The organism is Niabella pedocola (assembly GCF_021044425.1).
GTDB classification, from domain to species: Bacteria; Bacteroidota; Bacteroidia; order Chitinophagales; family Chitinophagaceae; genus Niabella; species Niabella pedocola.
The window spans coordinates 692059-807401 of sequence record NZ_JAJNEC010000004.1; the positions used below are offsets into that span (position 1 = coordinate 692059).

Here is a 115343-nt window from a genome sequence, read left to right on the forward strand (position 1 = left end):
GGTTCAAAACCCACGTGCGAAAACAGTACCGAGTCCGCAGTACTGCCGCCATTTAACTGATAATGGCCTTCGGCATTTGTAGCGGTTAGCGTGGCAGGCTTACCTGCTATTTGAACACTAACGCCTTCCAGGGCCCGGTTGTCCGTTTTTGCACGAACCACGCCTTTGATCGCCTGTCCATGCGCGGAGCAGATCCCCCACATCCATACGCCGACGCAGAAAAGCAATTTTACAAAGAGAATACGCATAAATAGAGATTATTTAGAGTTAAAAGCATCGAAATCGCCGGGAAGCCACACCACGGCCAGGGCAGATGATCTACCAGCAGCCAATCCCTCAAACCAGCTGTTCATTCCATCATTTTTATAAACTATCGGGCTCCGGCCGTTCATCACAGGAAGTGATTTGCGCTTCCTTATCCGGTATTTTTAGCTGCCGTTATGCGCAGCAAGGCGTCGTCTATTTTGAATGCATGTTATCCGATGTCCGAAAAAGCCCAGGTTCAGTATGTCCTTCAAGGTAGCAACCATTATTTTGCGCTATTTTAGCGGTTTCACGATTGATATTATACGCAATATAACAGCAAAAATTAAAAAAACAACATTTTATTGCGTTTTATTTGCGGTATTTTTATTTTTTTTACGCAAAAAAACCGATATCTTGTAGGCCCATAACGATCCGGTACTGTGCCAGTTAATTTTTTTAAATAATTTTCAATTCTTTTATCATTTAAACGCTTTGTATGAACAGGAATCCCTCCAGAAGGAACTTCATTAAAACAACGGGTTTAGCAGGCATGTATGCCGCATTCGGATCCGGCTTTACAACGGTTTTTAATACCCCGGCAGCGATGCGGAGAGTGGGTATCATCGGGCTGGATACCTCACATGCTACGGAATTTATTAAAGCGTTAAACAGTACAAAGCAAACCGCCACTTATAACGGGTACTATGTTTCTATTGCCTATCCGTATGGCAGCCGGACAATAGAAAGCAGTTACAGCCGCATCGGCCAGTACACCAAGGAAGCAAAAGAGAACGGAGTTACCATTGCCGGCTCTATCGACGAATTGCTGAGGAACTGCGATGTGGTACTGCTCGAAACCAACGACGGCGCCCTTCACCTGGAACAGGCCACCAAAGTTTTTAAAAGCGGGAAAAAGGTATTTATCGACAAACCTGCCGCGGCCCGGCTCGCAGATGTTATCAGCATCTACAAACTTGCCCGGCAATACAATACGCCAATGTTCTCGGCCTCTTCATTACGGTTTATAGAAAAAGCACAGCAGGCACGCAACCATAGTTTCGGAAAGGTTTTGGGCGCCAGCACCTTTAGCCCTGCCAAAATAGAAGCGTCCCATACCGATTTGTTCTGGTACGGTATACACGGTGTGGAACTGCTGTATACCGTTATGGGTACCGGGTGTGTAAGTGTAAGTCAAACGGCTACTGCCGACACGGATGTGGTGGTGGGTACCTGGGCCGATGGCAGGGTTGGCGTTTTTCGCGGTACGCGCAATGGCAAACACGATTACGGAGGAATTGTGCATGCAGAAAACGCTACTGTGTACCTCGACCGGTACGACGGCTATGTTCCTTTACTAAAAGAAATCATAAAATTCTTTGAAACCGGTACTCCTCCCGTGAGTGCCGAGGAAACGTTGGAAATTTACGCTTTTATGGATGCGGCAGCTAAAAGCAAGGCCAGCCAGGGCCGGAATATACCGTTGGCCAAGACCACCCTATAGCGCACGCGCCCCATATTTCCAATATATACTATATATTTACTATTAAATTAACCTGAACAGTTTTAGAAATAGATTGTTAACATGAAAACCGCTTGAAACTAAATCATTACTATGCGTAAAGACGAACGGCAAAAGTTCATTTTAAAGGAAATCAACCTGCACAATAAAGTGTTGTGTGCAGACCTGAGTTTGCAGCTGAAAGTATCCGACGACACCATCCGCCGGGACATTATCGAATTGGCAGAAATAGGGAAAGTGGTAAAAGTGCATGGCGGGGCCGTTGGGCCTTCCTTTGTATCGCCGTTTAGCGGGCAAAACGAAGTATACGCCCTGGAATCAAAAAAGATTATTGCGGAAAAGGCACTGAGGCTGATAAAGAATAATTCAACCGTGCTTACCGAAGGGGGAACAACCATACTGGAATTGGCCAAAATGATCCCCAAAAATATGAAAGCCACTTTTTTTACTATTAGCCCCCAGATTGCCATTACCCTTTCCGAATTTGACAATATTGAGGTAATCACTATTGGGGGGCGATTGTTGAAAAACGCCAACCTGCATGTGGGGTCGGGGATGATTAACCAGCTTTCAGAAATCAAAGCGGACCTGTGCCTGCTTGGTGCCAATGCCTTTTCGGTGGTTGAAGGCTTAACCGATCTCGACTGGGAAGTGGTTCAGGCTAAAAAGGCCCTGATCCGTTCTGCTAAAAAAGTGGCTGTTGTAACCATTTCTGAAAAGTTAAATACCATTCAAACCATTAAGATCTGCGATGTGAACCAGGTCAATTACCTGATCACAGAACTGGATCCCAATGACCCCAGCCTGATCAGGTACCAGGACACCAATCTCACATTGCTATAATACTTGGAGATCCTACACATTCCCGCATCCGGATCGTGTTAAAATTTGGGGGTACGGGTGAATGATATGGAAACAGGAACAGATTCCGGAGCGGTTCGGGATCTGTTCCTGTTTCAGCATCTGCCCACAGGCAAAACCAGCAGCACATTTTGATACAGTCTCTTCTTAATAGAAAGCGCAGATGACCATCACCGGGAGGTACCTAGAACAATCAACACCGATCAAAAAGATTACGCGCCCTTTTTATTGATGGCTGCAGCATTTTTCTGAATTTTCTGGATGGCCGAAATAATCATATCCATACCTCCCCTATTGGCAAGCAATACATTTTGCGGTAACCAAACAGCTTCCTGGCAAAGCTTTTCATTTTTAGGACACTGGTTATTTTCCTTAAAGCGCTCGTAGCTCAGCTCAGGAGCGGTATACATTCTTTTATAGTTCTTTGTTTCAAACGTATTGCCCAGGTTCTCCACTGCATTTAAAGGGGTGTACCCGCCCGAACAAGGAATTCCTTCGGCCTGTAACGCTTTTATAAATTGTGCTTTTGAAAGATCCGCAAAATGCCGTTTATCATACCGGAACGGAAACAGATGATACGCCGCCTTTGTTACACCGGCGTTCAGGGTATGCGGTACTATTCCTTTTATTTGCTTCATCTGCTGCCTTAGATAACCGGCATTTTCATTCCGGGTCTCTGTTTGCGGCAACAGCCGTTCCATCTGCACCATTCCTATTGCGGCCTGGTACTCCGTTAACCGCAGTTTGCTGCCCGGACGCGCAGAGGCGGTTCCATAGGGTAGCCCGAGATTATGATAAGATACGCACCGGTCCATAAATACCTCGTCATCACTTACAATGGCACCGCCTTCTCCTATCGGCAGGTTTTTAGAATTCTGAAAGCTGAAACATCCGGCATGGCCAAAAGTACCTACCTTCTTATTATTGATCTCCGCCAGCCATGCCTGGCAGGCATCTTCAATAACCACCAGATTATGTTGTTTTGCAATCTGCATAATACTCCCCATATCTGCAGGAAGCCCGCAAATATGTACCGGCAGTATCGCCCGGGTACGGGGCGTGATTTTTTTCCTGATAGCCTCCGGATCGATCAGGAAGGTATCCGGGTTCACATCGGCAAATACCGGCATGGCGCCGGCATTCAGGATCGCAGTAAGGGTGGCTATAAACGTATAGGGTGGTAAAATCACCTCATCCCCGCCGCCAATATCCGATTGTGCTACCGCGGTGATCAACGCGTTGGTTCCATTAACGGTGGTCAGTGCTCTTTTGGCACCCATCAGCGCGGCCCATTTTTTTTCAAACAAGGTCACTTTCTCCGCCCGCGACCAAACGCCGCTGCGCAATGCTTCCAAAACAAGCGGTTCATCCGTTTCCTTATTCCAAATGGGCCACTTGGGCCAGGGCGCGTTAACCAGGGGCGTTCCGCCCAGCACGGCCGGCGTTGCCCCGGTGTTGAAAACAGTAGGCAATACTTTGTCAAAGCTAAGTGTTGCTCCCAGTCCGATAACGGCTGACTTTTTTATAAAACTTCTGCGGCCTTTATTGTTCATACTTACAAAATTTAATTATGTTATGGTTTTGAAACGTTCTTAAAACGATGGCGTATACGGCCAATATGCATTCCGTTTATTTAATGGCCCTGTACCCTGCTCAGTTTCGTTTAAACATCTTCTCATAATGATCTGTTCCCATAAAGATGCCTCCGCTGCGTTTATAAAAATCATCATTCAACTCAAACACCCCCTGCTTTACCTGTTGCCAGGATGCCTGTTGTACCGGGTGAAAGGTTTTCATCAACTCCCAGTTTTTGTAATTCATATCACCGTTGGTTTCGATCATCGGCATTCCAATGCCCGGGAACGGCTGTAACCGCCCGGCCAGGTTTTTATGCCAATCCAACAGCAGCGGGTTTACCGTAAGGTCGGCGCAGATACAGGCCACATTATTCTCGTGGGCCACCTTTGCTATTCTGAAACTCACACTTAGGGTTTTGGCAATACCTTTTAGCACCAGTGCCTTATACCCCTGGTGAATTCTTTTCAGGGCATCGGCTTCGGTGTGTACGCTTTCATCGGCTCCTATAATCACCCCCACATCTTCAACGGTTTCATCATTGGATTCCCAAAACGGCTCTTCGATCAATCGTATTTGTTCAAACGCGCCAATCTTACGGGCATGATCGAGATACTTTAATAAACTTTCCTTTTTCTGATACCTCCCGTTTGCATCCAGCGTATAAATAAGCCGGCCGTCCCTGGTTTGAGGTGTTCTTAAATTTTTAAGTGTTTGATGCACGAGGGTAAGCCGCTCCATATCCGATTGCAGCATTTGCTCCTGGTTGCCCGGCATCCCTGTTTTTATTTTAAACACGAAATATCCTTCCGAAGCTGCCTTTAGCAGATCCGTCATTGGCATACCATAAGGGATCTGGTACATTACGGCGATCTTTGGATTATGTATACCAAGCGATTTCCGGTAAACAGCCGGGATCATCGTGTCGAAATCCGCGCACTTGTTTTCGGAGGCATAAACAAGCCAGGCGGCATTGTCTACACTTACCAGGGCATTATATATAAAATTAAGATTCACGCTGCTTTGCCCGGTAAGCGATACGGCGTATTTGCGTACTTCCGGCAAAATAGCCGACAACAGATCAACCGGAGTATCGAACGGCGTTTGTTTCGTTAACTGTAATGCTTTTTCTGATAATGCATACATCAGCGCATTGCCCGCACTTTCCGAATGTGCCGAAAAAACATCCGGGTCTCCATACAAAACGCTTTGCGTAGCAAGACCTATTTTAGGACCACTGGTAGCGGTTTGCATCGAGGAAACCGCCTGCCATAACTCCGTTAAATACCCACCCTTAAATCCAAAGGGCCGCACCAGGGGCTGCCGTTCAAAATCGGAAGCAATATGATCAATTTTAATTTTCATGTTTGAAGACGAACCGGCCAGGCCTGTCAACGGTTTTATCGCCGGCAGTAACGACCATGCAACTGCATCTTTGATAAAAGACCTTCTTTTCATAACTATCCTTTACCTGGCCTCTAAAGCATATCCTGTTGTAAAAAGGTTTTTACAAAATCATCGTCAATCAGTTCCGGATAAGCCCGGGTCACCCTGGTTATTTCATCGGCCTGTCCGGGCGACAACACTTCATTGGGGTTGAGGCACCAGATCCCGTTTAACAACCCCTGCCTTTTCAGCACTTCGTGTATCCCGGGGATGCACCCGTGAAAACGATTCGCAGGATCGAAGATCGCGGCATTCATATCGGTTACCCACACATTTTTAGTAAGCCACTCATCCGCATTGGATCTGTTGCCGGCCTTATAGGCTTTTACATCATTCAGCAATGCTGCAGCTTTATGCGTCCATACGGCCCAATGCCCCAATAGTCCGCCGCGGAAATCTTTTTGCACCAGCTTTCCGTTTATATTAAACTGATAAGTGGTCATCAGGTCTGCAAGTATATTATCATCATTTCCGGTGTACAACGCAATCTCATCTGCCCGTTCAGAACTACAAACGGCGCGAACCACGTCCAGTGTCTGATAGCGGTTAAAAGCGGCAATTTTGATGGCCTGCACATTCGGTATCGCTGCAAATTTTTGCCAAAAATCGAAACTCAAAATCCTGCCGCCCACTGCGGGTTGCAGGTAAAAACCAAATACCGGAATAATCTCCGCAACTGCCTTTGTACGCTCGATCAGCGCATCTTCGGTCAGCGTATTTAATCCACCCATACTTAATAAGCCAAGATGGTATCCATATTGCTTTGCCAACCGGGCTTCCTGCACCGCCTGATCGGTGGGGCCGCAAATACCAGCCACCTTTACAAACGTTTCTTTGCCGCTCTTTTCAACTTCATCGGCAGCCGTATACAGGACTTTCTCTAACAGATTTATCTGAGGTTCTCTGATTTCAAATTGCGTGGAATGCACCGCTACCGCAATGCCTCCTGCGCCACTGGCCAGGTAATAGCGGGTTAACCTGCGTTGTACAGCTTCATCAAATGCCCGTTCCGCAGTGAGAGCTAACGGGTGCGCCGGGATGGCAATGCCCTCATGCAATATATTTTTTATTGTTACCGGTAAACTCATAAATGATATGCATTAAAATTGACCTTGCCTTTCCTGAAAATGGGTAGGCTTATTGATTTGTTTTCCTTCCAGACTGATCCAATCGGCCACCAGCCGGATCATTTTTCTCAAACTCACACGGGGATAACCAAAAAGCCGGTGCGCTTCGGAAGCATTACTCAAAAGGGCGGTATCCTGCACCTGCCCCGTAAATACCGGTTGCTTGTTGAACAGGGTTCCAAACTGTGTGGCCAGCCAGGTTAAACTAATGGTTTCGGGGCCTGTTACATTTAAAACTTTCGCGGGACTGCTGCAGTGTAAAAAGCTTCGTAACGCAATCTCATTGGCATCGCCCTGCCAAATAACATTTACCGCTCCTGTTGAAATATTGATCGGCGTTCCGTTATAAACCGATTTCCCTACCTCCAGTAACACCCCGTAACGAAGGTCGATGGCATAATTCAACCGGTAAATCAGCACCGGGGTTTGATGCACGTTGGAGAAATACTGAAAAACGCGTTCGCGCCCCAGGCAAGACTGTCCGTATTCGCCAACAGGATCGGGTTTGGTTTCTTCGGAAAAGCCCCCCTGCTCTAACCTTGAAAAGGGATATACATTCCCTGTTGAGAATGCAACGATCCGTGAATTTTTATATTTTTCCGCAACACGACCGGGCAAATACGCATTCATGGCCCATGTAAAAGGTTCATTTCCCTTTGTGCCGAATTTCGTTCCCGCCAGGTACATTACATTTTTAACATCCGGAAGGGCCTGCAACTGGTCTTCATCCAGCAGGTCTGCCGCAATAACTTCAACACCCAGATCTTCCAGTTCCTTTTTTGCAGCTTCATCACTAAACCTTGAAACAGCGATCAGTCTTTTGGATATGTTTGCCGTGCGCAACGCAATGCTGGCCAGCTTTATCATGCTGGGGCCCATTTTACCGCCGGCTCCCAGGAAAATAATGTCACCGTCCAAGGCCTGCAGATCCTCCAGCAAGGCCGCTGATGGCTGATACAATTCGTCTTCTATTAATTGCAATTCATTCATGTGTTTATTTTTATCGATTTAGGCCCCGGCAACTACCGGGATTCATATAAAAAGATTCCTGCATTCCTTGCGCATAAAGCAATAGGGCTGCTGGTTCCATGCTTATTTAAAAAATAACTCTTTGATATTGATCACCGCCAGTACCAGTAACATCAGCAGCCCGATGCCGGCCACCACTTTTGTCAGCGGCGTATTTACATAGCGACCCATTATATTGCGATCGCTGGAGATGCTGAACATGGCAATGCCAATAAATGGTACTACCAGTATGGTTACACTCTGTGCAAGCACGATCAATTCCAGCGGCGCACCGTCAAACCGCAATGCCACAAAAGCGCCGATAACCATTACCAGGGCAATCAGTACCCGTACAATATTAGAACTCAGCTGTCCTTTATATCCCAATGCATCTCCCAGCAGGGTGCCCCCCACCGATGCATTTCCGATCAGCGAAGAAAAGGAGGCCCCAAATAACCCGATCAGAAAGAGATGGGCCGCATATTCGCCAAATAAGGGCGCCAGTGTTTTAGACATATCCGTTGCCTTGGTTACCACCACTCCTGCGGGGTGTAAAACGGAAGCCGCACATATCAATACAATGCTGGCCATAATACCCAGGATCAGAATGCCCGGAAGGCTGTCCGAAGGCTTTTGGTTCAGATCGGGCGATAAGCGCCGCCGTTCCTGAACCATGTATGACTGATATAAAGCACCAACGATCGAAAATGCGGAAGCAAATAATGCAATCACCAATCCTAAAGAGCCCTCGGGCAATGTAGGAACCAGTCCGCCTATGATACCACCGGCAGATGGTTTTGCTAAAAAGAAGGTAACAATAAACGAACCCAGCATGATCACGATCAGTAAGATCATCACTTTCTCAAGGATCTTATAAAACCCTTTAAAGAATAATAAGGCAATGCCCAGTACGTTGGCAAGCAGGATCCACACCTTAGCACTTACACCGGTGGTTTCCGCCAGTGAAATCCCTACCCCGGTTGAATTGCCCGCCTGAAAAGAAGCCGTAACAAAAAAAACGCCGATCCCTGCCAATATGGATACCGGTTTCCCCCACCGTTCCTTGACCAGCGATAAAAACGACCGGTCTGTAGCCAGCGCAATCCGGGAAGCCATGCTTGTAAATACCGCCATAAAAAAAATAGCCACCACAATGGCCCAAAGCAAATCATACCCATATGCTGCCCCCAGTTTTGAGGTGATGGTCATTTTGCTGGGCCCAAAAACCAATGCGGCCGTAATAATGCCCGGACCTAATACCTGTAATAACCGGCCAGATCCCCGGCGGCTTCCCTTATCGTTATTTCCCATAATTAAAATAGATTTCAGCTGTGTTTCTACACTTTGCAATCATTCAATACCCTTTAAAAAACGAATATAAAAAATAATTTGACACTTGAGTATTTTTTGCGTATTTTTATTTGAAAAAACCGCATACAAAACGCAAATCAGCTTGTCATAACGGCAATTGCGTGCCATTGACCCCAAAACGGATTATGAATAAAGTATTTCCTGCCCTTATACTCCTGCTTTTTACCACGTTTGCCCATGCGCAAACCAGTCATTTTTCAGCTATTATACCGTATCCCGCCTCCGTAACAACCCGTCCGGGCCAATTTTTGGTGAACAGTAAAACGGTCCTCCTTTATAATTCGGAAGAAGCAAAGCGTATAGCAGGACTTTATAATGAATTCCTGCTCCAGGCCGCCGGATTCCGGTTGGCCGTTAAAAAAGCCGCAAACCAGCATTTATCCGGTTACAGCAATGCCATTATCCTAAACGCTGAAGCAGGGGCGTCTGAGGGTTATCAAATGACCATCAGTCCCGGCTACATACAATTAAAAGGAGCCGGCGCCGGAACTTTTTATGCCATACAGAGCCTCATACAGCTATCAAAGTTTACCGGCACCAGGGAAATCCAAATACCCGCGGGCACCATCACAGATACCCCAAGATTTGGGTACCGGGGGATGCACCTGGATGTGGCCCTGCATCTCTTCCCTTTTGAATTCCTTAAGAAGTTTATTGACCTGATGGCGCAGTACAAACTGAATACTTTTCACTGGCATTTGACGGAAGACCAGGGCTGGCGGCTGGAAATAAAAAAATATCCCAAACTCACTCAGGAAGGTGCCTGGCGTGCACAAACCCTGCTGGGAAGCGCACAGGATGTTCCCATGGGTTACGACAGTATTCCACACGGAGGGTTTTACAGCCGGCAACAGGTAAAAGAACTGGTACGGTACGCGGCAGACCGGTATATTACCATTATACCGGAAATAGAGATGCCCGGGCATTGCATATCGGCATTGGTCGCCTACCCCGAGCTCGCCTGCGGGGATCACCCGGGTCCTTTCAAAACCATTGAAAGCTGGGGCATTTATGAGGATGTATTTTGCGCCGGCAAAGAATCGACCTTTACTTTCCTGGAAAACGTATTAACCGAAGTAATGGAACTGTTCCCGTCAAAATACATTCATATCGGTGGGGATGAAGTGCCCAAAACCCGGTGGAAAACCTGTAAATACTGTCAAAAACGCATTCAGGATAACCACCTCAAAGACGAACATGAGTTGCAAAGCTATTTTATACAACGTATTGAGAAATTTGTAAACAGCAAAGGACGGTCCATTATCGGCTGGGATGAAATTCTCGAAGGCGGACTGGCTCCCAATGCCATCGTGATGAGCTGGCGGGGGGAAAAAGGCGGAATTGCTGCCGCACAGCAAAACCACCAGGTGATTATGGCGCCCAATGACTATATCTATTTTGATCATTACCAGGCCAAACCGGCGCAGGAGCCGCTTGGCTTTCCGGGTTTTAATCCCCTGAATAAAGTATATGATTATAACCCTGCCCCGGATGCCCTAACAGCAGCACAAAAAAAGTACATCATGGGCGCCGAAGCCTGTGTATGGACCGAGTATATGGCTACGCCCGCAAAAGTGGAATACATGATCCTGCCGCGGATGCTGGCCTTTGCGGAAGGTTGCTGGACGCCGGTGGCCCAAAAACAATACAAATCATTCCTGGAAGACCGGCTTCCCCTGCATTTAGGGGCCATTGACCAGAAAAACGATACCCATTTTTTTGTTCCCATGGCCATTGGGGCGGAAGACGACCGGGTATTTCAGGGAAAAAGCTTTACGGTAAGCTTAAAACCAGCAGTAAAAGGCGCCCGTATCTTCTATACACTGGACAATACGGAACCGAGGGAAACCGATTACCGCTACGCCCAACCCATTGTTATAAAAGTACCGGATGGAGAAAAAAGGATATTAAAAACGATCGTTATTACCGCATCCGGCAAACGCAGTGCCATCAGTAAAACCACTTATATCAATACACGCCAGTCTCCGCTCCTGTTGCGGTAACGACTGCCGGAATAAAAAACCACAAAAAAGCATTCAAAATGGACTATTTGCGTATATTCGCAATAAATTAACGCACAAAAACCGCACACCTCACCGATAAAACGATTTACATGCAGAATAGAATAACAGAACAGCCATCCAACTACAGGGACCTTGAAAAAAAAACAATTGAAGAACTAACCAAGCTTATCAATACGGAAGATAAAAGCGTGGCCCCGGCTGTTGAAAAAGTGTTGCCCCGGATCAATGCGCTTATAGAAGTGATCGTAGCGAAAATAACCAATGGCGGAAGACTGTTTTATGTAGGTGCCGGCAGCAGCGGGCGTTTATCCGTTTTAGATGTGATTGAGCTGCCAACCACTTATGGTGTTGCACCCGATCTATTCCAGGTGATCCTTGCAGGAGGTGTAGACCGGCTGGTAGAAGCCCGTGAAGAAATGGAAGACGACAAAAATGAAGCCTGGGAAAAACTGGAAGCGAACGGCATCAGCAAAAAAGATATCGTGGTGGGCATCTCCGCCAGCGGCACCACTCCTTTTGTACTGGCGGCACTTGCCCGGTGCAGAAAAGAAAATATTGATACGGGCTGCATCGTAAGCAATCCGGACAGTCCGATTGCAGCACAGGCGGTTTACCCGGTAGAGGTAATCACCGGACCGGAATTTATAACCGGCAGTACCCGTATGAAATGTGCCACGGCCCACAAGATGATCTTTGACATGATCAGCACCACCACCATGGTGCGCCTGGGCCGGATCATCGACAACCAGATGGTCAATGTAAAACTTATCAATCATAAAATTACCGACAGGGCTACAAAAATGCTCATGCGACTGGGGAATATTAACGACTATGATACTGCAAAAGAACTCCTGTTCCAGAACGGCAGTGTGCAAAATGCGCTCAAGTCGCTAAACCCTGATAATTATCCAGCATAATCCATTTTTAATACAATCAAAAAACGCAACCGATAATTACAACATATGCCCAGTCAAACTTTAACGATGGCTCCGGTTCAACAACAATCGATCAAAAGGTCGCTGATCATTATCGGCCTTTTATTTTCGGTGTTCGGCTTTGTAACCTGGCTGAGCTCCGTATTGATCCCATACCTGAAATTAGCCTGCGAGCTGAACAATGCACAGGCGTACCTGGTAGCGTTTGCGCTGTATATCTCTTATTTTGTAATGGCGCTTCCGGGAGCGTGGATCTTAAAGAAAACCGGTTTTAAGAAGGGCATCTCGCTGGGATTGATCATTATGGCCGTTGGCTCGCTGATTTTTGTACCTGCGGCCATGTCCCGCACCTATTCCGTTTTCTTAACAGGGTTATTTGTACAGGGTGCCGGGCTTTCTATTTTACAAACGGCATCCAATCCTTATGTAACTATTTTAGGTCCCCGGAAAACAGCCGCCAAGCGAATCAGTATTATGGGCATCTGCAACGGAGTGGCGGGCATTATCGCCCCTATCATCCTGGGCTCCGTTATTTTAAATGACACCGATGCCATCAGCGAAAACATTGCACAACTGGATGCTGCCACAAAACTGGCCGAGCTCAACGCATTGGCACACCGGGTGATCCTTCCATACATCATCATGGCTGTGGTCCTTTTAATACTGGCGCTGCTGGTGCATTACTCCGGTCTTCCGGAAGTGGAGGAAGAACAGGAAGCAACGGATACAACAGCCGCCGCCAACAATAAAAAATCCATCTTCCAGTTCCCGCATCTCTTAATCGGCGCCTTCACCCTTTTTCTTTATGTGGGGGTAGAAGTCATTTCAGGTAATACCATCATTGACTATGGATCTTACCAGGGTATTCCCATGGTAACCGCAAAATTTTTTACCAGCATGACCTTAACAGCCATGCTCATCGGGTACTTAATTGGTATCATCAGCATGCCCAAATACCTGTCGCAGGAAAAGGCGTTGCAGTATTCGGCAATAGCAGGTATCGTTTTTCTCTTATGCGCCCTGTTTACAACCGGCTATTTATCTGTACTGTTCATTGCCCTGCTGGGACTGGCCAATGCCCTTATGTGGCCGGCAATATGGCCGCTGGCCATTTCGAACCTGGGCCGTTTCACCAAGATCGGGTCGTCACTGCTGATCATGAGCATCTGCGGCGGCGCTTTACTGCCACTGGTATACGGGCATTTTGCCGATATTTCCAATCCCCAGAAAGCCTACTGGGTGGTAGCACCCTGTTATTTAATGATCCTTTATTATTCCCTCCGGGGTTATAAAATACGCACACAATAACATTGAAAACAACTTGCCATGAACAAAAAACAATACTCCCGTAGAAAATTTATTTCTGTATTATCTGCCAGCTCGGCAGCGCTTACCATTCCTGCCGTGGTATCAGCCGGACCACATCTTAAAGCCAGTGCCGCAAAGCTGGCGGTAAGCGGTGGTGCACCGGTAAGAACGCAGCCCTGGCCCCACTGGCCCAATATGATCGTTGACGACAATATGATCGCCAATATCACCGCCACCACAAAAAGCGGCGCCTGGAGCCGGATCAGCAACCCGGTGAATGGCACGGTAGCCACTTTTGAAAAAAAATACGCCGAACTTACCGGCGCAAAATATTGTGTGGGAACCGGGTCCGGAACGCAGGCCCTGGGCGTTTGTGTAGACGCGTTGAATATTCAGCCCGGCGATGAAATCATTACCTCCTCTTATACCGATTTCGGTACCATTTCCGCCATACTCGCCGCAAGAGCGCTTCCGATATTTGCCGACCTGGACTACCGGAGTTACCAGATCGATCCGGCAGCCGTTGCTCAAAAGATCACTCCAAACACCAAAGCGATCATGCCGGTGCATATCATGGGCTCCGCCTGTAATATGGACGCCATCATGGCGGTAGCCAACAAGCATAATATTCCGGTAATTGAAGATGCCTGCCAGGCAAACTTTGCCAAATATAAAGGCCGCCAGTTAGGAACCATCGGTCAGCTGGGATGTTTCAGCTTCCAGGGCAGCAAACAAATCGCCGCCGGTGAAGGTGGTGCAGTCATCGGCAATGATGATATGTTGATGGATAAGGTATATACCGTACAAAATCACGGCACCAATAAAAAGGGACAAAATACCACCATCGGCCAAAAAATGCGGATGAACGAATTTGAAGGCAGCATCATCCTGTCGCAACTCGACAAAGCCCTTGAACGCTTTGAAAAACGCAATGAAAATGCCAACTACCTGAGCAGCAAAATAAAAAAGATTCCCGGTCTTACGCCACAGTTCCAGTATGAAGGATCGAACAGCTCCGGCTATTATTTATACGCTTTCACCTACGACAAAAAGTTTTTCAACAACGCAGACCGGCAGGTATTTCTTAAAGCACTGAATGCCGAGGGAATACCGGCAAGCGGTTATATCAAAGGGATGCAGCACGATTTGTGGGCCACCAATATTTTAGAACTGGGGAATTATAAAAAGAATTATACAAAACAACAGATCAAACTTTTTAAAGACAGCCTGGTACTGCCTTCCTGCGACAGGGTAACAGAGACCGTTGTGGTGATCAGCGCCGGGGCGATTTTACTGGGTACAAAAGCGGATATGGATGACATTATTAATGCATTGGAAAAGATATACAACAACAGAAACAGCCTTTCCTGATCCGCTCAATCATTGTAATTACTTATGACAAAAGAAAAATCAACCCGAAGAGATTTCATAAAGCGGTCGTCTGTCTTGAGTGCCGGTCTTTTTACATTGGCGTCCGTAAAAGGAGACCTCTGGCAACAGGCCCCAAAATCCCAGGCCGGCAAATGGATCATCGACATACACCAGCATACCGATTATGCAGACCGGAGTAACGATGCGTTACTAGCCCATCAAAAAACAATGGGTGTTACCCACACCGTGCTCCTCCCCTCCGGCCACCCGGTAAGCATGGGTTCTACACATTATGGCGTTTCAAACGGGCTGCAGGCAAAGGCAACGCCCAACGAAGCCTGTTATCAGGTGGCCCAGCAGCACAAAGGCCACTATTTTTTTGGCGCCAATGAAGTACCCGATGCACCGGGCGCAGTAAAAGAAATTGAAAAATATTTAAAGCTGGGCGCCTGTGTTATCGGTGAGCTAAAGTTTAATATCGATTGCGATTCGAAAGAAATGCAGGCCATTTACAAACTGGCGCAGGACTATGATGTGCCCGTTTTAATCCACTTCCAGTATAAAATGTATAACTGGGGATTTGAACGGTTACATAACATGCTTCGCAAGTACAAGAAGGTAAACTTCATCGGGCATGCACAAACATGGTGGGCCAATATTGATAAAAATCACAGCAACCAGAATATCCTCTATCCCACCGGAAAGGTTACCCCAGGGGGGATGACGGATATGCTGCTCACCCGGTATGATAATGTGTATGGCGACCTCTCTGCCGGATCGGGCCTGGCAGCAATGACCCGCGATGAAGACTTTACAAGATCGTTCTTAAAGCGCCACCAGGATAAACTGATCTATGGCAGCGATTGCTCGGATTCTGTTGGAACAGGCAAAGCCTGTACCGGCTGGCAGGCCATAGAGGCCATTAAAAAACTCTCCCCGGATAAAAATGCCGAGCGAAAAATGTTCTTCGACAATGCCAACCGGCTATTCAAGTTAAAATTATAAACGGCTCTATTGGAATATCTATACCGCTTTACAGCAAACCGGCGTAAAGCATCGCCACAGGAAAACCGGAACCATAACGGTGTGGCTTAAAAAAGTTTTTTATACAATGACGCAACATCTATTCAATAACGTCCGCATGAAATCTGCATTACCGATTCTTTTTGTATCAAAAAAAGCTGTTGTGCTGCGTACCGTACTTCTGTTGGCAGGCGCATTGCTATCAGCTGGCAGCTCCATGGCCCAGCAGAAAGCCGGCAACCCGGTAACCATCGACGCAGGTGTGGCCAGTGCCGATATTACGCCGCAAACGCCCATCCGTATGGCCGGGTATGCAGCAAGGCTCAGCACCGATGCCGATAGTGTACTGCAACCCATCGCTGCCAAGGCACTTGCCCTGGGCAGTGACGCGCAACATCCAACCCTGCTGATTACTGTAGACCTGGTGGGTATTCCCTGGCGCATTACAAAAAACGTAACCGATTTCCTGGTAAAAGAAAAAGGAATCAATCCTGCACAAGTTGCTATTTGTGCCTCCCATACACATGGAGGGCCGGAGGTAGGTAACCTGATCAATATCCTGCAATACCGGAATGGCGGATTCAGCGACTCACTTTTAGCCTTAAAACAACTCATCGAGATTACACAATACACGGAACAACTTACACAAAAGCTGAAGGACCTGGCGGTTGCCGCGTTGAACAACCGCAAACCCGCGCTTGTATCCTGGGGACAGGGCCAGGCACAGTTTGCAAGCAACCGGCGTACCAAAGACGGCCCCGTGGATCTGGCACTTCCCATCCTCAAAATAACAGATCCCGGCGGTGCCTTAAAAGCCGTTTTTCTCAATTATGCCTGCCATGGTACCACACTGGGGGGTGAAGAGCATAAAATTCACGGCGACTGGATCGCCGAAGCGCACCGGGTGATTGAGGCCCGGCATCCGGGAGCCACGGCCCTTATTGCACTGGGCTGTGCCGGGGATGCCAATCCTGCTCCACGTGGAAGCCGGGAAAATATGCAGCAGCATGGAAAAGAAATTGCCGACAACATCGACAAGCTGCTTACGGCGCAGCTGCAACCGCTGTATACGCCACCTTCGGGTACCATGCAGTGGATTCAACTGCCTTTCTCAAAAGTACCTTCTGCTGCTGAGCTTGTTGAATGGACAAAAGATCCATCTGTAAAAGGATATTACGCACGGCTCGCACTTGAACGGTTGGAAAGAGGAGAAGCAATTCCTGCCGTGGTTGACTACCCCTTCCAGGTTTGGAACTTCGACAATAAGATGGCTATGGTAAACCTTGCGGGCGAAGTGGTGGTAGATTATTCCATACGGCTCAAAGACCGCTATGGAGCGGAGCGGCTTTGGGTGAATGCCTACGCCAACGATGTGCCCTCCTACATTGCCTCGCGCCGTGTTATCGGCGAGGGCGGTTATGAACCCGAAAGCAGCATGTACTGGTACAATAAGCCATCGCCTTTTGTTCCGGAGGTAGAAGATATGATTGTAAATGCTGTAGGTGAAGCAATGCCGGCCAGCTTCAAAGACCAGCGGCCTGCAGGCAACCAGCCGGCGTTGGTACAAAAAGAGGCCGATGGTTCTTACCAGCTATCGTCCTGGATGGCCGGCACCGAGGGCAGCCGCATCAAATATATGCCCGAGTGGAAAGCATTTGGCTGGTTTGATGCCAAAGACAAGGCTACCTGGAATGCGGACATTGCAAAAGCAGGAAAGTATAATGTCTATCTTGAATGGTCTGTTTCCGATAGCGTTGCAGGAAAAACATTTGAACTGACCGCCGGTAATAAACGGATAAAAGGCAAAGTGGATAAAACCGGGTCCTGGTTTACCTATCGTACCAAAAAGATCGGGGCCTTACAATTACCCAAGGGAACAACTACTATTGTATTAAAATCAGGCGCAGCAACCGAACAGGGCTCTATGTTTGATGTAAGAGCTGTCAGATTGGTACCCGTAAAATAACAGCGCTTATGGCATGAAGAAAATTGCACTGAATATAGCATTTCTCTTATTGATCAGCAGCCCGGTCCTTCTGGCACAACAGGAAGATCCGGGCTGGGTGCTGGAGCAAATGCATGCAGGCTGGCAGCCAAGAGATTCCCAGGGCGAGCTGGTTTTTAAAAATAAACTCTGGATATTGGGCGGCTGGTTCAACTCGAACGAAGCCCCGCCCCGCGATGTATGGAACAGTACCAACGGAAAACACTGGCAGTTGGTAACTCAGCAGGCACCATGGCTACACAGTGACCTGGCCATGCAGGTGGTATTTAAAAATAAAATGTGGATGATGGGCGGCTGGTACAACGGACGTTTGCCGGGCCATTCGGCAAGTAACCAGGTATGGTCATCAAAAGACGGGGCACAATGGAAGCTGGAAGCCCATCGTGCGGCATGGTCCGCAAGGGCCGCCGCCGCATTGGTGGTTTTTAAAGGGAAGCTATGGCTGATGGGCGGAACAGAAAACTATTATTTCGGCGATCATACCAGTTTAAAAAATGATGTATGGTACAGTTCCGACGGCAGGAACTGGAAGCAGGCAACGGAAGCTGCCGAATGGAGCCCACGTGCTTACCACCAGGCGGCCGTATTAAACGGGAAAATTTATCTTTTTGGAGGCGGCAATTATGTTCCGGAATATGTCGCAAAGAACGATGTATGGAGTTCGGACGATGGCATACACTGGACAAAGGTTTGTGAGGTAGCTCCGTGGCATGAGCGCATCTGGTTTTCAAGTGTGGTATATCGCAACCGGATCTGGATCCTGGGCGGCTGGTCCGGCAATCCTTATAAAAACTGGCAGGATGCCTGGTATTCTGAAAACGGTAAAGACTGGCAGCAATACCCATCGGCTCCGGTATGGAAGGAACGCCACGAACTTTCTGCTTTTGTATTTAAAGACAAGATATGGATCGCAGGAGGAATGACACCCCCATTGATCAATGATGTATGGTCGCTGCAATTACCCGCCGGTTGGTAGCAGGCACAATAAAAACAAACAGATGGAAGAAAAAGAAAATTCCAGGCGTGCATTTTTAAAAAAAAGTTCAGCAGGCGGACTGGGCGCCATCCTGGGCGCAAACGGCATTTCTCCTTTGTTTAACCGGGCGGAAACCACCCTGTCCATACACCCGCGCTATCACCGCTGGTATGTGGATCCCGGACAGGACTGGGTTGAAACCAATACCGGCTATGCCACGCTTAACTGGGCGATACCGCTTTCACAGGTTGCCCTGGTGCTGGTGGATGTTTGGCAGCGGCACTATATCAGGGATACGGAAGCCCGCATCGAAGCGGTCATCAACAATAACCTACTGCCGCTGGTATCGGCCTGTCGCAACTCGGGCCTGCAGGTTATTCATGCGCCCTCCCCTCCCGTAGCCCAACGGCACCCGAACTGGGTGAACCTGGTGCCGGATACCGGGGCATCCCAAAAGGACTCGTGGCCTTCGGCCGCATTCCGGAACCTGAGTGGTGCTTACCAGGCCTACCGGCGCCCGCAGGAGCCACGCGATGCAGAACTAAAAAGCCTTCCCGCACACAGCTTCCATCCCAAAATGACACCGGCCGGCCGGGAAGCGGTGGTGGCAACCGGTGAGGAACTACACCGGTATTGCAAACAAAAAGGGATTCTTTTTTTATTATACGCCGGCTTTAATACCAATGCCTGTCTTATTACCCGTGATTACGGTGTCCTTCAAATGTGTAATCACTACGGATACCAGGTTGTGATCGCGCGCGACTGTACTACCGGGATGGAGTCAAAAGACACGCATTCCAGTTTGAGCCAGACAAAAGGTGCCATTCTCTTTTTCGAAATGTTTGGACAGTACTCCACCACATCCCGGGATATTATAAAAGGCTTGCCACCGGTTAGCTGAAGTATCCCTTCAAAAAGTAAACGACTTCAATTATGACCATTTAAACGATGCCCGGATGTAATTCATAAAAAATGATCCAGAGATGAAACCGATCGCATTACCATTCATTTTTATACTGATCGCTGTCCATGCCTGTTTTGCGCAACAGGAAACCGTCGCTAGCCCGGCTAAACATCCGGTATACCCGGTAACGTACCCGGATCTGGAGGTATTAAAAAAGGCGGTGGCACCGTTAATGCAGCAATCCGTAAAAGCGGTAATGGACCAGGTACCAAAAGCATCCGGTATCTTTTATACAGGTTGTCCCCATTGTCATGGGGGTGCACAAAATATGAATGTGCTCAACTGGAAACCCGGCATGGGAGCCGCCGTGCGCTGTAATTACTGCAGCATGACATTTCCCAACAGCCAATTTCCCGATGATCATGAAACGGTGATCATTGCCCCGAGCGGAGCCCGCCAGGTATACCGCTATTATGAAGACAGCAGCGGACATCAGTATTACTTTGAAGCGCATGCCTGGTACGATCAGTGGGTATGGATCCGGTCGATGGCCGAAAAGCTCGCGCAGCTTTGGTATGCAACAAAAGACAACGCATATGGCGACCGTGCGGCCGTTATTACCGGCCGCTTTGCCCAGGTATTTCCAGACTATGCGGTACGCTACGACTACCCGCATGCCCGCGTGCAATTTTTCCCCGCAGATCAGCGATGGCCTTATAAAGGGCTAACCCCTTACCGGGGTGCCAAATGGTACTGGTGGGGCTATGGAGATATTGCCACCGACCTGGCAAATGTATTTGATGTATTGTCCTCCGGCTACAACTGGAAGCGGATGGATGCATTCACCGGTACGGGAACAGATAAACGGATCGCCCGCGATCTGCTGCGCCTGGGTTATGATTTTACAGCCGCCAATCCGGAGGCCTATTCCAATATGTCGCCGGGCATGTATGCCGGCATGATCCGGGTGGGTCGCATCCTTGGAGATCCATCCATGGTACATGAAGCCGTAAAGCGTTTCAACGCATTTTTTTCAAAAGGTTTTTTTGCAGACGGATGGTGGAAGGAAGGCACTACATCTTATCATAACCAAACCATCGGCAGTCTTATGGCGGTTGCAGCGGCATTGAAGGAATATACAGACCCTGCAGACTGGAAGGAAGACCGGCTCAACAATCCCGATTTAACAAAAGCATCGCCGCTATACGGCAAAGCATTGCGGGTACGGAACGAAGCCGTATTACCCAACGGACGTGCGCTCCCCATCAATGATACCTGGGGATTTTCGCAGGGTAAAAAAACCGACAGTACCCACTCCAGGCTTTGGCCGGCTTTGGGGAACGCGGCCATCGGTACCGGGAGTGGAATCAACCAGGTACTGCTGAACCTGAACTGGAGCGGCAACTACGGGCACTCCCATTACGATAATGGTTCCATACTTTTTTACGCAGCCGGGCAGGAACTGCTTTCCGATATTGGCTACACCCATTCAAAGTACCGGGGATGGACCATTCATACCGCTTCCCATAATACGGTAGTGATTGATCAGCAAAACCAGAACGAGGGAACAACGGAGCATCCTGCAACCGGCAGGCTGCTTTTTTATGACGATCAGAATCCCCATGTAAAAATAGCAGACCTGGATGCCTCCCCCGCTTACGCCGCTGCTGCGGTATACCGGAGAAAATTAATCATGGTGCATGCCGGAGCCGGATTCGATTATGTGATCGACCGGTTTGAGGTGAGCGGAGGCCAGGAGCACGACTGGTTCCTGCATGGCATGTGCGAACAGGAAGGTACCCTTCAAACGAGCGTTGCATTGGAGCAACCGGTGGAAACCTTAGTACCCGCCTGGGGCGGACGAAAGGCGCCCAAAACACAATATGACACGCATCCAAAACAATTCCATGCGTATGCCTATCTCCGCGATGTCAAAAAAGGAACCGCCGCTCCGTCCTGGACGGCAACCTGGAACTATGACAGTGCAGGCCTGCGTACTCATATACTGTCTCAGCCGGGAACCGAAGTATTCCGGTTCCGGTCTCCGTCCGTACGACCGGCTAAAGAAGATGATAACAAACTGAACAATTATATGCGAAACGGCATCATGCAACGCCATTCCGGAAGTGCATCTGTGTTTATAGCCGTTCATGAGCCGTTTCGCAAAACGCCCTGGATTGAATCGGTAAAAGCGGAAGGCAACACGCTTATCATTACCTACCGGTTAAACGGAAAGCGCACGCTGGACCGGATCCACCTGGGCGCAGCAGAGATCCGGGTGGTTTCCTCGGCCGGCTGGAATTACGCATCCGGCAACGCATATAGAGGAACCGTACAATCCGTTGTCCATGAAGGAGCGCAATGGAGCGCATTATTAGACCGGCAGGTACCGGCAGTGGATTATATCCGCCTGGATCTTCCCGATGGCGGAACTTACTATGGCGCAGTAGCCGCTGTTCGCGGCAACCGCGTAATACTAAAAGACGATCCCGGATTTGCATTGGATGAAAAGGGCCGTGTGCAGTTTTATACATTTCCGCAAAAGAAGCAGGAAGGAAAATTGCGCTATACGCTATTTACGCCAGACTCAAAATAGCGCGGATGTGCCGGAATTAAAAGAACATATATTTTAATCATTAATAGAAGCCGAAAATGAATCGCAGAAAATTTGTAACCAACACGGTCACCTCCGGTGCAGGACTCATGCTGGGCGGTCTCCTCGCGGGCGCTGCATATAAGCAGGAGCCGGATTTTGACACCGGCGACCGGAAACAGCCGTTCATGCAGGAAGTGTTGAAATACCGGAAGATCGATGCACATGCACATGCCGATGAAAACCAGTACAAGCCCGAAGTGAACCTGGACTTTGCAGACCGGTTGGGCATTGAAAAGCTGATGATCTCAAACTTTATAAGGCCCTTTAGTGAAGGCCGTCCCGATGATTTCAGAACAAGGAACAGTTTTACCATCAAATGTATGAAAGACCATCCCGGGAGGTTTATCGGAACCGTGGCACTGAACCCGGCATTCCGGAAAGAATCGCTCGAGGAGATCGACCGCTGCAGGGACGCCGGCATGACAGGCCTGGGAGAACTTTATAACCAGGTAAAGATAGACGACCCGCTTTATTACCCTATTATCGAAAAATGTATTGCCCTTAACTGGAACATCATGATGCATTCACCGGTAGGTCACTCCCGGGTAAAGCTGTACCAGAGCGAGCCAAAGAATATTTCCCTGCCGGAAGATTTTGTAAGCATTGCAAAAAGATACCCCGAGGCCCTGTTCCAGTTTGCCCATATCGGAGGCGGTATCGACTGGGAATATGCCTGTAAGGTATTGAAAGATGTGCCCAACGTATTTATCGAAGTATCCGGGAGCAACAATGCCGCGGGTATGATCGATTTCGCTATGAAATATGTTGGAGAGGACCGGCTGGTATTTGGATGTGACTATAGTTTTTATCAGGGCGTGGGCCAGATCTTCTCCGCCAACCTTACAGACGCACAACGAAAAAAGATCTTCTTTGAAAATATTGCAAAACGGTTAAAAAAAGCAGGTATCCATGTTAATTGATAGCAATGCATATATCGGCCACTGGCCATTTCTCCGGTTAACACACAATACACCGGAAACGCTTCTGGGCAGGATGAAAGAATTTGGTACGGACGCATCGGTGATCAGCAATCTGAATGGCATTTTCTACAAAAACACCCAGCACGCCAACGAGGAGTTGTGGGAGGCCATCCGCAGTAAAAAAATATATACAGACCGGTTCATACCCTTCGCCGTTATCAACCCGGTATACGGGGGCTGGCGCGATGATCTGGAACAGTGCACCACCCGCATGGGGATGAAGGGCGTCAGACTTTATCCCCAGTATCACGGTTATGAAATAGCCACTCCATCCTGTGTAGAACTGGTAAAACGATGCCGGGATAAAGGTGTCCCGGTTGCCTTTTGCCTGAGAATGGTCGACAGCCGCACCAGCTCCTGGATGGACCTCGACAAAGAGTGGACCTTAAAAGATATCGTGCCCATTGTAAAAGCAGTTCCGGATGCAAAATACCTGGTCGTGAATGTAGCCAATAGCATGGCATTAAACACGGAAGACATGGATCTTTTCAGGAAGGCAGACCTGCTCATTGATTCGTCCGGAAGAAATATCACAAACTGGGTGGACCTGTTCAAATCATTTGGAACCGGCAAATTTTGTTTTGGCACCCACGCCCCCATCCTGGATTATTTTTCCGGTTTGCTGCGTATTGAATCATTGCGGCCAACAGAGGCAGATGAAAAAACAAAAGAACAATTACGATCCGGAAATATAAAAAAGCTATTAGGCATATAATAAGGCAGCCGCCGAAGCAGCGGAAAAGCCTGTTTATTTCGAAGTAATAAATCCGAAGCATTAATTAGTCATCATAATAACTCATGAACATGAACCGAAGAAATTTTGTTACCCGGGGTGCGGCGGGCATGGCAGGCATGCTGTTGAGCAGCCCGTTAACGGGAAGCGCAGCCCCACCGCCGGGGGAAGCAGCAACACGCTCCGCCCCACCGTCATTCGACCTGATGAAGGAGGTTATGAAGTACCGGAAAATAGACGTACATGCGCATATATACTGGACAGACGACAGCCCCGAAACGCAGCTCGATTATGGAAGGCGGTTAGGGATCGAAAAGCAGGTTATTTCCCGATACCTGGATGTAATGCCCGGTACGCCGGAACAGTTCCGGAAGTTTAATGACCTAACCATCAAGGCCATTAAAAAATACCCCGGTCAGTTGCTGGGCGGCTTTGTATTAAACCCGGTCTATCAGAAAGAATCACTGGAAGAGATCAAACGATGCACCGACGCCGGGATGATTGGGCCCGGGGAGTTGTACTACCAGGTAAAGATCAATGATCCGAAATATTTTCCCATCATTGAAAAACTGATCGACCTGAAAATGATCATCCACTCACATGCCGAATGCCAGCTGGGCGTAGGCGGATACCGGATGAAATACAACGGGTACAAGCAGCCGAACACCTCTATCCCCGAAGATTTTGTGGACATTGCGCGGCGTTATCCCGAAGGCATTTTTCAGTACGCGCATATCGGCATGGGAGGCGACTGGGAATATGAATGCAAACTATTCCGGGAGTACCCCAACATCTATGTTGATACTTCCGGGAGTAATAATGCCGAAAACATGATCGACTTTGCCGTAGAACATCTTGGCGAAGACCGCTTATTCTTCGCATCCGACAACTCCTACTACCAGGGAGTGGGCAGGGTGCTGTCTGCCAACTTAACCGACCGGCAAAAGCAAAAAATATTTTTTGATAATTATAATAATCTTTTAAAAAAAGGAGGTAGAGGTGTTGATTGACATTAATGCATACGTAGGACACTGGCCCTTTATGCAATTGAAGTACAACAACTGTACGGCACTTGTGGAAAGGATGAATAAGTATGGGGTGGAAACATCCGTGATCAGTAACCTGAATGGTATTTTTTATAAAAACACCCAATCGGCCAACCGGGAACTATACGAAGAATTGAAAGCGCTTGGAACACAGCGCAAACGGTTTATCCCATTTGCCGTTATCAATCCAACCTATGCCGGATGGCAGTATGACCTGGAAGAGTGCGTGAAAAAATTCGGCATGAAGGGCGTACGGGTATATCCCAAATATCATGACTACGAAATCACCGACCCCGCGCTTATTGAGCTGGTAAAAAGAACCCGGGATATGAACCTGCCGGTAGCATTTAATTATAAAATGGTGGACAGCCGCCAGCGCTCCTGGATGGACATCGACTATGTAGCTTATACACCCAAACCGGAGTGGACCTTAAAAAATATTTTTCCGATCATAAAGGCGGTTCCGGATGCAAAATATATGATCCTCAATGTAACCAATAGCATGCAGCTCGATGCAGCAGATGCCGCTTTATTTAAAAAAGCAAGGGTACTGATGGACACTTCCGGAAGAACGATCAATGACCTGGGCAGTCTTTTAAAAACACAGGGCACAGAACGGTTTGCCTTTGGTACCCACGCTCCTATCCTGGATTACCTCACCGGAATGTTGCGGATAGAGTCTTTAAGAGCAGAAGAAGCAGATGCAAGGGTAAAAGAGCTGCTGAGATCCGGAAATGCAACGCATTTTTTAGGGTTGTAAGTTGCCGGGGAACATCCTTCCTGCCCCGGCCGGGAAGATGAACAGCCCCTGATGCGGGTTGCCGGAGACCTGCATGCAGCACATTGTGTGGTACTTCATTGATGAAATTAAAAAAACAATAATGGTGAAAAAACTATTCCTGCTAAAATTGACATTGCTGGTATTATTATTCCCCTCCCTGGCGCAGCACACCCATACCGCCCGCATCTACGGGGGACAGTATTCAGCAGCACGTATCAGCAATCTCAGGGCCAATTGCCAGAAATATGACTGGGCGCGGCAACAATTAAACGATGCCGTAACAAAAGCAAAACCCTGGCTCAACAAAACGGACGAAGCACTATGGGCGATGGTTCCGGGCCAGGATCTGCCAAGGACCATTGATGTAGCTTACGATAAATTTGCTACCGGTCCTAAATTTGTTGGGTGCGTTGTTTGCGGCGATAAGATCTTCCAGTACGGAAACTATCCCTACAATCCCGATTTCGAAAATAAACCCTGGAAACTGACCTGCCCTTCCTGCGGATCTGTTTTCCCCACCAATGACTTCGGAAAATATTACCAAAGTGCACTTGATGAGCATGGGGTATTCAATCCGGCCAAAGGAGACACCAGTTTACTATTTAACACCGACCACCCGGATCCGAAAGACCCGTTGCATAAGTTTGGCGTAGACAACGGCTTCGGCTATGTTCACAATGGCCGGGCTTACAAATATATCGGGTACTACAGCTGGAAATACTGGCGTTATATACAGGGAGGATTAACCACACTGGCCAATGCGTTTCTTTATACGGGCGACCAGCGCTATGCGCATAAAGCGGCTATTTTGTTAGACCGGATCGCGGATGTATATCCATCAATGGACTGGAAACCCTATGCCGACCGGGGCTGGTACCATTCCGATGGCTCAACAGGCCGGGGGAAAATAGAAGGATCCATATGGGAAACCGGCATCGTACAGGGCATGGCCGATGCTTATGACAAAATTTTAAGCGGCACTCAAAATGACCCGGCATTGTATGCTTTTCTAAAACGGCAGGGGCAGCAATACCGGTTACCAAACTCCAAAGGCACAAGGGAGCTGTTTGTGGCCAATGTAGACGAAGGCATTTTAAAAACCACCTTCCAGGCGGTACTCGATCAGCGAATCCGCGGAAACCAGGGAATGTACCAGCACACGGTGGCATTATGTGCACTGGCCCTGAATACGGAGCCGCTCACAACAAAATGGCTGGATTGGTTATTTGCCCCGGACGGAGGCGCTATCCCTGAATTAATGATCAACCGCTTCGACAGGGACGGTACTTCTGATGAAGGAGCGCCCGGATACGCCGTGATCTGGGGCGGGCATATTTCGCCGCTGGCCGAACTGCTGCTTTCTTATCCCTCGTACACCAATCACAATATTCTCCGGGATTTTCCGCAATTCAAAAACGTTTATACGGTAGCCTACCGTATGGCAGTGCTGGGCAAAGCCATTCCGAATATCGGCGATGCCGGTTCCACAGGGCTCGTAGGCATACCGAATGCCGATCCGAAATTTATGGCCGAGGGATACCTGTATACCCGGGATCCGGCCATAGCTGTAGCCGCCTATCGCGCCAACGGCTACTCCTCAAAAGGGCTTGGCCTGGATATTTTTTCCAGGAACCCGGAAGCCGTTAACCAGGAGATAAAAAAATTAGGCGAGGCCGCCGGTCCCCGTCCCACTGGTGGCTACCTGATGAGCGGGTTCGGACTGGCGATACTGGAATCAGGCAAGGGCACATCGGGCATCGCTTTAGCCAGTAACTACGGGCGTACCATACATCATGCCCACAGCGACATGCTGAATTTTGATCTGTTTGCATTTGGACATTGGCTGACGCCGGACCTGGGTTACCCGGAGTTTGCCACCAATATACCCAATGTTACCGAGTGGACGCGGAGTACCGTTTCGCACAACCTGGTCTTTGCAAACAAACGGCCGCAGCGCGCTGCCTGGAGCGGACGCACCCGCTTGTTTAAACAGGTAGACGGTCTGGGCATTGTAGAACTGGATGGAAAACCGGCCTATCCCGATCTGAAAGAATACAGCCGTACCCTGCTCCTGGTGGGCGGCAGCGGTAACAATACCGCAGACAGCAATGCCTATGTGGTAGATATCTTCAGCGTAAAGGGTGGCAACGACCATGTTTTCAGCCTTCATGGCCCTCCCGGTGCGGTTCGTACAGATGGGTTGCAGCTACAGGTACAGGAAAAAGGCACGTACGCGGGCACCAACATTCCAAAAGGCACAAAAGCAGCAGGCTTTCCCTACGGGTATTCGTTCCTGTACAATGTAGAAAAAGACACAAATCCCCCGGCCAGCTTTACCATCGATTGGAAAGCACAACCGGGATACCGGGGACTAACAGAAAAAGACAATATTCATATCCGGATGCACGCAACAACTCCTTCTGATGATGTGTCACTGGCCGATGGGGATCCGCCGCAAAACAAACCCGGCAACCCCAGGTCCCTTCGCTATATGCTGATGCACCGGGCCGGTACCGATCTGACCAGCAAGTTTGTTTCGGTGCTTGAACCTTACCGCAATCAGCCCTTTATCAAATCGGTTCAGCGGCTCGATAGCGGCAATGAGGAAACCATCAGCATCCGGGTAGAAAAAATGAACGGGACCATCGACTACCTGTTATACAATCCTTCATCAAAAAACGGAGTGCAGCTGGCCAACGGCATTGCCATGAACGGCAGCATCGGTTATATAGAAGAAAAGAACAAGCGTACCACAAAAGCCATCCTGGTAAACGGCACATCGCTCCGGTACCAACAGGCCAGTCTTAAATCCACGGGAGCTATTGAAGGCAAGGTTGCAAAGATGTACAAGGGGCTTGGCGGCGAGGCATGGATATTGGTGACATCCACATCCTCAATTGATAAAAGCGTGATCGGGGAACAAATTGTGATTGAAACAGCAGGCGAAAGGGATGCCAGTTACCAGATCCGCAGCATTAAAAAAGAAGGCACATTTACCCGGATATTTTGTGGCCCCGGCACCTTCGTAAGCAAAATAAAAAGCGGAGGTACAAAGAAAACCGGCACCACACCGGACAATACAGAAAATTATAGTTACGACTTTGAAGAAGGCGCCGCATTTAAGATTGCCACCCATGCTTCATGGAATAGCAAAAACTGATGTTGGCATGTTGGTATACGCCGCTGCTGCACCACTCCGGCGGCAGCGGCACAAATGCGTTACCGGATCTGTAAGCAAGCCGCGATCCCCGTCCGGAAGGCCTTCCTGACGGGGATTTCAGCGCCTGCAGGACCACATATAAAAGATATTGAAATATATCCATTTGCCGGAAACAGCATTATCATCTTACATTAAAACATATGTGTTGTAACACCCGTTTGTATGTCAAAATAAACCGAAGTTCTTTTGGAAACTGGGCCACCAAATCTTATCTTGTATACGTAATTCAATAACGATGTTTTTACTGATTTTTAATATCTTTTTCTGTATCGCCTTTATCGGTTTTGCCTGGGTAAATTTAAACGACAATGATGCCTGGCTATGGGTGAGTATCTACGGTATTCCTGCGGTATTTTGCGGGCTGGCGGTATTCAATAAATATTTTCCTCCGGTGTACCTGGCAATCGCCCTGTTTTGTTTTTGCTATGCGATCCGCATCTTCTTTGCAAAAGATGGTGTAAAAGACTGGATCCAAAAATACAATGCGCCCAGTTTGGTAGAGTCGATGAAAGCGAATAAACCCTATATCGAAAAGGCAAGAGAATTCTTTGGTTTGCTCATTGTGGTGGCCGTAGTGCTCGTAAATTATTTCGTAACCCGTTAACCCGATCGTAATGTTTGCGTTTAATATTGCTTTACTGCGAACGATGTTGTCCGAGTTCTTACAAAAAAACAGCAGTGCTGCAAGTTTCAGCTGGTTACTCACGGAGTCCAACGGCCCGCAGCATATAAACAGGAATTTTTCTTTAGCCGGCAGAAAGTTCAGCAAGTTAAAGCCGGATGGAGCTCCGGAACAATTCATTTACATAACCGGTAATTTTCCCCAAACCAACTGGGCTAACTGGACGGTATTGGATATGGCCCGCCTGTACCAGTTGCTGCAACTGGAAGCCACCGGGAAGCAGGCATACATCCGGCTGATAGAGGAATTGTTTCTTCAGGCAGACCTGGGCGAACTTACTGTTTTGTATAAATCCCTGCCCTTTTTTGCGTACCCCGAAGAATGGTCGGCGCGTTGTGCCGAAGGTATCCGGAGCAATATAGGAACCGTACTGGACGCCATCATGCAGGAAAACAATTATCCTTCGGCATACCTGCCGGAGGCAGCCTGGAACCAGATGGTGTTAAAGGCCGTTTTTACCGGCAAAAACCTGGCTTTAATATACGGACTTCAAAAAAGAAAAAATACCGCGTTGGCCACTTCATTATTAGATTATGCTGAAGAGCGGCTGGCTGCAGGAAGGGATATCGACAACGGGATATGGGAGCTGACCGCTCCCCTTTTTCCCGGGGAAACGGAAATATTACAATCAAAATTCTTACAACAAACAAGCGAATATGTGTTGCGGAAATAACGATATTGAAAAACGGGCGGAACTTCCGGACGCCGTGGATATGGAACTGATAAAAGACATGTGCTTTTTTGATCCGCATGTGCACATGACCTCCCGTACAACAGACGACTACCAGGCGATGGCAGACAACGGGATCGTGGCACTGATTGAGCCGTCTTTCTGGCTCGGACAACCCCGTACCCATGTGGGCACCTTTGCCGATTACTATAGTTCGCTGCTTGGTTGGGAGCGTTTTCGCTCCAGCCAGTTTGGTATCAAACATTATTGCACCATCGGCCTCAATTCCCGGGAAGCCAATAATGAAGCGCTGGCAGAAGCGGTAATGGCATTGCTTCCCACCTTTATTTACAAAGAAGGGGTTGTGGGCATCGGCGAAATCGGGTTTGACGATCAAACCGCACTGGAAGAAAAATACTACCGCCTGCAACTGGAACTGGCCCGGGAAGCCGCATTACCCGTACAGGTACATACACCGCACCGCGACAAAAAGAAAGGCACCCAACGGAGTATGGATATCGCGCTGGAGCATCAGCTGGATCCATCCATGGTGATCATTGACCACAATAACGAAGAAACCGTGGAAGAAGTACTTAACCGCGGCTTTTGGGCGGCCTTCACCATTTACCCGTTTACCAAAATGGGAAATGAACGGATGGTGGAAATTATAAGGCAATATGGTTCCGAACGCATCATGATCAACTCGGCCGCCGACTGGGGGATCAGTGATCCCCTCGCTGTTCCCAAAACGGCCATGCTCATGAAGAAAAGAGGTATCGATGCTGCCACCATAAAAGCGGTCACTTATGATAATGCCATTGCAGCATTTGGCCAAAGCGGACAAATCGATCCCAATGATTTTGCAAACGGCATGGCGATCAACCAATCGGAAAAATTCGAGAACAACTCCATCTTACGGGGTGGCCAGCAGCCCCGCATCGCTAAAGGCTCTATCATCATTCAATAATGCAGCATACGGTGAACCGGCTTTTTTACTATATAACACTGTGCAGACCGGCCAACGTGATCACTGCCATGGCAGATGTGCTGGCCGGCGTCAGCATTGCCTTATTTTATGGTGGCATGGCAGATTCCGGCAGTTTTTACCGGCATACGGCGCTATTGCTGATGACAACAGCGGCGCTCTATGCCGGCGGGATCGTATTTAACGATTTCTTTGATGCAGATACGGACCGCATTGAGCGACCGGAACGGATGATACCCAGCGGTATTATTTCAAAAAGAGCGGCAGGGGTATTTGGAACGGTTTTATTTATCCTGGCGCTGATCTGCAGCGCCCTGGTCAACAACCTGGCCGTTGTGATTGCCGGCGCTATTGCCTTATCCGCATTGCTGTATGATTATAAAAGCAAACAGCACTCCATTGCGGGTCCGTTAAACATGGGCATTTGCAGGGGACTCAATTTACTGTTGGGCATTTCGCTGATCCCCGGCCTGTTAAAGGCACATTGGTATTTAGGCATGGTACCGGTAATTTATATTTTTGCCGTAACCACCATCAGCCGAGATGAAGTCCATGGCGGGCAAAAGAAAAACCTGGCAATCGCCTTTATCCTGTATCTGCTGGTCTTCATCATCCTGTGCATGGTGGGTAACGATACAAAAGTATATACCGGTCTCTGGCTGCTGTTGCCCTTTTTCATCGGCATTATGCGGCCCTTATATAAGGCCTGGCAAAATCCCCAGGCTAAAAACATCATTGGTGCCGTAAAAGCAGGCGTATTAAGCATTATTTTTTTAGATGCAACCTGGGCGGCACTTCATCATCAGTTCGTCATCTGCGGTATCATCCTTTGCCTGTTACCGCTTTCGGTCCTGTTAGGAAAATATTTTGCGGTTACATAACTTTCAGATATGATTATTGAACAACGATTCACTATAAGCTATCATTACAATGTGCATTTTATTGCGGATGTTTTTAGTATCCACAATACAACATTCAGTGATATCCTGTCAAACCATTCCGGCAGCGGGTTTTCCCCTTCCCTGTTGTTTGTCATCGACAGTAATGTTGGCATCCGGCATCCGCAGCTGCAGCCGGCCATAAAAAACTACCTGGATAAACGGGTTCCGGGACAACTGAACGCCTATTTTTTAGTGATCCCGGGCGGCGAAAAAGCCAAAGAAAACGACAATGCGTACCAGGCCATCCTCCGTGCGATCAATCAATATCATATCGATCGCCACTCGTTTATCATCGCCATCGGAGGCGGTGCCGTTTGTGATGTAACCGGTTTTGCCGCAACCGTTGCCCACCGGGGTATTAAGCTGATCCGTATTCCCACTACCACCCTGGCCCAAAATGATGCCGCCATCGGTGTAAAAAATGGCATCAATGCATTTGATAAGAAAAACTTTTTAGGAACCTTCGCCACCCCTGTGGCCGTTATAAATGACGGTACTTTTCTAAAAACACTCTCCCAAAGAACCTGGATCTCCGGAATTTCCGAAGCGATAAAAGTAGCATTGATCAAGGATGCCCGGTTCTTTGAACGGATTGAACAGCTCGCTCCTGCCTTAGGCGAAAGAGATGAAGCGGCCATGCAGGAAACCATTATTGAATGCGCCAAACTGCACCTGCAACATATCGCAAATGGGGATCCGTTTGAAGCAGGTTCGTCAAGGCCACTGGATTTTGGCCACTGGAGTGCGCATAAGTTAGAGCGTATGTCCGATTACAAATTATTACACGGGGAGGCGGTTGCCATCGGTATGGCCCTGGATTGCACCTACGCCCATATGATGGGCTACCTGGGTACGGATGCGCGGGACCGGATACTTGAGCTGTTATTGCAGCTTAACCTGCCCATTGCACACCCGCTGCTGGAGCGCACGGAAGAATTACTGCGCGGGCTGCATGAATTCAGCGCCCACCTGGGTGGTATATTAACCATTCCCCTGTTAACCAGCATCGGCCATGCCCGCAATGTTACCTTTATCGATGAACAGGTAATGCAGCAAGCCGCCAAAAGGTTAATCGCCATTTCTCAATCTACATCCCTGGTATAAGTATCATGATCACCAACTACGGGCATCTTACCTATTGCAGTAATATTCATTCCGGGGAATCCTGGGCAGAACATTTTGATCAGCTCCGGAAATACATTCCGGAAATCAAAAAAAAGTGCAGCCCCCATTCCGCAATGGGCATCGGCTTAAGACTGTCGGCCATTGCAGCCCGGGTCCTTTCAAAGAAAAATGAAATCCTGCTGTTTCAAAACTGGCTAAAGGAACAAAACGCTTATGTTTTTACCATGAATGGATTCCCTTATGGCGGTTTCCATAAAACCATTGTAAAAGACCAGGTGCATACGCCAGACTGGACCACCGCAAAGCGTGTTGTATATACCCGGCAGCTGGCAGATATACTGGCGGCATTGCTGCCGGAGAAAATGGAAGGAAGTATTTCCACCTCTCCGTTAAGCTATCGTTACTGGCATAAAAATGAAGCCGCAACAAACCAGGCCATACATACATCCACACACAACCTGGTTTCCGTTGTCGAACATCTGGTAACGCTGCATAAACAATCCGGGAAAACCATTTTCATCGCTATTGAACCCGAACCCGACGGCATTTTAACAGACACGGCATCGTTTATCCATTGGTATAAAAATGTATTACTGAAAACGGGTGCAAAGCAGCTCCATCAAAAACTGGATATCCCGCTTTCAAAAGCCACAGCGCTTTTAAGAAAGCACGTCCGGCTCTGTTATGATATCTGTCATGCCGCCGTTAACTACGAAGTGCATGCGGATCAAATCATACAGCTGCAAAAATCAGGGATCAAGATCGGCAAAATACAGATCAGCGCCGCTTTAAAGGCGGGCTTCACCAAAAAAAAGGAACAGAACGATACCCTCCTGGAAGCCATCAATCAGTTCCTGGAACCCACTTACCTGCACCAGGTGATCAGCCGCAGTCATCAGCAGGAGCTTTCGGTATATCCCGACCTTCCGGAGGCGCTGAAAAGCGTTGATGCAGCACCAGCCAAAGAATGGCGTATCCATTACCATGTACCCATTTTTACCAAAAGAATCCCTCCCTTATCCACAACACAGGAAGACATTATAACGCTTTTAAATATTCACAAACAAACGCCCCTCACCCAACACCTGGAAATTGAAACATACACCTGGGAGGTTTTGCCCAAATCCTTAAAAAAAGACATCGCCGGTTCTATTACCAGGGAAATGAAATGGGTCATCAAACAACTGAACAAATAGTCATGCAAAAAACGGTTGTCATCAATATCGTTGGATTATCAAAATCGATCCTTCCTTTAATGCCATTTGTGAGCAAGTATGCCGCGCAGCATCAGCTGAACATTATTGAGCCCATGCTGCCGGCCGTTACAACAGCGGTACAATCTACCTACCTCACCGGCAAATGGCCTTCCGAAACCGGCATTGTAGGCAACGGCTGGTACGATCATACCGACAGTGAAATAAAATTCTGGAAACAATCCAATCACCTGGTACAGTCAAAAAAAATATGGGAAGCGGCAAAAGAAGCCGATCCTGCTTTTACCTGCAGCAATATGTTCTGGTGGTATAATATGTATTCATCCGTTGATTACAGTGCCACACCACGCCCCAATTACCTGGCAGACGGAAGGAAGATTCCAGACTGCTATACCCATCCCGCGTCATTGCGAGATACCCTGCAACAGGAACTGGGAACCTTTCCGCTTTTCCAGTTTTGGGGACCGGGTGCCAGTATTCAATCATCTCAATGGATTGCAAATGCAGCGGTAAACACCGATCAGCAACACGATCCTACATTAACACTTATTTATTTACCGCATTTAGATTACTGCCTGCAAAAGTCCGGGCCGGAAGCAGCTTCCATAAAAAACGACTGCCTCGAAATGGATACGGTTGTGCAGCAGCTGGTACAATATTACGAGGAGCAAAACACCCGCATCATTTTGCTCTCCGAATATGGCATTGCGCCCGTTTCCAACCCCGTTCACGTCAACCGGATCCTCCGGAACAAGGGATATCTGGCGGTGCGGGAAGAACGCGGCCTGGAACTGCTGGATGCAGGTGCCTCAAAAGTTTTTGCCGTAGCCGATCATCAGATCGCCCATATTTACGTTGCGAATAAACAGCTGATCCCTGAACTAAAAAGCATATTTGAAAACACCGACGGAATCGCCGGTGTATTGGATAAGGCAGGTCAGGTTAATGGTCATATTCATCATGAACGCTCCGGCGACCTGGTATTAATAGCCGCCAGCGATAGCTGGTTCACGTATTACTTCTGGGAAGACGATAAACGTGCGCCTGATTACGCACGTTGTGTGGATATACATAAAAAGCCCGGTTACGACCCGGTGGAATTATTTATGACGTCAAAATTAAGGGCCGCCTATAAATTGCTTAAAAAGAAGCTGGGCATGCGCTATGTAATGGATGTAATTCCGCTGGATGCGTCGCTGGTAAAAGGTTCACACGGAAGCCCGTTTGTTGAAGACCATTACAAACCGGTGCTCATTACAAAGAACGGTACTGCCACACGGCAGGTATGGGCTATCGATATCTATGATATTATCTGGCAGCATCTCTGCTCATAACATTACCCCTGCTTTGCCGCCCAGTAGGGGCAATAACCATCGGGAGCAATGGGTCCGCGCAATAACTGGCAGCCTCCATATTTTTTATTCTCTCCTTCCGGTTGCAGGTAAAGCGCGCAATTCTCACACCGGTTATCTTCCATTGGGGTCTTCTCTACATAGCCCAGGTTTTTTCTTTTGTCAAAATCTTCCTGCGTCATTTGAGAGCTATCGATAATAGCAGGGGCCTGTGCTTCCGGCGCGGCCGCCGGCTTATCGGTCTTTTCAGGTGCAGGTTTTTCTTTTGCCGGTTCATTGCCGCCACATCCCTGCAACAATACAGTTCCGAAGGCCGCGGTAGTTGCCGAAAAAAATATTCCCTTCAAAAATTTACGTCGGTCTTGCATAAAACGTTTAATTTAATTGATAACTACACAAATGAGAGTCACTTATAAAATATAATTTATTATTGTAACAAGCCCCTCCGGCTTCAATCTTCACCGGGGATGTTGCTACGGTTTCCAGTTTAAAGGAGGAGCGATTCACTTTTAAAATCCCCTTCCTGCAGATCAGGTAACAATCACCGGTGGAAGGATTCTTTACAAATACCCTTGGAGACTGCACGGTAACCACAGGCCCCATGGCATCCGGTATGGCTTCCTTATAAACAATGCTTCGTTTAACAGGATCGAATACAAAAAACAGTTTACTATCCGCAATGCCATAAACATATTTACCGGCTTTATACAGATCGCTGTAGGTTTGCGTACCCGGTAATACATTTTCCTGCCAAAGCGGTTTCAGTTTTTTTGCATCGAAAAGATACAATACAGCTTCCCTGGCCTTCTTTAAGCCGCCGGTACCCGGGGCCGTTGTGGTGCCTGCAAGTACCCGGGCATCATCCAGCGCCGTCATGCTCATTGTAGACTGATCCAGGATCAGCGATGTATCGGCCAGGGTTTGCAGCTTCCCATCTTTTTCATTATAAATCAACATCCCGCCGCCGGTATATCCATATTCCGGTGTACCGGTTAACAACACCTTGCCCAGCCGGTCCAATACCAGTACCCGGTGCGGCCGGTGCACATGCTGCTTATCGGCACCCAACACTACAGGATTGGTTGTTCCGGCATTATTGCCTACCGGTTGGTCTGCTCGGTAGCGCACCAATGCTCCATAGGGATATGCGGCAAAATAAATATTGTTTTTAAATACCACGGAAGCATTATACTGTCCATAGGCATTATAATTTTTAAACGCACGGGTACCCGGGTCAAACTCAAAAAACCGCATCGGAAAGGTTGTTCCGCCAATGAGCTTTCCCGTAGAAGCCAGGTCTACCGCCATCACAAGGCTCCCCTCACTAGTATAGGTAAAATTCACCTTCTTTTCGCCCGTATGATTTTTAATCACCAGTTCACGAAGACGAAAATCGATGTTTTGAATCATGGACCCATCCGGGAACTTTTTATGAAACAAGACCTGCGATCCGGTTATGGAGGACTTTTCATTCACCACTTTAAATGCTTCCGTAGTAAACGTTGCCACACCGTTAAAGAGTTTGATCTGTTTACCTGCTTCTTCCATCGATGCCGTCCCGTACACGTTTCCATCCCGGGACCGGTACAACGAGGGCCATCCTTTCAACCGCTGCGTTCCGGTCAGCAGTTTCCGGGTTTCTTTTGTCCGGGCGTTAAAGGCGATGAGTTGTGTTTCGGTGGAACCCACCCCCACGTATACCCATCCTTCCGCATCCGCAGCGATGGCCCGCGGATATTGCATCCAGGGCTCCGTATTGATAAATCCATGATTGATCAATTGCCGGGTACCGGGGTCGTAGGATACCAGGCCGCAATTCGGATAGGTAGCCGCCCATATCACCCCGTTATCATCCTCGGTAAAAGCCATCGCTGTAAGATCAAAAGCCTTTTGTGAAAAAGTAAACGCATTTTTCACCGGGTCAAATTCCGCAAAATTTCGGTTGAAGTAGCCATAAAACTTATTACGGGAAGACAAAATAGAGGCATAGGGCGCATCACCCGGAGCAAACGGAAGATCAAATTGGCGGCTGGCGCCCGAAGCGGCATCAACAGACAATAAACTATATCCTCCCCTGTGATCAAACAGCCAGGCCAACACCACATTCTTACCGTCTGCCCCGGTAGTAGCTACCACACCCCGGTCATTACTTTCCGGACAGGCCACACCATAATCATAAAAGCCATTTCCCAGGTCCTGCGCAGTGCCGGAATACGCCCCTGAAAGGCCGATAAAAAGCAAACAAAAAAAACGAAGCCGTCTGTACATTTTTAATGAATTAAAATCAATAAGATCCTCCCCATCAGGTTTACTCACAGGACTGTTCCCGTAACCGCTCCCGGATATCCGGAGCTCCCTGTTAACCATCGAAGACTCCTGCATTACAGTGCCGCTGCTGCGTTACCAATAACAGACTACCTATTGAAAGCCAATCATACGTTTGTCGTGCTAAACCATGCCGGGTCGCATACATTCAGGTGAACAACCTATTTCTTCTCCTGTTTTATTTTCACATATTTGGCTGCGGTATCAGCAATATCCTTTGCCGGGCTGGCTTTTAATTTTTCAATTTCCGCCAGCGTTGCCGGGCTTATTTTTACTTTCCCGGTGCTATATACCTTGCCCAATCCTTTTATAACAGCATACTTCCATCCCGGGTTACCCGCCAATGGCGCGGTATCCATTTGTTTCAGGAGCGCGCTCACTTCTGCTGCGTTATTGCGCGCTGCGATGATGCTTGCATAATCTTCCACCAGTGCGCCTTTATTGGCCGAAAAGTCATTAAAGAACGTTTTACGGTCGATCAACGATTTAAAGAATCCGGTAGTACTGCCTTCGGTACTGCTCAGTATGGCCGTTTTATACCATGGATTATTTCCCGCATATTTTTCAGCTACCTGCAACAGCACATCTTTAACCAGCTGCTTATTTTTTGAATTTCCGATACTCAGGGTTGCCTGCAACGAAACCCGTGTGGAAGGATCGTTCAATGCGATCTGGCCGATTTGCTGAGCCAGCTCCGGATAGCGTTCGGCCAATACCAGGCCATGCTCGCGCACACCCGGCGCCGCATCTGCCAGCACCGCCTTTACGGCTGCCGCATCCAATGCATTCAAGCCATCCAGGGTATATATTGCATGTAACCGCTCCAGAGGATTGCCGGTTGTTTTAACCAGTTGCTTTAAAGTATCTACTACGGTTTTATCCTGTTTTGCAATCAGTAAGCGTTGGGCCTGCAAACGGTACCATTGGTTACCATTGCCCAGGTACGGTAACAACTGGGCCGCAGTCATCGTTGATAATTTAGCATAGTCCGTAACGGCTTTTTTCCCTTTAGGAACAATCCGGTAAATGCGTCCCATGTCGCTGCCGCGCATGAAATCCATATCCTTTTTAAGGCTATCAGGGATGGACATCGGCGTTTCGATATGCTGCCGGTAATAATCGATCACATATAAATACCCGTCGGGTCCTACGGTAAAGCCAACCGGCCGGAACCAGGAATCGGTGGTAGCCAGGAACTCTTTGTCTTTCTCGCTTTCGGCCCGCTTAGCCGTATATACAGGGCTCTGCAGATCCAGGTTCATTACATCCCGGTGCACCAGGCTTCCGGCCACATCGCCGGTAAACACATTTCCATAGAATTCTTTAGGGAATGCATCGGCATCATATACGGTTCCGCCGGAAGATCCGGTAAAATGATCCCTGGCATATTCGATCTGTTTCGATCCCTGCTTTTTAAAGTTGGCATTCCGCGCATCCGTACGTGCCTGGCGCCAGTAAGGCGTTTCGGTTCGCTGGTACATGATGGGATCGTGATCGGAAATATTAACAATGGCCCTTGGATTTTTTAAATACTCGATCCGGTGCGTATATCTCCAGGGGATCACCGACTCCTGTATGTGAATGGAATTTTCGGTAAAGAAACGATGTCCCCAATCATTAATGGTTTGTCCAAACTGACCGGGACCTGTTTCCTGCTCAAACTTTTTCTGATCCAGTCTGAACCTGAAATCAGCGCCCTGCATATTGATGGGCGACACATTCGGTTCGTCCGGGGCACTTATTTCCCCCGCCTGTCCCCGGTTATTGGCATAGATCCAGTTGTCTACCGAGTAACGCAGGCTGGTGATCTGCGCCTCCGAATTGGCCTTATAAAAGCCGGTATACAATACTTCTTTTATATCTGCTTTATAATCGTTATTGGTGTCTTTCAGAAACAAAATATCGGGTGCCGCCGTTACAATCAATCCGCCGTTCCAGGGCAATATGCTGGTAGCTTCCGAAAGTTTATCCGCAAATACAATGGACGAGTCGACCCGGCCGTCTTTATTCAGATCCAGCAAGGCCCGGATATTTCCTTTTTCTTCTCCGGGTTTGGGAGGAAAAGGATAGTCTGGCATACCCACTGCATAAGCCACGCCGTTTTCGTCAAAAGCCAGGTCCACCGGATCCATAATATACGGTTCCGCAGCAAACACCTGTATCTCAAAATTAGGATCCAGCTCAAACTTTTTCAATGCCTCTTCAGCAGTCAGCGGTTCAGCATACAGCGGCTTTTGAGCCTGCTTTCCATCCTTATTAACGCAGGAAAAAAATGCAAGCAAACAAAGTGCGCTTACTACTGACAATAAACTAAACTTCCTTTTCATAAATCATTAGATTGATTATAATTTTTAAACAAGACGGGCTACCCCAACAGCTTCCTTTTCCTTACTTCTTTTAATCATATATACGGCTTTCCGGCCCCTATGCCCCGTATAGCTCTAAATTGCGCGGCATTTGGCAGAAGAACAGGATTTCATCGGTGATATTGGCAATCATTCTTTCTTGCAGTATTTTAGCCCTTTACTAAATGATACGCAATATAGCTGCAAACGGTAGAAAAAACAATTATTTTGCGGATTTTTTGCGGATTTTTATTTTATTTTACGCAAACAAACCGATTAATTAAAGTATAATTGTGATGAATATATCAAAACAAATAATAGTAATCACCTAAAAATCATTAATTTAAATAAATCACATTCACAAACCGCATCAAAAAACAGCATTTTGCGGTTTTTGAATCTAAAAAAGGATCCGCGACGCGCTTACCGGATCCCCGCAACAAAGAACGGCTACGAGACTGGAATTGCATCGTAACTTATTGAACAGCAATCATTTTGATCATCACGGGTTACCGGAACCAGGGATCCGGATGGACATGGAACCGGTCCTGGTTTGATACTGTTAGGCATTGATTTGCGCCGCAAACAGAAAAAGCAGCACAACGTTCAACGATTATCATCCCGATTATTGATCGCCTGGCATAAAACTTATTCCTTTCATTCTTAAAAATACGCAGCACAATGATTCTCATCGCAGACGGCGGTGCCACAAGAACTTCCTGGAGCTTCATCAATGGCCCATCGGTTTATCATTTTGAAACAGAAGGATACCACCCCTTCTTTGTTGATGCCGGGTATATTACCCAGTCCTTACAAAAAGCATTGCCGGATAGCCTGGCCCAACACAAAAGCGATATAAAGGAGGTACATTTTTACAGTGCCGGCTCGGGCTACTCAAAGGAAGCCGATGCGGTTTTGGAAGAGGGGATCAATGCGGTGTTCCAGCATGCCGGCATCCTGCTTGAAACCGATTTACTGGCATCGGCCCGTGCCCTGCTGCAAAAGGAAGCCGGCTTTGCCGCCATATTGGGAACGGGCAGCAACAGCGGGTTGTATAACGGCACCCATATTACCCACAATATCGAATCCGGTGGATTTTTATTGGGGGATGAAGGAAGCGGATCCTATCTCGGGAAAATGGTCATCGCCGGGTATATCCGGGGCGATATGCCGGCGGAACTTAAAAACAGTTTTGAAAACCGGTACCGGCTTACACCCGAACAACTGATCAACGAAGTGTATACGTCAAAAACGCCCAACCGGTATTGTGCCGGGTTTGCGGCGTTTGCGGGCGATCATATCCAGGATCCCTATTGCCGGGAACTGGCCACTACCAATTTCGACGATTTCTTTAAAAAGATCATTACCCGGTACCCGGATTACCAGCATTATTCCATTAACGCGGTAGGATCGGTGGGCTTTCATCTGAAAGATATTTTTACACAGGTAGCCGCAGCGCATGGAGTACGGGTGGGCAATCTATTTCCTTCCGCCATTGAGGGACTTACCCGGTACCACCAGGAATCCTGATACCGGATGCGAGTGGCATCTGCACCGAAAAATCCCGGCAACTGTAACTTCCCGTATGGAGCACACCGCTCCAAAATTCAACCGGGATCTTTTAATAAAGAATGTGCCGGGAACCGGGTATAGTTTCCGGCGCATGGTCATTTGTCCGGTTCAAAATCCAGGGAAACCGCATTCATGCAATACCGTTTATGCGTTGGAGGCGGTCCATCATCGAAAATATGCCCCAGGTGTGAACGGCAGCGTGCACACTGCACTTCAATACGCTGCATACCATAGGACCGGTCTTCCCGGTAGTACACGCTGTTGGGCCGTACCGCTTCAAAAAAACTGGGCCAGCCACAGGTACTGGAAAACTTGGCGTCTGAGCGGAAGAGCTTGTTCCCGCATACGGCGCAATAATATGTTCCTTTTGTTGTACTGTTCCAGTATTTACCGGTAAACGCCGGTTCGGTAGCCTGCTCTCTTGCCACTGCATACAGCGTTCCCGGCAGGATCTTTTTCCACTCCTTGTTGCTTACATGAAGCGGACTGGTATCGGTTCTGGAATAATACGGATTTTTCAGCTGCCGGCCGGCACCGGATTGCGCCTGGCAGCTATAGCAAATCACCACCATAAAAAGCAGTTGCATCCAGATCATTTTCATATACCCTCCTTTTTTATAAATGATACATTATTGTTTCAGCTGAGCCTTGAACACTTCGCGGAATTTATCCCGCTTGGGCTTTATTACCATGCGGCAGTAAGGCACTTCCGGGTTGTTTGCATAGTAGTCCTGGTGCGCCGCTTCTGCCATATAAAAAACAGAAAAGGGTTCTACCGCCGTTACAATAGCGCCCGGATATACGTGTTCTTCATTGAGCCGTTTAATATAATAGGCCGCCAGCGTCCGCTGTATTTCGTTATGATAAAAGACAGCCGAACGGTATTGCGTACCGGCATCATTCCCTTGCCGGTTTAATGTGGTAGGATCGTGTGCCACAAAAAAAGCGGCTAAAAGCGCATCATACGAAATGCGGCGGGGATCATAAATAATATTGCAGGCCTCGGCATGACCGGTAGTACCGCCAGACACGCTGCGATAGCCGGGGTTTACCGTATGCCCGCCGGTATATCCCGACACTACTTCCAGCACACCATCGAGCTGCCGGAACTGCTCCTCCACGCACCAGAAACATCCCGCTGCAAAAGTAGCTGTATCGCGGGGCACGGTTTCCGTTTTGTTGCCAGGAGTGATCCCCTTCCTGCCGGTCATTTCCTGGAATGTTTTTGAATGCTGTACCGGCACCCCTTGCTGCCCGCAGGATGATTGCGTAAGCAACAGCAACAACATACAACTGAAGACTGCTTTGTTCAATATAGAGCTGATTTGCATTTTCATTTCGTTTAAAGTTCTGTATAAAGTGCATCGGCTGCAGCCAGCAACAAGGCGCCACTAATGCGCTGTTTAAAATCAGGATTGATGTATTCAAAACGGATGGTCCCCTTGCGGTCCAGCATAAATACCGCCGGAACCGGCAAAAGAAACGCGCTGTTTTTACCACCGGTACTTTTTGAAAGGATTCCGGTATATTGTTTCGGAGCCTTGTAGGCAATACCAAATTTCAGGGCGGTTGCCACATCGGCATCCGACAGTAAGGTATAATCAAGCCTTCCTTTTTCAGCAGTGCTTTTCAGCAGGCCGGGACTATCGGTACTGATGGCAACCACCTGGAATCCTTTTTTAACCAGGATTTTGTTAATCCCCTGCAAGTCTGAAAGCTGCCGGTTACAAAAGGGGCACCAGCCACCACGGTAAAAGATCAGTACCGTTGGTTTTTCAGCAACGGCCTTGTTCAGATCCAGCAGGTTTCCCTCTTTATCCGGGAGTATTGTTGGAGGAATGGGCTCACCTATCAGCAGGGGACTGATATCCTCCGGTAGTTCCGGAGGGCGCGCGGCCATCGTCTTTGCTGACAGGGATTCCTGTGCGGCCCCGTCCAATGGCGATCCGGCCAGTAACCCTATCCATAAAAGCATTACCGGAAGGTGCCACCGCAGGGCAGGGCCAGGGGCCGGATGCTTCACTACTCTCCCGTTACACGATGATCGTTTATTTGGCATAGCGCATTTTATTGTAAGGTTACTTTAATCATTTTTGTAATTGCCGGCAACGTATTGTATGCATTGGGATTGGGCACGGCCTCAATTGCCTTGCTTTCCTGCAGGGGCGTTCCTGCCAGGTTAGCCTGCGTTACACCGGCGCCGGGATATTGACTCATCGCCGTACCATTATCAAAAAGCCCGATGGATGCGGATACATCACCCGTTTGAGACCCGTCAATATCATTACCCATGGTGGCAAAAAACCAGTCATTGGAGAAGCCATACATCGTTGCAACTGCGATGCGGTCGCCTGTCTGCAACGAAAGCTGCTGTGATACCTTGCCGCCGGCGGCTCCGTTGATCATTGGAAGCAGCACCGTATTCGCCGCATCTTTCAGTACATATACGCTTTTGACACCGGGTTTGGTTTTCAACGCAGCGGCCAGTATATCGGCATTTCCTTTTTGGGCAAGGTCTTTCAATCCCTCTCCCCGGTCATTTTCCCCGGTTTTATAAAAGGGATTTGCCATACCTGCGTATACCACTACCAGCACCGGAGACAGGGGCGTGAAAATACCGGTTTGACTGGTAAGATACTGGTTCAGCACCGTAACATCTCCCATCTCTGCAATATTGGTAAGCCCGTTCATGGAAAGTTTACCTGCGGCGTAGATGGGCTCCTGTAATAAAAGGTTCCCTCCTGCCACATAAGAAACGGCCCATACGCCCGGACTAAACGGTGTTTCATTGGCCGTACCGCCCGATACATTTTTAAGCGTAAGGGTAAACTGCGAGTTTCCATTATAACTTAATGTAGCCTGCATCAGCTGGGATGCCGGCAGGTAAGCATTGCCGGCATCATCCATACCGCTGACCACCTTGATATTCTTCGGACCCGCTTCCGCCACTCCCGGGTGCATAACGGCAGCACCGGGTGCCTGGTTTACCCGGGTTCCGTTATCCCATAGTTTTATCTGCGCAGATACATCGCCGGTAACCGGACTGCCATCGTTATTATAAAGTTGAATGCCGGGGTTTTCCGGGGCAAAGAACAGGTCGTTGCTCCATCCATACATGGTTGCAAAAGTCAGGCGCTGGTTTTTGGCCGCATAAAAAGAAAAGGAAACCGATTGCCCGGGCAGCACCACCGGTTGCGCCCCGGTTCCTTTAAACATTCCGGACTCAACCAGGGGCCTACTGTCCAGCACGTTTTCGATGGTAATGGTACTCGTTTGCATTTCCGGCATCTCATTTCCCTTATTGCAGGATGCCATCAATACCACTGTACATGCAGCGGCAACGGATCGGATGATGTTCTTTTTCATGTTTGATTTATTTTAGAATACAAAAGAACCTAAACAAGATCCCAAACACATAACGGAGTTATAACAAAAGTATCACAGCCGCATTTTGAACGGCTTTTTCCTGAAATTTGCATTTAACAGCATCGGATGCAATGTTCCGGGTAGCAGCACAGCACCGGTTCCGGAGGGCAGTATACTTATTCAGTACAAGGGCTGCTGTGCTCATTCCTGGTGGCCTGAAATAAAAGACGGTATTCAACATTATGCAAAAAGTACTCATTCTTGAAGACGATCCTGAGCTGGTAGAGCTGCTGGAGATCCACTTAAAAGACCTCGGTTGCGATATCACCGCGGTAAGCAACGGGCAGGAAGGTTTGCAAACGGCAAAGGACCGCCGCTTTGATCTCATCATTCTGGACGTAATGCTTCCCGGCTTAAACGGTATGGAAGTATGCAGGAGGCTCCGGCAAACGGACCGGCATACACCGATCCTGATGCTGACTGCCCTGTCGGAAGAGATCGACAAAGTGATGGGATTGGAAACCGGCGCTGATGATTATCTTACCAAGCCCTTCAGCATACGGGAATTTATTGCCCGTGTAAAAGTAATTTTCAGGCGGAATGAAGAATCCGCCCCTTCGGACATTGCCCCCACCCTGTCTGCTGTCATCCGGTTCGACGGGCTTGTGATCGATCGCGACAAACGGAAGGTTACGCTGAACGAACTCCGGGTAGATCTTTCTCCAAAAGAGTTTGAGCTGCTGGTATTGCTGGCCTCTAATCCCGGGAAAAGCTATAGCCGCAAGCGATTGCTGAGCCTGGTATGGGGCTACGATTTTGAAGGATATGAGCATACCGTGAACAGTCATATCAACCGCCTGCGGGGAAAGATAGAAGCCGATCTTTCCGTACCAAAATATATACTAACAACCTGGGGCGTGGGCTACCGGTTTAACGAAGAACTCTAATGAAAAAGGAAAAATCCATAAAGGGCAACTGGCTGTTCTGGAAGATCGCGGCCGTGTTTACCGTTGTATTGATCGTGCTTGGCCTTGTGTTTGTATTCATCGCCTCCCGGTTCTCCAGTACGTACTATACAGCAGCGCATCAACAATTATATGGCGATATCGCACAACACCTGGCTACCTTTACGCAGCCCATCAAAAACGGGAAACCGGATACCAGCGTTACGCATGATATTATCCATTCTACAATGGTAGCCAACCCCAGTGTGGAGGTTTACCTGCTGGATACGGCCGGCAATATCACCGACTTTGTGGTGCCCGACACTACGGTACAGATCCGTAAGGTGCACATGCTTCCCGTTAAAAAATGGCTTGCCGCTAAAAACGGGGAGCGCCCCATGGGCGACAATCCGAAGCAACCCGGGGAACCGGCTATTTTTTCCGTTGCACCCATCACCGAAAACGGCCAGCTATCCGGATATGTATACGCTGTGCTGGCCAGTGAAAAACAACGGGAAGTTTTATCCGCGTTAAACAGCCATTTATACCTTCGCCTGAGCAGTTCGATCTTTTTTGCAGCGTTGATGGTAGCCCTGATCGTAGGGCTGATCACATTTTTCCTGATAACAGACAGCGTTCGCAAAACCGCCGCCGTTGTACAACGGTTTAAAGAAGGCGATTATTCCGCCCGCATTGACGGAAACGCCAAGGGAGAACTGGGCCTGCTGGCTTCCACATTTAATGAAATGGCAGATGTTATTGTAAGCAATATCGACAAAATAACGGCTACCGATAAGTTCAGGCAGGAACTGATCGCGAATGTATCACACGACCTGCGCACACCATTATCCATTATGCAAGGATACATCGAAACCCTGACGATGAAGAAAGATGCGCTCTCTGATGCAGACACAGCCCGCTATTTGTCGGTAATTCATACCAGTGCACAAAAGCTATCGGTACTGGTTGAACAGCTTTTTCAATATGCCAAACTGGAAGCCAACCTGGTAACACCGGAAAAAGAACCCTTTTTCATCCATGAGCTGGCTTCCGATATTTTGATGGCGTATCAACTGAAAGCTGCGGACCGTTCGATTCGTTTAGACCTCGAATCGCCTCCCGGACTGCCACGCGTATTTGCAGATATTGCCCTTACAGAACGGGTATTTCAAAACCTGCTGGACAATGCCTTTAAATTCACACCGGACGGTGGCCATATCCGGATTCTACTTTCGCCCGCCATAACGGGTGTAAAAGTACAGGTAGCCGATACCGGCATCGGCATCGCCCCGGAAGACCAGGCCTTTATTTTTGAGCGGTATAAACAATTGGGAAAAGCATCCACGCCCAAAAAAGGAATGGGCATCGGCCTGGCTATTGTAAAAAAAATACTGGAATTACATCATACCACTATTGATATGATCAGCGAACCCGGCAAGGGCACCACGTTCCGGTTCGTCGTCCCCGGCTAGCGGTATGCTGCGGCCAGCACACATTTTTTATACCGCTGTCTTATGCCACAAAGTGCTACCTTGCGCAACCCGGGCACATCATTGCTTTTTATATCTTTGTGTTGCGCACGGACAATTCGTTACAGATGAAAAAAAGCTACTTAAGAAAATATCATAGTTTTTTGCGGTTTAAACGGAATTTCACCCGGTACAGCATCCGGAAAGCAAAAGGCTACGAAGTCATTTTACACTGGTTAAAAAGCCGCATGAACCGGACGCAGTTCCTTATCCTTTCCGGTATCCTCGTAGGCATTACTTCGGGTTTGGCTGGTGTGGCTTTAAAATCACTGGTACATCATATTCATTACTTCATCACCTATAAGATCCATTTTGAATACCAGATCCTGTTTTATATCATCTTTCCGTTCCTGGGTATTGTGCTCACAACCGCTATTGTGATCACCTTCTTCAAAGGTCAGTCCCGCAAAGGGATCGGGGCCATCCTGTATGAAATTGCACAGAATTCCAGTATTGTTTCACCGGTTAAAATGTACTCGCAGGTCATTCAAAGTGCGGTTACGGTAGGATTGGGCGGCTCCGCCGGTCTTGAAAGCCCGATAGCGGTTACGGGCGCTGCCATCGGGTCAAACTATGCGCAAACTTATAAGCTCAATTATAAAGAGCGTACCTTACTACTGGCGGCCGGAGCTACAGCCGGTATTGCATCGGCCTTTAATGCACCCATCGCCGGCATCATGTTTGCTTTTGAGATCCTGCTTACAGGCGTGGTATTTACCGACTTTATACCACTGGTGGTTGCAGCCGTCTGCGGCAGTCTCGTATCAAAGATCATCTTACAGGAAGACGCCTTGTTCCGGTTTCATGCAAGAGAACCGTTTAACTACCTCAACACCCTCTACTACCTGGTATTGGGATTGCTGACCGCCTTCTATGCCCGTTACTTTCTGCTGGTCAGCCAAAAAGTGGAGCACTGGTTTCAATGGATGAAGCTCTCTAAAATGCGGCGGGCAATGGTGGGCGGCGCATTGCTTTCGATCCTTTGCGTATTGTTGCCCCCCTTATTTGGAGAAGGATACGACGCCGTAAAAGCGTTCAGTAACGGACAGGCATCCGCCATTCTTCACAACAGCTTTTTCCGCTATTTTGATGTAACGCAGTGGACGGTGATCCTATTCCTCGCGCTGATCTGTATCCTCAAAGCTTTTGCTACCCCTTTTACCTTATTTGGCGGCGGCAACGGCGGAAATTTTGCCCCTTCTTTATTTGCAGGTGGCACACTGGGCTACCTGTTTGCACTGCTTTGTAAACTGGCAGGATTTGAGCAGGTGCCCGAAACCAACCTGGTACTGGCAGGAATGGCCGGAGTCATGAGCGGTGTGCTGTATGCACCGCTAACTGCCATATTCCTTATTGCAGAGTCCAGCTTCGGGTACGATCTTTTTATACCGCTGATGATTGTATCCGTAATTTCTTACCTGATCGCAAAACGCTTCTCCCCCATATCACCGGATCTTAAACCACTGGCCGATGAAGGAAAGATCTTTACCACGGCACACGATAAAAACCTGTTGTCACTGCTGCATATCGAAGACCTCATCGACAAACAGGCGCAGCGCCTCTCGCCCAATGATTCGCTGAGCACATTGCTTGAACTCGTTAAGACCGGTAACAAGAATATTTTCGCCGTTGTTGAGGCCACAGGGCAACTTTGCGGTGTGCTTGCACTGGACGATATCCGGCCGGTGTTGTTTGCGCCTGATCCCGGCTCCATAAAGATTGTATCTCTTATGAAGCCGCCACCTACCACCATACACATCAATGAGGATATGCTTCAAACGGTTAAAGCATTCGACGAAACCGGGGCCTGGCAATTACCGGTGGTTGATAATAACGAAACGTTCATCGGCTTTATTTCCAAATCCAATATTCTTTTAAATTACCGCAAGCTGATGCAGACCTATTCCGAGTAACAGTAAGCCATTTCTACAGGATAACAATGCAAAAACAATGAACATGGAAAAAACCAGGATCAATCTCGACCTGCTGCTACCGGAAATTCCGGATGAGCGCGACCGCTGCGTAGCCCGGATCATCAGCCATCTCCAGAACAAAAGAGGCATCGACAAAATACACGTTATTCCAGCCGGTGAAAACCAAAAAGCACAACTTTGTTTTCATTATAACCCCTCCGAAATTTCGCTGAACGAGGTAGAACAGATTGCTGAAAAAGCCGGTGCTGAAATGACCGAACGCTACGGCCATTTACTCATCAATACCACAGGCGTCCGCCATCCGCGCCATGCACGGGTTATTGAAGGCTCGTTGCGGAAGCAGCAGGGTATACAATTTGTTGCGGTGTCCGGCACCGGGTTTATCCAGCTGGAATACCAAAAGGACGTAACCTCAACTGAGGCCATCCTTCAACAAATCAAAAAAGAAGGACTCCGCATTCGCAATGTAGACGATTTTCATACCCATCCGCAACAAACCGGAAAGGAAGCACATGCGGCGCATGGGGACGACACCCACGAGCACCAGCACGGGGGCCTCTTTGGTGAGCGAACAGAGCTGTTCTTTGCGCTCATTTGCGGAGGCTTCCTCGGCGCAGGTTTTGGATTGTCCTTTGTAAACGGCATCACGTCATATATTCCTCTTGGCTGCTATATAGCTGCTTATTTTTTTGGCGGCTTCTATACTACCAAAGAAGCCATTGAAGGGATCCGCAAGGGTGCATTTGAGATCGACTTTCTTATGCTGGTAGCTGCCGTTGGTGCCGCCGTATTGGGGCAATGGGCCGAGGGCGCATTATTGCTGTTCTTATTCAGCCTGGGACATTCCCTGGAACACTACGCAATGGAAAAAGCAAAAAAATCCATTGCAGCCCTGGCCAGCCTGGCGCCCAAAACGGCATTATTAAAAACAGGCAACGACCTCAGGGAGGTAGCCATCGACGCTTTAAAACAAGGTGACATCATTGTAGCAAAACCCAATTCGAAAATTGCTGCCGATGGAATCGTGGTAAAAGGCAGCAGCAGCGTAAACCAGGCGCCCATTACCGGCGAGAGCATCCCGGTAGATAAAATACCGGTAGCAGATCCGGATATGGACCCGGAACGTGCCGGCAAATTGGAAGCGCAATACAAGGTGTTTGCGGGCTCCATCAACGGTGGTGCCACCCTTGAAATAAAAGTAACCCGGATCGCTGCAGACAGTACCCTTGCGCGACTGATCAAACTGGTGAATGAAGCCCAGACGCAAAAATCACCTACCCAGAATTTTACGGACCGGCTGGAAAAATACTATGTGCCCTCGGTCCTTATTTTGGTAGCGATTTTGCTATTGGCGTTCCTGGTTGTTGACGAACCTTTTAGCGCCAGTTTTTACCGGGCAATGGCCGTGTTGGTTGCAGCCAGTCCGTGCGCCCTGGCCATATCAACGCCCAGCGCCGTGTTAAGCGGTGTGGCAAGAGCCGCAAGGGGCGGCGTATTGATCAAGGGCGGCAAACCGTTGGAAGAATTGGGAGCCCTTTCAGCCATCGCATTTGACAAAACCGGAACCCTCACCAGAGGCCGGCCAACACTCACCGGCGTATATCCGCTTAACGGGATAACAGAAGAACAGCTGCTTGAAATTGTTATTGCAGTAGAACAGTTAAGCGATCATCCCCTGGCCGCGGCCATTGTTAAAGGCGGTACCGAGCGGTTGAAAAGAACGGTGCCTGCAGCAGCAAGTGTTACGGCCATCCAGGGCCGGGGTATCCAGGCCTGTTATAATGGGGCCGTGATCCTGGTAGGTAACAAAGAACTGTTCATCGAAAAAAACAACCCGCTTCCGGATGATATAACCGCCACCGCTGAATCATTGGAAGGCAAGGGCCATACCACCATGCTGGTGCAACAGAACGACCGGTTCATTGGTATCATTACCCTTATGGATATCGCCCGGGACGATGCAAAGGACACGCTTGCACAATTAACGCAGGCAGGCATCCGGAAAATGATCATGCTTACCGGCGACAACCAAAAAGTAGCCGAGGCTATAGCGAAGGAGATCGGTATCACCGAAGCCTGGGGCAACCTTTTACCCGAACAAAAAGTGGCCGCCATTGAAAAATTGCGGACTACTGAAAACAGTATTGCCATGGTAGGCGATGGTGTAAACGATGCCCCGGCCATGGCAAAAAGTACCGTGGGCATTGCCATGGGCGCCGCCGGCAGCGATGTAGCCCTGGAAACGGCTGATATCGCCCTGATGGCCGACAAACTGGGAAACCTCCCCTTTGCAATTGGCTTAAGCAAAAAAGCACGGCGCATCATCCGGCAAAACCTGGTCTTAAGCCTGGGAATGGTGGTTGTACTTATACCACTGACCATCCTGGGTATTGCAGACATTGGGCCTGCCGTGATCGGACACGAAGGATCTACCCTGGTGGTGGTGTTTAATGCCTTGCGTTTACTGGGCTATAAAAAATAAAGCGCAAAGCAAACAGGGCGTTCACCGATTTCAGAGATATGCCCAGATATAGCAACGTTTCCTATGCATAAAAAATTAGTGGTCATCCGGTTTTTTCGTGCGCAATAACAGTTGTATCCCTTCCTATAAATTCATTCACTCTACTTGCTTTTTGAGTATCTTCCGGCCCTATGCAGTCATTGGTCCATTATTTTTTACATTTTGTTTTCCCGGGTATCCTTGCTTATACCTGTTACCGGAGCAACTGGCTGAAGATCTATCTGGTATTAATAGCTACCATGCTGGTGGATATTGATCACCTGCTGGCAACCCCTGTATTTGATGCCTGCCGCTGCAGTATCAATTTCCATCCCCTGCACAGTTACTGGGCCATCAGCATCTATGTTATTTTACTGTTCTTTCGCAGAACGCGGGTCATCGCATTGGGACTGCTGTTACATATGGGCACCGATGCACTGGATTGCGTTTTCAGCCGGCTCCATTGTTAGCCGCTTTCTTCGAACACAGCCCGCTCACGGCACTTGCGGTACCTGGCGGCATCCTGCCGGTCTTACACATACGTAACTATTGTATGGCTTCATCTGGGAACGGCACTGCTTTGCCCGTTCTTTTATCAACCGGCATTTGAGCCGAGCGTTCCTTCAAGGTTCTGCCAAAAATCAGCGCCAGTTTTTTCACCTGTTCTTTTTCCACCTGCGCCAGGTCGTTGGTTTCCCGCAGGTCTTTTGAAAGATCATAAAGTTCAAAGCCCTGGGTACGCATCCGGTAAATCAGCTTCCAATGGTCATAGCGCATGGCCGTATAATAATTGATGCCCAGTTTTGCCTCTTCGTTTGTACGGATATTGATCCATTTATGGGGATAGTGAAAGATCAATGGGCGCGCTGCCGGTTTTTGTATGTTTTTTAAGAGCGGCACAAAACTCCGGCCGTCTACCTGCTGAACCGTGTGTACAGAACCTACCCGGGCCATTTCCAGGATGGATGGAAAAAAATCCTCTATGATCACCGGGCTGGAGTTTACGGTGCCCGCCCGGGTCACACCCGGCCATTTAACGATCATTGGTTCGCGTATGCCACCTTCGTAAACGGCACCCTTCCCCGAACGAAGCGGGGAGTTGTGTGTATTGACGGCCCCTCCCCGTTGATGATGATCCAGGCCACCGTTATCGCTCATAAAGATGACGATCGTATTACCCGCCACTCCTTTTCTTTGCAGGTAGTCCATAATATCACCCAAACTTTTATCCATCCCCTCCAGCAAACTGGCATAAGCGGCTTCAACACTATCCAAACCCGCGTCATAATATTTTTGAACAAAACGGGGATCGGCCATAATGGGCGTATGCACCGCGTACTGACACATGTTTAAATAAAACGGTTCCTTCCGGCGAATGGGGTTTTCCAGGGCCTTAAGCGCTTCCCGCGTTAGCGCCTCTGTTAAAAAAGTATGGGTATCATAATACTCCTCCAGGTCTGGAACGGCCTGCATCTGTGCTTTCCCCGGCATATTGCCATAGCGCTGTTCCGACAAATAGCTTTGGGGATGCCCGCCGGCATGACCCGCAATATTAACCATAAAGCCCAGGTTATAAGGGTTGGCACCCGGTGTACCGGCAGCGCCCCAATGCGCCTTGCCTACCTGTATGGTATAATACCCGGCCTCTTTTAGCAATTGTGGAAAGGGCGTTGCATAAGCAGTGTGCCCGGTACCCGGCACACTGCTTAATCCGTTCCGGTTCCAGCCCAATGGAGCAAACTGCTGATCACCGGCATCGGAATCTATATTCTTATCGGGCGATGTCCAGTTGGTGATGCGGGTGCGGGCAGCGTTCATGCCTGTTAGCATGCTGGTGCGTGAGGGCGTGCAAACCGGCTGGGCATACGCATTGGTAAACTTTACTCCCGTTGCAGCAAGCCGTTCCATATTGGGTGTATGATACCGACGGTTCAACGGCATTATACTGTCTGCAAAGGGAACCGATGTATCCATCCACCCCATGTCGTCTACCAAAAACACAATGATATTCGGCCGCGCGTTCTTTTGAGCCTGGCTGTTCGTCCCGGACAGGACCACCAAAAGCAGCAGGATGATTTTTTTTATTTGCATCTCGTTTATTATATAACCGCCCGGAGATGGGTCCGGACAGGCAGGGTATACTTTTCAGGGATCAAGATACAAACTGCTGCTGAATTATAACCGCTTATTTTTAGATGAAAACGAGCCTCCGTTGCGCCATTTCTATTGTTCGTATGCAGTGCCTTTCGATGCCTGTGCTTGCGCTGATCCTGCGGGATCTGGATGCGTGATTCATAAGCTGTGTGCTGCTCCCAACGTCCCTTCCAGGAGACGCCGGGAGAAAGCGGTTTGTTCCTTCCTCGCTGATTTTGTATTCGCGTTGCGGTGGTCACCGGCATTCCAACTGCTGTGGCTACTCCCAACCTCTCTTCCAGGAGACGCCGGGAGAAAGCGGTTTGTTCCTTCCTCGCTGATTTTGTATTCGCATCGCGGTGGACGCCGGCATTCCAACGGCTGTGTGCTGCTCCAAACGTACCTTCCAGGAAACGCCGGGAGAAAACTGTTTGTTCGTTCCTCGCTGATTGTTCACGTTGCGGTAGACGCCGGCATTTCAACGGCTGTGTGCTGCTTCCAACGTCCCTTCCAGGAGATGCCGGGAGAAAGCGGTTTGTTCGTTCCTCGCTGATTGTTCACGTTGCGGTAGACGCCGGCATTGTTCGGGTGGCTATGCTCTTTTCCCAACGCCCCTTCCAGGAAGACGTTGGGAGAAAGTAAGGTAAAGAAATTGCTTCAGCAGGATTCCCGAAAATCAAATCCCGAACTCCTGCGACATCGTACAAAAGTGGCCGTTGTTATTGCAAACCATTTATATCCGGTTTTTTGCAAGAACTGAAGGGCATTTTCAGCGACGTTAGTTCTCGTCTGGACTAAGGAAAACGGTCATTCATCGAATACCCTGATAACAATGGAACAATACGATTCACGCTTGCTATTTTTGTTATGGTTTAGAGGGCTAAGAGTGGGTTGCGTAATCTTTCCAGACCAACGTATTCCCCTCTTTTTTTTATTCATCAATAAGCAGTTTGCTTTGAATGAAGTAACGGCCACCGTTACGAGTCCTTCTTTTTTTTCTTTTCCGGTTCCTGAGACTCCGATACATCAAATATCTTTTCCAGTCCGCGGGTAGGCGTTGATACCGGTCCCCTCATTTCTTCCTGGGGGTCTGTTTTATGCAGGGTTTCCGGATCCGGCTTAATGGCCGGCTTTTCTTCAGTCTTTTTTTTTGCCATATACATTTATTTTTAATAACAATACTATTCCTGTATGAACACAAAATACCGGCCAGCTTTTGCGTAATACCGATACTCAGATCAATCCACATTGACCGATCAGCAGCCGGCAAAAAAGCCGCCGAAACAAAGCGGCCTGTAGAGCACTCCAGCGTTGACCGAATGCAGCCGGCACAAGCGCCCGGCACGCCCGGGAATCGTAATCCCATACAATCGTTTTCCATACAGGGTGTATTGCAAACCGTAATCATGTAGAAATACATCTACAAAACGAGCACTTTTTACCATACCGGCACTTGCATGGCAGCATCCTATCTGAAAAAGAGAGTGATACATTATTTTAAACCAGAGCAGTTGTATCAAGAGAAAAATAAAAGCATTGCCGTTTCCTGATCAATACCATTGTCCTGTTTTAATGCGATTCATACCTATTGTTTTTTACATACGCCCTAGAATCGCATGCCTGCATACAATCGGCCATATGTTCAGGTTATGGCTTCCGGCAATTGACGCAGGTTAATAAAGCAGCACCCTTTCGCTCATAAAAAAAATAGACCCCTGTGGAAACAGGGGTCGCAACCAAAACTAACTGCTTATGAGAAAATTAATTATCTTATTTTAATATTCCATTAAATTAAATCTTGTACTTTATAAACGCCGGTGCAAATTGATTATTGTGCCGTGAACGCAATTTTTAGATAATTTTTTACATTGAAACGTAAATTCCTGATAGATATCAACTAAAAAATCCGGAATTTTGCAGCCGATTATCTGATATGGAGCATTTTTTTGAATTACCGGTGCAGTACAAAGGTGAGGAATTGCTGTTGAAGGGCCGGCTTGTGACATTTGCCTATTCTTACAAGTTTTATGTAGTAGTGAACGGGTATGAGTTAACCTTTGAACGGGACGACGAGCAGGAGTTTCGCGTACTGAACGAAAACGCCGATGGCCATCCGCAAATTGACCCGGTGCTGGTAGCACAGATCGTAGCAGTACTTAATAAATTACAGTCGGTATAAATATATATTCATTCCGGTTTAGGGGCGCGATTGGTTTGTTGTCAGGGCTTTGGTGCATATGATTTGAACATTTTTCAATCTTTGTCTGACAAGCACAGTACGTAAAGATTTCTCCGCTACGGCCGAAACGACGGTAATCTTTTCGCTTTAGCAGCTGCACACAAATTTATCCGGAAGTAAGAACGCAGCAGAATGGTTGCGGAGCGCAATCATTGCATTGCCTGCGCCGCCTTCCACGTCTTATATTGCTCCGGGAGGCAGCGGCCGCAGGGCCGGTACCCGGCAGCCAATGCCTCGGCTTCATCCCCAAAAAAGACCCGGTTCGCTACTTTCATTTTCTTACCCGATGAGCAGCTCAGCAGCCCGTAGATCCGCGCTTTTTGATACCCTCCCAGCCGGATATAACCTTTACGGATCAGCAACCGGGTCTGTACGCCCCGCTCCGCTGCATTCCTTCCCAAATCCTTATGATACCACATGCGCTGTTTTTGATTAATTGAGCAGGCCCGCCGGTACGACCTGCTTCCAGCAAGGCCGTGTCGCTGGCCGGTTCACACTCAGCTTAGTCCGTCATGAAAAATGATTCCAAGGCTGTACCGGCTGCCGCTGTGCAGCGGGCTCACCCCATGCTTCATATTTACCCGGTAATATCCCTTGCTTCCTTTTACCGGGCGGAAGTTGGTCGTAAAAATGATCATCGCTCCCTGATCCGGCTGTAACACGTTTGCCTTGGATTGTGCCCGGGGTATCTGTTCGGTGATCACAAATTCACCGCCGGTATAATCGGCACCGGAACGGTTTAACATCAATACCAGCTGCATGGGAAAATAAACAGCTCCATACAGATCCTGGTGCAGGGTATTAAAGCCGCCCGCTCCATACTTTAAAATGAGAACGGTGGGTTGCTCCTGGCCCTGTTCCCGGCAAAGTGCTTTCATTTCCGGATGGGTGGCCGGGAACCGTGTATCCATCGCCAGCTCCTGCATCCATCGATTGGCCACCGGTACGATTTCAGTATATACCCGCTCCCGGAAAGCGGTAATCAAGTCCGGCAGCGGGTATTGAAAATACTTATATTCTCCCCGGCCAAAGCGATAGCGTTCCATTTGGATCGTTTTGCGGTAAGCAGCCTCCGTTTCATAGCCTGCTATCAGCGCCGCACATGCTTCTTTTGTTAATACATCGTTCACCACCGCAAATCCGTTGTCGTGCAATGTTGCAGTTATCGACGGCCAGTCTTGTGCGGCCAATCGCTTTTTTATATGTTCCATCATGCTGTTCATGCGGTAAAGATCGCATGGCAGTAAAAAGTATAAAACCCGGAACTTGCGCTTTTGAAGGAACCGGAAACCGTGTAACACCGGTCATTGACGCAATACGCTCCTATATCGTTAACGCAGTGGTCAGCAAGCCTGCGCTGTGAATATGGCAGCAGGCCGGTTTCCCGGCCCTTATGCTTATTGCCCGCTCATCATTGCCACCATTTGTTCCAGCGCGTCCTTTGCATGCAGCATTTCCGTATTGGCCAGCGTAAACCGGGTAACTTCTGAAGCCCTTTTCAGCATGCCGTTTTCATAATGGGCAATGGCCTCCTGAAGACTTACAAAATTGGAACCGGTTATACAACCAGACAGTTCAAAAGCGTCCTGCATTGCCATATTCACCCCTTCCCCCGCATAGGGAGGCATCCGGTGCGCGGCGTCCCCCAGCATGGTAAGATTGGGCCGGGCGTTCCAATGCTGATCCAACGGAAAATGATACTGCGGTCTTGGTATGAACCCCGCATCACCGTTTGTAAACAGCTCCAGCCAAACCTTATTCCACGAGCCGTAGGCCGTTTTGAACCAGCTGAAGACCTGTGTATGGTCACTAAAGTCAACACCGCATTCCTGCACCCAGGTTTCGGGCACCTTACAGCCGGTGTAAAAAGACAAACTACCCTCCCCTTTTGCGCTAAGGATCAGCGATTGTTCATTGCCGAAAGCAAAGATCTTTCCGCCCCTTACCAGGGCCCAAAGATTGGGTGCATGTTGCGCAGCGTGGTATACCTGGCCTTCCACAATGGTTACGCCGGAGTAGATGGGCGCAATTCCTGTAATGTAGGAACGGATCTTTGAGTGGGCACCGTCGGCACCGATTACGAGGTCTGCATATACGGTGGTTCCGTTTTTGAAATGCAATCGCCAGCCATCCTTTTCGTCCTCCATCGAAACAAAATGCCGATCCCATACAACGGTCCCGGGTTGCAGTGCCTGCAGCAGCAGGTTGCGCAAGGGCGCCCGGTCTATTTCGGGGCGACTATCCGTATACCCCGTTCCGGTAGCATGATCGTCTGAATAAATCTCCGCCTGTTCATCCAGTATCCTTACCTTACCAGCGTCCGGGCGATAATGCGCATAGAACGCTTCAATCAAACCAGCGCGCCGAAGTGCTTCCAGGCCCGACTCCTCATGCAGATCAAGTGTTGCCCCCTGCGCGCGGACGGCTTCATTTACATCCCGTTCAAACACCTGTACATCCGCGCCCTGCAGTTGTAAAAGCCGGGCAAGGGTAAGCCCCCCGGGACCACCGCCTACTATGGCGATTTTTTTATTTAGAAATAACATACCGGATACTTTTATTTTATGGCGTAAAATTATTCAGTACCAAGCGTTGTAAATTGTATAAATCGGTCGTTTTGGTTCCGGCTCAGTTCCTTTGGCAGTACACCGGAGCGCTTTTTTACTTCCCTGATAAAATGCGACTGATCTGCAAAGTTTTCCTCCGGAAACAATTTACCTGCCTTGAGGTGCTGAAAGGACGCCCGGAACCGGAGGATACTGCAGTATGCTTTTAATGAGAGTCCAAATTGCTGCTGAAAATAACGGTTGATCTGCCGGCTGCTCCAGAACACGCTTTCCGAAATCGCTTTTACGGAAACAGCCCCTTTGGTCCGATAGATCTGCTGGAAAAGCTCCAGCTTCCTGTTATCCATCTGGGGCGGCAATGCCGACCGGATTTTTTCTGTGGCCTTTTTACAAAATTGTTCCAGATCCTCCAGGTCTGCTGCATTAAAGCCCCAGAAGCCCGCGGGCAAAAAAGCCGCCGTATTCAGCAGCGGGGAAACAGACTGATGAAAAACATATTCCGCCGCCGGCAGTTTGAAACTGATGGCGCACATTTTTATGCCGGCTGCAATCATCACTTTATCGGGCAGGGTACCAATTCCCAATAAGGTCATGTGAAAGGGGGCTGTTATGGACTGCGCAAGAATGCAATCAATCCGGCCATCGGGCAAAATGACCACATCCTTCGCAGCACCGGACCTGTTTTCCAAGCGCCAAAAGCCTTCTACAAAATCGGCGAGTGATGGATCCGGCGCGATCCATTCGTATGCTACATCTTTATTCACGGGTTTTTAATAATTGACCATAGAAATGCGCCCGGCATTATCGGACCGGCATACAAATGTAAAAATTCAAAGAAACACCGGAATGCGATTATTCAACAACATACTAGTCTTTTAAACAAAGCAAAATAGACCTTTTCAATAAAATGCCGGGGCATACGGTGATGTAGTTTTGTTTAACAAGAAGAAAAAAAGCCCATCGATATTTGTTATCAGGTTATCGTTGAGCACCTTTCGCATTTTTCCTATGCTTTTAAGAAACATTCCGGGTATGCACCCACTGCGTTGCTGATGAACGGGCCGGCACTATAGCGAACCAATCCCGATTGATGCGTACCCGACAGACTGCACCATTCCAGGCAGGCTGAAACAACGTTTCCGGAAACAGCGCAACGCATGCATCACAGCCTACGCAGCTAAGACAATTTCAGTTTCTCTTCCTCCAGGTCCAGCTGCATAAGCTGACGCCGGATCACTTCCTCATCTGTCTTCAGATCCTTATTCCATTCATGCAGCCAGTCACGCTGCTTATCCAGCATTTCCAGGTATACATTCCGGCAAACCATATTCAGTTGTTCATTGCCGCTGAGTTCCTTTTTTTGCTTCCAGGCCTGGGCTATTTTCTGCAGGGCCGGTTGTGTATCTAATTCAACGGCATAATGCTGCCGGAGGTATTCCAAGCTTTGATCGGCCAGTTTCCGACTGAGCATTTTATGTTCGGCTTCGTGTGTAGGATGATGGTCCGGATCCTCCAGCTGCAACAGTTTTATAAACCAGGGCATGGTTAATCCCTGAACCACCAGTGTAAGCAATATAACGATAAAGGTAATAAAGAGAATCAGGTTCCGTTGGGGAAAAGGAATATCCGTTCCCGTGATCATCACCGGTATGGACAGCGCCGCTGCCAGCGACACCACACCACGCATGCCAGACCAGCCGAAGATAAACGGCCCCTTCCAGTTCCGGGGCGCCCCGGCCGTGGTAATATACCGGCTGATAAAAATGGTAAAGGCAATGGCCCCGTATGCCGACAACAAACGCCCTACAATTAATACAACAGTGATCAGCACCCCATAGCCGATCGCCTCCTTCATGCTCACCGTACCAAGCCCGCTGGAAATTGCCGGCAATGCCAGTCCGATCAGCATAAACACCAGTCCGTTTAGCACAAATCCCAGGGCAGACCAAACACTGGTAACCCGCAGCCGGCTGCTGCTGTTCATGATCCGGTGCTGGTGCGTAGACAGGAATAAACCGCCGCTCACAACCGCCAGTACGCCTGATACGTGTATCGACTCTGCCGCCAGGTACATCGCATACGGTGCTAACAGGGTAAATACCAGGTCGATGTTGACATCCGTAGGCAGCCAGCGGTGCATCAGGTAAAATACCAGGGCAACAGCCAGACCCATTGCAATGCCGCCCAGTATCACCCCAAAAAAGCTGAACGCAGCATCCCGGAATATAAAATGACCGGTTTCCACGGCTATCAGTGCAAAACGGAATACGATCAAACTGGAGGCATCGTTTAAAAGGCTTTCCCCTTCAACGATCGCTTCCAGCGCCTTGGGTACTTTTACCGATTTCATGATCGCAGACGCACTCACCGCATCGGGAGGCGATACAATGCCGCCCAGTAAAAAGCCCAGCGCCAGGCTGAAGCCGGGGATAAAACTACTGGCCACCCAGGCCACTACCAATGAGGTGAGCAGCACGATCAGGAATGCAAAACTGCTGATGATGCGCCGGAACCGCCAGAACTCTTTCCAGGAGGTTTGCCAGGCTGCCTCATACAACAGCGGAGGCAGGAAAATCAGGAAAATCAATTCAGGGTTGATCTCTACCACCGGGATGGCCGGAATCAGGCTCAGGAGCAAACCGCCCAGCACCAATACGATCGGATAGGCTACACGGATACGCTTTGCCAGCATAATGAGCAACATGATGAACAAAACCAGCAGCAGGTAAAAAGGAAACTGATGTAACATGCACTGAATCTACAAAAAACCAGGGAAACGAACACAAGGAACCCTTTTTTTCACTGCCGGCGGCAGGCAGGCAATGCACCCACTATGTTTTCCGGGATCCGGAATCTTTCCGGCAGCCAGTTGTTAAGGCAATGCGGTATGGATGAGGCAACAGCCCTGCCCTTATCGCCTCAAAAATTTATAGATCGCGAAACCCGCAGCCGCAAGTACAACCAGGCATATCGTGGACCAGGCAAAATAAGAAAAAGAAGGGGCAAGCAGATAGACCATATCCATAATCTCGTTTTTCCAAAACTAACCAATAAATCGGAATGCCCATCACCAGCCGGTGTGCAGCAAACCTGCGGATGCATCACCCCAAATTCCCGGAGCGTGCTGTGGCAGGTACCGGCAAGATGCTGCACGGCCAGGGCTTCGGCTTCATTTTCGGGCAATATGGCGATAATTGCGGGCATTTCATCGAATAAATTCAAACGGGTACGGAATCCGAACTACTTTTATCACGGTTTAGAGGGCTTAAGAGGGCTGCAAGATCTTTCCAGATCATGGTATTCCCTCTTATTTTTTTATCCCCCTGCCCCGCCAACGATCTGTTTTTTGAGCCATCACAGCGGAGCTATTCCATTAAAGTATTTATTGTTATCACCGGAGCGCGTTATATTAATTATTTTACCCGAGCCGGAAATATAGGATCAGGGCATTTCCGTCTATCACCATGCTGATGTATGCCATCTCCGTCTGATGGCTAAAGGATTGATTCCGGATCGCTTGTTTTAATACAGGTATCACCTGTAAAGACAGGACTTTCAGGCAGTCCGGTAGTTTCCGGAGTCCTTAATGGACTGGATCGTATGTAGCAGGTTCCTGTTTTCTGTTTTTGAGAAAACAGCAACCACATTGCTCTTCAGCATTTCCCTTTTCATATGCTCATCCTCACTGGAGGTGTAGCCAAAGACCTTGATCGTCGGAAACCGCTTGGATAAACGTTTTGCCGTAGACAGTCCATTCATAACCGGCATTTCCAGATCCAGAATACAGATATCCGGAAGCATCGAGGAGGTTTCGATCTGGCGGATCAGGTCCTGCCCGTTGTACGCCAGGCATACCAACTCGAGGGCCGCATTCCGGTTGATCAGTAATCCCCAGATCTTGTGCTGAACGGCACTGTCATCAGCAATTGCAATCGTGATCTTTTTTGATGAACGCAGACCACTGTCTGAAAGACGGGCTCCATCTTCGAATGACGGATTTTGCACGTAAAAATCAGCCTCTCTGTTTTTGTCCCGTGATACCGGTTCTGATACTTCCTGTCCCTTTTGTATATCCATTTTTACAAAACTTATAGGGTTATAACCTAAGCATAACCATTAAGATGCGATATTTTATCGCATGCATTTTAAACTTCTGGATTAGGGGCAAGAATGGGAGCGGCGGAAAAAGTGGCTACCGGACTGTATGATCCAAAAACCTACCTGTGAACAATGCACTCCCCTTTGAGCGTTACACCGGATTACGAAGCAAAAATCGTACCTGTATTTTTCAAAAGCGATATAATCGCCGATACCAGATGATTGGTTTGGAAACAAAACTATGCGCAACCCGATTGCCGGCCAAAAAAGGGCCTACAAAAATTCCGGAAATTTGTCAGCTTCCGTGCTCATCACAAAAAAAGGGGCGCTGATGCGCCCTCTTTAAACTGAAAATTGCACGACGAAAAATTTTTATTCCGGAACGACCGCCACCACTTTAGAAAAAGCCTTCGCACCGTCTTTATTTACCTGAACTACCCGTATATACAGCTTACCGTCAGCAGCGCTCAGTGTTTCATTTTTTGTACATCCCGAATAAAAAAGCGCTCCGCCCAACAATACGGTGAGGATACAGGATACCCGGCGCTTGCGGTTGACGCATGCACCCAAACCACCCATCGCCAGCAATCCGATACCCAGTACCGCTGCCAGTTCGCCTGGCCGCTCTTTGCTGAACCGGTAATGCAGGGCCTGTACAGCTGTTCCGTTTTCGGCCAGGGTTTTAACCGTTCCGATCGTAGTAAAGGTATTGCCATCAGCAGATGCCTCAATGTCAAAATGATCATTATCGGTTTCGGTTTCGGTGGTCCAGTTCACTACCAGTTCATTATTTTTAAACACTGCACTAACCAGTCCGAATGTTGCCGGCAGGGCCTGGGAAAACGTAACGGTATAGGTAGCATCGGCACTTCTTACGGATGTTCCGTTAACGGCATACCTGAAGCTGGTTGTTGTAGTGCCTCCCGGAGTACCGGGTCCCGGCGCGATGGACAGCAGCGCGGGGTCGTAGTTTGCAATCACATACCCGCCGGCGTCCATATCATCTACCGTAATTACATGCCCGCCATACGTAAGTATAAAGCCGTTGGTGGGCAGGCTGGTAATGGTGGCGCTACGCCCCTTCCAGTTAACCTGGGTGCCACCGGTTTCCGTATTACTGCTCCCCTCCAATGGTTTGTCGGTCAGGTTGGTGGCTACAGGTGCGCCCGTAACCGTTTTTGTAACCGGGTAAGCAACCGGGTCGCAGGCATTCACACCGGCAACATAAGCCGTACCGGGCAGCTGGCCGGTTGCTCCCGCAACCAGGGGCACGCCGTTCGCATCCACGCCACCGGTCAGCCGGAGGCTGACATTAAGATTGGCCGTGGTAAAACTGGCGGTGCCTTCAATGGCATCCGGACAACCATCGTTATCGCTGTCTGTATCAAACTTATTAAGGATCCCATCTCCATCGGTATCGCCGCAGTCCTGGAAATCGGCCCCAAATACAAAATTGCAATAGAACTCAGCTGCAAGGTATTTAAAGGATACACTGCTGAATGTTCCCATAAGCCGTACAATGGCATATCCTTCCCTTCCGGTGATCTGCCTGGAATTATCCAGCGTTACTCCTTTTGACCACTCAATCTGGATATCGTTGTCGAACTGGATCGGAACAGCAGTATTCCCATTTCCGATCGATGCGAATACCAGCACCGGGTTGGTCATCGGGCTGGCAAAGCTGAGGGTATTATTGGTTACCTGGGTATTCTGGATCGTAGGATTTACGCTGGGCACGCCATAACTTGAGGGAAAAGTTCCGGCGGAAAACAATGCCCCTGTAGCACCAATAGGCGATGAAGAAGTATAGGCATATCCGATCCCGTTAATGGTTCCGGTAGCCGTATACGGACCACCGCCCGGGTTACTGATGACGGGCGCGCCCGACCAGAAAAAGTTGGATTTGTTGCACTCATTCACATCCAGGATGCCATCGTTATCGTCATCCTGATCTATGGAGTTGACAATCCCGTCTCCGTCAGGATCATCACCGGGTCCATACTGGCTGTATAAAGGTGTGTTAAAGAATAAAACAATAAGCAGTGTAAAAAAACAGTTCATAAGCTTCATAAAATTTACTTTAGAGGTTTAAAATAGAGGCATCAGTATACCATATGCGATCAATGCAGCATATTTGGCCAGCCGGTTGCTTCAAAGGCAACCAAAAATAAATGAACGTTATTCCCGGCAATTGTTCCATGTATATCCAGTTTGCGTTTAGCCTTTATATTCCTGCTCCGGGGCCGGGCATTACATCCCGGTTGCCCCGGAGCAGCCGGATGGCGTCCAGCGATCGTTGCACATTCCCGATCTTAAAATTTGCAGTTTGTATTTTGGTTGCGACCCCGGGGTTTTGAGCTGTCGCTTATAAAAATTGTCGAAACCGCATACCTGGTTTTTTTGGACACTAGCGGTGAGCGTTCCGGACAACAGCAACAGCAATACTGCCAGAAATGAACTATTGCTCTTAAAAAAAGTGCTCATAAGCATAATTCAGGCTTCATGTGATACAAAATAAAAGATCCATCCTCCAGGAACGCCGCGTGAACACTGTGGCAATGTCCGTGCTCCGCCAAAGGATTATGGTACAACTGATTTATGGCAACTGCGGAGATTTCAAACTTTACTAAAGGGCGTTTGAAGTAATAGCAGGTGATCAATGACCGGGCGCAGGTGCGAAACTATCCGGGCAACCGGTTGTAAACAAAAAAAAGGCTACTAAAATTCCGGAAATCCGGCAGAACTGTCAAATCACAAAAACACAATTTATTAATAGTAAGCATTTTATAAAAACCAGAAATTCACAATACAATAATCAACCTTTTCAAACTGTTCCCCGGATACACACACTTATTTAAAAAGAAAGAGTCTTAATATCATTTAAAAGCCGCATGAATCTTTTATCCATCGGAATGGTGCAGGATTTTACCGGCCTACCAATGATGTATATCGGTAATTATAAAGAAGCGAGTAAAGAGATTGTCTGTTTTTATAAAGGCATTCGCTTATCACCGGCAAAGATGCGCCGGTTAACACAGGCAACCGGTGATGCCCGATCTGATGGGGATTTATTGAATCATGCACCCGTACGGTTTTATATACATGCCCAAACGCAATAAAAGCGGTTACTATTGCTCCTGCAGCTTCTCGAGGTATTTCACAAAAACAGAAGGCGTTAACCCCGTAAACGTTTTAAATACAGCCGCAAACTGGCTGTGGGAAGAGAACCCTGCGGTGACCGCAAGTGCGCTGATCTTGTAATGCCTCCATTCCGGGTTGTTTTTCAATTTTTCAACGATATAGTTTACCCGGAGTTCATTGATGTAGCTGGTAAAATCAGTCTTTTTATGCACCTTTATTAAATAAGACAGGTACTTGGTATTCGTGTTCAACCGGGTGGCCAGCGAAGAAAAGGAAAGTTCACTATCAAGGAACAGATCCGATTGCTGAAAATCCTCCAACCCCTTTAACAGTCTCCGCTCGGTTTCCTCGGGCATGATCCTTTTTTCCAGGGTGTTCAGACGATGCTTCGGGTTTTCCGTAACAGGCGGCAGCACGGCGGCCGGTTCCTGCACCATGGGTTTCCTATGTTCCTCCACAACCGGACTTGTTTCCTGTACTGCCGGCCCGTTTTCTTTTTTACGCAATTGCTCCAGGATGGTTTCAAACTGCGCCAGTTGCAAGTGCTTTTTCCGATGGTACCATACAAAAAAGGCAGCACCCGAAATCAGCAGCAATACGGCTGCCAGGATCATCCCTGTTTTTATATTACCGGCCTGCTCCGCCTTTATGCTCCTTTGTTCCAGCCGGCTATAGGTTTTGTCCAACAGTTCCGCTCTTTTATCCAGGAGCTCGCCGGTTACCGAATCTTTTTTTTCACGGGCGGCAGCCAGTTTTTCCGAGTCTTTTATCTTCGCGTAGTATTTTTTTGAGAGCGCATAAATCGCCTCCTTTATCTGTAAATACTGCGAGGCATCGGCTACCTGCTCCGCCTTATCCAGGTAATGCTTCACACGCGGCAGGTTTCCATTCTCCAGTTCCGTTTCTGCCATGCCTTTATACAGCAATCCGGTTATATAATCATCCGGTATTCCGGCGCTCAGCGCTTCCGCCCGGTTATAATGTATTAGCGCGGTGTCATAGCTCTTCAGGGTACGGTAGTTATCGCCCAGGAGGCGCTCATTATTTCGGAGCAAAAAATCTCTCTTCGCTTTTAATTTATTAAAACTTCCTTCCGCCGCTTTCAGGTATTCAATTGCCTTCCGGTTGTGCTCCCCATCCATATTGCTAAAAGCCAGCTCCTGCAGCATTAACCCCCTGGTGTTGTTGGCTTGTTCAGGGTCCGCAATTTTAGGAATAATTTCCAGGGCCTTCTCCGAATATTCGCGAGCTTTGTTATAGAGTTCCGTCATACGGTATAAACCTGCCAGGTATCCGTTTGCCCTTGCCTGCCAGGCATAGTTACCCGTTTCCCCGGCCAGCTTTTCCAGCTTTTGCGCGTACTCAATAGATTTTTCAATATCTTCCTTTTGCTGATACAGTCTTGCGATCAGCATCATACTGCGGATGCGAAACAGGACTTTGTGTGAGGCCTTGTGCAACGAATCTGCAGCAGCCAGTGCCGCAGGCAGATTTTTTGGGGCTATTTCCTTTGAAATTTCATCATAAACTTTATCAAAAGCGCTCGAATCCTGGGCCTGAACATTCCGGCAGAGCACCAGCATTAAAAAGAAGCAGCAAAACAACCCACGGCTATACCCATCGTTCCTCCTCCGGGCCTTTGAATAAAGATTTATCTGACCGGCGTTTCCGCCAGCCCGGTCAAAAACACCATTCCTGTTTCTTTGCCCCGGTAGCAAATATTCAGGACACCCCTCTTCACGGTAGTCTGCACTGTTCATCCGCAGTGATCATTTTGTTTGTACGAATAAAAATCTCCCCAATGTTATCGAATAAAATTCACAAAACATATAATTTTCAAATACAGCCAGCCAAATGTTTTATACGCATCCGTATACGCGCCTGGATCCGCCGGGGCAACATATTCGACGCGATTTGTTTTACAGCTATATCGGATCATCCTTTGTCCAGGGCAAATGCCGCAGGCACTTATGACCACAGCAGGCACAATTCAACCGCTCAAACCCCCACTTCATTACAGCAATTGGCTTATTCATACTGGCGGATAACCAATAACAACGGCAACCCGTTATTTTTATACGAAGCGTTTAAAAAACACCTGTAACATTTATGCATTTAAAAACAATACTGCCGGTACTATGCATGCTGCTGTTTGCATGCAGGAAGCATCCCGAAAAAAACAACATACCTACCGCACGCATCACCTATACCGATTTTACAGAGCGGCCGGTGCTCATTAAAGATGGTGAGCCGTCTTTTAAGCTGGATATCGACGGAGACGGCATCCAGGATTTTGCCTTTAAGGGCCAGCAGGTTCAGGAACCGGAGCACCGTTATACCTTTATTTACGTAGATCCGCTTACGGAGCATGCCCACCAGCAGGCGATCACCCTCCAGGCCTGCTCCTTTACCCGCGGCGCGGCCATTCATTTGCAGCTGGAAACAGGCAGCATGCGTTACTGGTCAAACTCAAGAGGGATACTGACAGAAACCGAACATTTTGCAGACCGGCAGGAACGCGATGGCCAGTTCCTTGGTGCCGCGCCCCTTTACCTGGCCGTAAAGGTGCTGCGGGATGGGAAAACCTACCTGGGCTGGATCGAACTCCGCCACCAGGTAGCAGCAGGCATTGACCAGGTCTATATCATCAAAGCTGCCATCAATAAAGAACCGGACACCGCCATCATTGCCGGCGCCTGAGCCCCGCTTGGGAATACGCCAGCCGGCAAAGGATTTACCGGAACTGCCGCCGCACTTCTTCAATTCAATGATACGGTTACCATCCGTTTTGTAACCGCACCGTTTTACAAACAACCAGGGTATATTTGTGGATGTTAAATAAAATCAGCACCTGGCTTTTTTTTAACCTCGCCGTTTTCATAACCCTGCTTATCAGCGGTGCGATGACCGCTTTGCACACAAACGAATTTTATAACGTAAAAATACGCCGGCAATACAGCGGATATCCGTTTGGCGGTGAAGGCCCCGCCCCTTATTATTATAAGACAGCGGCGTTGTATGCAACGACGCAGCTTATCTGGGGATTTGTTTTCCTTTTGGTTTTCCTGGTCACTGCCCGGGCGGCTTTTAAAAAACAAAAAAGAAATGGCTTGTTGCTCCTGGCCATCACAATCTTCCTTGTGTTATTACAACTTATCCAGGGGCAGATCTCAACCTGATCGCTTTTGGAATTACCAACCGATCTTCCCGGCAGCGGATCTATATCCGCAAATTATTGAGGCGCTATTGCCACCAAAGGCTGCGGTTGCGATCAACCGGGGCATATGACAGCCGCCACTTTAAAGAAAACCACTCAAACACCCGTAATCGCCGAATTGGCCTGATCTTGGTAGCATAAAATGGACGGGGATCGCGCCCGATGTTCCGGTCTTTAAAATACCCCTAACTAAACACATACGTTATGATTCCTTTAGATGGTGAAGTGCTCAATGATATCTCCCGTATTCATGCCGACCGGGTTGCGGGATACCAGCGGGCAATTGAGGAGTTACCCGATGCAGAAGACAACGATCTCCGTATTTTGTTTCAACAGTATATTGAAGACAGCAAGGCCTTTATGACGGAGCTGGCTACCGCCCTTGAAAAAATGGAGCTGCCGGTGCCGGGCGGCAGTACCCCTATGGGAAAAATTTACCGGGCCTGGATGGACATCAAGGCCTTTTTTACGGGCGATGAACGGCAAACGATCCTGAACAGCTGTGAGGCAATGGAAGATGCTGTAAAAAAGGCCTATGAAAGTGCGTTGAACCAACCCGGCCTGTTTCCGGAAATCTTCGAACTGATCAAAACACAAAACAAGCAATTACAAAAAGCCCATGCCCAGGTGAAGCGGTTGCGGGACTCCTGAAAAACGATACCTTTGGCACACGGCTACCATGCCTTTTTACGCAGCATTTAACCACCCGGATCAGATGAAAACAAGTGCAGGTATTTTATTGTATAAAAAAGACGGACAGGATCTGTACTTTTTCCTCGTGCATCCCGGGGGGCCTTTCTGGAAGCACAAGGATGCAGGCGCCTGGTCCATTCCCAAAGGGGAACTGTTGGCGGATGAAGCACCGCTTACGCGGGCCCGGATCGAATTTGAAGAAGAAACCGGGCAACCTGTCAACGGTACTTTTGTACCCTTAACACCCATCAAACAAAAAGGTGGAAAAACGGTATTTGCCTGGGCCGTTTCGGGAGATATCGATCCTGCCGCTTTACACAGCAACTCCTTTCCCCTCGAGTGGCCGCCCAAATCGGGCAGGATGATTGAAGTTCCGGAGGTGGATCAATGGGCCTGGTTTGAACCGGAAGAAGCCAAACTACGGATCAATCCGGCACAGGTGGCGCTGATCATTGAAACCACGGAGCTAGTTCGAGACAAACCGGAGTGAGTGCTTAAAAAATGTACGTTAACCTGTCCGGTTTCATGAAATCCCATTACAAAAAACAATCAGCCGATGGGGTAGTTTCCCAAACGAACCGGAGCGCTGTCCGGGTTAATGCAAGCGCGATCACCGTAATGAGAGGTGTCAAGTTCATCAGCTATTTTACCGTATAGAGCGCTGTTGATTCCTATGCTATTTCTGTAACTTTATACCATCCGCCAAAAAACAATTGTTATGAAATCAGCAATACCCCGGTCTTACCAATCCGTTCAAACACCGTGCGGCAACAATCCTTTACATGCGTTACTACGCCATTCATTCTTTATCTGCAACCTATGAAAATACTGATACTGCCGGCGCTTTTGATATTGCTGCCAATCGTCGTCCTGTTTTGCATCCTCCGGTACGGCAAAAGGCCAAACGGATTTTCCACTGGTTTAAAGATCCTTTTAGGCGTACTTTTTATTGCCGCAGGACTGCTCGTTACCTATTTCGCCTTCCTGCTTTCGATGGAAGGTATGTCCGATAAAAACATCCAGTGTGCCACCGGAGCGGTAGTCTTTATTCCCTTTGGCCTGCTCACCTATCTGGCAGGTGTACCCCTGCTTTTAGCCCTTTCAAAAAGACAAGTCCGGAGTTAAATTCAGTAACCGGTCTTAAGGCCATACCTGTTAACCCCGTGCATGGCCGGTCAAACGGAGGTCCGGCGCGGCGGATGCCCCCGCTACCGGCTTCAACTGCCCAACGGCAGCAAAGCACGGCAGACCGTAACGAACCGTTTCCTGTTCCATAACGGCGTTGTGCGTTACGAACTGTTTGCGCCCCCGCTTCCCCTCCCGGTGGTTGGCTATAGCAAGGCCAGGCTTGCTGTCTGTCCTATTGCTAAAAATCATCCTGGTTACGCTTTTCATTGTTTTTAATTTTTGAAACTGAATCAATGGATATTGCCTGCATAAAGTTGGGATATTTAAGTACCGGTTTCTTTTTTTGATCCCTTCTGACCCCTTCTGATCCCTCCTGATCCCTCCTGATCCCTCCTGATCCCTCCTGATCCCTCCTGACCTCGAAACGCATGTTTTCTGTATCCTTTCTGTATCGTTTGTATATCCTTTGTATATCGTTTCTGTATCCTGGCTATATCCTGGCTGCGGTGTTCGTATATCCTTTCTGTATCCGGCCCGGCGTAAAAAAGGCGGCAATTGGCTGCATTACCACCCGGCTCGTAGATGCAGCAGTACACCTATGCTGCTGAAAACCGCAAATGCAGCCGGGATATGCGCAAAAACGCATTACCCTCCATTTTAAGCAAGGCGATATGCTGACGGCATACGATGCGTTTACGCATTCCTCCTGAGTACTTAAAAAATGCGCATTGATGGGTATGGGTTCAACAACATCTCCTAACAACAAGTATCCCGTCGTTCGAGCGCGGTCGGAAAAACCTCATGCCTAATCATCCACAAATAATCTTCCACGCTTTTTTGCAGGAACGTTCCGCAGAGACCTCTTCGCTGTGGTTGAGGCAACGATAACCATTCCTGCCTGAGCGCGGGAATGGTACCATTGGCGGAGCAGCATCGCGCAGCAAGCATAACGGCGGGTAAAGAGATCCGTAAACGGAATGATCTCTTTACCCGCCGTTATAAAAATGCATGCGGTGCAATGCAGATTGCATCCGCTCTATGCTAATCCTCTGCTTTATTTTTGAGCATGGTTAGTAACACATATGCGTTCTTCGTTACAACCGATTGCGCCGGAACGGTGTCTTTAATTTCGGTAAACCCACCCATGGAAATACCGGCCGTTACCGGCTGCAGCCGGAATGTATGGGAATCAACCGCCATAAATATATAATGCTTCCCCTGCCATTTTACAACACCCTCATCCGGTATTGCAAGTGCCTTGCGGCCCTCTAACCGGATCTCCCCTGAAATAAAATTTCCAGGAAGTAATTCAGGTGCCGGCCGTTCCAGGTCGCAATGCACTTCCACCGCCCGGCTTTCATTGATGTTGTGCGTAATATATTCGATGCGGGCATTAAAACGGCGGTCCGGAGCGGCGGCGGCCGCAAAGCTCAGCTGCTGTCCTACCCTGAGGTCTGCCGCATCATTTTCAAAAACAATAAAATCTGCATGCAGGCGCGACGGGTCCACGATCTCGAACAACACATCCGTAGGCGCGATGTATTTACCCTGTGTGATATTCACTTTCGAAATATACCCGCTAATGGGTGCATAGATGTTTACAGTTCTTGAAATGGACGCACCGGTAAGCCGGTCCGGGTTGATGCCGATCAGCCGCAGTTTCTCCGCGAGGGCCCTTACCAGTATTTGCTGGCTCTCAAACTGCGCAACAGCCTGCTGGTGCACCCGCTCGCTGTTCGACTGCGTTTCGCTCAATGTTTGCTGCCGCTCAAAATCGGCTTTATCAAAGGTCAGCTTAGCCCTGGCCATAAGATAGTCTTGCTGCAATTGGATAAACGCCTGGTCTTCCAATTGTGCCATCAGCTGTCCTTTAACCAGGTGCATACCTGGTATCAGTTTAGCCGACCGGATATACCCGCCCATCGGAAAGCTAACGGCATGAACATGCTCCGGCGGAACATCGATGGTGCCGGTAACAGAAAGCGTGCGGTGCAGGAGTTGCTGCTCCGGTTTTCCAACTTCGATACCGGCATGCCGGTATTGCACACGGCTAAGCGTAACCTGTGTTTCTGTAATGGCCGCAGCCGTTGAATCAGCGGGCTTTTGCCCGTTCTCTGATGTACCTTTACAGCTGCAAAACAAAGCAGCCGCTGCAAAAAAATATAGGATCCTTCTCATGATGATTCTTTTTAATTGTTGCCTTGCAGCCGCTCAATTTCAAACGATGTTTCATTGAGTTGCTGAATCGTGTGAATGTATTGTGCCCGGATATCGAGCGACTGATTGACGAGGATGACCCAATCCAGCAGGCTGATTTCACCGGCATCCAGCTGATGGGAGGCTGTTTGAATGATGATTGCCGCATTGGGCAACAGCGATTGCTGATAACGGATGATCAGGCGGTGCCGCTGCTGGTAAGCCGTGCGGGCATTGTGCAGTTCCGTAGCCAGCCGGGCCTCCAGGTTCTTTAGTTCCAGTTGCTGTGCTTCCACCAGTGTTTTAGCGGCCCGCACCCTTGCGGTACCGGCTCCCCAAAAAAGCGGGAGGCCTACACCAACGGAAACCGTACTGAAGCGGCGGGATGGTCCATAGAGCACATCCCGGCTATCGGGCAGGGTTTGCCATCCGCGCATCGAACTGTTGGCATAGCCCAGGCTAATGGAAGGAAGCAGCTTACCCGATTCCAGTTTACCGGCCGCCTGGCTTTGGCTTAGAGCCGCCTGTTGCAACAGCAATTGCGGGCTTTGGTGGCCAGTTGCAGCAACCGCCTCCGGAGCCGGCGCATAAATCAAACTGTCTGCCACCGGATCCAGGTCCGACGCAGCCTGGGTAAGATAACGCAGCCTGTTGGTGCTCATCTGCCGGTCTGCGAGCAGTGCCTGCAACTGCGCGTCTACCTGCAACCGTTGGTTTTCTGCAGCACTGGACTCCAGCCGGTCTGCCGCCCCGGCCTTTAACCGGTTGCGGGCTTTTTCTGCCACCCGCGCATAAATGCTGTCCGCATAACGCAGCAGCTTTTCCTTTTCCTTAAGCACCAGCAAACCGTAAAACAATTGCTTCAGCTCTGCCCGGAGATCGGTTTGCCGGCTGATGGTTTCGGCCTTGCTTAGTTCAGCATCCGCCTGCAGTACGGCTTTTTGTCTTGCATAAACAGCAGGAAACTGGATGGTCTGACTGATGGCGAAACGCGTGTCGCCAAGCACGCTGTTCAGCTGGCCATATTCGGCGGTAACCGCCGCTTTTTCAGGATCAAAGCCGGAAGCCACCAGTTGCCGGCGGTACCGTTCATGAAAGGCTGAAGCCTGTAAGCCTGGGTGATTCTTTTGCAACAGGGCGGTTGCCTGCTGCAGGGTAACCGGTGTTTGCGCTGTTGCCGTGATGCCGGCCGTGCAGCATAGCACCAGGGCGGCCACTGCAGGGCTGCGCCGCTTAAAATATTTAAAGCCTCTCTCAAAAAGAATATAGAATATGGGCAATACAAAAAGTGTAAGCAAGGTAGAAACGATCAGTCCGCCAATCACAACCGTTGCCAGCGGCTTTTGCACGGCTCCACCCGCACCGGTACTAACGGCCATGGGTATAAAGCCCAGGGAGGGCACCAGGGCCGTCATCAATACGGCGCGCAATTTAGATTTGGTGGCATGGATTACGATGCGCCGCTCATCCTTCCAGCCGAGTTTTTTCAGCCGGTTAAATTCGGACACCAATAATATGCCGTTCAAAACTGCCACACCAAAAAGGGCGATAAAACCAACCCCTGCGGAAATGCTGAAAGGCAGGTCGCGGATCCACAGGGCTAATACCCCGCCTATCGCCGACAACGGAATGGCCGTATAAATCAACAGCCCTTGTTTTACCGATCCAAAAGCAAAATATAACAACAGGAAGATCAGCAGCAATGCTACCGGCACCACAATGCTGAGCCGTTCCTTTGCCGCATTCATGTTTTCGAAAGAGCCGCCATATACCAGTTTATAATCTGCCGGCAGGTGCAGCTGTGTTGCTACCTTTTGCTGCAGTTCGGTTACTATGGACTGTACATCCCGTTCGCTTACATTAAAACCGATCACGATCCTCCGACGGGTATCTTCGCGCTGTATCTGGTTTACACCTTCCACCTCTTCAATGGAAGCTACCTGCGAAATGGGTATCTGCTGGCCATCGGGTGTGGGCACCAGCAAATTGCGCACATCGCTTAAATGCTGCCGCGATTCATTGTTTAGCCGCACCACCAAATCAAAACGGCGTTCCCCTTCAAAAACCTTCCCGGCGGCCTGACCCGCAAACCCGGTGTTCACCGCCCGGTTTACATCCTGTACGTTCAGGCCAAACTTTGCCATTGCATCCCGGTTGTACCGGATCACCACCTGGGGCATGCCGGTAACCGTTTCTTCATACACATTGATCGCGCCCGGTACGGTTTGAATGATACCGTTCAGCCGGTGTGCATAAGCACTCAGTGAGTCCAGATTATCGCCGAATATTTTACACACCACATCCTGCCGCGCACCGGTCATCAGCTCATTAAAACGCATCTGAACGGGAAACTGGAAACCTACGGTAATCCCTGGCACCGCCTTTAGTTCCCCGGTCATCCGCTCCGCCAGCTCCGGGAAGGTACGGGCTGATGTCCATTCTTTTTTGGGCTTCAGGATCACCATCATATCACCCGCCTCAAAGGGCATGGGATCGGTGGGTATTTCGGCACTGCCGATCTTGGTGACCACTTTGGTAACCTCGGGAAACTTTTGAAGCAATATCGAAGATGCCTGCTGGGTATATTTAATAGTGTTATTCAGATTGCTGCCGGTAAGCAAGCGGGTTTCTACTGCAAAATCGCCCTCTTCGATCTGCGGGATAAATTCGCCGCCCAACCGCATCAACAGGAAAACAGCAGTTGCAAACAGCGCCAGGGTAGCAGCAATGATGGTTTTGGGAAACCGCATTACCCGTGCAAGTACCGGCTGATACCGTCGTTCGAGCCAGATGGTCATCCGGTCTGCCAGTGTTTTCCGGTGACTGAGTTTCTTTTTCAGCAACAGCGCATTCATCATCGGAACATAGGTGATCGATAATACAAAGGCGCCCAAAATGGCAAACGCAATGGTCCAGGCCATCGGTTTGAACATTTTCCCTTCGATCCCCTGTAAGGACAGGATCGGGAAATAAACGATCAATATAATGATCTGGCTGAACACGGCCGAATTGATTGTGCTGCCGGTTGACTGCTGTACTTCCGCATCCATCTGGCTTTGACTGATCCGGTCTACCTTTCTGAAATGATGCGCATGCTGAAAACGGTGCAGGATGGCTTCCACCACAATCACCGATCCGTCTACAATGAGCCCGAAGTCGATAGCACCCAGGCTCATCAGGTTGCCACCAATACCAAACAGGTTCATCAAAATGATCGCAAACAACATCGACAGCGGGATCACGGAAGAAACGATCAGCCCCGCCCTGAGGTTGCCCAGGAAAAACACCAGCACAAAAACCACGATCAGCGCACCTTCAAGCAGATTTTGCTCCACCGTTTCAATGGCATTATTCACCATCTTGGTACGGTCTAAAAAGGGTTCCACCACCACCCCTTCCGGAAGCATTTTCTGAATTTCCGCAATTTTTTGTTTAACGCTTTTTACTACTACGGATGCATTCTCCCCCTTCAGCATCAGCACCACTGCCCCGGCCACTTCCCCCTGATCGTTATAGGTCATGGCCCCATAGCGGATGGCCGACCCCAGCCGCACATCGGCAATATCGCGCATCAGCAGCGGAACACCACCGGGTAACTGCCGTACCACGATTTTCTGAATATCTTCCAGACTGGTGGTTAATCCTTCACTGCGGATATAGAGTACCGTGGGGCCTTTTTCAATATAGGCGCCGCCGGTGTTTTCATTATTCCGCTCCAGCGCGTCGAAGAGTTCCGTAAGGGTGATATTGCCGGCCTTTAACCTTGCCGGCGATACGGCGATTTCATATTGTTTCAGCTGACCGCCGAAGCTGGATACTTCGGCCACACCGGGTGTTCCCAGCAACTGGCGGCGCACCACCCAATCCTGCAGGGTGCGCAACTCACGTACATCATATTTATTTTCATACCCCGGCTTCGGACGTACCACGTACTGGTAAATTTCGCCAAGGCCTGTAGATACCGGTGCCAGTTCAGGCGCGTCAATGCCCTGCGGAAGATCCCTGGTAACCTGTTGCAGGCGCTCATTCACCTGCTGGCGGGCCCAGTACAGGTCGGTTTCATCGGTAAATACAATGGTTACCAGTGAAAGTCCGAAACGTGAAAAACTGCGGATCTGTTTGAGACCCGAAATATTACTGCAGGCCTGCTCTACCGGAAACGTGATGAGGCGTTCTACATCCGGCGCCCCCAGCGAGGGCGACACGGTGATCACCTGCACCTGGTTATCGGTAATATCAGGAACTGCATCAATCGGCAGCCTTGTTACTTCGTACCCACCCCAGCCAGCCAGCGCCAGTACGAAAAGGCCAATGATCAGCTTGTTCCTTATGGAAAAGCTGATAATCTTATTCAGCATAAATGATTCGATTATAAAAATAGATAAACAACCGCCGCAACAGAAGCGGCAGCAAACCAATCAAGGCAGGACTGTATCTTTTCCGGGGGTCGTTTTCATAAACATCCTCCGGGTGAAAATGTCTTACCCGTTACAACAACGCCTACCGGCTGATGAAGCAACGCTTTTAGCCATGCCCCCTGGTACAAGAACATATGATCCCTGTAAAAACGGGGAAACAGATACCAGGAAGTTTTTTGATACAGTCGCAGAAACGGTTATGCGTACCTGGGAGGCTTTAGCAACGCATGTAGATAGCCCTTCGGCAAATCGGAATTCCTCGGAAGAAAGAAGATCCGCGACGGACGGAACGGTGTTGGTGTTTGACCCGAATACCGGGCAGGGATCAGGAACACCTGGTAGAGATTGATGGTAAAACTTTTAAAGGGCAGTTGCTCGTCTTCCTGCTGATCATTATCTGCAATATCGGTACCCCAGTAATGCATTTCCAGGAAACCGGCCAGGGAAAGGGAATGATCCCGTTCCACATGCTGAAAATAATGCTGCACCAGGAACGCAACCCGGAAGAACTGGCCGAACTCGGTATGGGTGCAAAGCATTAAGCCAATAACCAGGTATGCCAGTTTCCTTTTCATCGCGGCAAAACTAGCAGTTTGCAGGGAGATAGCCTATAATTATCAGCGTTTTCATCCCTGGAAACCTTTCAGCCCGGGTATGCATGCGCTTTAGCAGCTTTTGAACTGCTCCTGAACGCGATATCAATACAGATCTATTTAAAACCACTACCCGTTCATGCTTTATGCATTTTGCTGTACAAAAAAAGAAAGCATGCCGGTGCATTTTAAACAGTCTTCCGGCTGCCCGATGTGCTTATGATTTCCTTTATCCGGATGCAACCGGTGCGTCTATCCGGTTTTGCGGAACAAGTGATGGTTCAGATCAATGCCCGGTCATCTTCCGGATAAAATCCACCTCTGCATTCCTGTAAGGTGTGCCATCCGTTCTGAAAATATCATGAAACCAAAGCTCCGGTTCCGCATCATATGTTTTTGTCCAGCTGTCCCAGGCATAGATCGTTTGCGATTTGCCGGCCACAAATCCCCAATTGATCATCCCTACCCTGTATTTCTTTGCAATGGGTAAAAAGGATTCGAACGTACTGCCGTTGGGTCTTGCCATATATTCTGTACAAATGATGGGCCGGTTGAACCGTTGTAACCAGCGGATCTTTTTTTCGAACAATTCCGGCTGATCATAGGAATGAAAGGTAATGATATCGGATTGCTCAAGCTGCAATTTATCAATGGGACGCAGGTGCGCCTCCGACCAGTTGCTGCCCGCCCATATACCGGAGGTCAGCGGCTGTGAGGGATGAACGGCACGGGCCCATTCAAATACCTTTTTCAACAAGGGCAATACATAGACTGTTTTATCAGGCAATTCCAATTGGTCGTAGGAAGGAATATTCCTGTTATCCGGTTCATTCCAAACATCCCAGGCCAGGACCCGTTTGTCTTTTCCAAACCTGCGCAAGAGGTCTTTTACATAGGTTTCCAACCGGCCATAACCAGCCGTATCTTTTAATGCCTGCACACCCGGGCTCTGCACCCAACCGGAATTATGTACGTGCGGGCGGGGTGCCGGCTGTGTGCCCCACCGGGGATAGGGATCCCAGCAGGAATCAAAAATGGTGAGCAGCAGTCTGATACCCTGCTTTTCTGCAAGGCCCAGTACTATATCTAACCGTTTAAAAAAACCTTCGCGGTCATACAGGTATAAAAGATCATGCAGGTATACCCGCATCGTATTCATCCCCAGGGAGTGTGCATATGCAAATTCGCGGCTGATGGTTGCGGTATCAAAACTTTCCGGCCGGAACATTTCCAATTGGTTAATCGCCGTACTCGGCAAAAAATTGGCACCTACCAGCCAACGCTGTTGTGCATACCAGGAAGCAGCCTGCTTTTCAGTCCACCGGGCCCGCGCCTGCTGCTGGCCAGTTGCATGCGGCAACCATATGGCTGCCATCAGTACCACCATCCAAAACACCCTTAACGTACTTTTCCCACACCGGGATAAATCATTTTTTTTCATACTCTTTTTTTAACCATTTTGTATCACGGTACACGTGTTGTTTCAATCCCTTACTTCTCACCACATGCATGCACGATTCCATATGCCGGTCCCATAGGATGGTTGTGGTTTCATTTTTCGCTTTTGGCGAACCGGTGTTAGGATTACATTGCTTTGTAAAACTCTTCAAGATTGAAATTCCGGTAGCGGATCACATCGCCGTTGGATTTATAACAGATCAGGTCGTTTTGATTGATCGAAAACATTCGTATATATTTATCCAGGAACCCATCTCCTACCTTGGTAACGGAAGCCAGCGCCACGTTTGCGGGCATATCCACATTCCCCAAGCGATACGCCAGCAATCCCCAGGAATGACTGCTTAAGATAGCACCCCTGATAACGGCCTGTCCGCGGTGATCATAACCGAAATCCGTACGCACCACTCTTCCGCCGGCAAAACCGGTTCCATTGTATGCATTAAGATTCCAGTTGGTTGCCGTGTTCGTAAACAGTCCTACCGACATACTTGGATTGGGGCCCATGTACCACCGGTCTCCGGAGGTACGCACCCATGATTCGGGTACGGTGATCACTCTTACCGGATCGCTTACAACCGGTGCCTGATCCGGGGTTGCCGCGCCGGCATTCATCCGGTAAACCGCCCATCCGCCCGAAAGATTTCCTGTAAGAAATACGACCCGGTCGAAGCCACTGAACCAAATGCCAAACACTTTATCGGGCGTTAGGCCGGAATACATTTTAACAGGATTACCCAGGGTCTTATTCCCATTTCCGGCCAGTGGATACATCCACAAATTACCGGAGGCATCCCGCATCATCAGGTCGCCATAATAATCATTCAGGATGGTGCCGGGATCCTTGAGCGCAGGAATATTACCAATCAGTTCCCCCTGCGGAAAACCCACCAGCCGGAAGATATAATACAACCTGTTTTTCTGCATATCCACCTTTACGGTGGTATCCGTTACACCGAAGGCCACCGGAAGGATATAATCCGTATAGGGCGTCAGTTTTTGCGTATGGACCGTAAGCGGCATCCGGGGGGTAACGGATTCACCGGCTTTTAAAACGGCCTGCCCGCTGATGCTGTAACTTTCCGGTGGCAACAGGAGATAGCCGGTTTTATTCTGAACATTATAAGCATCCACATCTGCCTGGGACAGGGCTTCAACCGTAAGGTCCAGATCCTTTGTAAAAGGTGTAGTACCGCCCTTGCTGATGCTATAATAAAAAGTGGTATCCGGCGACGCGGAAATATAAAGCTTCTTTTTTACAGAATCCGCTGCAAACGCATCCGTAAGGTACAACCGGTCATACACCTGTAGTATACCGGTATCCGCGTCGTCCGGAAAGGTTTCCTTGGCACATGAAACAACACTAACCAGTCCCAGGCCTGCGAGGATCAGCATTGCAAAAGATTTTAACCGAATAAGCATGTGAATATTTTTTACTGATAGAATTCTGATTCAAACCGGTCGATCCATACACGGCCGTCCGACACCACCGAAGGAACCGCCGTTCTGAACCAGTATAATAACTGCGCAGCTACATCTTCTTTCCGAACCGAAATAGAGGGTGTAAGCGTAAAGAGATTGGCCGGGTTAAACCGCACATTATAAGCGATCATAAACCCGGGCGCTACATTTGCATCGTTCCGGAGCCCGCTTCCGCCCTGCGTTGTCGTAAGCAGTACCATCCAGTTTTCCTTTTGATATGTTGGCCGCTTCTGTACAGCACGCACCATTTCTTTAATATATCCATCAATCGTACGCAGGGCATCGGCAACGCTGCCGTCGGTGAAGCCGTTTTGAATACCGGCTTGCTGGGCGCTGATAAACTGGGTGATCACCAGGTCCGGATCTTTTGTTTTCAGCTCCGCCACTGCCTGGCTACCGGTAGCAGCATCATCTGCCGTTACCAGCCGGTTATTGGCATCCGCCAGCAGCGTATGTACCAGGTTATACCAGGGGGCTATTGCCGTTATTTGAATCGACTGGCTTTTGTTATGTAAATGCCGCAATGCCGTTAAATTGACCGGCACCGGTATCTTATTGGTCGAATCTACCGGTGTGGCATAAAAGGTACTGTCGTAGATCCGGTGACGCAGTGTATCATTGCCGGTCATCATACTGGCCCAGGAGGCTGCATTGGTTACCGGTTTGGGTGCAGCTGCCACATTCCAGGTATACTTCGATTTTGCCAGCAACTCCTGTATAAACGCCGGTTTGATGGTATTGAGTACTTCGGCGGAGACCCCGTCAATGCTGATGAATAACATTTTGCGGCGCTGCAACGCACTGGTATCGGCAGCCGGCCGGTAGGGGTCATCGATGGTACCCGGATCGGGAAATTTTGTACAGCCATTGCCGCCCGCCAGCACAACCGCATAAAGAAAAAAGTAAAGGACCGGATGGATCTTCATGTCAAATTTATTTTTCAGTTTAGGGTGCCAGCATTCCGAATTCGGAAAATACGCCCTGGTAATTATCGTTTGTTCCCCAGTTACCGTTAATGGTAAACCTGATATACCGTACATTGTTTACCCGTGGAAAATTTCTCAGGATCTGCGTCTTGCTTACCTTTTGCGCATCGGCACTCCAGTTCAGGTCTGCCGGGATCCAGTCCGGGCTATCATTGGTTAGCAGGGTGGAACTCAGATAACAACTGGTATAACGGGGATAGTAAACCGAGGTTCCGTCAACCGCATACCAATAGCCCCCTACATTATTGAATTTTCCCATATCGAAAATAAACCAGTGTGGCAGGGCATGGCGGGTTGCCGGGCTCAGTGCTCCCCGCTGCAACCAGATGCCGGGCATCTCCATATTTCCATCCAGCAGGTTGGATGCATAAAATCCCCGCTCTGCTTCCTGGCAGCAAAAATCAATGGCCAGCCAGCCGGAGCGGTCCAATATCCGCGAAGGTACCGGCACAGGCCGGGTGCCACCAGTGTCGGTTACCGGGTTGTAGTTATAGATATCCTTGTTCAACCGGGGATATTTTGCACCGATAGAATCTACAACAGGTCCTGAAGGCAACAGCGACCAATAGTAAAAGAACGGGTACAGGTCTGTTTGAGCAAACTCACTTGCATACTGGTAAAACAGGTTTATTTTTTCCGGGTTTGAATAAGTTTGCCGGAACAGGTGCCGCATCCGGTAGTCTACATATTGCATCAGGTCGTACCCGTTAACAGCCGGATTGAGGCTGCTGATCTTATCTAATAATTGTACAAACGGTATGAGTTTGATGAGGTACCCATTGGTCCGCGCGGAAAGGTCGGTTGCAAAATTGCTTTTTACCGTTTTAGGTTGCCGTACGTACCACAGCGCCGTATCCACCGCCAGCTTCATAGCGGGGTTCAGTTCCCGGATATTGATACCCAGCCGGTCGGCCATCTTTATCGAATACAGGTTGGGTGCGGTTTCCAGTATATCGGCCCAAACCCAGGTGGCGGTTACATTATTGCGCCCGATTTCAGAAAGGGTACGCCAGACCCCCTTTTTGGTGAGCTGGTCCAGGTTGGCGATCTCATTTGCAAAAAACGCCTCGTCCATCTGGAGCACCACCGGCTGATAAGCGTGTGCATAGGCGGCGCGGGGTTGTGCATCCATGATCACCCATACCGGCAGCTCCGGTGCTTTGTTTAACGAATCGGTGGTAGCATCTTCCAATCCCTTCCACCGGTAAATATCCTCGCCAATGATGCGGTCCCATTCCTGCATCAACGCCGTTGGCCGGATTACGGGATGCTTGTCAAAAAAGTATTTGGGCAATTCAAAAATGATCCGCTTACCGCGCAGCTGAACCCAGGGAACAGAAGACTGCTGCATACGCTCTGCCCATTCGGTATCGGTACTTTCGCCCAATACAAAGTCCGGTGACCGTACCGCACCACTAATCTTCAGCGATGCTTCCTTTACCGAGGTGTTCTGCGACGCCAGGATATAGATACTCCCTCCGTATAAATTACGGATATAGTTTTTGCCGGCACTTAACAATGCGATGCTGTAAATAAGCGGATCCCTCCTGGGGAACGGTGTTCCGCTGAGGTTATCCGTCCACCCCCCGATCTGGGCCTTCAGTCCCACAACCCCTTCCGGAACCTCAATCAACACCGGTTCTCCGGCGGGCGCATACAAACCCGTGCTGTATTGCTGGGGGGGCGTGGCCACGATCCGTAAATCACCGGGATATACATACTTTTGATCCAGCCGGATGGTTACGGTTTCGCCCGCGAGCCGCGGTTCTGCGGCACCCACCAGCCCGGGGAACACCCTTGCCACATCCAGCTTGCTGAAATCATTGCCCAATGGCTTGCTGCTGGATGCCGCAGTAGCTCCGGACTGACCCGGGTCCGTTCCATCTTCGAACCGGTAGCCATATTTTTTACAGGATAGCACTCCCATCAACAGGGCTCCCAACAACCATAAATAAACACTGCGCATAGATCGTTTTTTTTAAGGATACAATATCAGTTTTGCAATATTGGCCACCGGTTTGTTATCAAATAAACTAAAGCTGCCTGCGAGGATCACGCTTCTTATGCCGCCGGCGGTTTTGGTTTCCAGCATATCCAGGATCTGGCCGTTAAAAGCCCCCAGACTGTTATAGCCGGACGTAAGGGTTCCATCCGGATTCAGTATCATGAATCCGCGCCTTGTAATTGCAACGGACGCATCCGGATTGGAATACTTTTCAAAACTGCCGCTCACGATCACCTTACCATCGCTCAACTGTGCGGCATAGTTAACCAGCTGCCCCCTGTTTGAAGCGGCCTGCACCATATTACCCAGCCGGAAAAAAGGATCTACAGACCCATCTTCATTTAACATCACCAATCCATAGGGGGTGCTTGCTCCGTTAAACATGGTAAACGCACCGGTAACCAATAGCTTCCGTGTTACCGGGTTATAGGTAATGCCTGAAATAGCGGCATTGGCACCCGCACCTATATTGAAACGGGTATCAATCCCCCCGTTATCATCCAACATAAAGATGCGGTTGGCGCTCATTCCATTATAAGAAGTAAAACTTCCTACCACAATAATTTTACCGTTGGGTGCCGTTCCGTTGTACAGCTGAACGGCACCGGTTATGGATCCGTTTGTTCCGTCTGTCGGCGACCGGGGTTCGTAGCTGTAGGCGGTATCCAGGATGCCGGTTTGCGATAAAGCGGCGATCTGTTTCATAGGCGTCCCGATCTTGTAAACATTTTTTGCAGTAGACAGACTATAATCACTCAGGTAGTAATTATTAAAACCGCCAATGCAGATGATGCGCCCCTTGGCATCGATAAAGGCCCGGATCACCACATTATCAAATCCCCCCGTAAAAACGGGCAGGGTATCCATATTATTTTCTACAATATTGGGATCCGGATTGTACACGTTCCGCACCAGTGAATCCATCTTACCATCTTCCAGTATACGGGTGATATTGTTGATGCCACCGCTGCCTCTTCCGTTATAGGAACTAAAGCCGCCATAGATCAGGTATCCCGGATACTGACTGAGCTCACAAATGCCCAACAGCCTCCCGTTGGGTCCGTTGCCAATGGTAAGATCGTTCCGGAACAGCCCTGTTAAGGGATCCAAAACCGTAAGGTAGCGGAACAAACTGGTTCCATTGTAATAACTGTTTTGGTTAGGACGGTAAGAGGCTTCTGAATTCCAGGTGGTAAAATCACCTGCAAGAAAAAGGTACTCCGATGTGGCATATTTTTTATTGTACAGCGCTCTTATAGCCCCGTTTACTCCCGTGCCCAGGATATTGGCGCCGAGCTCATTTTTACCAACCACGTTAAACGCGGAATCAAACACCGCTTTTCCGGATACATTAAAAACCGGCCCGTAAAAGTTCCGGTTATTAACCACCAGCTTGGCCGCTCCCGAGGAAGCAAAATCCGGGACAATCACTGTTAACAAGCTATCCGCCACATTGATTGAATCGATGGCCGCCTGCACACCGTTTATAAAGAATGTTGTTGTGCCACGGTACCGGGCCACTGAATCCAGGCCGGTAATTTTAAACGAAACCCGGTCGCCGATATTCCCGCTGGCCGGCACGGGGTTTAAACCAACAAAGGCAATGGTATTTACCGGTGCATCCCGGTAAGCACCAGCATATACCTGGTCTGTTTTCCTGTAACAGGCCATGAGTGTTATTAAAAAGCAACACCCCAGCAAAAACATGCCATTCCGTTTTTTAATCATACTTCGTCTGTTTTAATGCACACTGCTGTAATATTTTGCCTGCAACCAGGCCTGGTAAGGATCAAATCCGAAATAATGCGAATAGTAGATCAATACGTGGATCATCCCGTTCGAGGGTTGTATGTTACAACTGGCTACGGGCCCCTGCACCCAGTTTTGAAGCGGCGAAGCTTCACTGGGTACATAGTTCAGGTATAACCGCCGGTAGCCTTTGTATTTTAATCCCCGGGCATCTGTAAATACGGTTCCGATATTCATTACCTGGCCGCTGACCGAATTGGCATATTCACCGGAGAACGAATACAGGTTGCTAAAATCCAGCTGGGGAAAATCTTCAATTCCTCTTACCCCCTGGAACATATACATCATGAGGTTGTTGCGCCAGAATTCGGGCTTCAGATCCTCCAGTCCTGTTAGTGTATCCATCCCCGCCGCCCTGAAATTCTGATTGATGTAATAATAGGTTTTCATGATACTGGAATCGGCCGGTGCAAAAAATGTGAGACTGCTGTCCTTAAAATAATTTTCCAGCTTCGCAATTTTTATTACCTGCAGCAATGTATCAAACAGCTCGGGATTGGCCTCAAAATATTGCAGCATGTTTCCGTTAAACCGGGCAATGCTTTGTCCCGTATCAAAATAATATTGCTTTTTACAACTGCCCAGCAATGCAATACCGATCAGCAGTAACAACATCCATTTAAAGTATCTTTTCATATTTGCCAGTTTAATTATAGCCAGAATGTATTTGGTTTTATCAGCGGGTTCCGGCGCATTACTTCATTGTGTATCGGATAGGTCCAGGCACCGCTTACAAACTCTTCATAACTGATCGCATTGGGGGTGTACTTGGAGTCGAGAATATGCCGGGTACGTACAAGATCATAAAACATGGTTCCCTCCCCCATCAGTTCCCGCTCCCGTTCCCACCAGATGGCATCTTCCAGTGTAATGGTATTGGAGGCGGAGGCCGTTTTAACCATATTGCCACCGGCAAACGGCTCGGCGCCGGCGCGCTGCCGTATCTTATTCAGCTCGGAGAGCGCTTCATCATACCGGCCCAGTTTCTCCAGGGCCTCCGCCCGCAACAGGATGGCATCTGCCAGGCGGAACAGGATTTTATTATCGTTGGGATTTTCATTTTCACCGGAGGTGCCATAGGTATTTATGAATTTGAGGAATACAAACTGCCCGGCCGTGTTGTACATATTATCCCGTTCAAACCACAGGTCCATGCGCCGGTCAACATTTCCGTTGTAGGCAGCATCATACAGGCGGTGCAGGTATTCGCTGTTATAATAAATATAGGTGCTGTTTACATTCCGTTTATAGGGCGTGCGCAATACAATATCCGCAAGGGTTACCAGCAGGCCGAAGGTTTCCCCGTAGTTAAAGTCCTGCCCAACTTCAAACAGGCTTTCCCTGGAGTTTCCTTTAAACAGGTCTTTCATATTATCCAGGGACAACAGCTCATAGGATCCTTCATTCTGGTTCACCAACAGATTGCCCAGATCGGCTACCTGCTGGTAATATTCCGTGGCATGTTCTTCATCAAAGCCGGCCATCCACATGTACATTTCCATCATAAGCGCATAAGCGCCTCCTTTCATGGCTCTTACACCTCTCAGTGTAGGATCGGGATAGGTCCAGGGCAGGTCACTTACCGCCGACCGGAGTTCTTCGATGCAATTTTTAAATACCGTCAGCTGACCGGTACGTTCATGTTTACTCTTATCGTTGGCATCAATGATATAGGGTACATCTCCGAAATGACGTACCAGCAAATAGTAGGTAACGCTTCTTAAAAACTTCGCCTCGGCCTTGTATCGTGCCCGGTCTGCATCCGCCAGCCCGGCAATGCCCTTTGCATCTACATTTATCAACAGCGTATTGGCCGCATTTACTACCTGGTAAAGGAACCCCCAGTCCGACATATTGTCAATACCAAAGGTAGCCGCCGACCAGTTATTGTAGGCTCCCTGCCACCATTCGTCGGACCGGAGCAGCCCTTTCATATCGTTGTTATTAAACAGCGGGATATAGCTGCGTGGAATGCCGGGCTGATCCGATGCGCCGGAGATCGTCCAGGCTGTTGCCCGCAGATCTCCGATGGCCAGCAGCGTATGCCCGCCCATTGCAGTGTACCTGCGCAATAACGTATAAGCGCCCGTAGTAAACCGCTCTACGTCATCACGGGTTTTCCAGAAATTATTGCCCGACATTGCATTGACCGGATCTACATCCAGGTATTTTTTACAACTGCTGAGCGATCCGGTAGCAATGACCGCTATTAACAGCAGGATGAATATTGTTGTTCTTTTTATCATGCGTTGCCTGTTTAAAATGTTACATTCACTCCAAGACTGTATTGCCGGGGGTTAGGATATCCATTGGGATTATCGCGTCCCAGGTCACTTACGTTCTCCGGGTTGGGGCCGCTGTAATGACTCAGCACCAGCAGGTTCTTTCCTGTAAAATAGATCCGCGCATTGCTGATCAGGAAACGGCTCACCCAGTTTTTATTCAATGTATATGAGAAGGTGACATAATTGAATTTAAAATAAGAACCATCTTCCATGAACAAGGTCTGGTTATACCGGAAGGCATCAATTAACCGGTTCTGCTGATAGTCCAGCGGATACGGATAAGTAGCATTATCCCCCGGCTGTTTCCAGTAATTATACTGGCTGATGGGTGGTAATACCTGGGTGGAGCTAACATTGGCATTATCCGGGTTGTAGAAATACTGGAAGGTGCGTGCCAACGGTGTATTCAGCACATCGCGAAAAAAAGTGAAGGAGGTACTTAAGGTAAGTCCAAAATTCTTATAGGTGAGTGTATTAATAATCCCTCCCGTTAGCTTGGGCTGCGGATCGCCCACGGCCACCCGGTCGTTGGCGTCTATTTTATAATCCCCATTCAGGTCCGCAAAGATCGGGTCACCGGCCGTAAGGTACTGACCGTTGATCTGCATCCGTTTTCCCGTCATCGGATCATAGGGTACATCTGCGTTGGTGGCATAAACGCCCTTTGTATTGTACAGCAGGTTGCCCAGCGGGTTTCTACCCAGGCGGTAAAGTACAGGCAAGCCCAGTAAATCGTTGGGGTTGTATACGATCTGCCGCATATGCTCCGGCAGCCCCGTAAGTATACTCCGGTTAAACGCACCATTTATTTGTAACCGCCAGTTGGTTTTACTGTTGAAGGCCAGCGGCCGGAACGAAAGCGTTAACTCATGTCCGTAGTTTACAATACTTACATTATTTCCCGGCATCCGGCTATAGCCTGTTTCCCTGGGCAGCTCCACATAGTAAACCTGGTCGTCTACGATCCGGTAATAATAATCATAATCAATCGTGATCCGGTTCTTTAAAAATCCGCCTTCAAAACCCAGGTTATACTGGATGGTTGATACGGGCAGGAAAAGCGGATTGGCGGCGGTTCCGTAATCCATCAGCACCGTGGGCTGCCCCATATAGGTACCGCTGGGATAATAGCGTCCGTAAGCGGTAAAGATATCCCCCTGCGGTGAAACCGTTTTTCCCCAACTACCGCGGATGGCTCCGTAATCCAACCAGGAAGCCTTATTCATAAAGCGCTCTTTGAAAAAGTTCCACCGGAAAGCGATGGACGGGTTCTGGCGGTAACCCGCCAATGGCCCCGTAGTAGAAGATCCGTCCTGCCGGAAGTTCACATCCAGCACATACTTCTGTAAATAGTTATAGGAAACTGTTCCACCATAGGCAAATGTTTTCCCGTTTACCGGTGCTCCCAGCGTACCATAAATGGATCTTGCCAGGTTAAAACCTACCGGACCGGATATTTGATTATTGGGAGCGCCATACAGAAGGGAGTAGTTGGTATTGACCAGATTGCCGGTGATCTCGGAAAATACAAAGGCACTGAAATTATGCGTGTTCTCTCCAAAGCTTTTTAAATAGCTGAGTGCATTCCGATTTTGATAGCCATTGGAATTACGGCTGTAGGTATTATACTGTGATTGGGATACGGAGCCCGTCGAAAGGCCATACTGACTTCCGGAGTTGAGCCAGGAGGGATAAAAGGTATTGCTGGTGGCCGTTTGAAAATTAAAGTTCCCCTCCGTTTTGAAGCGGAGTCCCTTTGCCAGTTGCAGTTCCAACGTAAGGTTGGTCAATATTGAATTGGTCTTGTTATCATCATCAATCTGAAATGCCGCCAGCGCGTCGCTGTTTTCCGTATATACATCCGGAGGCGGCAGCAATGTGGAAGCCATGCCGCTGGTGGCCACACCGGTTTGCAGCAGGCCCACCCCACTGCCCTTTTTGTTGGTAGCGCTGGTTGCCGTAATAGCGGCCAGCATGCGGAATTTACTGTCCTTCGTCTGGTAAATGGTATTCATACCGGCTGAATACCGTTTCAACCCGGTGTTCTTAATAATCCCGTTTTCTTCGTAATAAGACACATTCACCTTATAGTTAAAGCTGGGATCCCCTCCGGAAAAGGCCAGGTTATGGGAATGGTTATAGGTGGGCCGGTAAAACAGCGACTGCCAGTTGGTGGAGTTATTCAGATAGGGGTTTAAACTATCCGACAACAGGTAGTTCATGTTTACCTGTGCCATTCCGTATTGCCGGGAATACAGGTTGTTTTCCACCACCTGCATGATCTTTAGCGCCCGCTCCATGCGGCCTCCGTAAATTGGCCGCAGTGTAGGTACATCACTGAGGAAAAGGTTGCCGATATAACTGATCTGCGGCCGTTTGGACCGGCCTCTTTTTGTGGTAATGATCCAAACCCCGTAGGCGCCTCTTGAACCGTAGGCGGAGGTGGCTGCCGCATCTTTTAATATTTCGATGCTCTCCACATCTTCTGCAGGTAACAGTGCCAGGGGACTGATCCCTGGTCCGGCCTGGGCAAACCCGTACTCATTATCGGTATTGGGATCAACCGGCACCCCGTCAATAATGATCAGCGGCTGGGCGGTAGCCAGGTAGGCATCATTTCCTTCTCCCGTTACCGCAATGCTCGATAATCCGCGCTGGAAGATGGAACTTTTAGCACCCGGAGCTCCACTGGTATTCTGAATATTTACGCCGGCCACTTTTCCCTGCAACAGATCCACTACGCTCGACGCCGGCACATCCTTGATATCTTCTGCACTGATAACGGTTGTAGCGGCCGTTGAAATTAACCGGTTCTTTTTTTGAAAGCCCACGACCACCACCGTATTCATCGAGTTCTTTGAATCATCTGCTTCCATTTCAATCACCACCTGCGTGGTGTCGTCTGTAACCGTATAAGCGGCAGCGCTATAGTTTACATGCGATACCTGCAGTTTTGCTCCGGCGGCTGCTTCTATGGAAAAATGTCCTGCGGAATCCGATTGCACCGACCGGCTGCCCCTCGAAATTGTAGCTCCCGACACAGCCGTACCGGTTGCTTTATCCTGGATACGGCCTTTTACCACACGCTGCGCCTGCGCAGCAACCTGCATCAGTAGAAAAACCGATATTGTAAGTACCCAAATTCTCATAATATTCTTTTTAATTGCAGTGGCGGCCTGTTTAATAATTCGTAAACCTCGGAGAGCTGTTTTTAAAATGAAACACCAGTTCCCAATCGCCCTTTTCATAAATCGCAAATTCAAAACGCAATTTTGCACTTACACCCAGGCCGGTGGGTCCCAGCCGGTAATAAGAAAATGCCACGTTGGCCCTGGTTCCGCTGGTATTGGTATATTTTGTGGGGAAGCCATTTACCAGGGGCAGCGGGTAGGCCACATCATATTTCACATAGCCGGTTGTTTGCTGCCGGTTAAATCCATGCAGTAACTGTCCCCAATCTGTAGTATTAAATAAAGCAGGGTCAAGTGCATTATACGCGGAATCCAGGAACCGGAAGGTGATGCTGCTGCCGGTATCCTTTTTTGTCAGAAAAATATCCACATCCGCAGCGGTCATGGCAAGGCCGTCCTTTTGCCGGGTCATTCCGGAAATTTCCGTGGGCTTAACCGCCGGATTGGTGATCATGCCGGTTTCCACATTATAATTAGAGGGCTCATATGGCCGGGGTTTGTAAGGCCGGAACCGGAGGTTATAAAAATACTTGCTGGCCCCGGAATTGGACACTTTTACGTTAAATTTATAACCGGAATCCGGCCGGGTAACCAGGTGCGAAACATCCATACCGGACCATACAAGGATCTGTCCGGAATGCTTCCGGATTTCAAAGATCCGGTGGTACTCAACGGCTCGCTTGTTTTCAATTTCCTCCAGGGACGTTTCCTTACCGGTGTAGGTTTCCGCATTGCTCTTCCATACTTTAACCGGATATACGTCGGCATTTAATTCGGGTGCGGGCTGTCCGTCATAGCGTTTGAGGTCTACCATTTCAAAGGTTACCGGCTGAGAGGTATTGCCAAAATTGAAGTTGCCATCATAAACCGTATTCCGGCCCAATGTAGGCGCATAATCAATAGTGGTAAACCGTGCATCCACATCCAGGGAGTCCTTGTCTTCCGGAACATATTTTGCACAGGAAGCGGCTCCTGCAACCAGCAGCAGGCAGATCATTATTTTTCTCACTGTCATAGTCATCCTGTTAATGATTAATACAACCACAGTTCGGCCAGGTTTACATATTTATAGGAAGCAAAACCACCATAGTTCTGCAAAACGGTAAAGCGGAAAAAGCGGGCGTTGTACCGTTGGGGAAACGCGAACCGCTGCTTTGCGTAAACGGTAAAACTGAGGGTTTCCGGAAACGAAAAGGTATCGCTGCTCATCCATTGAAGCGGTGCTTTTGTTTGTGTGGTATCTGCGGCAAACTCCATCAGGAAGCGTACAGTTCTTCCCGGCCATGCCGATGAAATGGTTTCCTGCCGGTTCTGTACGGCCATACCGCTCAGGTTATTATTCCGGCCCATATCCACCGTAAAATAATACGGTGCAGGAATGTCCCTGTATCCCGCATATCCCGGGTAAAGGGTTTGCCAGAAGGTTACCAGGCTTCCGTCGAACGCGTGGGTTACAGTACCCCCTGTTGTGGTGGCCGGTGCAATGGAGTGCCAGCTGAACGGTTTCCACAAACTGCGGTCAATGGAAAAATCGGCCAGGGTACTGGTAAAACTGGAAAAACCAAATTCATGATCCTGTGCCAATGTGTGTATCAAAACACTTCCGGCACGGGCCGTGGCTACGGAACTGGTATAGGCCGACTTCCAGAAGCGGCGGAACAGGGAGAAATTCATATCCGAGAATTCAATCACCTTCGGACCGTTATTGGCCGTACCCGCCGAGCTTTCCAGGATCGCTTTCAGATTCATTTTATACGCGTAATCGTAGGATGTAAAGGGTATGCCGCCGGAAGCCTGTGCCAGTTCTTCAAATGGATGGCTGCCGTCAACAATATACCGGGCCATCAGCACCCGCAATCCTTCATAGTTAAACATACCCGAGTCTGGACGGCTGAGGTCATATTGCCCGGGCTTCAGGTACAACGGCGCACTGTCGATTGACCTGCGGTAGTTATTGAAGTTTTCAACAGCACGCTTAAAGCTGTTGTTGGGAATTGCAAAAAGGGTAACACTGTCGCCTGAAGTAATTTTCCGGATCATATCCGGGTACCGGCCAAGTACCACCAGCATGGAATCATAGACCCCGTTCTGGCTTTTCAGGTATTCTATAGCGTTACCGTTATACACTACCGGCGCTACCTGCATTCCATAGTAGGCTGTTTCCTTTTTATCACAGGCCAGCAGGAACAACATCATCAACAGGCCTGGCCAGAAAATAGAAACCATTTTTATTTTCATCGTTACTTTCTTTTTTAAACCACGGAGCATCAGCTGTGCCTTTATTTCCAATAAGGATTTTGTTCAATCAGGGGATTCTTATCCATCACTTCCTGCGCCACGGGCCAATAAATACCGCCGCGGTCAATCAGCTCATTGAAGGCCGGGTCCGTGCGCATAATTTTATTAAACCGTACCTGGTCATACCAGCGGTTTCCCTCACCCACCAGCTCTCTTCTGCGTTCCAGGAAAATATCAACCAGCAGCTGACGCATGTCCTCCGGCTTGCTTCCGCTTACCAGCCAGGGATTCAGTCCTCTCCGTTTGCGGATTTCGTTCAGTACCGCCCAGGCATCATTATAATTCCCCAGCACATATTGCGCCTCGGCCCGGATCAGGTAGATGCCCTCAAAACGGGCAATGGGTATACAGGAGCCAAAAATGGTGAACGGACTATTGGTATATTCCATATTGCGGAACTTGGAAAATACCGGGATCGCGTTATAGTAATTGGTAAAATAAACGGTTCCATAATTTTTAAATTCAAACTGGTATGGATTCCGGGCATCATTTACCGAATAAAACATCTGGCTGATCGTATCCCGGGTAATGTACAGGTCGGGGCGGTTGCGGGCCACATAGGGATTGGCCAGCGTAAGCGACTCCAGGTGCCCTACCCCGCTGGGACCCGATTCCCGGTTGGCCATGCGGTAAGGAAAGGCCAGTACCTGGTAGCAATAACTTCCGTTGTTCGGAATGCCATTGCTGTAAAACACACTCCGGGTGCCGGCCAGCAAGCTCGTCACCTCTGAAGTTTCAATAAACTTTGTACGTGTTTTTCCCAGCTCCACCGCAAACTTGTAGGAGTAGTTATAGGCGTTCTGGTAATCGCCCATCCAGGCATAGATCTCGGCCAGTAATGCCACACACTGATAATAGCCCCAGAACGCATTTCCCCAAACATTCCAGCTTTCCCCGTAATAATTACCATTGAACCCGAGTTTGGATTTATCATTGCCCCCGAACTCAGTGGGCAGACTGTCCATATAGTTGCGGATCTCGGAAATGCAAAAATTGAGTACCTGTTTTTGCGGTGTGCGGGCTACCTGCAGCGTATTGCCGTCTTTTGTTGCATTAACAATAAGCGGCACGTCTCCCCATATCCGGGAAATATAGAAGTAGTTAAACGCCCGGAGCAGGTGCGCCTGGGCAATATCCACCTTGCAGTTGAGCTCCGAATACCGCAGGTCCGCCTTACACTTTTGGGCATTTTCGATAAAGGTGTTACAGCCATCAATAGCGGCATAGAAGCGGCGCCAGTTGGTGAGCTGAATGATCTCCGGATAACTTTTATTCAGGTTATTGCCAATGATCGCATCCAGATAGCCGCCCTTTGTGGAGGCTGTAAAATCGCCCTTCCGCAGCTCTCCATACATCCAGTGCGCATTATTCTCTGCCAGGGCCGCACGAGTAAGCCCGTAAATGCCCACCAGCCCGGCCTTTGCATCATCATAGGTTTGCCACATTGCCATCCGCGGTGAAGCCGCCGACGATTCAATATCCAGTTTTTTACTGCAGGCCGTCAATGCCAGCAGATAAAAGACCATTAAGCAGGTTAAGATACTATTCTGTTTCATACATTCTATCTTATAATTCCTTTTCCAGGTGCCACGGCCGGACGTCAATAACCGGAGGCGTCTATGAATGGTTATCGCCCATTTTTATCAAAAATTCAATTTTGCCCCGATGATATAGGAACGGGCAATGGGCAGGCTCCGTCCCGAATAGATGCCCTGGTAATCCGTCAGCTCCGGATCACCACCTTTAAAGGGCGTAAGTGTAAACAGGTTGGATGCCGTTACATACAGCAAGGCCTTTGAAAGCTTCATGCTTTTCAGCAACGTGGTTTTTGAAAAATCATACCCCAGTGTGAGATACCGCAGCTTTAAAAAATCGGCACGTTCCAGGAACAGGTCCTGATCCAGCCGGTATGGAATGGTTCCGCTCCAGGGATTATACATCGGGTACCTGTTGTAATCGAAGGTTTGCTGCCAGAACGTAACTTCTTTCACATAGGTGATATTCCGGGAGTTCTCTGTATTGATAAAATCGAGCTTACCGGCCGTGAGCTGGTTCTGCAGCCGGTGCCCAAGGCCATAGAATAACAGAAAATCCAGGTTAAAATTCCGGTATGTCAGCTTGTTGCCCAGTCCGCCGTAATATACCGGCATGGAATGGCCCTTCAGCACTTTATCCCGGGCATTGATGATCCCATCGTTGTTCACATCCTTCCAGATCGCGTCTCCCACTCCCAGCTCCAGGGTGCCAAATTTTACAGGGTTGCGGGAACCATCCTGTAACACCGGTCCCATCGGAATATCCGCGGGTTGGTTAATCATCCCATCGTTCTGGTACACCCAAAATGCATCCACCGGCTGGCCAACCACCAGCTTCCTGTCGGGGTATTCAATTTCCTGCAGCTGGTAAGGCAATCGGGTGAGCTTATTATGATTGGTACTAAAGTTGGCATCCAGTACCCAGCTGAGCCCCTTCGGGTGTTTCAGGATACCGGCCGTAATGCTTATATTGATGCCGGTGTTCCGCACCGCCATTCCCTGTACCTGCTTGTAGGTAAAACCACTCTCCGTGGGCAGGGAAACCGGAACGATCATGTTCTTATCCTCATTGTTGTAATAATCGATGCCGAGCAGCAACCGGTCTTTCCATATCCCTAACTCTGTGCCGATATCCAGTTTCTCACTATAGGGCCATCCATAGGTATTCATGATCCAGCCGGCGGAATAGGTTTGCGAAAGCGCCGCCAGCCCCGCATAGCTTCCCAGCACCGGCTCATCAGAATACCCCACATCCACCCGGTATTGGGGGCCAATGCGAAAACGGTTATCCGTGATGAGTTTTCCAAATATGCCCCATGAAGCTTTTAGCGCAATGGTGCTGAAAGGCGTAGTCTTCCGCAACAGTTCCTGTATATTAACTGTTGAACTGAATACAGGTGTCAGTAACCAGCGGTTCGTTTTGGAAAAACCGGAATACCCGTCATACCTTCCAAGCGCATTAACCGTTACTACATTCCGGAACGAATAGCCCAATGATCCATAAAGGGAAGAGAGTGCCGATTTTATTTTATCGGTAAAGGGATAGGCAAAGATGTCGTAAGCATTCTGATAGACCGACCCGCTTAGTCTTATTTCTTTGATTTTTATAAAATCATTGGGGGTGTTATACCCCAATACATAGTCATATTTAGACTGATCGGTCAGGAAGGTTTGCCCCGCGCCGATGGTCACCTGGTGCCGCTCATCATCCGATTTGAAATGATAATCGACCGTGTTCCGGATCGTTGCTCTTTGATTAAATCCAAAATAAGAAGAAATAAAACTGGTATTGTCCATCAGGGGTTTTCCATAAAACACATCCCGGAGCCCCTCTTCATAATCCAGCGATAATTGGGATTTCAGGCTGAGCGCGCCCAATTGTGCCGCAGCCGAAAAGTATCCAACAAAGGAGTTGGTTTTATTCTGGTCCTCGGAACCACGGTATTTATCCAGGAAACGCTGATAGGATGTGGCGCCCGGAGAAACCGGGTTGGTGAGATCGGGAACAAACCTTGTTTCGGCAAAGCGGTCGCGCAAGTTGCGGTTCCGTTCCCGCTGGGTGCGGATCGCATTCATATTACCGGTAATGGTAAGCCACTTCAATGGCAGCATATTGATCCCAAAAGAAACGGCATAACGGTCGAACCCTGTAGCATCAAAATTATGGCTCCGGGTATCACTGATGTTGAACCGGAAATTTGCCCGTTCGCTTCCGCCTACCAGGCCAAAACCCAGGTAGTACACCGGCTTCGCCTGATAATAAAGATCGTTCCAGTCTGCCGCTCCGTAGTAATCCGGATCATAGCTGTTGGCGACATAAACGGGGTAGTCCAGTTTTTGATCATCCGATGCATATTTTTCATAAAAGGGCCAGCGGAAATTATTTTCATACGCCGCGTTGACCGTTTTTACGGCCGGGCGCTGCAGCAGGCCCACATAGGTATCCACGTTAAACTGCCGCACGCCGGATTGCGCATTTTTGGTGGTTACCCAAAGGGCTCCGTTCGCCGCCAGCGGACCGAGGCGGGCCAGGTCTGCCGGGCTTTTGAGCAGTTCCACCTGTGCAATATTGTTTACATCCAGGATCGAAAGCGGGTTGGTGGCCGGGCCTATCCGGTTAAAATCAAACCGCTGGATATTGTAGCTCAACCCGGTTTCCTGTGCCAGCGGCGCTCCGTTTACAAATACAACCGGTTGCATACTATACAGGTCCTGCTTTGAAAAAACGGGATGCGTTAATCCACGTACAAACATAAATTGCTCCGTGCCCGGTTCCCCGTTATCTTCTTTCACAAACAGTCCTGCAGCGGTTCCTTTTATATATTGCTGTAAGGAGATCATGGGCGTTGCAGCGGCACCGGAAAACGGAGCCTGGCTTATTTTAGGATTTACTTCCAGTGTGCCCGGGTGATGGGTACGCTGCAGCTCCTGGTTGAAGCGCCGGGTATTGACCACTTTTACCAGCGAGTCTTCCACCTCCGGATCACCCTGGCCCCATACCGGGCCCGATAACCAAACAACGGAAAACAGCACGCAGATCAATTGTATTATTCTAAATCTCATATGCAAGGCAATCTGTTTTACTTTCTACATTGAAACGCATTACCACGGAATGCAGCCGTTTGCGTAGTACTCCAAAAGCAAGCTCTATCAAATGTACGCAATATTTTAATATGTCGTACATTTTTATTTAAAAAGCACGAAATTATTTTTTTCAAAAACAAAGCATTGTTTTCATCCGTAAATTACCTTTGCAGTAAATGCATTATCAAATGAAGATCTCAAAACTGAAGCCCATAGAAACATTAACACAGGTTGATAAAATAGAACAGAGCTTGCAGGATTATCTTGAAAGTGCCAACCTGCAGCCGGGGGATGCACTTCCCAAGGAAGTAGAACTGGCACAGGCATTGGGTGTAAGCAGAACGGCGATACGGGAGGCCCTGTCCCGGTTCCGGACACTGGGGATCATCGAAAGCCGCAAAAACCGGGGCATGCTGATCGCCAGTCCGGACCCGCTTGTTAATTTTGAACGGGTCATGTCGCCCAAGCTCCTGAACGATGATACATTGCGCGATATGTTTGAACTGCGCCTGGTGCTGGAAGTGGGCAATTGCGAACTGGTATTTAAACGGAAAACGGCAGCGGATATCGAATACCTGGAATCGATCGTAGATAAGGAAGAGCATACGGCACAATCACCAAAGAACAGTGCCATACTCATCAAATACGATATCGATTTTCATTCGGGGCTGTATAAAATATCCGGCAACGATACGCTGATCCGTTTTCAAAAAATGCTGATGCCGGTGTTTATGTATTCTTTTAAAAAATTCCATCCGGATCCCAAGCAGTCGATCCTGAATCACGAGGTATCGCACCGGGACCTACTCAATACCTTAAAGAAAGGAACCGTAGATGATTTCCGGTCGAAGATGAAAAAGCATTTACGCAACTATTACGACAAGATCTCCTGATGTCTGTACACCGGCTCTTCAACCAATAGCCTCGCTCCTGCCGGTTACGCCCCACGTTCTTTAGGAGGGCGGATGCAAAAAAGTGCCGCTGCAGCCAGCAGGATCAGCAAGGCCGCACATTGATAAATGGTACCCAGGTCAATAGCGGCATCCCGCAGTGCCCCTCCAAAATACAGGGCGATGCCCCCAACCAGGGTACCACAAAAATTAAGAATGCCATAACCGGTTGCCCGGTATTTTTCATCAACCAGCATGCTCAATACAGGCATGGTATTGGTGTCTGTAAACGCCTTTGTAAACGCATATACCACAAAGCAGCTTAAGGCTACAGCCAGTACTCCGGTATAGCTGGCCAGGAAAACGGCCGGTGCGGCAATACACAGGCCCATGGCCGGTACCCATATCCGGCCTTTGGGATGCACCCGGCTCCATTGATCGGCCAGTACGCCTCCGGCCAGTACACCAAAGATGGCTGCGGTAAAAACATATCCTGTGGAATAGATCCCCGCCCTTGTTTGCGATAAATGGAATTTTTCCTGGAAGTAGGTAGGCAGCCACCCAACAACCAGCCAGGTCATTAAACTAACCAGTGCAAAAAATACCACCAGGAGCACAAAAGACCGCTGCCCGAAAAGCGCTTTCAGGGCCCTTGAGAACTTTATCGTTTCCTGTTTTTTTTCTTTTGCCGGGATCATTGCTTTGGGCGCATCTTTTAACAGGAATAGTAACAACACTGCGTACACCACCCCAAAAACACCAAAAGCAAAAAAAGCCGTATTCCATTGATGCCCTTCTGCGATCCAGCCACCTACAAAACCGAGGCTTTGCCCGGCCATGATCCCCGCCATATGGATGCCGTTGGCTAAGGAGCGGGTTGTGGTTTTATGATAATCCATAATAAGCGCCAGGGCCGCCGGTATATAGCAAGCCTCGCTAAGGCCCATCAATGCTCTTGTGATCAGCAGCTCATGGAAGGACGTTGCATAAGCGGTCATCCAGGTTACAGCCGACCAGATGAAAAGACTGATCAAAATAACCTTTGCCTTGCTGAACCGGTCGGCAAAAAAACCCGCCAGCGGACTGAACAGTCCATATACCCAAAGAAACACGGCTGTCAGCAGTCCGAACTCGGCATCCGACATCGGAATGGCCGTAACAATCGATGTACGCATGGTGGTGATCATGGTACGATCGATATAATTAAGCATTGCAATGATAAACAGCAAGCCCACCACCAGCCATGCCCGCCGCATAGTATGCTTTACAACCCTAGCTTCCATTTTAAAAATTTTAGCATCCAACCGGTCTTATTTTTTAACGGCCCTGCCAAAAGCCCGTTTCCGGAAGATTGCCGTTCTCTCCGTCGCGACGGATCAGCAACCGTTAACAATCTGCCTAAATTCCAACACATCGGAACAGCATCACAGAAAAGACTTTTTAGTCGGCCCCCACTCTTCAATTTATAAACTGTTCAACACCTCTTTTGCAACGGCAATGGCCTGGTCAATTTCGGCCTCGGTATGCACCGCACTGATGTACCAGAGGCCGCGCCCGATGATCCGGATATTCCGGTCGTGCATGGCTGCGATAAACCGTCCCAATTTTGCTTTGTCGGCCCTTAATGTATCCCGGTAATTCAATGCAATGCCGGCGTCGCTGAACGCGATCGCGAACATCGGCCCCGGTCCTGCAACCACCAGGTTCTGACCTGCTGCTGCTGCTGCCTCCCGTAAACCCGCCATCAGCCGTTTCCCCAGGGCAAACATCCGGTCATACGGATCTTCGTCTTCAAGGATCCGGATGGTGGCCAGTGCTGCCGCCACCATGGGGCAACTGGAATTCATCGTACCGGCATGAATCACACGGGAAGTTTCAATATACTGCATCCATTCATATTTACCCACAATGGCGCTGATGGGATAACCGCTCCCCATCGCTTTTGCAAAAATGGACAGATCGGGTGTTACATCATAATAAGTTTGGGCACCACCCAGTCCAACCCTGAACCCGGTGATCACTTCGTCAAAGATCAACGCAATATCATAGGCATCACATAGCTCTCTTAATCCGTTCAGGAAACCGGCTGCCGGTTCTATACAGCCATTGTTGCACATGACCGGCTCGGTGATAATGGCCGCTATTTCGTGATGATGTTCCTTTACCGTTTCTTCGATCAATGCAAGGTTATTCCAGGGCCGGATCAGGAATTCGGCTCTTGTGCCAGGCGCCATTCCGCCCGACCAGGGAAAGGCCTCCGGATCTTCCTGCGCGCCGAGTGCCTCCGGCGTCGGTGTTGAAATCCCCCAGGCCACATTATCGAGCCAGCCATGATAATGTCCTTCAAACCGTAAGAATTTATGCTTGCCGGTTCTGGCTCTTGCCACACGGAATGCCGTTTGCACCGCTTCCGAACCATCAAGGCAAAAACGGATGCGTTCTGCAGAGGGTATCCAGGTACAGAGCTTTTCCGCCAATTCAATTTCACGGATATGCTGCCCCGCGTATAACTGGCCGTCTTCCGAATAGGTGTGGATGGCCTCCAGCACCCCGGGATGCGAATGTCCCAGGATCATGGGTCCCTGGCTGAGGGTAAAATCCAGGTACTCATTTCCATCCACATCGGTAATGCGGCTTCCCTTTGCACCGGTGTAAAACAAGGCATGCGGATGGTTGTATTTTCTAAACTCGGAAGATACGCCTCCGGCCAGTACCTTTCCGGCACGGTGCAACAATGCTTTTGATTTCTGATATCGGTTGCTCATCGTTTGTGTATTGAAGCTGTTTTTATAAAAGTAAGGTTGGCCGGCGACGATCCGCTCCGGCCGGAGAACCTCTTAAAGGATTTTTTAATCCAGGTTAAACGACCATACGGTATTCGACCGCAGGCCGGGCAGCCGTTCGCCATTGATAATAAAACAACGGTGATCCCATACTACCGCCGGAGCCGTTAACCGCATATCCGCCCGAGGCAGCCGGTCAAAGACCATCCATCTTTCCTGCCGGGTATCATAGGCCAGCAGATCCGGAAGAAAACCAGGATGTGTTAACGGATCTGCATGCTGTGCCGTCTGATGATCGAGCCCGCCGGGAATAACAATATACCGCTTTCCAAAAACAGGGGCCGGGCCGGGAGCAGCGGCTACTCCCCGCGGCATGGGGGGCAGCACCTTCCAGTGGCCGCCCATAAATAGTCCGTTCCGGTACTGAGGTATAAAACAATACCCATCCTCCAATACCTTCCGCTGCTTTCCTTCTTTGGTATCCAGCACCTGTATGCCGCTAAAAAGGAAGAAGCATTGATCCGCAGCGGCCGCAACCGCATTCATCCGCTCTGCGCCGGGCCAGGGCTCCAGCACAATCCATTTATTATGTTTCAGATCCAGGGCCAGGAATCGTTTAACCGGATTGCCCTCCGGCGTTAATGAACCACCCGCAATAAACAATACATCCCCAACAATGGTTCCCGCCATATTGGCCAGGGCATAGGGCATGGGTGCCAGTGAATCGACAACCACCTTGTTATTTTGCACGCTTAATGTATACACTTCCCGGTGGTGGTGCTGCTGGTTGCTGCCACCAGCAAGAATGACTTTATCTTTATAAGATGCCGATACACCGTAGCCCAGCGGCCGGGGCAAGGACACCGGGCTTTTTTCCCAGGAAGCCGCTCCTTTTTTCAGCAGGAAAATATCGGCATACCAAACCTTTGCTCCACCCTCCCAGGGTTTTTTACCGGGGAAATTTGCGCCCCCTGCAGCTACCAGTGTTTGATGACTTACCCCTGCAAACATCCCTGCAAATCCTTCCGGATCCGGTATTGCGGGGGCAACGCCTGTTGTTATTTTGTGTGGCGCCTGACCGGCCGCCGTTGTATGAATTATTGCAAGCATACCCAGCATTACTATTTGTATATATTTAAACCACCGATTACACATAGGCTCCTGTTTTACCAGCTTGTCCATCCGCCGTCTACCAACAAATTATGACCTGTAATAAACGCCGATGCTTCCGAAGCCAGGAATACCACCGGTCCCATAATGTCTGCATCATTTGCAAACCGTCCCAAAGGCGTTAACCGTTTATAATTCCGGGTAAATTCATTTTCGCCATACACATCATTGACGCCGGGGCCATACCCGCCCGGGCTAAGACAATTGCACCGGATATTGTATTTTCCATAATAGTTCGCCACCCATTTTGTAAAGCCAACCATCGCCCATTTATCGTAGGTATAATTGACCGGGCTTGTCATCCCTGTTTCGCCATATACCGGGAAGTTTGGTCCCACAGCGCCCTGTATCGATCCTACATTGATGATGTTGCCGCTGCCACGCCGGCACATACCGGCCAGTACTTCTTTGGTGATCAGCATCAGCCCGGTGGCATTCACCGCCTGGGCATTTTCCCATTCGCTTTTACTGGTTTCTTCCAGGTTTTTAAATCCTTCGCGCGAAACGGCGTTATTTACCAGCACATCAATTTTTCCAAACCGTTCCTGCACCGATTGTACAAAGGCGGTAATGGAGGCCTCGCTTTTCAGGTCCAGTTCATATCCCCAGGCCTTATATCCTTTGGCACTGAGCTCCTCTGCATACGCCTCGCATGCCGCACGGTTTCTTGCCGCAATCACCACATCCGCACCGGCGGCTGCCAGGGCCAGCGACATAGGCTTTCCAAATAAACCGGCACCTCCGGTAATTACTACTACTTTATTTTCCAGACTGAATAATTGTTGCATGTTTTTTTATATTTTCCAGGAACGGGGAATTAAAATTGCTTCAGGCACGGTGCTAAAATAAGCGGTTGCCCGTTTCAATACGGCTTCCGGTATGGGGGCGCTATCCAGGAATCCAATATTCTGCATTAACTGTGCTTCATTGTCGGCACCAAACACAATACTGGTAATGCCCTTCATATCGCGTACATAGGCAAAGCAAAACTGAGCAACACTCATTCCGGCCTCATCTGCAAATGACCGCAGCGCTTCCAGGTAAACCGCGGCCTTTTTTAAATTGCCCTTAAGCTCATCCGGATGCCGGAGCAGTAGTCCTTTTAAAAAAACACTTCTTGCAAAAACAATGGTATGGTTCCGCGATAATTGTTCCCATACCGGATCTTCCTGCAGCCGCTGATCAAATATGTTAACGGGGATCTGCAGTACACGAACGGATGAAAGCGCTGCAAACCGTTTGAGCTCTGTAAGATTATCGGCCGATATCCCCCCGTAGGCGATCAGGCCGTCCTGCTCCAGGCTCCTTAGTACCTCCGGGATCACGGCACAAACGGCATCCAGGTCGTAATCAGAAACCATATGAAACAGGCAAACCGGAAGCCGGCTGATGTTCAACACCTGCAGCGATTCTTTTACACTTTGATAGGCCTGCTCCATGGCCAGCGTCTTATCATTCACCGCTTCCTTTGTGATCTTAAACTTGCTGATCACCGCTACCCGTTCATCCGAAGTAATATTTGCCAGCAGGGCTTCGGCCCTGCCATATTCCCTTGCGGTGTCAAAAGCCGTGATGCCTTCCTCTATAGCCCGCGCAATCAGCCCGGTTCCTGCCTGCACATCGGGTTGCTGTTGCCCCTCAAACACTCCGTAACTGATCCCCAGCCCCACGGTACCGAGGGTTAATGCCGGAATTGTATAAGCACCTAAATTTGTTGTTTTCATTTTTTATGTTTGAATGATCCGCACATATCCCGGTCCGGGTTCTGCTTGTCCGCCCGTGATCAATACCCGGTCATTGTTTAAAAAAACATTGCTCGTAAGCAATATATCCGTATCCATTTTTTCCTGGTGAGATCCTCCGGGATCGATCTTCCAGATACAAGACATGCCGTAATGCGCCACCCATAAATTGCCATAACTGTCCAATGCCAGGCCGTCCGGCAAATTGGCGGTTTCCTGTAAAGACGGATGTTGCGGCAGGTTACAAAACACATCTGCTGCTCCTGTATGCTGTTGCAGGTTGATCATCACAATGCGGTTTTGATAACTTTCTGCAATATAAAGCCGGCGCCGCTTATGATCCAGTACAATTCCATTGGGATAATCCAGTTGTTCCGCAATGAGCCGTGCGCTTCCGGAACGGTCTACATGAACCACAACGCCGGTATGCCGTACAGAATCCGTGAAAAAAAAGCCTCCGTTCCCATCACTTACCAGGTCGTTCGGGCAAGTTATATTGTAATGACCTACCCTGCCGGCAATCGCCGCAGCCCGGAAGCGTCCGTGTTGATCAAACCGCTTTACGCAGGCCTCAACGCTGTCGCAGATCAGGTGATCGCCGTTGGCTGCAATCATTTGTCCGTTCGGACAGGAAGAGCGCGCCCACTCATCCACGGTCCCGTCCTTACCGATGCGCAAAATCTGTCCGCCCTGAAGATTGGTCACATACAGATTGCCTCCCGCATCTGCAACCGGCCCCTCTGTATAAAAAGGCAATTGCAAACACTGGGTATCACCCTTAAATTCCTGGAACCGTATATTATGCTTCATTGCGAATCGTTTCAAAGGGATACAACGGCTTCCTTCTGTTTTTAAATGGATAGGCGGTCATATCCGCGCCGGTTTCCCCGGGTGTGTGCACCTGGATCATTACCGGGCAAATATCTTTGTATGCTGCCATGGGCGCATTCACCCCTTTTGCAATGATCCAATCCAGTTTTCCCGGTTCAATTCCCAAACTGGTAAGCTGCCGGCTGCTGAAAGGTGGTACTCTTAACGATGTTACCACGATTATATTCCCCATTTCGGTTTGCAGCAATGCAACCTTCCCCATATCGTACTGCACCTGTCCGCCATGCCGGGGATCCGGCTCGGTAAATGCTCCATCCCTGAAACCAAGCAACCGCACGTTATAGGGTGCGTCCCTGTTATGTTCATCCAGTTCTCTAAACGAAATAGTAAACACTTCCCCGGTTCGGAATTTCGAAATAAAGGCTACGGTCTGCCGGCTGCTGATGCACACGCAGGCTCTATCCTTTCCGGCAGCCTCAAGCAGATCCAACAGGAACATACTGCATCCACGGGCACCCCCGCCTACATTATCACCCATATCCAGCAACAGCACCGGCTTCTGAAGCCCGGGCGCCTGTGGCAGTACCTGTTGCAGGGTTACCCGCTCTCCGCAAAAAGACGGAAGCCGGTTCAGGAAGCAGGCTTCCAGCCTGGGGATCCACGGCCTGGTGTTGATGTGCGCATCACTGATCACCATCACTGCGCTACCCATTTCATATACATCCGCGTATGGGAAGCCCAGGATTATACTTACACCAACCGCGCCCATATCCCCGGCTATTTTTTGCACCGCCCGGTACAAAGAGCGGCAGGGCTCTTTACCGGTGTGTTGCTGTTCAATGCTGATCTGCAGCGGCAGCTGCAACAGCTCCTGTTTTATGCGCCTGTTGGTAAAAAGAAGGTCCTGGAGCAGGGCGGCTGCTTTTTTACCCGTTTCGCGCTGATCCAGGTGCGGATTGGTAGCATAGGCAAACAGTGCATCCGTTACCTGCGCCATCCGTGGGCTTACATTTGCATGCGGATCCAGGGTACCTACAACAGGAACTGCATCACCTACCATTTCCCTTATCCGTTGCAGCCAGTCCCCATCCATATCCGGATAGCCTTCCGCCACGGCCGCTCCGTGCGGTGTTACCAGCACCCCATCCAAAGGAAGTGCCGCCTCCAGTAATGCAGCAAGCTCATCCTTTAACCGTTCGTAGGTTTCTTTTCCGATAACACCGCCCGGGGTAGCCTCGGCGTATAAGAGCGGCACCAGTTCTACCCGCTCCGGATCCAGCGCAGCGATCAATCCGCCAATTTCATGATGGGCATCCTGATACTGCAACGGGATCTCGTTGCCCCGCAGCAGGTGGCCCTTTTCAAAATCGATATAGGTGGTGGGTCGTTTACTAAATGTATTCGACTCATGATAGATTCCTGCCAGTGCTACGCGTTTTTTCATCATTTATCCATAGTATGCTACGGCGTCCACTTCAAATTTCAAAACGGTTCCCAAACAACCGATCAGGGTTGTTCTTGCGGGGTATGGTTCGGTAAAATACTCCCGGTATATTTCGTTGAACCGTGCGAGGTCTTTCTGATCGCCTACATAGTTACGTACCTGCACAACCTTTTCCATCGTAAGGCCGGCCCCTTCTACAACGCGTCGCAGGTTTTCAAACGAGCGCCGGCATTCTTCTTCAAAGCTTCCGGCAATGATCGTTCCTTCAAGATCTACTGAGGCTTGTCCGGAAATGAACAGGAACCCACCGCTTTTAACGGCCGGTGAAAAGGGTAAATGGCTCCTGGGAACCAGGTCTCCCGATAATACTTCTTTTGCTTGCATGGTTGAATGATTCGTATTATTGAATGCTATTTTTTATATGTGCTATGGAATCGTGATACCGGTCGAAATAATGGCAGGAAGCGGAGGAGAAGATCCGTTGCGCCGAACCCGGATCTTTAAATCCATGGCCCGTAACCAGGCATACCACCCGGTCTGACCTGCGTACCCGCTTTAACCGGAGGGCTTCTTTCAACCCCGCAAGGGCAACGGCTCCGGCCGGTTCACAATAAATACCTTCGTACTGGGCGAGCTCCCGCTGACATTGATACACATCCGCGTCCTGTACCAGCGCTCCTTTTAAGGTTACGTGTCCGGCGCTTTCTTTTATCCCATTCCCATCCAGGATATTGGGCACCTGTAAGCCACTCACCGCAGTGCTGCTTTTCTTCAGGGCTTTGATCGCCTGCCGCGGATCTATCAGGGCTCCGGCAATGGTGTTATTGCCCTCCGGCTGCACGCAGCAAACCGCAGGCATAGTAAACCCGGGATACTGTTCCTTCCAACGCTGAAACCCCTTAACGGTTGCCAGCATCAGCCCGCCACCGCCCGCCGGAACAAACACCTGATCAATCGCACCCAGTGTTTCCGCCAGCTCATAGGCGATGGTCTGCACCCCGCACATTCCTAAAGGCGCATATTTATAAGCGCTGATCTCCACACGGGTATGATATTGCGCTGCCAGCTTTGCCAATGCCTCCATCAGCCCGGCAGTAACGGTTTCCGTAATACCAAAATCCCTAATCATGAATAACTGCGCCCCATAGATCCCCATCTGGCTGATCTTGCCGGATGGTGCCCCATCCACGATCGCCAGGAAGCATTGCATCCCTGCGGCCGCTGCATAGGCGGCCAAAGCCGCACCGGTATTGCCACTGGAGGTAGCCAGAAAAAATGATGCATCCTGAGCCAGCAAACCCGATACGGCCATCGCCGCAAACCGGTCCTTATAGGACCCCGTAGGATTTAGCTGCTCCAGTTTAAAATAAAGCTGTTCCATCCCCAGCAGCCGGCCGATACGCCTCGACCGGATCAGGGGTGTATTTCCTTCGCCCAGGGTCAGTTGTACTTTTTCGTCAATTGCAGGAAGTAATGCACTGTATGTCCAGATACCTTTCAAAATTCGTTTGGTTTTAATTGCTGTTTTAAGGAATAGGCATTAAAATTTTTTGATAGCCCGCCATCAATCGTCAGCACCGTACCGGTTATAAAAGATGCTTCTTCTGAAGCAAGCCAGCAAACCGCATTGGCCATTTCATGCGCCGTTGCCGAACGCTGTAAGGGCGTCCGTTGCTCAACATCGCTGATCAATGCCGTACCGGCATGCTGTTCCGTTTCAGTATTGTAATCATCATTCAGCGGTGTATGCACATTGCCCGGCCGGATGGCTACCGAACGAAAACCTTTGGGTCCATATAATACCGATAACTCGTAGGTTAAACTTTCAATAGCTCCCTTACACACGGTATACGCCGGGGCATACCCGCCCGCCAGTTCCGCCATAATACTGGAGATGTTGATGATGACACAGGATTGGTGCAATGCGATCAGGCGGCCGGCAGTGATCCGCGAAAGAAATGCAGGAGCGGTAAGATTGATCCGGATGGTCTTCTCCCAATGCTCCAGCGACAGGGTGGCCAATGTTTCCAAAGAACGCCAGGCAGCATTATTTACCAGCACATCGATCCGGCCCCATTGCGCCAGTGTGTTGTCAACAATCGTCTCCAGGAAGGCTGGTTCCTGCAGATCACCGGGAAAAAGCAGACAGGCATCTGTAAACTGCTTTATCACCGATGCCGTAACGTTCAATCCTTCGGCATCAATGTCTACCAGGGCCAATGCAAACCCATCCCGGGCAAACCGTTCTGCGGTGGCACGTCCAATGCCTCCTGCAGCACCTGTCAGCAATAGCACTTTACGATCGCTCTTCATTGTTATCATGATTTATGCTCAGTATTCCACCCAACGAATCGCCCGCTTTCACACGGGGACTTTTGCGTATAAACAGTACCAGGCCGGTACGGTCTGCAACAACCGGGTATTGCCGGTGCTGCAACGGATCAATAACCGTACCCCACTGCTGACCCGCTGTAACCCGGTTGCCCGTTGCCACATCCGGTAAAAAGATCCCATCAAATTCCGATGCCATTTTACCTTGTAAAAAACCGCCGTCCGGCTCCGGATCTTCAATGCGGTAGCGAACCTTGCATTGCTTCCGTTTCATTAACCCTGCGGGAATCATTCCCAATTCCTCCAGCACGCCCAGGCATCCCTCTATATACGTGTTCACGATGGGCATCCCTATTCCATTTCCGCCGCCGTACTCAACATAGATCGCCGGGATTCCCGCATCCCGCGCCACAGACAATGTTCTTCCGTTAGGACCGGCATCGGTTCCCCAGATCAGCGGAAGATTAAAAGCGGCAGCCATCCTCCGTTGCGTTTCCAATACAAGAGGATCGGGATGCAACAGGTAACCGGTTAACGGGTATATATCAAAAAGTGCCCCGCCCGTATGCATATCCACCAGGTAATCGCAAGCCAATATCCGTTCAGAGAGCGCAGCCGCCGCAGCTTCAGATGAAGAGCCTGATGCCCTTCCCGGACAGATCCGGGCCAGGTCTAATCCATCAGCTCCGGTTCTTTGCCCGTTGCCATAGGCCGTTTCATTGGCCACCGTTACAATAGTGACGGTACCCTTCTCTAACCGGCCTTCAAGTATGCGGCACAGCTCCATCGCAGCCATCATGGGTTCATACTCATCCCCATGTACCCCTGCTACCAGCAGAAGCTTCGGCCCCTGCTGCACGCCCCCGATGGTTTGTATATTTTTATTTTGCTCCTTCATAATAGGGCCCTCCGCAGGTTGACGCTGCCGGATCATATATTGAAAATGCTTTAAACAACAGGATCGCAATTTCCTGGTGCCCGAACCCATTTGGATGCAGGGGATCATTGAGGAGGCGGGCATTTTGCTGCCCCTGGTATTTTTGCTTTAAACCGGTGTCCCATTCCGACCACACATTTATGTATACCAATGAACGGGATGCCGCAAGCTCGTCTAATACCGCTATATAATTCTTTAGTGTTGACCGCTCCGGCGCTTTTGTGGCAATGATCCGGTTAGGACTCAGCAAAACCGGGATGCCGTTCTGTGTGCGGATGCGATCGATGATCATGGTCATGTTTGCTTTAAAATGCTCCGGGGTGATCTTTTTCTGAAGAGCGGCATCATTGGTACCCAGCATCAGCAATACCACCTGTGGCTGGTACTGAAAAATCCGCTGATCAAGGTCCCTGCATAGATCCACACTGGTATTGCCACTGATCGCTGTATTGATGATCACATCCCGCGGGCGGCCCAGCTCCCATCGCACCCGTTCCGAAAAAACCTCCGGGTAAGACCGCATGCCATGGGTATGTTTTGCGCCCTGTGTAATACTATCACCGGTAAACAGCCACTTAACCGGTTCTTTCCTCTTTAACAAACCGGTGATCCGGCTGAGATCATGGCCATTGTTCTTCAGATCAATACCGGGGGATGGCAACACCTTATCCCAAAGCCCCGTTATACCGGTAGACACCATGCACAGGTTTCCCAAAAATCTTCTCCGGTTCAGCATGCGCTACTTTTTATACAATGTTTTTAAAGATACCCGGCATACATCGGTAACCGATAAATAGGTTTTGGCTTTCTGACTGCCGGCACAGTAGCCAAGCAATATATTGTCCTTATAAAAATGAATGGCAATATAACAGTACCAGCCGTCGGGATCTGTTTCCAGGTTGGTGGTCTGTTTCCAGGTTCGGCCTTCGTCGCCTGAAATGGCCATGGTCAGCGGTGTACGTTTCCCTTTCAGCTGCGGATCGGTTCCGTCGTTGTTGTTCCAAACGGCTACCAGATCGCCGGTTGACGGGATCCGTTTGATACTTGCCGGTGAAAGCGGCGATTTGAGGTTATAAGGCGCCGCATTGATCCAGCTGCGGCCCTGATCCTCTGAATAGCTTACATACTGGCTGCCGCCACTGGCACGGATAAACATCATGACCCGGCCGCCCTTTAATGCAACCAGCCCGGGCTCCTGTGTAATAACGCCGTCTGGCACGGGCACCTGTTTTCCCTGGGTCCAGCTGCGGCCGTTGTCATCTGAATAATAGGCAAAGAGCGCCGCCCTATCCGACCATTTGGGTGTTTCGGGGCTTGTGTGCAACGCCACTGCCATCATCAGCCGCCCGTTATCCAGCTGAATGACCCGGTCATTGTTCAATACAAAATAGCCTTTCCGGTTGGTGATACAGGGTATGGGATCTGTCCAGGTTTTTGCTTCATCCTTTGAAAAACGCACCATGGGAATACAGTCCACAGTGGAATTCTTTTTCAGGTAGAACAATGCGATCTCGCCGTTCTTAAGCCGGAGCAGGGATACCGACATCACATTCATATTCCCTTCCTGCGCCACGATCTTTACATCATCTGTTGTCCAGGTTTTACCACCATCGGAAGAAAACCGGCCTGCCAGGTAAGCCGGATCATGGTCGCCGCTACGCGTTCCGGTATAATGCGAATACACAAATAATATTCGCCCATCCTTCAATGTAATAAAAGCCCCTTCACTGTTGCGCGGGTTATCCGGCCCAGGGCTCAGCTGCATCACCACGTTCCGCACCGGGGCATTGGTACCGGCGTATTGCTTATGTGCCGCACAGGAACAGATCAGTGCCAGTATACCGGCCATCATTATCCGGAGCCGCAGTGTTGCAGATACGGACATCAACGCGTTCATTTCAGAAAAAAAAGACATCAGTACAATTATTTTAGTTGCCCATACCGTTCAGCGATATGGGATCCTGGTTTTGAGATACCGGGGCTACGCCTGCAAGCGACTCGATCCGGTTTGAAATTTGCATTACTTCAGCATCGCTCCATGTACGTTGCTGCACGCCCAATGGAGCCTTGGTAGCACCGATATCTATACCATACTTCAGCTGCATGGCCTTCCTGAAAAAGGACCAGATATTGGGCAGTACATACAATATCGTTCTTTGAAATTCCAGCATAAAGTTCCGGGCCCGTTCATAATCGCCATCCCGGAACGATTCGAGTACCCGTTTACAGGCAACGCCCCAAAGGTTGTAAAAAGAGCCGATGGCACCCACCGTTCCACAAAGACTTGCATGACACATCAGCTCATCAGCACCGCTGAATAACTGCAGCCGGTTACCGGCATGCAGGTGTATGGCACTGATCTCCATCAGTTGCCCGGTGGTAAGCTTCATACCGGCTACGTTCGGAATTTCCAGGAGCTGGTCAATAAACTGTGGAATATCTCCCATGGTATTATTACCCAGCTGATATGGGAAAAACGGCAGTGCTGTAGCCCCGGCGATCTCGCTGTAATGGAACAGCGCGCTGGTCGTATTGCCGGAAAAATAGATCGGCCCTACCGAAGAAATCGCATTGGCCCCGCAGTCGCTTGCATGCTTCGCCAGGCGTACGGACTCTGCGGTGGTAAGCGCCCCTACCTGTACCATTACCGGTAAACGGCCTGCCACCCGTTCGGTTACTTTTTCCGTCACCAGTTTTCGCTGCGCTTCGGTAAACAATACCCCCTGTCCTGTAGATCCCAAGATGTAGAGGCCGTCCTGCTCCTGTGCAACCAACAATTCAACCAGCTTCTCCAGCTCACTGATGGCCGGGCTCCCGGAAGCATCCACCGGCGTAAACATCGCCGACCACAGCCCTTTAAATGTATGGGTTTGTTCTTCACGCATTTTATTCATAATTATATTTCCAGATTCGTTTGGTATAAAAGTATCCTGTCAAAAAAACATCATGATCTTTCGTTACTACACCAGGCTTATACGCGCCGGCGGCGCTCCGCTACAGCGGACTATGGAACAAGCGTCGCAATCGATAAATATGTACGACATATGCAAATGTAATGAGAACGATTCAATACAGCAAAAAATAAATTTTTACTATTCTCCAACCATGCCGTTTTCTTAAAACCATCGATCGTAATGAATGCAATGACCCGAAAGTATTGGCTATTCCTTATGCATCCCGCCTCCTGGCATCTGCCTGGTTCAATTTAACCGCAAGAGCGACAGGACTACGCAAGGCTTGCTAAGTTTTTATTTACGGCCTTTCTTCCCGCGAATGTTGCGATTGCTCTCCGGCCTTTGCGGTTAGGTTTTAAACCGAAAGAAACGCCGGGCCCCTGCTAGGTTCGTTACGCTCTTCATCCACGCCCCTGCTCCCTTCGCCCGCTGCGGTTATCAAAATCCGGGGTACACTGCAGCTACCAAATAAAAAGAGGCTGTCTCCATTTTTCGAGACAGCCTCATCGTTATACATACGGTTTATAGCAAATCGTAGTCCTATTGAACACCCTGTATTATGGTATATCGTAGATCACGATGCCACATATCTAGTTATAGTGTTCGCTTTTGGGCACTGCGATATTGGAGGGCAAGCCAACCGGGGTACCTAACACGGGGGCATGCGCCGCATCCCAGCCAAAACTTTGCATCCTTGCCGTGCGCCCGCTGTAACCCAGATTACTGGTTGCTTTTGCATGATACACGATCCAGTGTTGTTGCAGACTGGTACCGGCGGAGTTTACATAATTGCTTGTAAAGAAACTGCAGTGGCCGGGAGAGTACACAGCATTGGCACTGCTGCTGCTAAACACCGGGGTTGATCTTTTGGTCCAGTCGGAAGCCACCATCGGATCTCCGCCGGCACGCAGTGACAACAGTCCCAGGCAGTAACCGGTGGGCTGATCCGCCGCACTGGCCGAATACACCACATAAGTTAAGCCTGCCGGCGTTTCCCTCAACACAGCAGGACCTTCGTTTACGGGATAGCCCTGTGTTTCCCAGGAATAGTAGGGAGCCGAGATCATTACGGCGGAACCGGTAAGCGCTGTTGGGCCCGACATTCT

The 115343-nt window shown here is 49.2% G+C and carries 92 protein-coding genes (2 of these 92 only partly in view); 38 read left to right on the plus strand and 54 right to left on the minus strand.

The annotated features are described in order from the left end of the window. Nucleotides 1-248, minus strand: partial view of a SusC/RagA family TonB-linked outer membrane protein gene (locus tag LQ567_RS06775; RefSeq protein WP_231003476.1) — the 5' end (the start) only. 2908 nt of this gene lie to the left of the window's left edge; 248 of the gene's 3156 nt are visible here — the first part of the coding sequence; it begins with the start codon at nt 246-248; its stop codon lies beyond the left edge, outside the window. A gap of 494 nt (nt 249-742) precedes the next feature. On the opposite strand from LQ567_RS06775, the gene LQ567_RS06780 reads away from it, so the two are divergent. Both LQ567_RS06780 and LQ567_RS06785 read left to right on the plus strand, forming a co-directional pair. Continuing rightward, a complete protein-coding gene (locus LQ567_RS06780; protein ID WP_231003478.1) occupies nt 743-1747 on the plus strand; it encodes a Gfo/Idh/MocA family protein in 1005 nt (334 codons plus the stop codon). A gap of 111 nt (nt 1748-1858) precedes the next feature. Next, nucleotides 1859-2608, plus strand: coding sequence for a DeoR/GlpR family DNA-binding transcription regulator (locus LQ567_RS06785; RefSeq protein ID WP_231003480.1), 750 nt, complete (start codon nt 1859-1861; stop codon nt 2606-2608). 230 nt (nt 2609-2838) lie between these two features. Here LQ567_RS06785 and LQ567_RS06790 read toward each other — a convergent pair whose 3' ends face one another. The 5 genes from LQ567_RS06790 to LQ567_RS06810 form a co-directional block, all read right to left on the minus strand. Further along, on the minus strand, nt 2839-4179 hold the full coding sequence (locus LQ567_RS06790; RefSeq protein WP_231003482.1) for a DegT/DnrJ/EryC1/StrS family aminotransferase: 1341 nt from the start codon (nt 4177-4179) through the stop codon (nt 2839-2841). Nucleotides 4180-4279: 100 nt separating this feature from the next. Then, entirely contained in the window at nt 4280-5566 is a 1287-nt protein-coding gene (locus LQ567_RS06795; RefSeq protein ID WP_231003484.1) for an enolase C-terminal domain-like protein, read from the minus strand. Between the two features lie 113 nt (nt 5567-5679). Next, on the minus strand, nt 5680-6735 hold the full coding sequence (locus LQ567_RS06800) for a dihydrodipicolinate synthase family protein (protein ID WP_231003486.1): 1056 nt from the start codon (nt 6733-6735) through the stop codon (nt 5680-5682). Between the two features lie 12 nt (nt 6736-6747). Further along, nucleotides 6748-7764, minus strand: a complete 1017-nt coding sequence (locus LQ567_RS06805; RefSeq protein WP_231003488.1) for an NAD-dependent epimerase/dehydratase family protein — start codon at nt 7762-7764, stop codon at nt 6748-6750. 102 nt (nt 7765-7866) lie between these two features. Then, a complete protein-coding gene (locus LQ567_RS06810) occupies nt 7867-9093 on the minus strand; it encodes an Nramp family divalent metal transporter (protein WP_231003490.1) in 1227 nt (408 codons plus the stop codon). Between the two features lie 185 nt (nt 9094-9278). Between LQ567_RS06810 and LQ567_RS06815 the strand changes: the two genes are divergently transcribed. The 21 genes from LQ567_RS06815 (at nt 9279) to LQ567_RS06915 (ending at nt 36066) form a co-directional block, all read left to right on the plus strand. Next, complete coding sequence (locus LQ567_RS06815; RefSeq protein WP_231003491.1) at nt 9279-11156, plus strand: beta-N-acetylhexosaminidase; 1878 nt, start codon at nt 9279-9281, stop codon at nt 11154-11156. Between the two features lie 110 nt (nt 11157-11266). Further along, nucleotides 11267-12094 (plus strand): N-acetylmuramic acid 6-phosphate etherase, encoded by an 828-nt coding sequence (locus LQ567_RS06820; RefSeq protein ID WP_231003493.1) that lies wholly within the window; start codon nt 11267-11269, stop codon nt 12092-12094. Nucleotides 12095-12139: 45 nt separating this feature from the next. After that, nucleotides 12140-13420, plus strand: coding sequence for a sugar MFS transporter (locus tag LQ567_RS06825; RefSeq protein WP_231003496.1), 1281 nt, complete (start codon nt 12140-12142; stop codon nt 13418-13420). Nucleotides 13421-13438: 18 nt separating this feature from the next. Next, complete coding sequence (locus tag LQ567_RS06830) at nt 13439-14791, plus strand: DegT/DnrJ/EryC1/StrS family aminotransferase (protein ID WP_231003497.1); 1353 nt, start codon at nt 13439-13441, stop codon at nt 14789-14791. 24 nt (nt 14792-14815) lie between these two features. Next, on the plus strand, nt 14816-15796 hold the full coding sequence (locus tag LQ567_RS06835; protein WP_231003499.1) for an amidohydrolase family protein: 981 nt from the start codon (nt 14816-14818) through the stop codon (nt 15794-15796). A 136-nt stretch (nt 15797-15932) separates the two neighbouring features. Continuing rightward, nucleotides 15933-17780, plus strand: a complete 1848-nt coding sequence (locus LQ567_RS06840) for a neutral/alkaline non-lysosomal ceramidase N-terminal domain-containing protein (RefSeq protein ID WP_231003501.1) — start codon at nt 15933-15935, stop codon at nt 17778-17780. Between the two features lie 13 nt (nt 17781-17793). Next, complete coding sequence (locus LQ567_RS06845) at nt 17794-18795, plus strand: Kelch repeat-containing protein (RefSeq protein ID WP_231003503.1); 1002 nt, start codon at nt 17794-17796, stop codon at nt 18793-18795. 22 nt (nt 18796-18817) lie between these two features. Continuing rightward, nucleotides 18818-19696, plus strand: coding sequence for an isochorismatase family protein (locus tag LQ567_RS06850; RefSeq protein ID WP_231003505.1), 879 nt, complete (start codon nt 18818-18820; stop codon nt 19694-19696). Nucleotides 19697-19778: 82 nt separating this feature from the next. After that, a complete protein-coding gene (locus tag LQ567_RS06855; RefSeq protein ID WP_231003507.1) occupies nt 19779-22295 on the plus strand; it encodes a heparinase II/III domain-containing protein in 2517 nt (838 codons plus the stop codon). A 56-nt stretch (nt 22296-22351) separates the two neighbouring features. Continuing rightward, nucleotides 22352-23275 carry an amidohydrolase family protein gene (locus tag LQ567_RS06860; protein ID WP_231003509.1) on the plus strand — a complete coding sequence of 308 codons (924 nt, stop codon included), beginning with the start codon at nt 22352-22354 and terminating at the stop codon, nt 23273-23275. Then, entirely contained in the window at nt 23265-24050 is a 786-nt protein-coding gene (locus LQ567_RS06865) for an amidohydrolase family protein (protein ID WP_231003510.1), read from the plus strand. The genes LQ567_RS06860 and LQ567_RS06865 overlap by 11 nt, the downstream gene beginning before the upstream one ends. Nucleotides 24051-24139: 89 nt before the next feature. Next, nucleotides 24140-25078 (plus strand): amidohydrolase family protein, encoded by a 939-nt coding sequence (locus tag LQ567_RS06870; RefSeq protein WP_231003512.1) that lies wholly within the window; start codon nt 24140-24142, stop codon nt 25076-25078. Next, nucleotides 25068-25874 (plus strand): amidohydrolase family protein, encoded by an 807-nt coding sequence (locus LQ567_RS06875; RefSeq protein ID WP_231003514.1) that lies wholly within the window; start codon nt 25068-25070, stop codon nt 25872-25874. The genes LQ567_RS06870 and LQ567_RS06875 overlap by 11 nt, the downstream gene beginning before the upstream one ends. Before the next feature lie 121 nt (nt 25875-25995). After that, nucleotides 25996-29055: a heparinase II/III domain-containing protein gene (locus tag LQ567_RS06880; protein ID WP_231003516.1), complete on the plus strand. Its 3060-nt coding sequence runs from the start codon at nt 25996-25998 to the stop codon at nt 29053-29055. A gap of 295 nt (nt 29056-29350) precedes the next feature. Further along, a complete protein-coding gene (locus tag LQ567_RS06885; RefSeq protein WP_231003518.1) occupies nt 29351-29719 on the plus strand; it encodes a transmembrane 220 family protein in 369 nt (122 codons plus the stop codon). Nucleotides 29720-29729: 10 nt separating this feature from the next. Further along, nucleotides 29730-30470, plus strand: a complete 741-nt coding sequence (locus LQ567_RS06890; protein ID WP_231003519.1) for an EboA domain-containing protein — start codon at nt 29730-29732, stop codon at nt 30468-30470. Then, nucleotides 30454-31434 (plus strand): TatD family hydrolase, encoded by a 981-nt coding sequence (locus LQ567_RS06895; protein ID WP_231003521.1) that lies wholly within the window; start codon nt 30454-30456, stop codon nt 31432-31434. The genes LQ567_RS06890 and LQ567_RS06895 overlap by 17 nt, the downstream gene beginning before the upstream one ends. Continuing rightward, nucleotides 31434-32333 carry a UbiA-like protein EboC gene (gene eboC, locus LQ567_RS06900; protein WP_231003523.1) on the plus strand — a complete coding sequence of 300 codons (900 nt, stop codon included), beginning with the start codon at nt 31434-31436 and terminating at the stop codon, nt 32331-32333. The genes LQ567_RS06895 and eboC overlap by 1 nt, the downstream gene beginning before the upstream one ends. Nucleotides 32334-32342: 9 nt before the next feature. Continuing rightward, a complete protein-coding gene (locus LQ567_RS06905; protein WP_231003525.1) occupies nt 32343-33497 on the plus strand; it encodes a 3-dehydroquinate synthase in 1155 nt (384 codons plus the stop codon). Nucleotides 33498-33502: 5 nt separating this feature from the next. Beyond that, on the plus strand, nt 33503-34714 hold the full coding sequence (gene eboE / locus LQ567_RS06910) for a metabolite traffic protein EboE (protein WP_231003526.1): 1212 nt from the start codon (nt 33503-33505) through the stop codon (nt 34712-34714). A 2-nt stretch (nt 34715-34716) separates the two neighbouring features. Next, entirely contained in the window at nt 34717-36066 is a 1350-nt protein-coding gene (locus tag LQ567_RS06915; RefSeq protein WP_231003528.1) for an alkaline phosphatase family protein, read from the plus strand. Nucleotides 36067-36068: 2 nt separating this feature from the next. Here the strand turns inward: LQ567_RS06915 and LQ567_RS06920 are convergent, their stop codons facing one another. The 3 genes from LQ567_RS06920 to LQ567_RS06930 form a co-directional block, all read right to left on the minus strand. Further along, the gene (locus LQ567_RS06920) at nt 36069-36452 is read right to left on the minus strand and encodes a high-potential iron-sulfur protein (protein ID WP_231003530.1); all 384 of its coding nucleotides are present in this window, start codon (nt 36450-36452) and stop codon (nt 36069-36071) included. A gap of 7 nt (nt 36453-36459) precedes the next feature. Continuing rightward, nucleotides 36460-38352 carry a hypothetical protein gene (locus LQ567_RS06925; RefSeq protein WP_231003532.1) on the minus strand — a complete coding sequence of 631 codons (1893 nt, stop codon included), beginning with the start codon at nt 38350-38352 and terminating at the stop codon, nt 36460-36462. A gap of 218 nt (nt 38353-38570) precedes the next feature. Next, a complete protein-coding gene (locus tag LQ567_RS06930; protein WP_231003534.1) occupies nt 38571-40736 on the minus strand; it encodes a PVC-type heme-binding CxxCH protein in 2166 nt (721 codons plus the stop codon). 699 nt (nt 40737-41435) lie between these two features. On the opposite strand from LQ567_RS06930, the gene LQ567_RS06935 reads away from it, so the two are divergent. Next, nucleotides 41436-42284 carry an N-acetylglucosamine kinase gene (locus LQ567_RS06935; RefSeq protein ID WP_231003537.1) on the plus strand — a complete coding sequence of 283 codons (849 nt, stop codon included), beginning with the start codon at nt 41436-41438 and terminating at the stop codon, nt 42282-42284. 137 nt (nt 42285-42421) lie between these two features. Here LQ567_RS06935 and msrB read toward each other — a convergent pair whose 3' ends face one another. The 4 genes from msrB to LQ567_RS06955 all read right to left on the minus strand — a co-directional run bounded on the left by msrB (nt 42422) and on the right by LQ567_RS06955 (nt 45692). Next, the gene (gene msrB, locus LQ567_RS06940; protein ID WP_231003539.1) at nt 42422-42928 is read right to left on the minus strand and encodes a peptide-methionine (R)-S-oxide reductase MsrB; all 507 of its coding nucleotides are present in this window, start codon (nt 42926-42928) and stop codon (nt 42422-42424) included. A gap of 27 nt (nt 42929-42955) precedes the next feature. Then, a complete protein-coding gene (gene msrA / locus LQ567_RS06945) occupies nt 42956-43663 on the minus strand; it encodes a peptide-methionine (S)-S-oxide reductase MsrA (protein ID WP_231003541.1) in 708 nt (235 codons plus the stop codon). A gap of 5 nt (nt 43664-43668) precedes the next feature. Continuing rightward, nucleotides 43669-44301, minus strand: a complete 633-nt coding sequence (locus tag LQ567_RS06950; RefSeq protein WP_231003543.1) for a peroxiredoxin-like family protein — start codon at nt 44299-44301, stop codon at nt 43669-43671. A 92-nt stretch (nt 44302-44393) separates the two neighbouring features. Continuing rightward, nucleotides 44394-45692, minus strand: a complete 1299-nt coding sequence (locus tag LQ567_RS06955; RefSeq protein WP_231003545.1) for a spondin domain-containing protein — start codon at nt 45690-45692, stop codon at nt 44394-44396. A 242-nt stretch (nt 45693-45934) separates the two neighbouring features. On the opposite strand from LQ567_RS06955, the gene LQ567_RS06960 reads away from it, so the two are divergent. The 5 genes from LQ567_RS06960 (at nt 45935) to LQ567_RS06980 (ending at nt 53069) form a co-directional block, all read left to right on the plus strand. After that, complete coding sequence (locus tag LQ567_RS06960) at nt 45935-46639, plus strand: response regulator transcription factor (RefSeq protein ID WP_231003547.1); 705 nt, start codon at nt 45935-45937, stop codon at nt 46637-46639. Continuing rightward, nucleotides 46639-48108 (plus strand): sensor histidine kinase, encoded by a 1470-nt coding sequence (locus LQ567_RS06965; RefSeq protein ID WP_231003549.1) that lies wholly within the window; start codon nt 46639-46641, stop codon nt 48106-48108. Before LQ567_RS06960 ends, LQ567_RS06965 begins: the two co-directional genes overlap by 1 nt. A gap of 125 nt (nt 48109-48233) precedes the next feature. Continuing rightward, on the plus strand, nt 48234-50078 hold the full coding sequence (locus LQ567_RS06970) for a chloride channel protein (protein WP_231003551.1): 1845 nt from the start codon (nt 48234-48236) through the stop codon (nt 50076-50078). Nucleotides 50079-50121: 43 nt separating this feature from the next. Beyond that, on the plus strand, nt 50122-52581 hold the full coding sequence (locus LQ567_RS06975; RefSeq protein WP_231003553.1) for a heavy metal translocating P-type ATPase: 2460 nt from the start codon (nt 50122-50124) through the stop codon (nt 52579-52581). A gap of 170 nt (nt 52582-52751) precedes the next feature. Continuing rightward, nucleotides 52752-53069, plus strand: coding sequence for a DUF6122 family protein (locus tag LQ567_RS06980; RefSeq protein WP_231003555.1), 318 nt, complete (start codon nt 52752-52754; stop codon nt 53067-53069). Between the two features lie 76 nt (nt 53070-53145). On the opposite strand, the gene LQ567_RS06985 is transcribed toward LQ567_RS06980, so the two are convergent. Further along, nucleotides 53146-54690 carry a sulfatase gene (locus LQ567_RS06985; protein ID WP_231003557.1) on the minus strand — a complete coding sequence of 515 codons (1545 nt, stop codon included), beginning with the start codon at nt 54688-54690 and terminating at the stop codon, nt 53146-53148. A 1019-nt stretch (nt 54691-55709) separates the two neighbouring features. Beyond that, a complete protein-coding gene (locus LQ567_RS06990; RefSeq protein ID WP_231003559.1) occupies nt 55710-55889 on the minus strand; it encodes a hypothetical protein in 180 nt (59 codons plus the stop codon). 776 nt (nt 55890-56665) lie between these two features. Here LQ567_RS06990 and LQ567_RS06995 point away from each other — a divergent pair. Continuing rightward, nucleotides 56666-56911 (plus strand): hypothetical protein, encoded by a 246-nt coding sequence (locus tag LQ567_RS06995; RefSeq protein WP_231003561.1) that lies wholly within the window; start codon nt 56666-56668, stop codon nt 56909-56911. A 209-nt stretch (nt 56912-57120) separates the two neighbouring features. On the opposite strand, the gene LQ567_RS07000 is transcribed toward LQ567_RS06995, so the two are convergent. From LQ567_RS07000 to LQ567_RS07020, 5 genes are all read right to left on the minus strand, one after another. After that, nucleotides 57121-57390, minus strand: coding sequence for an Ada metal-binding domain-containing protein (locus LQ567_RS07000; protein WP_231003563.1), 270 nt, complete (start codon nt 57388-57390; stop codon nt 57121-57123). 78 nt (nt 57391-57468) lie between these two features. Beyond that, nucleotides 57469-58185: a 2OG-Fe(II) oxygenase gene (locus tag LQ567_RS07005; protein WP_231003565.1), complete on the minus strand. Its 717-nt coding sequence runs from the start codon at nt 58183-58185 to the stop codon at nt 57469-57471. Nucleotides 58186-58368: 183 nt separating this feature from the next. Continuing rightward, a complete protein-coding gene (locus LQ567_RS07010) occupies nt 58369-59517 on the minus strand; it encodes an FAD-dependent oxidoreductase (RefSeq protein ID WP_231003567.1) in 1149 nt (382 codons plus the stop codon). Between the two features lie 29 nt (nt 59518-59546). Continuing rightward, a complete protein-coding gene (locus tag LQ567_RS07015) occupies nt 59547-60302 on the minus strand; it encodes a helix-turn-helix domain-containing protein (protein WP_231003569.1) in 756 nt (251 codons plus the stop codon). Between the two features lie 413 nt (nt 60303-60715). Continuing rightward, nucleotides 60716-62287, minus strand: a complete 1572-nt coding sequence (locus LQ567_RS07020; protein WP_231003570.1) for a Na+/H+ antiporter — start codon at nt 62285-62287, stop codon at nt 60716-60718. Between the two features lie 311 nt (nt 62288-62598). On the opposite strand from LQ567_RS07020, the gene LQ567_RS07025 reads away from it, so the two are divergent. Continuing rightward, nucleotides 62599-62754, plus strand: a complete 156-nt coding sequence (locus LQ567_RS07025) for a hypothetical protein (protein WP_231003572.1) — start codon at nt 62599-62601, stop codon at nt 62752-62754. Nucleotides 62755-63093: 339 nt separating this feature from the next. Here LQ567_RS07025 and LQ567_RS07030 read toward each other — a convergent pair whose 3' ends face one another. Together LQ567_RS07030 and LQ567_RS07035 are read right to left on the minus strand one after the other, a co-directional pair. Continuing rightward, the gene (locus tag LQ567_RS07030; protein WP_231003574.1) at nt 63094-63615 is read right to left on the minus strand and encodes a response regulator; all 522 of its coding nucleotides are present in this window, start codon (nt 63613-63615) and stop codon (nt 63094-63096) included. 393 nt (nt 63616-64008) lie between these two features. Then, entirely contained in the window at nt 64009-65697 is a 1689-nt protein-coding gene (locus LQ567_RS07035) for a hypothetical protein (RefSeq protein WP_231003576.1), read from the minus strand. 830 nt (nt 65698-66527) lie between these two features. On the opposite strand from LQ567_RS07035, the gene LQ567_RS07040 reads away from it, so the two are divergent. Beyond that, nucleotides 66528-66755 (plus strand): hypothetical protein, encoded by a 228-nt coding sequence (locus LQ567_RS07040; protein ID WP_231003578.1) that lies wholly within the window; start codon nt 66528-66530, stop codon nt 66753-66755. Between the two features lie 9 nt (nt 66756-66764). Here LQ567_RS07040 and LQ567_RS07045 read toward each other — a convergent pair whose 3' ends face one another. Beyond that, entirely contained in the window at nt 66765-68537 is a 1773-nt protein-coding gene (locus LQ567_RS07045) for a helix-turn-helix domain-containing protein (protein WP_231003580.1), read from the minus strand. Between the two features lie 349 nt (nt 68538-68886). Here LQ567_RS07045 and LQ567_RS07050 point away from each other — a divergent pair, with 349 nt between their 5' ends. From LQ567_RS07050 to LQ567_RS07070, 5 genes are all read left to right on the plus strand, one after another. Beyond that, nucleotides 68887-69477 carry a hypothetical protein gene (locus LQ567_RS07050; protein WP_231003582.1) on the plus strand — a complete coding sequence of 197 codons (591 nt, stop codon included), beginning with the start codon at nt 68887-68889 and terminating at the stop codon, nt 69475-69477. A 131-nt stretch (nt 69478-69608) separates the two neighbouring features. Continuing rightward, complete coding sequence (locus tag LQ567_RS07055; RefSeq protein ID WP_231003583.1) at nt 69609-69956, plus strand: hypothetical protein; 348 nt, start codon at nt 69609-69611, stop codon at nt 69954-69956. 242 nt (nt 69957-70198) lie between these two features. After that, nucleotides 70199-70645, plus strand: coding sequence for a PA2169 family four-helix-bundle protein (locus tag LQ567_RS07060; protein ID WP_231003586.1), 447 nt, complete (start codon nt 70199-70201; stop codon nt 70643-70645). A 64-nt stretch (nt 70646-70709) separates the two neighbouring features. After that, on the plus strand, nt 70710-71177 hold the full coding sequence (locus LQ567_RS07065) for an NUDIX hydrolase (protein ID WP_231003587.1): 468 nt from the start codon (nt 70710-70712) through the stop codon (nt 71175-71177). A gap of 329 nt (nt 71178-71506) precedes the next feature. Further along, nucleotides 71507-71812, plus strand: a complete 306-nt coding sequence (locus LQ567_RS07070) for a hypothetical protein (protein WP_231003589.1) — start codon at nt 71507-71509, stop codon at nt 71810-71812. A gap of 30 nt (nt 71813-71842) precedes the next feature. On the opposite strand, the gene LQ567_RS07075 is transcribed toward LQ567_RS07070, so the two are convergent. The 16 genes from LQ567_RS07075 to LQ567_RS07150 all read right to left on the minus strand — a co-directional run bounded on the left by LQ567_RS07075 (nt 71843) and on the right by LQ567_RS07150 (nt 99134). Then, nucleotides 71843-72082 (minus strand): hypothetical protein, encoded by a 240-nt coding sequence (locus tag LQ567_RS07075; protein ID WP_231003591.1) that lies wholly within the window; start codon nt 72080-72082, stop codon nt 71843-71845. 774 nt (nt 72083-72856) lie between these two features. Then, nucleotides 72857-73993 (minus strand): efflux RND transporter periplasmic adaptor subunit, encoded by a 1137-nt coding sequence (locus LQ567_RS07080; protein ID WP_231003592.1) that lies wholly within the window; start codon nt 73991-73993, stop codon nt 72857-72859. A gap of 11 nt (nt 73994-74004) precedes the next feature. Then, nucleotides 74005-78369, minus strand: a complete 4365-nt coding sequence (locus LQ567_RS07085; RefSeq protein WP_231003594.1) for a CusA/CzcA family heavy metal efflux RND transporter — start codon at nt 78367-78369, stop codon at nt 74005-74007. Nucleotides 78370-78626: 257 nt separating this feature from the next. Next, nucleotides 78627-79004, minus strand: coding sequence for a hypothetical protein (locus tag LQ567_RS07090; RefSeq protein ID WP_231003596.1), 378 nt, complete (start codon nt 79002-79004; stop codon nt 78627-78629). Between the two features lie 304 nt (nt 79005-79308). Next, the gene (locus LQ567_RS07095; RefSeq protein WP_231003597.1) at nt 79309-80463 is read right to left on the minus strand and encodes a cellulase family glycosylhydrolase; all 1155 of its coding nucleotides are present in this window, start codon (nt 80461-80463) and stop codon (nt 79309-79311) included. Between the two features lie 143 nt (nt 80464-80606). After that, on the minus strand, nt 80607-81875 hold the full coding sequence (locus LQ567_RS07100; protein WP_231003599.1) for a DUF1735 domain-containing protein: 1269 nt from the start codon (nt 81873-81875) through the stop codon (nt 80607-80609). 38 nt (nt 81876-81913) lie between these two features. Then, nucleotides 81914-82888: an alkaline phosphatase family protein gene (locus tag LQ567_RS07105; protein ID WP_231003600.1), complete on the minus strand. Its 975-nt coding sequence runs from the start codon at nt 82886-82888 to the stop codon at nt 81914-81916. Nucleotides 82889-82907: 19 nt separating this feature from the next. Further along, nucleotides 82908-84914 (minus strand): M60 family metallopeptidase, encoded by a 2007-nt coding sequence (locus LQ567_RS07110; protein ID WP_231003602.1) that lies wholly within the window; start codon nt 84912-84914, stop codon nt 82908-82910. A gap of 12 nt (nt 84915-84926) precedes the next feature. Continuing rightward, the gene (locus LQ567_RS07115; RefSeq protein ID WP_231003605.1) at nt 84927-86681 is read right to left on the minus strand and encodes a DUF5008 domain-containing protein; all 1755 of its coding nucleotides are present in this window, start codon (nt 86679-86681) and stop codon (nt 84927-84929) included. A 12-nt stretch (nt 86682-86693) separates the two neighbouring features. Continuing rightward, nucleotides 86694-87398 carry a hypothetical protein gene (locus tag LQ567_RS07120; RefSeq protein ID WP_231003606.1) on the minus strand — a complete coding sequence of 235 codons (705 nt, stop codon included), beginning with the start codon at nt 87396-87398 and terminating at the stop codon, nt 86694-86696. Between the two features lie 14 nt (nt 87399-87412). After that, nucleotides 87413-89008 (minus strand): RagB/SusD family nutrient uptake outer membrane protein, encoded by a 1596-nt coding sequence (locus tag LQ567_RS07125; protein ID WP_231003608.1) that lies wholly within the window; start codon nt 89006-89008, stop codon nt 87413-87415. Nucleotides 89009-89019: 11 nt separating this feature from the next. Further along, the gene (locus tag LQ567_RS07130; protein WP_231003609.1) at nt 89020-92196 is read right to left on the minus strand and encodes a SusC/RagA family TonB-linked outer membrane protein; all 3177 of its coding nucleotides are present in this window, start codon (nt 92194-92196) and stop codon (nt 89020-89022) included. 31 nt (nt 92197-92227) lie between these two features. Further along, nucleotides 92228-93253 (minus strand): DUF5007 domain-containing protein, encoded by a 1026-nt coding sequence (locus LQ567_RS07135; protein ID WP_231003611.1) that lies wholly within the window; start codon nt 93251-93253, stop codon nt 92228-92230. Between the two features lie 17 nt (nt 93254-93270). Further along, on the minus strand, nt 93271-94476 hold the full coding sequence (locus LQ567_RS07140; protein WP_231003613.1) for a discoidin domain-containing protein: 1206 nt from the start codon (nt 94474-94476) through the stop codon (nt 93271-93273). A gap of 41 nt (nt 94477-94517) precedes the next feature. Next, nucleotides 94518-96092 (minus strand): RagB/SusD family nutrient uptake outer membrane protein, encoded by a 1575-nt coding sequence (locus tag LQ567_RS07145; RefSeq protein ID WP_231003615.1) that lies wholly within the window; start codon nt 96090-96092, stop codon nt 94518-94520. Between the two features lie 87 nt (nt 96093-96179). Then, nucleotides 96180-99134 carry a TonB-dependent receptor plug domain-containing protein gene (locus LQ567_RS07150; protein ID WP_231003617.1) on the minus strand — a complete coding sequence of 985 codons (2955 nt, stop codon included), beginning with the start codon at nt 99132-99134 and terminating at the stop codon, nt 96180-96182. A 209-nt stretch (nt 99135-99343) separates the two neighbouring features. On the opposite strand from LQ567_RS07150, the gene LQ567_RS07155 reads away from it, so the two are divergent. Then, nucleotides 99344-100048 (plus strand): FadR/GntR family transcriptional regulator, encoded by a 705-nt coding sequence (locus LQ567_RS07155; RefSeq protein WP_231003618.1) that lies wholly within the window; start codon nt 99344-99346, stop codon nt 100046-100048. Nucleotides 100049-100092: 44 nt separating this feature from the next. Here the strand turns inward: LQ567_RS07155 and LQ567_RS07160 are convergent, their stop codons facing one another. The 15 genes from LQ567_RS07160 to LQ567_RS07230 form a co-directional block, all read right to left on the minus strand. Then, on the minus strand, nt 100093-101328 hold the full coding sequence (locus LQ567_RS07160) for an MFS transporter (protein WP_231003620.1): 1236 nt from the start codon (nt 101326-101328) through the stop codon (nt 100093-100095). 180 nt (nt 101329-101508) lie between these two features. Continuing rightward, a complete protein-coding gene (locus tag LQ567_RS07165) occupies nt 101509-102810 on the minus strand; it encodes an aspartate aminotransferase family protein (protein ID WP_231003622.1) in 1302 nt (433 codons plus the stop codon). An 84-nt stretch (nt 102811-102894) separates the two neighbouring features. Continuing rightward, nucleotides 102895-103938 carry a galactose oxidase gene (locus LQ567_RS07170; protein WP_231003624.1) on the minus strand — a complete coding sequence of 348 codons (1044 nt, stop codon included), beginning with the start codon at nt 103936-103938 and terminating at the stop codon, nt 102895-102897. Nucleotides 103939-103994: 56 nt separating this feature from the next. After that, on the minus strand, nt 103995-104786 hold the full coding sequence (locus LQ567_RS07175) for an SDR family NAD(P)-dependent oxidoreductase (protein WP_231003625.1): 792 nt from the start codon (nt 104784-104786) through the stop codon (nt 103995-103997). Nucleotides 104787-104792: 6 nt separating this feature from the next. Next, a complete protein-coding gene (locus LQ567_RS07180) occupies nt 104793-105722 on the minus strand; it encodes an aldo/keto reductase (RefSeq protein WP_231003627.1) in 930 nt (309 codons plus the stop codon). A 3-nt stretch (nt 105723-105725) separates the two neighbouring features. Beyond that, entirely contained in the window at nt 105726-106550 is an 825-nt protein-coding gene (locus LQ567_RS07185) for an SMP-30/gluconolactonase/LRE family protein (RefSeq protein WP_231003629.1), read from the minus strand. Then, the gene (locus LQ567_RS07190; RefSeq protein WP_231003631.1) at nt 106540-108018 is read right to left on the minus strand and encodes a M81 family metallopeptidase; all 1479 of its coding nucleotides are present in this window, start codon (nt 108016-108018) and stop codon (nt 106540-106542) included. Before LQ567_RS07190 ends, LQ567_RS07185 begins: the two co-directional genes overlap by 11 nt. Continuing rightward, nucleotides 108019-108399 (minus strand): RidA family protein, encoded by a 381-nt coding sequence (locus LQ567_RS07195; protein WP_231003633.1) that lies wholly within the window; start codon nt 108397-108399, stop codon nt 108019-108021. Nucleotides 108400-108415: 16 nt separating this feature from the next. Beyond that, a complete protein-coding gene (locus LQ567_RS07200) occupies nt 108416-109516 on the minus strand; it encodes a pyridoxal-phosphate dependent enzyme (protein ID WP_231003635.1) in 1101 nt (366 codons plus the stop codon). Further along, entirely contained in the window at nt 109513-110328 is an 816-nt protein-coding gene (locus LQ567_RS07205; RefSeq protein ID WP_231003638.1) for an SDR family NAD(P)-dependent oxidoreductase, read from the minus strand. The genes LQ567_RS07200 and LQ567_RS07205 overlap by 4 nt, the downstream gene beginning before the upstream one ends. Beyond that, complete coding sequence (locus LQ567_RS07210; RefSeq protein ID WP_231003640.1) at nt 110312-111280, minus strand: succinylglutamate desuccinylase/aspartoacylase family protein; 969 nt, start codon at nt 111278-111280, stop codon at nt 110312-110314. Before LQ567_RS07210 ends, LQ567_RS07205 begins: the two co-directional genes overlap by 17 nt. Then, nucleotides 111228-112019, minus strand: coding sequence for an SGNH/GDSL hydrolase family protein (locus LQ567_RS07215; protein ID WP_231003642.1), 792 nt, complete (start codon nt 112017-112019; stop codon nt 111228-111230). The genes LQ567_RS07210 and LQ567_RS07215 overlap by 53 nt, the downstream gene beginning before the upstream one ends. Nucleotides 112020-112022: 3 nt before the next feature. Further along, complete coding sequence (locus LQ567_RS07220; protein ID WP_231003644.1) at nt 112023-113198, minus strand: sialidase family protein; 1176 nt, start codon at nt 113196-113198, stop codon at nt 112023-112025. A gap of 13 nt (nt 113199-113211) precedes the next feature. After that, complete coding sequence (locus tag LQ567_RS07225) at nt 113212-114168, minus strand: dihydrodipicolinate synthase family protein (RefSeq protein ID WP_231003645.1); 957 nt, start codon at nt 114166-114168, stop codon at nt 113212-113214. A 659-nt stretch (nt 114169-114827) separates the two neighbouring features. Then, a protein-coding gene (locus LQ567_RS07230; protein WP_231003647.1) for a family 43 glycosylhydrolase crosses the window boundary here: on the minus strand, nt 114828-115343 show its final stretch. Its footprint extends 1683 nt past the window's final position; 516 of the gene's 2199 nt are visible here — the last part of the coding sequence; the start codon falls outside the window, past its right edge; it ends in the stop codon at nt 114828-114830.

Excerpts from the sequence above, each read along its gene's own strand:
- LQ567_RS06965 (WP_231003549.1), top strand. The coding sequence starts at position 46,639 with ATGAAAAAGGAAAAATCCATAAAGGGCAACTGGCTGTTCTGGAAGATC.
- LQ567_RS06880 (WP_231003516.1), top strand. The coding sequence starts at position 25,996 with ATGGTGAAAAAACTATTCCTGCTAAAATTGACATTGCTGGTATTATTA.
- LQ567_RS07010 (WP_231003567.1), bottom strand. The coding sequence starts at position 59,517 with ATGTTATTTCTAAATAAAAAAATCGCCATAGTAGGCGGTGGTCCCGGG.
- LQ567_RS07005 (WP_231003565.1), bottom strand. The coding sequence starts at position 58,185 with ATGATGGAACATATAAAAAAGCGATTGGCCGCACAAGACTGGCCGTCG.
- LQ567_RS07090 (WP_231003596.1), bottom strand. The coding sequence starts at position 79,004 with ATGAAAAGGAAACTGGCATACCTGGTTATTGGCTTAATGCTTTGCACC.
- LQ567_RS06795 (WP_231003484.1), bottom strand. The coding sequence starts at position 5,566 with ATGAAAATTAAAATTGATCATATTGCTTCCGATTTTGAACGGCAGCCC.
- LQ567_RS07065 (WP_231003587.1), top strand. The coding sequence starts at position 70,710 with ATGAAAACAAGTGCAGGTATTTTATTGTATAAAAAAGACGGACAGGAT.
- LQ567_RS06780 (WP_231003478.1), top strand. The coding sequence starts at position 743 with ATGAACAGGAATCCCTCCAGAAGGAACTTCATTAAAACAACGGGTTTA.
- LQ567_RS07070 (WP_231003589.1), top strand. The coding sequence starts at position 71,507 with ATGAAAATACTGATACTGCCGGCGCTTTTGATATTGCTGCCAATCGTC.
- LQ567_RS07175 (WP_231003625.1), bottom strand. The coding sequence starts at position 104,786 with ATGCAACAATTATTCAGTCTGGAAAATAAAGTAGTAGTAATTACCGGA.
- LQ567_RS07085 (WP_231003594.1), bottom strand. The coding sequence starts at position 78,369 with ATGCTGAATAAGATTATCAGCTTTTCCATAAGGAACAAGCTGATCATT.
- LQ567_RS06990 (WP_231003559.1), bottom strand. The coding sequence starts at position 55,889 with ATGGCAAAAAAAAAGACTGAAGAAAAGCCGGCCATTAAGCCGGATCCG.
- LQ567_RS07195 (WP_231003633.1), bottom strand. The coding sequence starts at position 108,399 with ATGCAAGCAAAAGAAGTATTATCGGGAGACCTGGTTCCCAGGAGCCAT.
- LQ567_RS06785 (WP_231003480.1), top strand. The coding sequence starts at position 1,859 with ATGCGTAAAGACGAACGGCAAAAGTTCATTTTAAAGGAAATCAACCTG.
- LQ567_RS06800 (WP_231003486.1), bottom strand. The coding sequence starts at position 6,735 with ATGAGTTTACCGGTAACAATAAAAAATATATTGCATGAGGGCATTGCC.
- LQ567_RS06920 (WP_231003530.1), bottom strand. The coding sequence starts at position 36,452 with ATGCAAGACCGACGTAAATTTTTGAAGGGAATATTTTTTTCGGCAACT.
- LQ567_RS06865 (WP_231003510.1), top strand. The coding sequence starts at position 23,265 with ATGTTAATTGATAGCAATGCATATATCGGCCACTGGCCATTTCTCCGG.
- LQ567_RS07025 (WP_231003572.1), top strand. The coding sequence starts at position 62,599 with ATGCCCATCACCAGCCGGTGTGCAGCAAACCTGCGGATGCATCACCCC.
- LQ567_RS06975 (WP_231003553.1), top strand. The coding sequence starts at position 50,122 with ATGGAAAAAACCAGGATCAATCTCGACCTGCTGCTACCGGAAATTCCG.
- LQ567_RS06985 (WP_231003557.1), bottom strand. The coding sequence starts at position 54,690 with ATGCAAATAAAAAAAATCATCCTGCTGCTTTTGGTGGTCCTGTCCGGG.
- LQ567_RS07125 (WP_231003608.1), bottom strand. The coding sequence starts at position 89,008 with ATGATAAAAAGAACAACAATATTCATCCTGCTGTTAATAGCGGTCATT.
- LQ567_RS07040 (WP_231003578.1), top strand. The coding sequence starts at position 66,528 with ATGAATCTTTTATCCATCGGAATGGTGCAGGATTTTACCGGCCTACCA.
- LQ567_RS06830 (WP_231003497.1), top strand. The coding sequence starts at position 13,439 with ATGAACAAAAAACAATACTCCCGTAGAAAATTTATTTCTGTATTATCT.
- LQ567_RS07045 (WP_231003580.1), bottom strand. The coding sequence starts at position 68,537 with ATGAACAGTGCAGACTACCGTGAAGAGGGGTGTCCTGAATATTTGCTA.
- LQ567_RS07215 (WP_231003642.1), bottom strand. The coding sequence starts at position 112,019 with ATGCTGAACCGGAGAAGATTTTTGGGAAACCTGTGCATGGTGTCTACC.
- LQ567_RS06980 (WP_231003555.1), top strand. The coding sequence starts at position 52,752 with ATGCAGTCATTGGTCCATTATTTTTTACATTTTGTTTTCCCGGGTATC.
- LQ567_RS07000 (WP_231003563.1), bottom strand. The coding sequence starts at position 57,390 with ATGTGGTATCATAAGGATTTGGGAAGGAATGCAGCGGAGCGGGGCGTA.
- LQ567_RS07165 (WP_231003622.1), bottom strand. The coding sequence starts at position 102,810 with ATGAGCAACCGATATCAGAAATCAAAAGCATTGTTGCACCGTGCCGGA.
- LQ567_RS07115 (WP_231003605.1), bottom strand. The coding sequence starts at position 86,681 with ATGATTAAAAAACGGAATGGCATGTTTTTGCTGGGGTGTTGCTTTTTA.
- LQ567_RS06955 (WP_231003545.1), bottom strand. The coding sequence starts at position 45,692 with ATGAAAAAGAACATCATCCGATCCGTTGCCGCTGCATGTACAGTGGTA.
- eboC (WP_231003523.1), top strand. The coding sequence starts at position 31,434 with ATGCAGCATACGGTGAACCGGCTTTTTTACTATATAACACTGTGCAGA.
- LQ567_RS06925 (WP_231003532.1), bottom strand. The coding sequence starts at position 38,352 with ATGTACAGACGGCTTCGTTTTTTTTGTTTGCTTTTTATCGGCCTTTCA.
- LQ567_RS07130 (WP_231003609.1), bottom strand. The coding sequence starts at position 92,196 with ATGAGAATTTGGGTACTTACAATATCGGTTTTTCTACTGATGCAGGTT.
- LQ567_RS06855 (WP_231003507.1), top strand. The coding sequence starts at position 19,779 with ATGAAACCGATCGCATTACCATTCATTTTTATACTGATCGCTGTCCAT.
- LQ567_RS07220 (WP_231003644.1), bottom strand. The coding sequence starts at position 113,198 with ATGTCTTTTTTTTCTGAAATGAACGCGTTGATGTCCGTATCTGCAACA.
- LQ567_RS07100 (WP_231003599.1), bottom strand. The coding sequence starts at position 81,875 with ATGCTGATCCTCGCAGGCCTGGGACTGGTTAGTGTTGTTTCATGTGCC.
- LQ567_RS06790 (WP_231003482.1), bottom strand. The coding sequence starts at position 4,179 with ATGAACAATAAAGGCCGCAGAAGTTTTATAAAAAAGTCAGCCGTTATC.
- msrB (WP_231003539.1), bottom strand. The coding sequence starts at position 42,928 with ATGAAAATGATCTGGATGCAACTGCTTTTTATGGTGGTGATTTGCTAT.
- LQ567_RS06995 (WP_231003561.1), top strand. The coding sequence starts at position 56,666 with ATGGAGCATTTTTTTGAATTACCGGTGCAGTACAAAGGTGAGGAATTG.
- LQ567_RS06895 (WP_231003521.1), top strand. The coding sequence starts at position 30,454 with ATGTGTTGCGGAAATAACGATATTGAAAAACGGGCGGAACTTCCGGAC.
- LQ567_RS06930 (WP_231003534.1), bottom strand. The coding sequence starts at position 40,736 with ATGAAAAGGAAGTTTAGTTTATTGTCAGTAGTAAGCGCACTTTGTTTG.
- LQ567_RS07160 (WP_231003620.1), bottom strand. The coding sequence starts at position 101,328 with ATGGAAGCTAGGGTTGTAAAGCATACTATGCGGCGGGCATGGCTGGTG.
- LQ567_RS07080 (WP_231003592.1), bottom strand. The coding sequence starts at position 73,993 with ATGAGAAGGATCCTATATTTTTTTGCAGCGGCTGCTTTGTTTTGCAGC.
- LQ567_RS07205 (WP_231003638.1), bottom strand. The coding sequence starts at position 110,328 with ATGAAGAGCGATCGTAAAGTGCTATTGCTGACAGGTGCTGCAGGAGGC.
- LQ567_RS06960 (WP_231003547.1), top strand. The coding sequence starts at position 45,935 with ATGCAAAAAGTACTCATTCTTGAAGACGATCCTGAGCTGGTAGAGCTG.
- LQ567_RS06820 (WP_231003493.1), top strand. The coding sequence starts at position 11,267 with ATGCAGAATAGAATAACAGAACAGCCATCCAACTACAGGGACCTTGAA.
- LQ567_RS06845 (WP_231003503.1), top strand. The coding sequence starts at position 17,794 with ATGAAGAAAATTGCACTGAATATAGCATTTCTCTTATTGATCAGCAGC.
- LQ567_RS06890 (WP_231003519.1), top strand. The coding sequence starts at position 29,730 with ATGTTTGCGTTTAATATTGCTTTACTGCGAACGATGTTGTCCGAGTTC.
- LQ567_RS07145 (WP_231003615.1), bottom strand. The coding sequence starts at position 96,092 with ATGAAACAGAATAGTATCTTAACCTGCTTAATGGTCTTTTATCTGCTG.
- msrA (WP_231003541.1), bottom strand. The coding sequence starts at position 43,663 with ATGAAAATGCAAATCAGCTCTATATTGAACAAAGCAGTCTTCAGTTGT.
- LQ567_RS07150 (WP_231003617.1), bottom strand. The coding sequence starts at position 99,134 with ATGAGATTTAGAATAATACAATTGATCTGCGTGCTGTTTTCCGTTGTT.
- LQ567_RS07035 (WP_231003576.1), bottom strand. The coding sequence starts at position 65,697 with ATGAACTGTTTTTTTACACTGCTTATTGTTTTATTCTTTAACACACCT.
- LQ567_RS06915 (WP_231003528.1), top strand. The coding sequence starts at position 34,717 with ATGCAAAAAACGGTTGTCATCAATATCGTTGGATTATCAAAATCGATC.
- LQ567_RS07110 (WP_231003602.1), bottom strand. The coding sequence starts at position 84,914 with ATGCGCAGTGTTTATTTATGGTTGTTGGGAGCCCTGTTGATGGGAGTG.
- LQ567_RS07050 (WP_231003582.1), top strand. The coding sequence starts at position 68,887 with ATGCATTTAAAAACAATACTGCCGGTACTATGCATGCTGCTGTTTGCA.
- LQ567_RS07060 (WP_231003586.1), top strand. The coding sequence starts at position 70,199 with ATGATTCCTTTAGATGGTGAAGTGCTCAATGATATCTCCCGTATTCAT.
- LQ567_RS07170 (WP_231003624.1), bottom strand. The coding sequence starts at position 103,938 with ATGCTTGCAATAATTCATACAACGGCGGCCGGTCAGGCGCCACACAAA.
- LQ567_RS07135 (WP_231003611.1), bottom strand. The coding sequence starts at position 93,253 with ATGACAGTGAGAAAAATAATGATCTGCCTGCTGCTGGTTGCAGGAGCC.
- LQ567_RS06935 (WP_231003537.1), top strand. The coding sequence starts at position 41,436 with ATGATTCTCATCGCAGACGGCGGTGCCACAAGAACTTCCTGGAGCTTC.
- LQ567_RS06815 (WP_231003491.1), top strand. The coding sequence starts at position 9,279 with ATGAATAAAGTATTTCCTGCCCTTATACTCCTGCTTTTTACCACGTTT.
- LQ567_RS06805 (WP_231003488.1), bottom strand. The coding sequence starts at position 7,764 with ATGAATGAATTGCAATTAATAGAAGACGAATTGTATCAGCCATCAGCG.
- LQ567_RS07185 (WP_231003629.1), bottom strand. The coding sequence starts at position 106,550 with ATGAAGCATAATATACGGTTCCAGGAATTTAAGGGTGATACCCAGTGT.
- LQ567_RS07095 (WP_231003597.1), bottom strand. The coding sequence starts at position 80,463 with ATGAAAAAAAATGATTTATCCCGGTGTGGGAAAAGTACGTTAAGGGTG.
- LQ567_RS07180 (WP_231003627.1), bottom strand. The coding sequence starts at position 105,722 with ATGAAAACAACAAATTTAGGTGCTTATACAATTCCGGCATTAACCCTC.
- LQ567_RS07120 (WP_231003606.1), bottom strand. The coding sequence starts at position 87,398 with ATGAAAAGATACTTTAAATGGATGTTGTTACTGCTGATCGGTATTGCA.
- LQ567_RS06950 (WP_231003543.1), bottom strand. The coding sequence starts at position 44,301 with ATGCTTTTATGGATAGGGTTACTGGCCGGATCGCCATTGGACGGGGCC.
- LQ567_RS06835 (WP_231003499.1), top strand. The coding sequence starts at position 14,816 with ATGACAAAAGAAAAATCAACCCGAAGAGATTTCATAAAGCGGTCGTCT.
- LQ567_RS07030 (WP_231003574.1), bottom strand. The coding sequence starts at position 63,615 with ATGGATATACAAAAGGGACAGGAAGTATCAGAACCGGTATCACGGGAC.
- LQ567_RS07075 (WP_231003591.1), bottom strand. The coding sequence starts at position 72,082 with ATGAAAAGCGTAACCAGGATGATTTTTAGCAATAGGACAGACAGCAAG.
- LQ567_RS07190 (WP_231003631.1), bottom strand. The coding sequence starts at position 108,018 with ATGATGAAAAAACGCGTAGCACTGGCAGGAATCTATCATGAGTCGAAT.
- LQ567_RS06850 (WP_231003505.1), top strand. The coding sequence starts at position 18,818 with ATGGAAGAAAAAGAAAATTCCAGGCGTGCATTTTTAAAAAAAAGTTCA.
- LQ567_RS06905 (WP_231003525.1), top strand. The coding sequence starts at position 32,343 with ATGATTATTGAACAACGATTCACTATAAGCTATCATTACAATGTGCAT.
- eboE (WP_231003526.1), top strand. The coding sequence starts at position 33,503 with ATGATCACCAACTACGGGCATCTTACCTATTGCAGTAATATTCATTCC.
- LQ567_RS07210 (WP_231003640.1), bottom strand. The coding sequence starts at position 111,280 with ATGATCCGGCAGCGTCAACCTGCGGAGGGCCCTATTATGAAGGAGCAA.
- LQ567_RS06970 (WP_231003551.1), top strand. The coding sequence starts at position 48,234 with ATGAAAAAAAGCTACTTAAGAAAATATCATAGTTTTTTGCGGTTTAAA.
- LQ567_RS06860 (WP_231003509.1), top strand. The coding sequence starts at position 22,352 with ATGAATCGCAGAAAATTTGTAACCAACACGGTCACCTCCGGTGCAGGA.
- LQ567_RS06870 (WP_231003512.1), top strand. The coding sequence starts at position 24,140 with ATGAACCGAAGAAATTTTGTTACCCGGGGTGCGGCGGGCATGGCAGGC.
- LQ567_RS07155 (WP_231003618.1), top strand. The coding sequence starts at position 99,344 with ATGAAGATCTCAAAACTGAAGCCCATAGAAACATTAACACAGGTTGAT.
- LQ567_RS07055 (WP_231003583.1), top strand. The coding sequence starts at position 69,609 with ATGTTAAATAAAATCAGCACCTGGCTTTTTTTTAACCTCGCCGTTTTC.
- LQ567_RS06810 (WP_231003490.1), bottom strand. The coding sequence starts at position 9,093 with ATGGGAAATAACGATAAGGGAAGCCGCCGGGGATCTGGCCGGTTATTA.
- LQ567_RS06885 (WP_231003518.1), top strand. The coding sequence starts at position 29,351 with ATGTTTTTACTGATTTTTAATATCTTTTTCTGTATCGCCTTTATCGGT.
- LQ567_RS06840 (WP_231003501.1), top strand. The coding sequence starts at position 15,933 with ATGAAATCTGCATTACCGATTCTTTTTGTATCAAAAAAAGCTGTTGTG.
- LQ567_RS07140 (WP_231003613.1), bottom strand. The coding sequence starts at position 94,476 with ATGAAAATAAAAATGGTTTCTATTTTCTGGCCAGGCCTGTTGATGATG.
- LQ567_RS07105 (WP_231003600.1), bottom strand. The coding sequence starts at position 82,888 with ATGAAGATCCATCCGGTCCTTTACTTTTTTCTTTATGCGGTTGTGCTG.
- LQ567_RS07225 (WP_231003645.1), bottom strand. The coding sequence starts at position 114,168 with ATGCGTGAAGAACAAACCCATACATTTAAAGGGCTGTGGTCGGCGATG.
- LQ567_RS06825 (WP_231003496.1), top strand. The coding sequence starts at position 12,140 with ATGCCCAGTCAAACTTTAACGATGGCTCCGGTTCAACAACAATCGATC.
- LQ567_RS07020 (WP_231003570.1), bottom strand. The coding sequence starts at position 62,287 with ATGTTACATCAGTTTCCTTTTTACCTGCTGCTGGTTTTGTTCATCATG.